The following is a 93,736-nucleotide window of genomic DNA, read 5'->3' on the forward strand; positions in this document are numbered from 1 at the left end:
TCGGTCTGTCAAACCCTGTGCCGGTGACTCCTGTTCACCGGCCATAATGGAACGAAACAAACCGTCGAGCTTGGTAGCTCTCCGGTCGTAGGGACAGCCCGCTAAGGCTGTCCATCGGTTTGTGTTTATGTCATTGTGTAGCGGGCCATGAGTCCGCTACAACTTTTTCACAAACTAATTCACTAGACCGATGGCGCTAGCCTGAAAGCTAGCGCACAAGAGTAAGTAGGTGGGGGAATAGACAAAGGGGGGTACAGGTACAGGTACACCCCCGTTGACCTGGGGAAACGCAAACCAGGTGTCCCCTACAGGGTACACCCTGAAATGACGCTGACCTGGGCCTTTACACTCCGGCTAGATCGAGCTTAGGGCCGGGCGAGTACATGCCACCGGCGCTGTTAGGGCGGCGGGGGTGGCGGGATGCTCAGCGAACAGCCTCAGTGGTGGTGAACACCGCGCTCAGGGCAACCGTCGAACACACCGGAAATCGGCCGCCAGCCAGCCCTTAACCAGACCAGTTTGTCCACACGAGAACACATCAACATGTACGCATGTGTGTTGCATGTAAATTGGTTCACCGGCGGGTATGTGGGCCTGTGAGATTACCCACATACATACCTGTCTGCCCACATGACTACCCACAAACACACCTACAGACAGACATGTCTGCATGTCCGTATGTATGTATACATGCGTGCATGTCTCCTTGTGGTGACGGGGGTACACACACAGACAGACCTCCCAGCACCCCACACGCTGGTGGCATGGCAGACACACCAGACACCAAGACCAGCGACAACACCAGCACGACGGACACCACCACGACGGACGCGCCGATTAACCCGCGTACCGGGAAACCGTTGTCCATGACTAAGGAAGCCATTGCCCAGCGTGAATACCGGGCCAGGAAAAAGCAGAGCGGGAGGCCCAGGGCAACACCGAAACCACGGCCAAAACCCCCGCTAAAACGCCCGCTAAGCGCCAAACAACCACCAGCACCACGGCAGATCGAACTTGCTTAGGCGTTGTGTCCACAACTCGCGCCACGGTGACTTTTCCAGCTCATCGCCGTCGAGCACTCCGCTGGCGTGATCCACCACCACCAGATCGTGCCCGGCGCGCCGGGCGTATTCGTGAACGCTGTTCCACCACTGCTGGGGTTCTGTTCCTGCGCCGGTGAGGAACGTAACTCCGGCGGTCTGTACGTCTACGCCTATCGTGCCCAGCCTGTCCCGGTACTCGTGCTCGGCTCCTCGGTCTGAACACACCACCAGCACGTTTAGGCCGGTGACTGTCGCCCGTCACAGTGACGGAAAAATCGACCGAGGCACGCACGGTTACCGAGAAGGCTAATCCGGTGACGGCGACGGTCACAAAGACTGTTGATGCCCCTGAATCTGCGGCTACCGTAACGTTGACCGAGAAGGCCGAAGCAGAGGTCGTTACGACAACCGTCGTGAAGCCTGCCACCCCTCAACTGAAACAGTCACAGTGACTGAATCTCCCGAGGCTGCGACCGTAACCAAGACCGTGAAGGAAGAGCAGGCTGGAAGCTCTACCGGCTCGATCATCGCGCTGGTCATTGGTCTACTCGGCCTGATTGGCGGTCTGGGCGCTGCGCTGGTTGGTAATCCACAATTGCGCGCGGCACTGCCGTTCTAACGATTGCCGATAAAACCGCCCGCTGTAGGGCGGTTTTCGCCGTCCCCGGCATGTCCACGAATCGTCCGAATCAAGGATGCTGTCCGTGATGTACGCGCCGGTCTTGCGGATCGCCGGGAGAACCTCGTTAGTCACCCAGCGACGAAACCTCTTCGCTTCCGGCTCGACCACGCATCCGAGATGCTGGCGCGCGTGGGCCGGTACCGGCCCGCCGTGCGAGACTGGAAGATTACGTCGTACAGACCAGACTCATTAACCGTTGTGACCTGCTGTTTTCCTCCAAGGGTGTAACTACTGGTTACACCCCTGTCCCGCTCGTCTAGGGAACTGGCAACCTTGCGTGAGTTACTTAACTCCAGAACCTCGCAAACGTCCGTAAGCACGAACCAGGAGTGTCCGCTGCCTTCGGCAACGGACGCGAAGGCTCTTTGTTTTCGTCCGGTCAGTACCTTACTATTAGTAAGTTACTGCTGGTCACGACGGGTTTTTGACGGCAACATTCGGAATGTCCAGAACAGCGAGCGCGTCTAAAAACACGAACCGGAAGAGCCCGCTGCCTGCAACAACAGGTGAGAAGGCTCTCGAGAACCGTCCCGGCACCAGCGTTACCTACCGGCTAGAGCATCGAGCGAACGTTACGCCCGTCGAGGCGAGCAGCTCGAGCTACGCTGCGCTCCAGACCAGCGTGTCGCCCCAGACGCTGCGAAGATCCCCCGAGGAGCTCTCGGTTAAGCCTGGAGCGGAAGGCGTATCGAACAAGCCGGGGGCGGGTTGTGGCTCTTGCTCGGCCGGAGCGGGTTCTTCTGGTGCTCTGGTGGCGAGCACCCGGGAGTAGAGCTCGCGCTCAGCGTCGAAGCGTGCCTGCTGCTGCTCGCGAGAATCGTCCACCCCGGCGAGAAAGCACGCGACCTCGAGATCCGGCTCGGTAGCCGGAGCATAAAACGTGCGTTTGCCTTTGCGGATGGTGTCTACCAGCCCTACTTCTGCCATCCGGGGCAGATGCACTCGGGCGGTCTTGGGATCAACCTCGGCAGTGCGTGCTACCTTAGCGGCACTCGATACACGGTTAAGACTGAGGAGGGCCTTCCACAACCTTCCGGCAGTCGGCCCTAGACCGTGGCCGGAGAAAAGGGAATTTTGCAACACATAACTAGTACCTAGTGTTTCTTTATGTGTTTCATTTTTCCCTTTTTGGGTTACCTCTCCGAAGGTCACCTCGAGAGTAACCTTCCCGGCTAGTCCATCCTCAGCCGGTGTCCGGTAGAGACAACCGGCGTGTTCTGCTGTGTTGAGGTGGCGTGAGACCGTGGCCGGGGATCGGCCCACCACCAGCCCGAGATCTCTCACGCTAAGATCCATCGTCCAGGCTCCCCGCCTGATACCTTCGTCCACCACCGCGAGCACCGTAGGGATTACTCGCCGGGGGAGCTGAGACTCCTCGATTCTTCGGCGAAGGTTGACCAGATCATCCCGGATAGCCTCGAGCGCCTCTGCCGGAGTCTCCGGCTCGAAGTGCTGCTCGCTAAACTCCCACGCCTGGTGAGCGTCGTACCGGCGTTTGCGTTCGCCGTACTTGTAGCTTGCCGCGAGATCGCTGCCGTCGAGCAGCTGGTCGTAATCCTGCTCGCTGCCACCGGCGCGAAGCACCGCCAGGGCGATACAACAACACGCCTGGTAGTGCTCGGTCTTATCCTCCCCGTCGCGCTCGAGCAGCTCTGCGAGCTCGGGGGTTGCTGCTAGCTTCGCCACGGTAATCATCCGCCTCTCTTATTGCTTCGCGATACCAGTCGGCCGGGGCAACGCCCGCTAGTCGAGCGACGTCAAGGACAAAACCCCTGCTGGCGTGCATCACACGGGAGCAAACCAGGGCAGTCAGCTGCTCGAAAAACTCCTCGTACGCTGCCTCTGCTCCGGGGATCGAGATGCCGGTGCCACGCTGCAACACTGGCTCGCGCGGGAACATGAAGCGGGCCTGCTCTCCGAGCTCTGCTGCGACACTCTGCGGGGTTGTGGATACACGCGCGTTGCGTCGAACAGTCACCGGGCATCCTCCCATCTAGCGCGTGCCGCGTTGCGGGCGTGCTGGCTGCGCTGCTCGGCCTTCGAGAGCTTTTCTTCTTCGGTCTCCGGGAGCCCGAGCGACTTAATCAGCGCGTTAAGCGTGCTGGTCTGCTGGCGGATCTCCTGGATGAACGGGTGGATAACAAGCTGGCCCATGCTGCCTTTCGCGGTCATGGGCTCGGTGGCGGTGGCCTCCTCGAGCCGGTGGATCTGGTCGGATACTCGGCAAGCTCGCTCGAGGATGGCGATCTTGCCTGGCTCGCCGGTGAAGTCGAACTCTTCTGTCATGGCGCACCAGAGTGCTGCTCCGGCGCTGCCGAGGTTGGTTGGTTGTGTGATCGTCATGCTGTCTCCCAGATTTTCTTGAGTCCTTTAAGCGGGTGCTGCCCGCGCTTGAGGTGCGTGTTTTCTTCGATGGTGCAGGGGAACAAGTTCTCTAGCGTGTGCCCCATAGTTCCCGGCCGATTAAGCGGGTCGAGGTGATCGAGCGAGCGGTTAGCGTTATTCAGGGGTTTTCCGGAGTAGTGCGAGAAGTTCGGGTCGATACCCCGGATCTTCCAGCTCTCGAGGAGCTCGGCCTCGCGGATCTTTACCCACGGCGCTCCGGCCTCACGGGCTCGCTCCTCGCCGTTTTGGAGTTTGATAGCCCACGGGTGGCTATCGCGGTAGCGTTGGCTCGCTGCCCGGCCTTGTTTCTTGACTTTCTCGGGATCGCTCTTGCGGTATGCCTTGTGCCGGAGAGCCTCGCACTGTTTGCACTGGTAGTTGCGTTTGCCGTTCTTGCGCAGTACGAAACTCTCGACCGGGTAGACGGTTCGACAGCCGCTACACCGCTTAAGCCGGTACTCGCGCAACACGTCGTAGTGCGCCTGAGGCAGTCGGTCTTGATCGTTAGCCTCGAGCCATTGGTTAGCGAGTATCGTGTGCTGCTCTGGTGTCTCAGCGTCGGCGTAGTAGGCCCGTGCGTCCGACAGCCTGCGGAGCTGGCGCTCTTGCGCCGGAGAGATGCTCGGCCTGGTTGTGGTTTTCATTGGTTATCGCTTCTTTCGTGTAGTTGTTTTTAGAAAAACAGAGAGTTTTTGGGCATCGGGACGGGCAGGCTCTATCACTGCCGGTCTTGCGTGCGGGGGCGGGGGTATACCCCGTGCCCCTAGCGAGCAGGGGCGAAAAGTAGAACGTCCATAAAGTGGTCTAGAAGGCCCGTAGAGCGCCTTACAGCCAACGTTGGCACATCACCCCGGGAGGTATATTCAATCGCTTAGAGAGGCGTACAGCGAGTAAGTCCAGGCAGGCAGCCCTGCGCCGGAGGAAAAGCCAGTGTCTCTAGCCGAGGGCGACTGCTCTCCCGGCCGGTGCCCTAGCGTGCTCGGCAAAAAGCCTGCTCAGCGCCCGGCAGGAGCGCCGATGCGCCACCCGCTCGCGGTAGCCGGTGCCAGCCCGCTCTAGCTCGCTGCCAGCCCCGGCAGCGCAAGCACTCAACCAGGTGCTACCCCCTAGCCGCCTTGTAAATAGACAGCGAACTCTAAGTTTGTGGTAAGGTTTTCGCGGTCGTGTCAACCACTTCTCTACCAGGAGGAAGATCATGAACATCCCCAAGTTCAACCCCGCTGACCTCAAGGTCGATGTAAACACCATTGGTGCCGTGCTCGGCATCCTGGCCTTGATCGCTGCCATCGTCGGTGGTGTTGTCGGCTCCGGCGCGTTGAACGATCAGTCCGGCAGCTCGCGCGGTGCGAGCCACCAGATGGTCGAGATCCCTGCGGACAAGCCCGCTCCGAGCCAGCCGGAGGAAGAAGCTAAGCCGAACAAACCGGAGGCAGAGACCGAACCGAGCACCGAAGCGGAATCCGAGCCTGAGGTGCACTACCTCAGCCCTGCGGAGCGCGAGGCGAGCGAGCGCCTCCAGGAATCCATCCACCGGATCAGGGAGTCAATCCGCCGCCAGGAAGAGATTTCTCGCCAGATGAATGGGGAACCGCTCGAGGCTGAGGAGGTTCGCAGCTAGCAAGACGCAACGGGCCTGTAGACAGCCCCGTCGCAGCCAGGAAGAATGGCGTGCCCGGATGACCCGGGTGCGCCCTTTTTCGTCTAGTACGCCTTCGCCCGGTTGCGAAGCTCGATCGACTCCTGCTGACTCAGCGCCTGGCGCTGCGACTCGAACTGCTTGATCGACTCTTTCACCTCGGAGGGCAGCGAGACCGACAGCGGGATACCGTCCTTGACAGCCTTGAGGCGTACCGGGTTGACCGCTCTAAGCGCCGGGTCGGTGGTGGAGCCGTTCGCGGTCTGGATCGACACATAACCTTCGAGAGCTTCGGGGGAGAGAACCAGAAACTCCGAGGAGTGGCGCGGGTCGAACTTCTCGGTACGCACAACACGGCCGAGGTTGAGCAGCCACTGCTTGGTTGCCTCGATAGTGCCGTTCGCCTGCTTTGCGCGGGCGTACGCATCAAACACTCCCGGCTCCCAGCGAGTGACGTCCTCAGAGTTGAACTCGCGGGGCAGCTCTTGCGCTGCCTTGGTGTACTCCTCGGCAGCGTTGCGGAAGCGTTCTTCGAGCTGGTCGAGGTATTCGTCCAGGTTCTCTGTGACGGCTTCGGTGACCGCGTACGCGATCTTTTGCCGCGCCTGGTTGCTCGCGTCGGTGAGTGCCTGGCCGGTGGTTACCGTGTGCTCAGCGTTCGCGCGAACTACGGACGCGACCTTTTTCGGGTCGAGCACGCCATCCCAACCTGGGGCCTCGGTGTTTGCCTGGTCGAGCGCGGCAGCGGCCTCGAGCAGGGTCGAGACCTTCTTCGGGTGGCGAAGGCCGAAGCCGTTTGTGACGTTGATCGTGTCGTTCGGGGTAACCATGTAGTGCATTCTTGTTTCCTTTTCGTGTTGGTCTGTTTTGGTGTTAGCGGGCGTGGTATTCGCCCGGGTAAGCGTGGACAGCGCCGTTCGTGCCGTCTGGAACCTCGGCGGTCTCGAGTAGATCGCGAAGCACTTGCGCTGCCGAAGGTCGGGCGTTCTGGTTGCCGAGATGCTCGGCGATTGATTCTGGGATAGGCATCTATTCCTCCTCTCCGAGCTGTTCGGCGTAATCGACCAGCAGATCAGCCAGCCGGAAGGCTGACTCTTGCGTCAGGTCGTATCTGTTCGGCCCGCGCACCACCAGCCGATCCGGATCTTTGCGAATCTTGAGGTGGGATCGGCCGGGGCCGAGGTCAAACTTTGTTGGCATACGTTCCTTTCTGGTTGTTGGTCTTGGCAGGGCGAAGCTCCCGGAGCTTCCGGGCAACTTCGGTAGTACATGCGTGCGATACAAGCGCTTCTAAGCGCCTGAGAGCCTGTTCCTGAACGTTTGCCCCTGCCGATTGTTTTGGGCTGTCTACGGGCCTTCTAGGCCGCTTAGACGCGGTGCTGTAGATCCAGGAGAGCTTCTCGCACTCGCCTAGCGTTATCGCTGGTTGTCAGCTGCTCGCGCGTGATGCCGAGCGGGGTTGTGATGGAATCAATCCAGTCTCGATACGCCGCCTGGCGCTGCCGGTATCGGCGGTTGTACTCGCGCTGCTGTTCTGGCGTGCAGCCGTTCGGGAGTCTGGTCATTGGTCACCGTCCTATCGATAGTGTTTGCGACAAAATAAGAGCGCCCCCGCCCGGTGTAAGACCGAGCAGGGGCAGACCAACAACCAGCCTTCCAGGGGAGCGATATTTAACCCTGGAGGGAAACTGAGCGTGCAACGACGCTCAGGGAAACGCACGACAACACCGCTGCCGGGAGTGCAGCAGCGGTCGTACGCTCCCCTCAACGCCGGTACCGTGCTTCGGTATTGGTCTAGGGGTGGAGCCGTCCTTCGGGGATGGCTCCTGGTGTTGGGGATATAACAAAAGCAACCCGCCGTTCAGCGGGTTGTGGCGCGAGCCCAAGCTCAAAGGCTTTTAGGCTGAGAGATTTTCGCCGAAGGCCGAGACGATCTTCCCGGCCGGGTCTCACGTGCGCTCGGGCGGTACTGCGGAGCGCCCGGGGAGGTCGTGGGCAGCTCGACGCAATACCTAACCACCAGGCTACCGGGGGAGTAACTGTCCGGTGGCTACCAGCATTATCGCCCGCGATGGCGGGATTGTCCTGCCGAACGCGAAGCGTCCAACCTCGGCACCGGCTAGTGTCTCCTTCGGCTGGTGTGAATTACCAGGTCGTATAGTGAGTAAGCGAACTTGAGAGCTTACGAACGTTACCACCGTAAGATAACCTACAACCGTAACCACAGACTCTCATTTCATTTCGTCTGTGATTACTAAGAGTAAGACCGTAAGCAACCGTAAGCACCTCCTCGGTACTTACTTACTTGCTTACTCAGAGTATTACTTAGTTAGTAAGTGGATCGCTTCGGCGATCCAAACTAAGTAACTGCGGCCCGGAAGGCCGCTAACAGTAACTGACTGACAACCCCTCCCCCTGTGGTCCCCCTCCCCGGAGCTCTCATAGTGTATATAGATGAGACAAAGTGCCAATTACCCCATTCTGGGGGTTTTGGGGTCTCATAGTGTATATACCTGTCACAACTTCATTTTGTGCCCATTTATATTCACTCGGAGTCGGAACCTCTCACAATGTACGTAGGTGAGACAATCTCACTTTGCGCCTAATTACATTCATCCGTGATCGGACTCTTCATAATGTATATAGGTGTCACAAATCTTGACTACCCGATTCCGGGTGGAATGACCGCTCATAGGGTATATAGATGTTCAAATGTCAGGGTGCCCCATTCTGGGTGGGTCGGCCTCTCATAATGTATGTAGGTGTCCTCTTTCGGAAAACCGCCTCTTTAAATTCACCAGCTGCGTGACCAGCGTGTTTAGCAGCTAGAGATGCGCCGGAGATCGGGGTGGGGGCTTGCGATCAAACCGTCGCTGGTCTCGAGGAACAGACCGTCCTCGACCATGCGCGCCACCAGCTCCTCGGTGGACATGCCGAGCTCGACAGCCGCCTCGGCGATACTCGCAAACTCATCCGAGCTCTCCTGGAATTCGACGTACATCCGGCCCCACGCCTCGAAGAGGAGATCGCCGTAGCTAAACAACAGCAGCGCGCTCCAGCCCTCGGTAAGGATGCGCTGGTCGAGATCCTCGGGCCTCGGCGTACCGGCCGAACGAACAACCAGCACGCCTTTGTTAGTGTTCAACTCCTCGAGAAAGATCATGCGTTCTCGGCCTCCTCGGAGCCGGGGGTCTCGAGCCCGGAGTCCAGCCACGCCTGGCGCTCCTCCTCGGTGAGAGACTCCCACCACTGCTGACGCTGCCGACGCTCGATCTCCGGCAGGTTAAAACCTTTCGTGCGAGCTGCAAGCTGGAGCTCCTCGGGAACGATCAGCTCAGTCTCGAGGATCGGGAGCGTCCACCGGGTACCCTTAACGATTGTTCGGGCTCGGTACCGGATCCCTGCCGATGTGAGAAGAAGTCTCCGGCCTTCGGCATCGAGCTCCTCCCACCTTTGGCCGAAGGTCACCCCGGTATCGACCCACTCGGTGCCATCCGTGGAATGCACGGCCTTTTCCAACTCCTGGATCCTTCGGTTAACGTTTTCCAGCTGCTCGAAAATTGTCTTGCGGGAAGCTTCGTCGGGAACCGTCGAAAGAAAGCTCGCGATCTCCCGGTAGGTGGCGCGTGCTTCCTCCAGCTCCTCCTCCGAAGAACGGATGGTAGAGATACGTTTTTCGAGAATCGGTAGCTCTCCGATCAAATCTCTTACCAGCTCATCGAGGCGATCCTCGGCAACCTTAGCGTTGATCGATTTTCCTTTCCTGTTCTCGTGATAGCGACACCAGTAGTTGTGAGCGGTCTCGGTTTTCATCCGGTGGTAGTGAAGGTTGTGTCCGCATTCCCAGCACTCGATTACCCCGTGAAGCGGTGACATCTTGGGCGATGCTCGACCCCGGAAGCCACGGCGCGAGCACAGTTCCTGGATCCGGTTAAAGTCCTCGACCGAGATCGAGGGCTCACAGCGTTTCACCGGCTCGCCGTTGTTATCGAGAACCGGCTTCCCCTCGTACGTTGTCCAGCCGAGATACGCTTTGTTCTTCAGGATGGCCGCGATGGTGGTTGCGTGCCAGCCCTGGGTTGTTTTTCCGTTGTATTCGTTACGAGCGAAGTTTCTGTTGCTGTTGAGATCCTCGGCGATCTGCACGAAAGTTCGGTTCTTGAGAGCTTGCTCGAAGATCCACTGCAACACCTCTTGTTGCTCTGGATCCTTAACCAGCGTTCTACCCCCGCCTTCCTTCGGAGCGCTCTTGTAACCGAACGGGGCAGCGCCTCCCTGGAAACGCCCGGTCTGGCGAAGTTCCCGCATACCCGCTGAGACACGATCAGTAAGGTTTTCTAGCTCGCCCTCGGCGACCCCGGCGATAACACCAGCAACCAACCTACCTACCCAGGTTGAGAGATCTATGTTGTCAGAGATGCATACCAGCTGCTTATCGTTCTCCTGGATCCAGCCGAACAGCTTGTGCATGTTGACGGCGTTTCTTGCGAGACGATCCAGCTTCCAAGCGACCATAATGTCCCACCCTCGAGATCCCTCCTCGGTGAGGAACCTCCCGAGCGCCGGAGCGTCGAAGGGAGAGACGCTGCCGGAAACGTCGGCATCCTCAGCCCACGCCACGATCTCGTGCCCGTTCTTGCTTGCCCAATCCTCGATTAGATCTCGTTGTCTCTGGATGCTGGTGGATTCCTCGGTCAGTCTGGAGATGCGGACTCGCCCTAAAACTCTTGCCATGATTTAAAAGTTACATTAGGACAGTGCGCCTTCCCGGACTGCAAGCACTCGGCGGAGACCACCCAGACGCACCACATCAACGCCTGGCGCTTCGGCGGGATGACCAACATGGACAACCTCGCCGAGTTGTGCCCCTTCCACAACGGGGTCAACGCCGACAACAAAAACGGCCCGTTCGGCTACATCGACAACCCCAACGCCCGCATCCGCTGGGTCGCACCAAACGGCACGAACATCCCCATGACCACCCCAGGCGCGATGGAACTGCTCTTCGACTAACCACCACACACCGAAAACCCGCCCCACAAGGGCGGGCGATTCGGCATGCCCAAAAACGGCTAGAGGGCCTCGACCTCGAATTGGAGCTGCGGGTTGGCGTAGAAGTCCTGCGCCTCTACCAGCTTGAGCTCGGGCGAGTCGGCCTCGAGGGTCACGCGTAGCAGGTCGTAGACCGAAGACGCCGTCTTGGCCAGCGCGTCCTTCGCGTCGCGGCCGCGGAGGTAGTGGCCGGTAAACAGCGCGGCGGTGACGTCGCCGGAGCCGTTGCGCTTGAACGGCAGGCGCGGGGTGCGCACGATCCACTTGCCGTTATCGTCGACGGCGATCATCTCCACCGCGTCCTCGGGCGTCTCCGGGCGCTTAACCGACGTGACCAACACGGTGGACGGGCCCATCTCGCGGGCGGCGTCCACGGCGGCCAGGGTGGAGTCAAGGTCGGTGACGTCGCGCTCGGTCAAATACCCCAGCTCGAACTGGTTCGGGGTGATGATGTCCGCCGCCGGCACGATCGTCGAGCGAAACAACGGCGGGATCGTGTCGGCGACGAAGCAACCGGACGTCGCCGAGCCCATCACCGGGTCGCAGGTGTAGAGGGCGTCGGGGTTTTCCGCCTTGATGTCGCGCACGGTACTGACGATCACGTCGGCGATTTCGGGGGATGCCTGGTAGCCGGTGAGGATGCCGTCGATAAGCGGGAATGCGTCGCGGTCCCGGATACCGCTAAGTACCGCGGCGACGTCGTCGGCAGGGATGATTGGTCCGCCCCACGCGCCGTAGCCGGTGTGGTTGGAGTAATTCACCGTGTACACCGGCCACACCTCGTGGCCGATGCGCTGCAAAGGAAAGACCGCTGCCGAGTTGCCGACATGGCCATACGCGACAGCGGACTGGATGGAGAGAATGTTGCTCATACGAGCATTTTAGAGCTCCGGGGACACCAGGATCTTCACGGCGGTCTCGTTGCGGTTGATCAGGGTGTCGAAGCCCTCGTCGACGACGCCGTCGAAGCCGATCTTGCCGGTGATGAACGGCTTGAGGTCGACCTTGCCCTCCTCGACGAGCTTGATGGTCTGCTCGTGGTCGTGGGCGTAGCCGATGATGCCGCGGATGGTCAGCTCCTTCATCACCACGGCGTGGATGTCCAGCTCGGCCTTCTTGGACCAGATGGACTCGACGACCAGGGTGCCCTTGAGCTTCAGGCAATCGACGAGCTGGTCAAGCACGACGTTGACGGAGGTGCACTCGAAGGCAGCGTCGACGCCCTTGCCGTCGGTGATCTTCTGCACCTCTTCCTTGAGGTCCTGCTTGGACGGGTCGATGGCGTGGTCGGCGACACCGGCGTCGAGGGCCTTCTGGCGGCGCAGCTCGGACAGCTCGGAGACGATCACGGTGCAGCCGTATGCCTTAGCGACGGCAGCCGTGAGCACGCCGATCGGGCCAGCACCGCCGATGAGGACCACGTCGCCCTCGCCGGCCTCGGAGGCGACGAATGCGTGGTGGCCGACGGACAGCGGCTCGATGAGCGCGGCCTCGTCCAGCGCTACGTCGTTGCTGATCGGGTGGACCCAACGACGCTGCACCGCGACCTTCTCGGACAGGCCGCCGCCGCCACCGGCAAGGCCGATGAAGTTCACGTCCGGGTGGAGGTTGTACGGGCCCGGCTCCTTCGGGTCGACGTCGTCCGGAAGCACGTACGGCTCGACGACGACGTGCTGGCCGACCTCAAGATCGTCCACGCCCTCGCCGAGTGCGGCGACGACGCCGGAGAACTCGTGGCCGAGCGTGACCGGCGGCTCCTCGCCGGTGATCGGGTGCGGGTGGCCCGGCTTCGGGCAGAAGATCGGGCCTTCCAGGTACTCGTGGAGGTCGGTGCCGCAGATGCCGCACCAGGCGACGTCGATGAGCACCTCGCCCTTGCCTGCCTCCGGTGCGTCGATCTCCTCGACGCGGATGTCCTTCTGGCCGTAGTAACGCACAGCGCGCATGTGAAGCTCCTCTCGGTGAAAAACCTGCTTACGTGCACAATTATACCGAAAAGTAGGACTAATCGCTGGGGAGAGGCTCTGTGGGCTCGGCGACGGAGACCAGCACGGTGCGGGTCTTCACCCGGCCGCGGCGGTCGCGGCCGCCCTCGGCGGTGTAGCGCACCCCGTCGCGGAGAATGGAAGCGCCCGGCAGCGGCACGCGCCCCAGCTCATACGACAACAGCCCCGCCACCGTGTCGACGTTGTCGGTGACGTCCTCGGGGTACTCCAGCTCGTAGTCGAGGTTGTCGGCGAGGTAGTCCACCAGATCGTCCAGCGGCAGGCGGGCCTGGACGCGGAACAGGCGCGGCTCGACCTCGGTCACCGGGGCTTCCTCGTCCTCGTCGTATTCGTCGGTGATTTCGCCGACGATTTCTTCCAGCAGGTCCTCCATGGTGAGAAGGCCGGCGACGGTGCCGTATTCGTCGATAAGTATCGCGATGTGTGTGTTCGACTGCTGCATTTCTTTGAGCAGCACGTCCAGCGGCTTCGAGTCCGGGAGGAACAGAGGCTCGCGCATGAACTCGGTGATTTTGGTGGCGGGGTCGAGCGGGGTGCCGCGGTCGTCGAACATGTCCTTCAGGTACGCCACGCCGACGATCTCGTCGACGCTCTCCCCGATCACCGGCACGCGCGAATGCCCCGAGCGCACCATGAGCGCGGTGGCCTGGCGGGCGGTTTTCTCGCCCTCGATCCACACCATCTCCGGGCGCGGCACCATGACCTGTCGCGCGTAGCTGGACGCGAGGTCGAAGATGTTCTGGATCATGCGGCCCTCGGTGGTTTCCACCACGCCCTTTTCTTGGGCGACCTCGACCATCTCGCGCAGCTCGACCTCCGTGGCGTACGGCCCGTCGCGGAAGTCCTCGCCGGGGTGGAACAGGTTGCCAACCCAAATCAACAGCTTTGCGACGGGCCCGAGCACCGCCTGGAACACCCCCAGGCCCTGGGCCGCTTTGAGCGAAATGGTGTAGGGGTTGCGCTTGCCCGCGGTGCGCGCGAACACCCCGACGATGGAAAATTGCAGCAGCGTGACGACGACCACCGCCACCGCGATCGCCCACCCATCGGAGTCGAGCAGGTCCATGGCGAGCATCGCACCGGTGACGGACGCGAGGACATCCAGGATCGTTTTGACCAGGACGAGCGTGTTGACGTGGTTCGCGCGGTGGTCCACCACCCGCAGAAGCGCCTCCGCGCCCGGGGTGTCGTCTTTGACCATGCCCTCGACGCGGGCGCGCGAGATCGGCGCCAGCGCGGACTCGATCGAGCCGAGCAGGCCGGACAAAAGCAGCGCGGCGACGGTGACCGCCGCGTAGACGAAGGTTAGCGTCACTCGGCGCCGCCAATATTGCGCTGCATCAACTTGTCCAGCTCGTCGCGGTCCGCGGCCGACGGGAAGGCGTGCGCGCCGGTCGGCTTCGGCTGGTACTCCACGCCGCGGCGTTTCAGGTCGTCGTACCAGTCCGCCAGGATCTCGTTTTGCAGGGCGAACATCTCGCGCTCGTCTTTCGGCTCGATGTGGTCGTAGCCCAAAAGGTGCAGCACGCCGTGGACGGTGAGCAGCGCCATCTCGTGCGCCAGGTCGTGGCCAGCCATCTCCGCCTGCTTGCGGTCGTAGGCGGGGCACAGGATGATGTCGCCGAGCATCGCCGGACCCGGCATGTCCGCGTCGGGGCGGCCGCCGCCGGGGGTCAGCTCGTCCATGGGAAAGCTCATCACGTCCGTGGGGCCCTCCAGGTCCATCCAGCGTACGTGCAGATCCGCCATCGTGGCTTCGTCCACGAGCGTGATGGTGGCTTCGGTTTCGGGGTGGACGTCCATGGAGCGCATGGCGAACGACGCGACGTCGATAAGCATCTGCTCATTGACCTCCGCCTCGCCGGACTCGTTCAAGACTTCAATGCTCACTGGTTCGCCTCCGCTTCCCGCTCGGCCTCGATCGCTTGCTGGCGCTTCTCGTAGCGCAGGGCGTTCTGCGCGTCGTGGCGGTCGTACGCTGCGACGATGCGCGAAATCAGGTGGTGGCGCACCACGTCGCCGGCGCCGAGCTCCTGGAACGAAATGTCGTCGATGTCCGCGAGGATGCGGCGCGCCACGCGCAGGCCCGAGACAGTGCCGCGCGGCAAATCCACCTGGGACGTGTCGCCCGTGACCACCATCTTCGAACGGAAGCCGAGGCGGGTGAGGAACATCTTCATCTGCGCGCCGGTGGTGTTTTGCGCCTCATCCAGGATGACAAACGCGTCCGACAGGGTGCGCCCGCGCATGTAGGCCAGGGGCGCGACCTCGATGATGCCGGCCTCGATGAGCTTCGGGATGGCCTCCGGGTCCATCATGTCGCGCAACGAGTCGTACAACGGGCGCAGATACGGGTCGATCTTGTCCGAGAGCGTGCCGGGCAAAAAGCCGAGCTTCTCGCCCGCCTCCACCGCCGGGCGGGTGAGGATGATGCGCTTGACCTCTTTGTTCTGCAGCGCCTGGACCGCCTTCGCCACCGCGAGGTAGGTCTTGCCGGAGCCGGCGGGTCCGATGCCGAAGGTGATGGTGTTGTCGTCGATCGCGTCGACGTAGGCGCGCTGGCCGGCCGTCTTCGGGCGGATGACCTTGCCGCGGCGCGCGATGATCTCCTCGCCCAGCATGTCCGCGACGGCACCGGGCGCCTCGGCCTCCATGATGCGCACCGCCTGGATCACCGTGTCCACCCCCAGCGGGACGCCGCGGCGCGCCATGGACTCAAGCTCCTCGACGACACGCAGCGCGTGCGCCGCCTGCCCCGCGTGCCCCTTGACGGTCAGCTCGGTGCCGCGGGCGTGGAAACCCACCCCGAGCTGGTTCTCCAAAACCCGCAGGTTGTCGTCGTTGATCCCCAGGACGGACTGTGCGTACGCCGAGTCGAGTTCGACCTTGCGCGTCACCATTTCTTCCATGGGGGCCAACCCTACCAGCGGGAGGTCAACGCCCCGATGGCGCAAAGCCCCGCAAACGCCGCCGATGCGGTGCGCAGCACCTCGGGCCCGAGCTTGACCGGGCGCGCGCCGAGGACCTCCAGTTCGTCCTCGCCGATGCCGCCCTCCGGCCCGACGATCAGCCACACGTCCTCGCCGAAGTCGACGTCGCGGATGGAGTCGGTGGCGTCCTCGTGCAGCACCAGCGCGCTTCCTGCCGGAAGCGCGCCGAGCAGAGCGGACAGCTGGTTCGTCGTCACCGGGTCGCGCACCTCCGGCACCCACGCCCGGCGCGCCTGCTTCGCGCTGGCCAGCGCCTGCGCGCGCCACTTCTCCACCTGCTTGGCCTGCTTGTTCGCCGGCCACCGCGCGATGGTGCGGTGCGAAATCCACGGCACAATCCGGTCGGCCCCGGCCTGCACCGCCAGGTCCACGGCCAGCTCCGCGCGCTCGCCCTTCGGCACCGCCTGCACCACCGTCACGCGCGGCGTGGGTTGCGGCACGAACTGCTGCTTCTCGACGACTCCGTCAACCCGACCAGCCCCCACCGACGTGACGCGGGTGAGCGCGGTGGACCCTTGGCCGTCGATAAGCATGATGTGCTCGCCGGGTGCAATGCGTTTGACGTGGGCGTGCTTGGCTTCCGCGCCGGTGAGCACCCCGGCGGCCGGATCGTCGGTGAGGAAATACGGCAGGCTCATCGGCGGAAGCGGTCGCGCATGCGGGAGAAGAAGCCGTCACCGTGGTCGTCGGACTCGACGTGGACCTCCGGGTTGTCCGGGTGGCCGTCGCGCAGGTCGGTCAAGGCGGCGCGCTCGTCGTTGGTCAGGGCGGTGGGCACGGTGACCTGGACGTGGGCGATCATGTCGCCGGCGCCCTCGGCGCGCAGCCGCGGCATGCCCTCGCCGGGCAGGTGGATGGTGTCGCCGGGCTGGGTGCCGCCGGGCACGTCGATGGTGGTCTGCTCACCGGCAAGGTTGTCCACGGTCAGCTCGGTGCCGAGCGCTGCGTCGTACATCGGCACGGTCAGGCGCACGTGCAGGTCGTTGTTCTCGCGCACGAACACCGGGTGCGGTTTGACCTGCACCTCCACGTAGAGGTCGCCGGCGGGGCCGCCGCCGTGGCCGACCTCGCCCTGGTCCGCCATGCGGATGCGCATGCCGGAATTGATGCCGGCGGGGATGTTCACGGTCAGGTCGCGGGTGGCGCGCACGCGGCCGTCGCCGGCGCACTGGGTGCACGGGTCCTTGATCACCTCGCCGTAGCCGTGGCAGGTGGGGCACTCGCGGGTGGTCATGACGTTGCCCAAGAACGACTGCTGCATCTCCTGGACCTGGCCGGCGCCGCCGCAGGTGCCGCAGGGCACCGGCTTCGCCTCGGTCTTCGACCCGGTGCCGTGGCACTTCTCGCACAGCACGGCGGTGTCCACGGTGACGTCCTTTTTCACACCCGCGAAGGCTTCTTCGAGCGTGATGGCGGTGCGAAGCAGCGCGTCGTTGCCCGGCTGCACGCGCGAGCGGGGCTGGCGGGCACCGCCGCCGCCGAAGAACGCCTCGAAGATGTCGCCGAGTCCCCCGCCGCCGAAGCCAGCCGCGCCACCCATGCCGCCGCCGGCCTCCATCGGGTCGCCGCCGCGGTCCACGATCGCGCGCTTCTGCGGATCCAGCAGCACCTCCTGGGCGGCCGCGATCTCCGCGAACTTCTCGGCCGCCTCCTCGGACGGGTTGACGTCCGGGTGGTACTTGCGCGCCAGCTTGCGGTACGCCTTCTTAATCTCCTGCTCGGTGGCTTCCTGGTCCACGCCGAGGATGCCGTAGTAATCGCGAGCCATATCTTCCCTTCTATTCGCCCCGCAAGATGCGGCTGATGTAGCGGGCCACGGTGGCAACCTTTTGCATGGTACCGGGGTAGTCCATGTGGGTCGGCCCCACTACCCCGAGGCCGCCGAGTGCCTCGTCGCCCGAGCCGTACGCTGTTGTAACAATCGAGGCGTGTGAAAATTCCTCGTCCTCGTTTTCGCGCCCGATGCGCACGCTCACCCGCTCGAGTTCCTGCGCGCCGGCCAGCAGCTTCAGCACCACCACCTGCTGCTCAAGCGCGTCAATCACGCCCTGCAAGCCTCCCGACGGCACGACCAAGTTCGACGAGCCCGCAATGATCAGCCGGTCCGGAGCCGCGTCCACCAGCGTGGTGATCAACACTTCTGCGGCGCGTGAGGTGGGGTCGGCGAGGTGGGGCGGAGCTTTCGTCGATAAGCGAGAAAGCGCATCGGAGGCGTCGCGCATGGTTTGGCCCACCAGGGCCTCGTTGAGCAGGTCGCGCAACAGCCGCACCCCCTCCGGCCCGATCGGCGCGGAAAGCTCCACGTTGCGCTGGTCCACGCGCCCCGCGTCCGTGATCAGCACGAGCAGCAGCCTTGTTGGGGTGAGCTCCACCACCTCGCAGTGCTTCACGCGCGAGATCGTCAGCGTGGGCAGCTGCACCACCGCCGCCTGGTTGGTCAGCTGGGCGAGCAGCTGCACCGAGCGGCGCAGCACGTCCTCCAAATCCACGCCGTTTTCCAAAAAGTCCAAAATGGCGTGGCGCTCGGCGGCGCTCAACGGCTTGACATCGTGCAGCGCGTCCACGAACGCGCGGTAGCCCGCCTCAGTCGGGATGCGGCCGGACGAGGCGTGGGTTTGCGAGATGTAGCCCTGCTGCTCCAGCACCGCCATGTCGTTGCGCACCGTCGCCGACGACACCCCCATCTTGTGCCGCTCCACCAGGGATTTCGACCCCACCGGCTCCTGGCTGGCAATGTAGTCCGCCACGATCGCGCGCAGCACCGCTTGGCGCCGCTGGTCCGCAGTACCCATTACGCCTCCTTACTCGGCTGCCAGGATATCGGTGATGATGCCGTCTGCAAGCAGCCGGCCGCTGTCTGTCAGCCGCAGTCTGTCGCTTTGCTCAAGCAGCCCCGCGCGCACATGCCTATCGACGACATCCTGCGCCCCCGCCCCGATCCACCCCGACGGGATCCCTTCCTTCAGCCGCAGGCCGAGCATGACGGCCTCGGTGTGGGCTTCTTCGTCGGTGATGGTTTCGCGGTCCTGGATGGGCAGCGTGGCGTCGGCAAGCAACTGCGCATATCGCTCGGGGCGCTTGACGTTGAAGAAACGCTCAGCGCCGATGAAGCTGTGCGCGCCCGGGCCCGCACCCCACCACTGCTGGTTGCGCCAGTAGATGAGGTTGTGGCGGCACTCTCCTCCGGGTTTGGCCCAGTTGGAGACCTCGTACCAGCCGTAGCCGTGGGCGGCGAGCGTGTCGGCGATGATCTCGTAGCGGTCCGCGTAGACGTCCTCCTTGGGCGCGGGCAGCTCGCCGCGGCGGATCTTGCGGGCCATGGCGGTGCCGTCTTCGACGATGAGCGAATACGCGCTGACGTGGTCGACGTCCGTGGCCAGGATGGCGTCGAGGGTGCGGCGGACGTCGTCGTCGGTTTCGGTGGGCGTGCCGTAGATCATGTCCAGGTTCACGTGCGCGAACCCGGCGGCGCGCGCCTCGCGGGCGGCGGCGACGGCGCGGCCCGGGGTGTGCTGGCGGTCCAGCACCTTGAGCACCGGCGTGGAGGCGGACTGCATACCCAGGGAGACGCGGGTGAAGCCGGCGTCGAGCAGGCCCGCGAAGTAGCCGGGGCTGGTGGATTCCGGGTTGGACTCGGTGGTCACCTCCGCGTTTGCTGTGAGTCCGAAGGTGTTGCGGATGGCGGTGAGGATGCGCCCGAGCCCGTCGGCGCCGAGCAGCGACGGGGTGCCGCCGCCGATGAACACGGTGTCGGCTTGGGGCAGGCCGCGCGCGGCGGCGAGCTCGAGTTCTTTCTCGAGCGCGTCCAAGTACTGGGCGTGGGAGGAGTCCACCTCAGTTGGGGTGTAGGTGTTGAAGTCGCAGTACCCGCAGCGCGTGGCGCAAAACGGGACGTGGACGTAAACGCCGAATGAATCCATGGCCTTAAGGCTAGGCGCCGCGGCGGGAACGCTTCGCGGCGACCTTGGCCACGATCCTGTCGATGCGGGCGCGCTCCTCCAAAAACTCCGGCGGGTTGGACCCGCGCATGGTGCGCACGAACGCCGGGTGGTCCACGCAGACGGTCTCCACCCAGCCCACCACGGCCTCCTCGACGATCTCGCCGACACGGGCGTACATCTGCGGCAGCGACACCACGCCGAGCTCGCGGGCGACCATGTCGGTCTGTTCCAGGCAGTAGGACACGATCTCGCCCAAGTGCTGCACCACCAAGTCGGTGCGGCCGGTCAGCGCGTCCTGCATGGTATGCACCGAAAACGGGGCTTTCAGGGGGAAGAGGTCGTGCAAGCCGGAGGCGTCGAGAAGCTCGGGCTCCGGGATACGCTCCTCCGGCTTCGCGCCCGCGGACAGGTGGCCGGCGGCGCGGCCCGAGGTCAGCGCCTGGCGCAGACCGATCAGCTCCGCCACCACGCGGCGGGCGTCCTGGCGGGCATCGTCGACGATCTCCACGAACTCGGCGAGGCAGTCTTCGGTGAGCTCGCCGTCGTAATCCGCGATGGCCTCAGCGAGGTGCTCGGTGTACTCCGCCACCTCGTCGCCGATGTTGTAAATCTCCTGCGTGAGCTCGCGGTGCCGCAGCACGGCGGCAGTCTTGTGCATCGCAAGCCCTCCTTGGAAACGCCTGTGGGAAGTGACAAATTGGCATGCTATGCCACAGCCCCCAAGGAGGAAGGAAGGCGCGCCGAACTAGCGCTGATACAGCTTGTCAATGTCGTCCTGGAAACGCTGGAACACCACGTTGCGCTTGACCTTCATCGTCGGGGTCATCTCGTCGTGCTGCTCGGACAGGTCGCGGTCCAGGATGCGGAACTTCTTAATCGCCTCGGTGCGAGAGACGGTGGCGTTGGCCAGGTTCACCGCGTCCTGGACCTCCGCGCGCAGCGCCGGGTCCTGGGCGAGCTCGGAGACCTTCTTGTTCGCCGGGATGTTGTGGTTGGCCTTCCAGCGCTTGAGCTCTTCCTCGTCCAGGGTGACCAGCACGCCGACGAACGGCTTGCCGTCGCCGACCACCAGCGCGTTCGAGATCAGCGGGTCCTGGCGGATGATCTCCTCCATCGGGCCGGGCGAGATGTTCTTGCCGCCGGCGGTGACGATCAGGTCCTTCTTGCGGCCGGTGATGGACACGTAGCCGTCGTCGTCCACCTCGCCGAGGTCGCCGGTGTTGAACCAGCCGTCCGTGAGCGCCTCCTCGGTGGCGGCCGGGTTCTTCCAGTACTTGTCAAACACGCCGGGGCCCTTGAACTCGATCTCGCCGTCGTCGTTGATGCGCACCGAGTAGCCGTTGACCGGCCGGCCCACCGTGCCGATCTTGTTGCCGTGGGCGTTGTTCACACACGCCGCCGCGCAGGTCTCGGTCAGGCCGTAGCCCTCGTAGACCGGCACGCCCATGCCGCGGAAGAAGTGCGACAGATCCGCGCTCATCGCGGACCCGCCGGTGATGCCGTACCAGACGGAGCCGCCCATGGCCTCCTTGATCTTGCCGTAGACGACCTTGTCGTAGACCGCCCGCTTCGCCTTCTGCACCCGCGACGGGCCTTCGTCGGTCTCCAGCGCCTTCGAGTACTCAATGGCGGCCTTCTCGGCCTCCAAGAACATGCGCTTGCCAATCGCGGAGCCGTCGGCGGCCTTGTTGTAGGCGCCCTCGCGCACCTTCTCAAACACGCGCGGCACGCCCACGACCAGGTTCGGACGCACGCGCTGCAGCTCCACCGTCAGCGTCGAGGTGTCGGACCAGTGCGACTGCGTCGCGCCCGAGATCGTCCACGCCAGCGACACCGCGCGCGCCAGCACGTGCGCCAACGGCAAAAACGTCACCATGCGCTGGCCGGGGAAAGACACCGAGCCGATCTCGTTTTCCAGCAGCGCCCAGCACTGGTACGCCCAGTTGCCGTGGGAAATCTCCACGCCCTTCGGCCGGCCGGTGGTGCCGGAGGTGTAGACGATGGAGCCGAGGGTTTCGTGGCGGGTGGCGGCCACGCGTTCGTCGATAAGCGATTGCTCGACGTCGCGCCCCTCAAACTTCAGCGTCTCCACGCCCGCGGCGTTGAACTCGTAGATGCGCTCGAGCTTTGATGGGGAGTCCGCGAACTTCGGCTTGCCCGTCTCGTCCAGCAAAAACGGGCTCATCAGCTGGGTGTGGTCGCGCGTTTCGGTGAACGCGATTTTCGCGCCGGAATCCTCCAGAATCCACTGGATCTGGTGCATCGAACTCGACGGGTAAATCGGCACCGAGGCGGCACCGGCGGCCCAGATGGCGAAGTCCACCAGCGACCACTCGTAGCGCGTCGACGACAAAATGGCCACGCGGTCCCCCGGCTCAACGCCCGCAGCGATCAGGCCTTTTGCGACCTCGTAGACCTCCTCCAAAAACTCCGCCGCCGTGACGGAGACCCACTCGTAGTTGCGCGGCCGGTAGTACAGCACCAGGTGAGGGCTCTGCTCGCAGGTGCGAATCAGCCGACTGAGGCACGTGTCCGTGTCTTTGAGCGTGAATCCGAGTTCCGTGGTGTGCGCGTTTGAAGGCATGGTGCCCAAGACTACCCCAGCGTGCGGGCCCTAGCTTTGGCACAATGCGTGGCGTGACCAACGCTCAACTGCTGCACGCCCTCGCCGAGTCCTATGGCTTCGGCACGTCCTACCGCGCCTCGAACGGGCTGCTCACCGAGCCTCCCGCCGAGTCGTTTATCAAGCTGCTGCGAGCCTTGGGGCTTTCGCTTAACGACGAACCTTCGGACGAGGAACTCCAATTCCACCTCGACGCCCGCCGGGAGTTCTGGGCGACCAGGCCCATGCCGCCGTGCGTGGTGGCCACCGAGGGCGCGGAGAAACACTTCAACGTGCACGTCCACGACGGGCACTACGCGCACTGCTGGATCCGGCTGGAAGACGGCTCCTCGCGCGACGCCTACCAGGACGAGAACTGGGCCGCGCCGTTTACCGCCACCGACGGTGTGGTGTGGGGCGAGGCCACGTTCCACGTGCCCGGCGACCTGCCCGCCGGCTACCACGAGCTGCACTTGGAGTCCGACAACTTGGACGAGGTCTGCCCGCTGATCGTGGTGCCGGCAACCTTGTCCACCACCGCCGAGGTTGTGCAGGACCCGGTGTGGGGTGTGATGGCGCAGCTGTACTCGGTGCGCTCGCTGGAGTCCTGGGGCATCGGCGACTTCAACGACTTGGGCGCGATTGCCGAGGCGGTGGCGGCCGAGGGCGCGGACTACCTGTTGATCAACCCGGTGCACGCTGCCGAACCCGTCCCCCCGATCGAGGATTCGCCGTATCTGCCCACCTCCCGCCGCTTTATCAACCCGATCTACATCGCGGTGGAGCAGGTGCCGGAGTATGCGCTGTTGGACGAGGGGGACCGGAGGGACGTCGAGAAGCTTGCTGCGGAACTCAAGGCGATGAACCACACCGCGCAGCCGTTGGAGCGCGACCGGATTTTCGCCGCGAAGCTCGCGGCGCTGCGCACCCTGTTTTACCTCTCGGCGGCGGACGAGGCGCGCACGCGGGACTTCGATCTGTTCTGCGAGGTCGAGGGCGAGGGGCTGCGCCAGTTCGCCGAGTGGTGCGCAGCAAAGGCGAGCGAGTCGGAGCACCACGGCGCGCCGAAGCACGCGGGGCGCGACCCGCAGGAGCTGGTGCAGTTCTACATGTGGCTGCAGTTCATCGCCGACGAACAACGCCGCGTCGCGCAGGAGCGCGCGGTGGCGGCCGGAATGCGGCTGGGCATCATGACGGACCTGGCGGTGGGCATCCACCCCGGCGGCGCCGACGCGGCGACGTTGCACGAGGTGCTGGTGCCGGACGCCTCTGTGGGCGCGCCGCCGGACCAGTACTCGCAGCAGGGCCAGGACTGGTCGCAGCCGCCGTGGAACCCGCAGCAGCTGGCGGAAGCCGGCTACGGGCCGTGGCGCGATCTGCTGCGCACCGTGCTGCGCCACTCCGGCGGCATCCGCGTCGACCACGTCTTGGGGCTGTTCCGCCTGTTCTGGCTGCCGCGAATGGACACCCCGGCGCACGGCGCGTACATGAACTACGACTTCGAAGCCATGGTCGGCGTGTTAGTGCTGGAGGCGCAGCGCGCGGGTGCTGTGGTGGTGGGCGAAGACCTGGGCACGTTCGAGCCGTGGGTGCAAGACGTGCTTCGCGACAAGGGCATCCTCGGCACCTCCGTGCTGTGGTTCGAGTCCGTGCCGCCGGAGGCGCCGCGCCCGTCGCAGCAGTACCGCAACCTGGCGCTGACCGCCGTGGGCACCCACGACCTGCCGCCCACCGCCGGCTATCTGGAGGGCGCGCACAACGCGCTGCGCCACAAACTCGGGCTGGTCAAAGAGTCGCTGGAAGAGCTCAACGCCACCGACGCGGTGTGGATCTCGCAGGTGCTCGCCGCCGCCCAGGCCGAGGGGGCGTTCGACAATTCCCCGCTCGCTGACGTGGACTTTCTCGACCGGGACCTCGGCGAGTACGACGACGTGGACGCCCTCGTCGAGGGGCTGACGCGGTTTATCGCCTCCACCCCGTCCGCGATGACGTGCACGAACCTGGTGGACATGGTGGGCGACACCCGCATTCAAAACCAGCCGGGCACCAACCGCGAGATGTATTCCAACTGGTGCATTCCGCTTTGCGACGCCTCCGGTACCCCCGTCCTCATCGAAGACCTCCCCGACGTCGCGCTGTTTCAGCGCATCGCGGCCGCGAGCGCGCGCTAGCACTCGCTCCGCTCGCGCTAGAGGGCGCTGACGATCGCCGCGACGACGACGAGCACGATAAGCACCCACATCACCTGGGTCACCCGCGACTGCGGGTACTTGCGCTGCGGCTTGGGCAGCTTCTGATCCTGCTTGCGCAGCTCTTCCGGGTTGGCCATGGTGTGTAAGCCTAGCGCCGCGAGCTAGCGGCGGGAAACCAGGCGGGCCGCGGCTCGCGCGACGCCGTCGACACCGTCGATAACGCGCAGCAGCGCGTAGCCGGCCGCGGCGCACAAAGGCGCGGCGGCGGTGAGGATCACGGGCACCTGCAGCCAGGGGCTTAAGCCCATCACCCAGCCGAGCAGCACGTTGCTCATCAGATCAGCCCCATCATGTAGCCGATCGCCGGCACGAGCGCCGCCACGGCAGCCACGACGCCGAGGGTGATCAGCAGCGCGTTGGCGGCGCTGCGGTCGCGGGGCTCCTCCGCGGTGTCCTCGCTGCTTGGCTCCTGCTCCCCCGCCGGGGCCTCAGGCGTGACGACGGGCGCCTCACTCGGCACACTCGACGGCGTGGCCGCGCCGACCGGGATCGGCGCCTGCAACGTCGCGGCCGGGATCACCACTGACCGTTTCGTCGGCCCAGCAATGTGGATGGTGTTGCCCGACACGGAGGTCACGGCGGGCGACGGCTTCCGCGTGACCTCCGCAACGGGGGTGACCACCGTGCTGCGCACCGGGGACGGCGCCGCCGGCGATTTTTTGCTTGGCGAGGGCGGCGTTGTCGTCGCAGCGAGGTGGGAGCGGAGGAAGGCGTCGATGCGGGGGTCGTCGTAAAGCGCGCCGCTTTGCAGAGAGCTGGCGCGCTCAAAGCCGACGACCTCCTCGCCTCTTTCGTTCACGAGCGCGTTCGCCCCGGACATCACGCCGACGAGCCCGCTGCCCGGCGCGTAGACAGGCCCGCCGGAGTCGCCGTAGTCGGGCATCCCGGGGGCGTCGAAGTAGATGGTTTTCTCGATCATGCCCACAAACGGTCCGCAGGCGGCTTCGGTGGTGCCGCCGTGGGAGGCGTAGCCGTGGTAGCACAGGGTCTCGCCGGGTTCGAGGTCCTGGATGGGCACGTACTCGCCGCCGTAGGGGTTCGCGCCGACTTCCACGCCGTTGAACCAGTAGATCACCGCCCAATCGTTGGCGTTGGAGGCGCCGTAGTAGGCGGCGGCCGGGTAGATCATGCCGGCAGGGGTGGACATTTCGCGGCCCTTACTGTCGGCGAGGTAGACCAGCGAGCCGGTTTGCCACCCGTAGTCACCGTTGTCTGCGCAGTGCCCGGCGGTGTAGCTGCGGCGCTGCTCAGGGTCGTTGTAGCCGATGGTGCAGGCGGTGAGGGTGTCGTTTCCGAGGTTGCCCACGAACATGCGGGCACCTTGCTTGACCACGAGACGCTCCGCCGCCGGCGCCTCCGTCCCAACCACAAGACCGGAGGCTGCCAGCGCGGACGCCGCGGCGAGCGCGCCAACGCGTGCGCCCGCGCGGGGGCGTCGCACTGTTGCGTCCGCCATACAGCTTTCCTTGTCTTGTCTTTTAAAGGTGGTTCGACTCCGAGAACTGTACCCCACCAAACTGCGGAAACGGTAGACGAGCGCAGCTACGCGCCGCTACGCATCGGTGCCGGCGAGCCCGCGGCGCTCGAGCAGCGGGCGGGTGTCCTTGTCGCGGCCGCGGAATGCTCGGTAGGCCTCCGCGTAGTCGCGCGAGGAGCCCTTGGACAGGATCGTCTCGCGGAACTTCGCGCCGGTTTCCCGGTTGATGCCCTCCTCGGCGACGAGCTGGTAGCCGTCCGCGTCCAGCGCCTCGGCCCACAGGTAGGAGTAGTAGCCCGCAGAGTAGCCGCCGGCGAAGATGTGGTTGAACCAGGTGGAGCGGTAGCGCGGCTCCAACCCCTCGACGTCCAGGCCGAGCTCGCGCAGGACGTCTGCTTCGAAGGCGTCGATGTCCGAAGGGACGTCGCCAGACAGCGAGTGCCACGCAAGGTCGATCGCGGAGGCCGCGAGGTACTCGGCGGTGGTAAAGCCCTGGCCGAACTGGCGTGACGCCTCCATCGCCTCCAGCAGCGGCGCCGGGATGACCTCGCCGGTGTCCACGTGGCGGGCGTAGTTGCGGACGATCTCCGGGGCGAAGGCGTAGTTCTCGTTGATCTGGGAGGGAAACTCCACCCAGTCGCGCGGGACGTTGGTGCCGGAGTGCGAGGGGTAGCGCACGTCGGAGAGCAGGCCGTGCAGGGCGTGACCGAACTCGTGGAACAGGGTGGTCACCTCGTCGATGGTGAGCAGGTTAGAGCTGATCGACATGACGTTGACCACCACCGGCTTCGTGCCAGCGAGGTGGGACTGGTCCACAAACGAGCTCATCCAGGCGCCGCCGCGTTTCGACGGGCGGGCGTTGTAGTCGGTCAGCAGCAGCCCGATGCCGGTGCCGTCTTCCTCCTTGACCTCCCACACGTCCACGTCCTCGCGGTAACCGGCCAAATCCTCGCGCTTTTCCACGGTGATGCCGTAGAGCAGGTTCGCGGCATAAAAGACGCCGTCGGTGAGCACCTGCTCGAGCGGGAAGTACTTGCGCAGCTCCGCCTCGTCGATGCCGAGCTCCTCCTCGCGGCGCTTGGCCTGCCAATACGGCCAGTCCGCGCCGCCGAGCTCCTCGCCGGCAAGCTCGCCGGCGAGCTTGCGCTCGGCCTCGGCGTTCGCGGCCGCCGCCGGCGCCAGGTCGGCGATGAGCTGGCGCGCTGCCGCGGCGGTGCCGGCGGTCTCCTCCGCGATGACGTAGTCGGCGTGCGTATCAAAGCCGAGCAGCTTCGCGCGCTCCTGGCGCAGGCGCACCGACTCCAGCACGATCTCCGGGTTGGTGTCCTTGCCGCGGGCACGGGAGGCGTCGAAAAGCTTGTGGCGCGCGGCAGACTCGTCGAGCTCCGACTGCAGCGCCTGGGTGGTGGGCAGCTCGATCGGCACCACGTAGCGCCCGCCGTCCTCGTAAGCGGCGAGCTGGTCGTCGGAAAGCCCCGCGAGCTCGTCGCGGGTGAACTCCACCGCGAGCTTCTTCGTGTCTGCCAGCAGGTTGCGGCCGAAGCGCTCGGACAGCTCGCTCAAGCGCCGGTTGATCTCCTGCAGGCGCGACTTGCCGGCGGCGTCCAGGTCGGCGCCGCGGCGGGTGAAGCGGCGCAGCAGCTCGTCGTGAAGCCTGCGCGACTCGGCGTCTTCCGGCACGTCGACGCCCTTGATGCGCTGGTAGAGCGCGTCGTTCTGGTAGATCGAGTCCACGTGCGCCGACAACTTCGGCACGATGCGGTCCGCCACCGCGTCGAATTCGTCGGTGGAGTCGGTGCCCTGCAGGTTGAAGAACCAGGACATCACCCGGTCCAGGTCTTGGCCGGCCAGCTCGAAGGCTTCGACGGTGTTTTCCCACGTCGGCGCGTCTGCGGTGGTGATCTCGGCGATTTCGGCGGCGTGGCGCTTGAGTGCCTCTTCAAACGCGGGCTCCACGTGCTCCAGCCGGATCGCGGCGAAGTCCGGCAGGTTGTACGGCAGGGTCGAGGGGGTAAGAAGCGGGTTTGTCATGGCGGTCAGTGTATGCGGATACGATCTGCCGCATGGGCGAAACGGAAATCACATGCGCGGCCGGCACCATCGTGGGCACCACCCGCGGCGGCAAACGCGTCTTCGACGCCATCCCCTACCTCGCCGAGACGCGCCCCTTCGACGACCCGGCGTCCATCGAGCAGGGATTGCTTATCGACGCCACCGCGCCGAACCCCAACGCCCTGGCCATCAGCGCCCCGCTTGAGGCGCGGCCCGGCGCGGACTGCCCCGTGGTGGTGTGGCTGTCACAACCGGTCGAGCTGGGCGAGGGATTCGTCGAGGTGCACGTGCCCCACCGCGGCGGTTTCGAGGGGTTCCTGCCCTTCGCCGCGGACGCCATCGGGCACTTCCGCGGTGTGGCGGACGTCAAGCTCGCCCTGCGCTGGGTCCAGCAAAACATCGAGGCGTTCGGGGGCGACCCCACCAACGTCACCGTCGTCGGCGCCGGCGAGGAGGCCGCGGTGGCGCTGTGGCTGTGCCGGCGCGACCACTACGCCGGCGAGTTCCGCCGCGTGTGGGCTGCGGATCCGGTGTTCCCGCGCGTGCCGTACGAGAAACGCAAGTGGATCGTGCGCTCCCTGCTGTCCGCGCCGCTGACGCGCGCGAAGCTCAACGAGTTGGCGGACAACCGGCCGGCGAGGATTGGGCGGAGCTATCGTCGATACGCAAAGTTCTTCGGACCCATGGGCCCCCAGCCTTACGACGCTTCCGAGCTCGCCGACCTCGCAACCGTGCGCGTCGAAGAAGTGCTGGACCCGCACGCGATCGCCGAGTTCGCCCGCTAGTTGTTCAGGTTGCCCTTGAAGGTGACGTTGCCGATGGTGAACTCCGCGTCCCACAGGTTGCCGGTGGACACGTCGAAGGGGTACTTCGCGTTCACGGTCGCGCCCGGGCCCAGCGGGCGGTCCAGGCCCACGATGTCCACGCCGGCCTCCTCCGCGATGGGCATGAACTTCGCGTCCTTCATGTCCGGGTTCGAGGTGGAGTTGACGTTGTAGCGCAGCTTCGGCTCGAGCGCGTCCTCCGGCAGCGGCGCGTCCGACTCGTTGGTGATTGCCACAACCACGACCGAGCCGCCGTTCGGCGCGTACGAGGAGCCCTGCCACTTGTACGACAGCTCCATCGCCGGGTCCTTCACCCGTTCGCCGTTGATTTCGTCGCTGACCAGTGGGTCCGCCTCGTTGACCTCGAAGGGCTTGCGCTGCACACCGATGCGGTCGTCGGCCTGGCCCTGCGGGGCGTCCTCGGCGGCGGTGACCTGGGTGGAGCTGATGGTATCCTCCCCCATCTCGGCGTCCGCGCAGGCAGAAAGCGCCAAGGCGGCTGCCAGGGCTGTGGCGGCCAGGGCGGCCTTGGGGCGGCGGGTGCGGTGGGACATGTGCGCCTCTTCTTTTGTCGCGGTGGGAAGCTTTGCTGCACCACTTTACAGCCCTAGTAGGGTGTCGAAATTATGCAGTCTTTGATGCGCGTTGTCCGCAGCGCTTCCGCCCTCTGGCCGTTCTATATCGCGGTTGTCGCGGTGTCGACGCTGGTGGCTGGTCTGGGGTTGGTCACCCCGTTTCTGCTGCGGGAAGCGACGGACACAATCGTGGCCAAGCTTGGCGACGCCTCCCTGCCCGACCCCACCCAAACCGTCATTTGGCTCGCCGTGGCGCTGTTCGTCGCCGAGGCCATGGCTTCGGTGCTGCGCAACGTCTCCGGCTACTTGGGCGACGTGATGGTCGCGCGGATCCGCCAGAACCTGTCCACGCGGTATTTTGCCAAGCTGCTCGCGCTGCCGCAGCGCTACTACGACAACCAGGTCACCGGCACGATCATCGCCCGGCTGGACCGTTCAATCGCCAACGTCACGCAGTTCATCCAGTCGTTCACCAACAACTTTCTGCCCATGCTGATGCAGGTGGCGGCGATTTTGGTCATCACCGCCTACTACTACTGGCCGCTGACGGTGCTGCTGGCGCTGCTGTTTCCGCTCTACACCTGGCTCACCGCCCTGACGTCGAAACGCTGGCAGGTGTTTGAGAAGAACAAAAACGCCAACATCGACGAAGGCAACGGCCGCTTCGCCGAGGTTGTCGGCCAGGTGAAGGTGACCAAGTCCTACGGCGCGGAAGTGCGCGAGCTGGAAAAGTTCAGCCGCCACTACACCAACACCGTGGACATCACCCGCCCCCAATCGCGCTGGTGGCACTCCATGGACACCCTGCGCGGCGTGGCCATGAACCTGATCTTTTTGGGCATCTACCTGATCCTGTTCACCCGCACCCTGCACGGGCACTTCACCGTCGGCGAGATGGTCATGCTCATCCAGATGGTCACCATGGCGCGCCAGCCGGTGACGATGATGAGCTGGATCGTGGATTCCGCGCAGCGCGCCATCGCCGGGTCGCGCGACTACTTCAAGGTGATGGACGAGCCGGTCGAGCCGACCGCGAACCGGCAGCTCGTCGCGGCGACGAAGGCGTCGGGTATGCCGGAGGTCGTCGCTAAGCAGCAGGCTCCCCTGCAGGTGCGCGAGCCGGTCATCGCCTTCGAGGACGTCACCTTCGAGTACACGGAGGGCGAGCCGGTGCTTCACAACGTCAACTTCACCGCCCACGAAGGCGAGACCATCGCGCTCGTCGGCGAATCCGGCGGCGGCAAGTCCACGATTGTGAACCTGCTGCTGGGCCTGTACCCCATCACCCGCGGCCGGCTGCGCGTCTGTGGCGAAGAACTGTCCGAGTTGGATGTGGAGAAGCTGCGCGCAACCACCGGCGTGGTGTTCCAGGAGGCGGCGCTGTTTTCCGGGTCGGTGTTTGAAAACATCGCCTACGGCAAGCCGGACGCCACGCTCGAGGAAGTTGTGGAGGTGACGAAGCGGGCGAACGCGCACGAGTTCATCATGAAGTTCGCCGACGGCTACGACACTGTCATCGGCGAGCGCGGCCTGCGCCTGTCCGGCGGGCAGCGCCAGCGCGTGGCCGTGGCGCGCGCGATGCTCAAGGACGCGCCGATCCTCATCCTGGACGAGGCCACCTCCGCCCTGGACACCAAGGCCGAGCGCGCCGTGCAGGCCGGCCTAGACCAGCTGATGCAGGGCCGCACCACCATCATGATCGCGCACCGTTTGTCCACCATCGCGGGCGTGGACACGATCATCACACTTCGCGACGGCCACGTCGACGAGATCGGCTCCCCGGAAGAGCTGGCAGTCTCCGGCGGCATCTACTCCGAGCTTTTGCGCCTGACCGCGTCGTCGTCCGCCGCGGACCGGGAGCGCCTCAAGGCGTTCGGGTTCCACGTCGACGGCGGGGACGAAGAAGAGGCGGAAGCCGAGGAGTAGGCACTTGCCCGCGGACGGGGCGCTTAACCCCTAATATGCCCATCTGTGCGAAAACTCATCCTTTCAGTGCCGATGATGGCGGTGGCGCTCATCCTGTGCCTGGCCAGCTTGCTGGTGGGCTGGTACCAGCACAGCTACGTGCCCTTCTACAGCACGGACCGGCGCGAGGTAGAGGACTTTTTGGTCTACTACCGCGGAGCGAAAGCGTTCTGGGACAGCCCGAACGTCTACGAGTCCCTGATCAACACCGGCGCGGCGGGAGAGCTGCCGTACTCCTACCCGCCGTCGTCGCTGCTGTTCTTTTCCCCGCTGACGCTGTTCGGAGAGACGGCGGGCCTGGTGCTGTTTTCGCTGGTGTCGCTGGCGGCGCTCTGGTGGGTAATCACGCTCACGCTGCGCAGGTGCCGCATCGACGATGCCGGCAAGTGGGCGCTGGTGGCGCTGCCGCTCGCGTTTTGGGTCGACCCGATCCACAACACCTTCCACCACGGCCAGGTCAACATCGTGCTCATGGCGCTGGTGCTCACGGACCTGTGGTGGGACTCGCCGAAGCGTAAGTACCTGCCAACGGGCGTGCTCACCGGCGTCGCGGCCGCGGTGAAGATGACGCCGGCGCTTTTCGGGCTGTACTTCATCTTTACCCGCAACTGGAAAGCGCTGGCCGCGGCGTTTCTCACCGGCGTGATGTCGCTGGGGGTTGCTGGTGCGGTGAAACCTGCGGCGCTGGGGTACTACTTCACCACCCAGATCGGGCAGATGTCCGGTGTGCTGGGCCTGAACCGCTCGCACAATCAGTCCGCCCGCGGCCTGGTTGCCCGCTTCGTGCCGGCAGACGCGCAGACGTACTTCACCGCGATCATGTTCGCCGGCATCCTCGCCCTTGCGATTTTGGCGCTGCGGCGCCTGCTCGCCGCGCGCGCCAACGAGGCGGCGGTGCTGTGTGTCGCGCTGCTGTCGTTGCTCGTCGCCCCGATTACCTGGCAGCACCACTACGTGTGGGTGGTTCCGCTGTGCATCATCATGGCCGTCGGCGGCATCCGCAACGCCAACCCGTGGCCGCCGTTTCTGGTGGCGGTGTATTTGACCATCTCCACGATCTTCATCCCGCACAAGCAGATCGTGAACCCGATGGCCACCACGCCGGATTCGTACACCGTGCGCGACTTGGCGCAGTCCAGCCTGGTCGTGTGGGCGATTCTGGTGGTGTTTGTGATGTGGGTGCAGGCGCGGGGCTTCGTGCTCGTCGATAGGCAAAAGCCCTTGCGTTTCACCCAGTTCGTGGCCTTCCCGCCGCTGGTGGCCTACGCGGTGCTGAGCACCTTTGCCACGGCGTGGTGGCGCAAGATGGAATCGCCGATGCTGTCGGCCTACGAGGGCGTGTTCCACCCGCTGGAGCATCTGCAGATGCTGCGCGGGGCGGGCGCCGGTTTCTTCGCCGAGCCGGACATCTATTCGGTGGCGTTCAGCTACCCCGACGGGCGGCAAGACTACTTCCTGCACCCGCCGGCGACCATGCTGTTTGGCAAGCTGCTCGGCGCGGGTGAGATGGGCACGTGGGAGGCGTTGCACACCATCGCGGGCACGCTGGCGGTGTGGTGGATCATCTACCTGCTGTTCAAACGGTTCCAGTGGCCGTCGCCGGTCGCGTGCGCGACGGTGCTGCTGCCGGCGGTGCTGTGGCTGGACCCGGTGCGGTTCAACTTCTACTACGGCGAGCTGACCATCTTCGCGGTGGCGTTCGTGGCGACGGACCTGTGGTGGACCCGCCCCGGGCAGTGGCGGCGCTGGGTGCCTGAAGGGCTACTCACCGGCATCGCCGCGGCGTTTACCCTGCGGCCTGTGGTCTTCGCGCTGTATTTCCTCTTCCGCAAGGATTACCGGGCGCTCGGCTGGATGGCGGGTGCGTTCGCGTCCCTCACCGCGCTTGGTGCGGTGGCGCGCCCGGGCATGACGGCCGCGTATTTCACCGACTACGTGCTGCACATCGGTGAGCGCTACGACCTTTCCCAGGCGCAGAACCTCACGCTATTCGGCGCGGCCCAGCGGTTCACGGGCGCAGACGGCGCGAGCGCGCTTTGGGTGCTCGCGGTCCTTGCCGTCGGCGGCGCGCTGATCTACGCCGCCCGCGTTTTTATTCAGCGCGGCGAGGCCCCGATGGCGGCGCTCAGCCTGGCACTGGCGGGACTCACCGCATCCTCCTGGGCGCCGCCGTACGCGTGGGCATGGATGCTGCCGGGCGTCATCATCATCGGCGAGTTCGCGTGGCGCCGCCGCAACATCCTCGCACTGCTGACCACCCTGATCTACCTCGGGCTTTCCACCGTGTTCGTGCCGCATTCGCAGTTCAAGAACATGGACACGATCGACGGGCGCGACCCGGTCATCGGCGACTGGGTCATGTCATCCGTGGTGTGGTGGACGCTGCTCGCCGCCGCGGTGTTCGCCGTGTGGGCCTTCAAACATGCCAAGAGCGATGATGGCTACCGTGGGCCCCATGCAATTTCCCGACCTTCACACCCTGCAAGCCCGCGGCACCAGGAAGTGGACGCAGTTCAACCCTGACGTGCTGCCGCTGTTTATCGCGGAGAGCGATTTTCCCACCGCGCCCGCTGTGAAGCAGGCGATCGTGGATGCGGCCGAGCGCGAGATGTTCGGCTACACGCCCGCCCCGCACGCGCACCGGCTGGGCGAGACGGTCGCCGGCTTCTACGCGGACCGTTACGGCTGGCGCCCGGACGCGGAGAAGATCTTCCCGGTTGCGGACGTGGTGCGCGGCGTGATGCTGGCCATCCAGTACTTCACCGAGGGCGATGTCGTGGTCCCGGTTCCCGCCTACTTCCCGTTTTTGGACGTTGCCGAGGTCGCGGGGCGGGGGCGTATCGACGTCAGCTCCGCCGGCGGCCTCAACCTGGCCGAGGCCGAAGCCGCGTTTGCCAACGGCGCGGGCAGCATCATCGTGACCAACCCGTTCAACCCGGGCGGCTACGTGTTCACCGAGGAGCAGCTCGACGAGGTCTGCGCGTTGGCGCGCAAGTACGGCGCCAGGGTGATCGTGGACGAGATTCATGCCCCGCTGGTCTACGACGGCGCCCACGTCTGCGCCGCGGCGAACAACCCGGACGTGTGCATCACGGTCACCGCGACGTCCAAGGCGTGGAACGTCGCAGGCCTGAAGTGCGCGCAGATAATTTTTTCCAACGACGAGGACGCCCAAACCTGGAACGCGATGTCGGGCGTGGCGAAGGACGGTGTGGGCACCCTGGGCATCGTCGCGGCGGAGGCCTGTTACGACCACGGCCGCGAGTTTTTGGACGAGGAGATCGCCCAGCTCAAGGCCAACCGCGACTGGCTGGTGGAGCACCTGCCCAAGGCAGTGCCGGGCATTGAGATTGAGGTGCCGGCGGCGACGTATCTGATGTTTTTGAATTTCAAGAACACCAAGCTTGTCGACGAAAAACCCGCCGCGTGGCTGCGCCGCCACGCCAAGGTGGCCATGAACGAGGGAATGGACTTCGGCCCCGGCGGCGAGCACCGCGCGCGGATGAACTTCGCCACCTCCCCGGAGATCTTGGAGGAGGCGGTGCGGCGGATTGGCGGAGCCGTCGCAAAGCTTTAGCGTTTCACTTTATGGAACCCTGTTCCCATCTAGCGGTCGGATGGTTTAGACTCTAGGGAACTTCAACCCAATTAGAGAGGACCAACCATGGGTTCCACAGTGGTGTCACAGCCTGAAGGTGGCTCGAAGCGCTCCGCCAGCGCGATCGTTGTCACCAGCCTCGCGCTGTTTTCGATGTTCTTCGGCGCGGGCAACCTCATCTTCCCGCCCATGCTGGCCGTGGAAGCCGGCGACAACTTCTGGCCGGCGCTCATCGGCTTCCTCGCCACCGCTTCCCTGCTTCCGGTGCTGGCCGTGATCGCCATTGCGCTGTCCGGCTCGAACCTCCGCGACCTGGCGCAGCGCGCCGGTTCCATCTTCGGCGTGGTCTTCCCGGTGCTGGCGTACCTGTCCATCGGCGCGTTTTACGCGCTGCCGCGCACCGGCGCCGTCTCCTTTGAAACGGCGATCACCCCGCTGTTCGGCCTCGAATCCTTTGCCTCCTCCGCCGTGTTCAACGTGGTGTTTTTCGGCATTGCCCTGGCGCTGAGCTGGAACCCCACCACCATCATGGAAAAGCTGGGCAAGTTCCTCACCCCGGCGCTTCTGGTGCTGTTGGCCGTGATGATCTCGGTGTCCGCGTTCCGCTGGAGCGCCGAACCGGCCGCGCCGAACGAGCCCTACGACAACGGCCCGCTGTCCGCCGGCTTGCTCGAGGGCTACCTCACCATGGATTCCATCGCCGCACTGGCGTTTTCCATCGTGGTCATCTCCACCCTGCGCCATCGCGGCTTCAGCGAGGGCAGGCCGCTTGTCAACGGCACCATCGCCGCCGGTGTGGGCGCCGGCCTGATGCTGGGCCTGGTCTACATCGGCTTGGGGCTGATCGGCCGCGTCATGCCGAACGCCGGCGAGTTCGACAACGGTGCCGGGCTGCTCGCTGAGGCCGCCAACCTGACCATGGGCGGCGCCGGCCAGGCCGTGTTCTCCGCCATCGTGCTGCTGGCCTGCCTGACCACCGCGGTAGGCCTGATCACCGCAACCGGCGAGTACTTCTCCGAGCAGTTCGCAGGCTCCTACCGCCTCTGGGCTGTGATCTTCGCGGTCGCCTCCATGGTGATTGCCACCCAGGGCCTGGAGTTCGTCATGGCCATCGCCGCGCCGGTGATCGGCTTCCTCTACCCGCCGGCGATCACCTTGATCGCGCTGACGCTCATCGAGCCGGCCTTCCGCGGCCGCACCCGCTTCAGCTGGGCGTTCTTCCTGCCGCTGTGGACGGCCGTGGTGTGGTCCGCCATCGAGACGTTGATCTCTCTGGAGTGGGGCGCAGATGCCCTGACCCCGATAGTGCAGTGGGCGCCGATGTTCGACGCCGGGCTCGGCTGGGTTGTGCCGGTGGTTATCGCCTTCGCCATCGGCCTCGTTGTGGACTTCGCCCGCCCCAAGCCCGCCATGATCCCGGGCACCATGGAGTCCGTCGAGGGCGAGGACCTGTCCGCGGAGGGCGACGCTGTCCCCGTCCTGCAAGCTAAGGACTAGCCAAGGACTAGTACGGTGGGGCGCATGAACGCTCCACTTTCTCTCATTGATTTCTGCACCCGCTACCCCGGCGAATCCGTCGGCGAAGCGACGCAGCGCTCCGTGGCCTTCGCCCAGCAGGCGGAGGCCTTGGGGTATTCACGCATCTGGTACGCGGAGCACCACAACATGTCCAGCATCGTCTCCTCGTCGCCGGCGGTGCTGATCAGCCACATCGGCGCGAAAACCAGCCGCATCCGCCTCGGCGCCGGCGGCGTGATGTTGCCGAACCACTCCCCGTACGTGATCGCCGAGCAGTTCGGCATGCTGGAGGAGCTCTACCCCGGCCGCATCGATCTGGGTCTCGGCCGCGCGCCCGGCACCGACCAGCAGACCCTGGGCCGGGCGCTGCGCCGGGACCCCCGCGCAGCCGAGAACTTCCCGCAGGACGTCCAGGAGCTGCAGGCGTGGCTGTCCAACACCTCGCCGCTTCCCGGTGTGACCGCGATGCCGGGCTTTAACACCAACGTGCCGCTGATCATCTTGGGCTCGTCCATGTTCGGCGCTTCTTTGGCAGCGCAGCTGGGTCTGCCGTACGCGTTCGCCTCCCACTTCGCCCCGCAGCACCTGGAGCAGGCCACCGCCTACTACCGCGACAACTACCAGCCCTCCGAGCGCTACCCGGAGCCGTACTGCATTGCCGCGGTCAACGTCACCGCCGCCGAGACCGAAGAGGATGCGAAGCGCCAGACGAAGGTGGTGCACCGCAACCGCGTGCGCGCGTTTATGGGCCGGCAGGGCAAGCAGCTTTCCGACGACCAGCTGGACACCGTGGTCAACTCTTACCAGGGCCGCCAGATCATCGACATGCTGCGCTACACCGCAGAGGGCACCGGCGAGCAGGTCGCCGAGTACCTGGAAGCGTTCCGGAGAACCGCCCAGGCCGACGAGCTGATGATCTCCCTGCACTCCGGCAGCCACGACGAGGTGAGCCGGTCCATGGAGATCCTCGCCGAAGCCTGGGGCTAAGCAGGAGAACACCCCGGGTTTGTGGGACATGGCTCCAACTAATAGGAGTTACGCGGTGGCTGGTTTAGTATCAGGTGTCGTTACATTCCCGGTTGTCTAAAAAGGACGTGATTCCGCCCATGGCGCAACTGCCCACCGGCCCGCTTCGCCGCCCGCAGCAGCACGAGGAGATCGCGGACTACCTGCGCGACGAGATCTTCGCAGGCCACATCCCGGCCGGCGAGTCGCTGCCCAGCGAGGTGGAACTGTGCGAGCAGTTCAACACCTCCCGCGGGCCGGTGCGCCAGGCGGTGGCCACGTTGCGCGCCGAGGGGCTGTTGTCCTCCGGCCGCGGCCGCCGCTCGTTGGTGCTGTCCAACACGCGCACCGAGACCTTCGAGGAGATTTTGTCCAACACCTCCTGGCTGTTCCGCATGGGCAAAGACCCCAGTGAGGACATGGAGCAGTTCGGCATGGACACCGCCAGTGAGGAATTGGCGGAGCACATGGGCATCAACCCGGGAGACGAGGTCTTCGTGGTCCGCCGCGTGCGCAGCGCCGACGGTGAGCCGGTGGTGATTGAGCGGATGGCGTTTCTGCCGTCGCTGGCAGAGGTCATTGAAACGGTGGACACGTCCGAGCAGTCCATCCACCGCGAGCTCATCCGCGCGGGCGCCGACTTCAACAACATCTCGCGCGCCTTCACCATCGAGCAAGCGAACGCGGATACCGCCTCCAAGCTGGGCATTGCCGAGAATGCGCCGGTGCTGCGTGTGAAGATCAAGGCGCTGACCCACAACGGCGACGCGCTCGAAGCCGCCGAACACATCTTCCGCGTGGATAACCTCTCCTTCGGCCTGAACAACGTGCGCGGGCACTCCTCCCCGATCTGGTTCCAGACTGAATCCGAGATCCACTAACCTTTCCCTCATGCATCCAAGGACTCTGGCGGCCGCGGCCGCCTTGGCCCTCCCGTTGGCAGCGTGCGGTGATTCCGCACCGCGCGACAACGTGGTGGTGGCGGCGTCGGGGGCCCCTGCGGGATTGGACTTCACCACCACCGGCGGCGCGGCCGCGCCCCAGGCGCTGGTGGGAAACGTGTACGAGACGCTGGTGCGTATCGACGCCTCCGGCACCCCCGTGCCCCACCTCGCCGAACGCGTCGAGCGAGACGGTGGCGTATTTACATTCCACCTGCGCGACGGCGTCACCTTCGCCGACGGCACACCGTTCACCGCCGACGACGCAGCCTTTTCCATCCACTACGTGCAAAACGAGTGGACCAACGGGCTGAAGGCCCAGATGGACCCGGTCACACACGTCGAGGTGGTAGACGAGCGCACACTGCGCGTGACCGTCGAAGGCGGCGACGCTGCCGAAGATGCCTGGCTGTGGTCCATGGGCACGCTGACGGGGGCGATGATGACACCGGCAGGCGTCGATAAGCTTGCAACCGCTCCCCTGGGCACCGGGCCGTACACCGTGAAACGCTTCGACGTCGGCGAAGCAATCGAGTTCGACGCGCGTGAGGATTACTGGGGCGGCGACGTCGCGCACGACGGGCTGATCCGCTATTTCGACGACCCGGTCTCCGCCGTCAACGCACTGCGCGTGGGCGATGCGGACGTGGTGTGGGGCATGCAGGCGCCACAACTGATCGACACCCTGCCGGAGGACATCCGCGTCGAGGTCGGCACCACCAACGGCGAGGTGCTGCTTTCCATGAACAACACCCGCGCCCCCTTCGACGACCCGGATGTGCGCCGCGCTGTGGCTTATGCGGTGGACCGGGCGGCGGTCAACGAGGTGGTCTACAACGGCCTGGGCACCGACACCGGAGGCGCGCCCGTGCCGCCAACGGACCCCTGGTACCCGGGCCGCGACTTCTACCCCTTCGACCCGGACAAGGCCCGCGAGCTGCTCGCCGGGCGCGCCCCGGACATCACCATCACCGTGCCCAACCGCCCCTACGCGCAAGAGGCGAGCGAGCTCATCTACTCGCAGCTTCGCGACGTCGGCTTCCGCGTGCGCCTCGAGACCGTCGAGTTCCCCGCCGTCTGGTTGAACCAGGTGCTCAAGGGCCACGACTACCAGGCATCGTTAGTCTCCCACGTGGAGCCGCGCGACGTGCCCATGCTGTTTGGCAACCCGGAGTACTACTTGGGCTACGACAACGCGGTGGTGCGCGAGCGCATCGCCGCCGGCGACATGGCCGGAGCGGTGGAGCAGATCATGGACGACGCCGCGGCACTGACCCTGACCAACGCGCCGAACATCGTGCTCTACGCCCCAGGAGTCTCCGGCCTGGACCCGAACGTGGTCACCGACTCGCTGCCGTTGAACGAGGTGGAGAAATGATCCGCACCATCGGCAAACACATCCTGCGCTTCGTCCTGCTGCTCGCCGCGGCGAGCGTGGTCATTTTCACCCTGCTGCGCGCGGTACCCGGCGACCCGGCGCGCGTGGCGCTGGGTGTCTCGGCCACCGAGGAGGCCGTCGCAGAGCTGTCCACCCGCCTCGGTCTGGATAAGCCGCTGCCGGTGCAGTACTTCGACTGGATCTCCGGTCTGCTCACCGGCGACTTCGGCGTCTCTATGGCTTCGGGCAAGGACATCACCGACACGGTGCTCGAGCGCGCCGGGGTCTCGCTGACACTCACCCTTGCGGCCATGGCGGTCTCCCTTGCCGTGGCGGTGCCGGTGGGTGTCTACCTGGCCCGGCGCGCCCACGCCCCCGGCGGCGCGGTCGTCGGGGCGCTGTCGCAGGTGGGCATCATCGTGCCGTCGTTTTTAGTCGGCATCGCGCTGGTCGCCCTGTTTTCGGTGCGGCTGGGTTGGCTGCCCGCCAACGGCTGGGGCACGCCTGCGCATGCGGTGCTGCCGGTGGCCTCGCTCGCACTCGTGCAGGCCTCGATCCTGACGCGGTACGTCGCCGCGTCCGTGCGCGAGGAGATGGGCGCGGATTATGTGCGGACGGGCAGGTCCCTTGGTGCGTCGATAGGCAATGTGCTTTTCACCTCGGCGCTGCGAAACGCCGCGCTGCCGGTGATCACGGTCGTCGGCGTGCAGCTGGCGTCGCTGGTGGTGGGCGCGGTGGTGATCGAGCGGGTGTTCACGATCCCCGGTTTGGGCACCATGCTCCTCGACGCAGTGGGCAACCGCGACCTGGCCACCGTCCAAACCGTGATGATGGTCATCGTCGCGTTCACCCTGGTGGTGAACCTGATCGTGGACCTGACGTACGCGGTGGTGGACCCGCGGATTCGGAGGCGGGCATGAGTTGGCAGCGCAAAGCAGGCGCGGTGATCGTCGCGTTAGTCGCCCTGGCGGCTGTGGTCTCGCTTGTGTGGACGCCTTACGACCCGCTGCAGACAGAAGTTGTCGCGCGTTTGCAAGGTTCTTCCCCGGCTCACTGGATGGGCACCGACCAGTTCGGGCGCGACATCGCCTCACGCGTGATGGACGGCGCGCGGCTGACGCTGACCGTGGCTGTGGGCGCCGTCGGGCTGTCCGGACTGATCGGCGTGCCGCTGGGGATCTGGGCCGGCATGCGCCGCGGCGCGTCGCGGGTGGTCATGGCCGGCGCCGACCTGCTGCTGGCCTTCCCTGCGCTGCTCTTAGCGATCGTGTTCACCGCCGTGTTCGGCGCCTCCATCTGGATTGTGGTGCTGGCCATCGGCATCGCCGGCATCCCCGCCTTCGTACGCGTGGCGCGCGCCGGGACCATGCAGGTGATGCAGCGCGACTACATCCTGGCCGCGCGCATTGCCAAGGTCTCCGGCCCTGCGATCGCGTGGCGGCACGTGCTGCCGAACATCTGGCCGCTCGTGCTCACCCAGGTCTCCGTCGCCGTCGCCCTGGCCATCCTGGCGGAGGCCGGCCTGTCGTTCCTCGGCCTCGGCGCGCCGGCACCGTACGCCTCCTGGGGCCGCATGCTGCAGGCCTCCCAGCCGTACCTGGCCACCTCCCCGCACCTGGCGCTGTGGCCCGGCGCTGCAATCGCCCTGACCGTGCTGGGCTTCAACCTTTTGGGAAACGCTGATGATCGACGTTAACCACCTTTCCATCCCCGGCATCCTCGACGACATCACGTTCTCGGTCGCGCCGGGCGAGCGCGTCGGCATCATTGGCGAGTCCGGCTCCGGCAAGTCCGTCACCGCGCTGACCATCATGGGCTTAAGCGACCTGCCGGCGGAAGGCTCCGTCACCGTCGACGGCACCGAGATGGTGGGCACGCCGGACCGCGTGCGCAGGCGCGTGCGCGGCACAAAGGTCGCGATGGTGTTCCAGGAGCCGATGACGGCGCTGGACCCGCTGAAAAAGATCGGCGCACTCGTCTCCCCCGAGTCGTTGCGTGAGGTCGGCGTGGACCGCCCGAACGCCTACCCGCACGAGCTGTCCGGCGGGCAGCGCCAGCGCGTGCTTATCGCGTTGGCGCTGAGCAAAAACCCGGACGTGCTGATCTGCGACGAACCCACCACCGCCTTAGACGCCATCGTGCAGGCGGAAATCCTGGAGCTTTTAGACCGCCTCGTGCGCGAGCGCGGCATGGCGCTGTTGTTCATCTCCCACGACCTCGCCGTGGTACGCCGCATGACCGACCGGGTGCTCGTGTTCAAAGGCGGTTGCATGACGGCGCCGGATTCCGACTACGCCCAGGCACTTACCGCGGCGGCGGTGCCCGGCCCGCCCGCCGAACCCGTCGCACTCGGGGAGCCGGTGGTCACGCTCGACGGGGTCTCGTTGCGGCGCGGGCAGACCCTGGCCGTCGACGACGTGGACCTCACCGTGCACGCCGGCGAGCGCCTCGCCATCGTCGGCGGGTCCGGCTCCGGCAAGACGTCGCTGTTGCACCTCATCGCGGGCCTGCGCGAGCCGTCCACCGGCACCGTGCGCGTGCAGGGTGACGTGCAGATGGTCTTCCAGGACCCGTACTCCTCGCTGGATCCGCGGATGGCCGTGAGGACGTCGATACGCGAGGCAGGCGTCGACGCCGCCCGCGCCGACGAAGTGCTTGCTCGCGCGGGGCTCGAAGGCACCGGCGACCGCACACCACGGCAGTTCTCGGGCGGGCAGCGCCAGCGCATCTCGATCGCGCGCGCCGCGGCACCACGCCCGAGCATTTTGCTTGCCGACGAACCCGTCTCCGCCCTCGACGCCACCATCCAAGACCAGGTGCTGGATCTGCTGCGCGATACCGTCGGCAAGCACACGCTCATCTTTGTCACCCACGACCTGAAGGTCGCGCGCGAGCTGTGCCCCACTGTGGCGGTGATGCGGCACGGGCGCATCGTGGAACGCGGCGCGACCAAAAAGATCTGGGCGGCACCGCAGCACCCGTACACGCGCGAGCTACTCGACGCTGTGCTGTAACTGGGTGCTGTAAGTTAGCGCCCATGAGTATGTGCGTCGTCGGATCCATCAACGCCGACCTGACCGTCAACGTCGAACGCCACCCCACCCCGGGCGAGACCCTGCTGGGCGCAGGCGGCGGGATTACCGCCGGCGGCAAGGGCGCGAACCAGGCCGTCGCCGCGGCGAAGCTGGGCACCCCGGTCGTGCTCGTCGGCGCGACCGGCACCGACGCCAACGCCGACCCCGCCACCGCGATCCTGCGCGAGGCCGGGGTGGATCTGCGCCACGTCGAAGAAGTCGAGGAAGTCACCGGCCTGGCCGTGATCACCGTCGCGGCCAACGGCGAAAACACCGTGCTCGTGGTTCCGGGGGCGAACGCGCTGGTGGACGCGGCATTCGTCGATAGGCACGCAGACGCCGTGGAGGCCGCCGAGCTGGTGCTGCTGCAGGGCGAGATCCCCGCCGACGGGTTTGCGCGCGCCGTGGAGCTGGCGCGGGGGCGCGTGGTGGTCAACCTCGCGCCCGTCGTCGACGTGCCGCGCGAGGCGCTGCTTGCCGCCGATCCCCTCATGGCCAACGAGCACGAAGCTGGCTTGATCCTGGAGCAGCTCGGCCTCGACGGCGCGGGCACGCCGGAGGAGCTGGCGCGGCGCCTGCTGGACGCCGGGTTCGCCTCCGTGGTGCTCACCTTGGGCTCCGCGGGCGCGCTGGTGGCCACCGCCGAGGAGCTCACCCACATCGACTCGCCCAAGGTGGAGGCGGTGGACACCGTCGGCGCGGGCGACTCGTTCGCGGGCGCGTTCTGCCACCGCATCCTCGAGGGCGACAGCATGGCAGATGCCGCGGCGTTCGCCTGCCGCGTCGGCGCGTTCTCTGTCACCCGGCCCGGCGCGCAGCCGTCCTACCCGTCCGTGGGAGACGCGCTGCCAGAGCTCTAGCCCCCCTGCTCTAGGCCCCAGCCATGTCCAGCAGGCGGCCCAGCACCGCCGCACCGTGGCGGCGCAGCCCGTCGTGCTGGTAGACGTCCGTCTCAAAGACCTGCGCGCCGATCGTCGAGGCGGTCTGAAGCGACAGCTCGCGCGGGACGAAGATGTCGTCGGTGTACACCGCCGCGTAGGCGTCGTAGTCGCCGCTAAGCCCCGCGTACAGGTTGGGCCAGTCGTCCTTTTCCGCCAGCTCGTGCGCCACCTGCTTGAACGGGCGCAGCGCCGGGTCTTCGTCGAATTGGAACGGAAAGATGTGCTCGCCGGTGAGGTAGAACTCCTCATCGTCGGGGCTGGCGTCCGGGTGAAAACCCGCGAGCTCACGGGACACCCGCTCGGCCGCCCAGTTGGTCGCGCCCGGCACCGTCCCGCCGTAGATGGTTTCGTGCACCGCGGCGTACAGCGGCCCCTTGGCAAAGCTCACACGCTCGCCCACCTCCGCCAGAAAATCGGTGCGCAGCCGGCCGTTTTGGTGGAACGGCGCCTCGAACAGCCGCGCCAGCGACTCGAAGCCGCCTTCGCGCCCCAGCTCGATGCCCACGGTGCGCAGCCGGCGCGCACTCAGCCGCTCGCCCGTCGGCAAGACCTCCTCCTGCGCCTCGAGGTGGCGGCACACCTCGCGCACCATCCGCTCGGCGTCCGGGTAGGCCTCGTTGAACTGCCGGTGGCGGTGCTTCAGCTTCGCAAACGTCGCCCGGTAGACCTCGTCTGCGCCTTTGCCTATCGACGGCACACCTCCGGTAAATAACGCTTTACCCACCCCCTCCGGGCGCGCGGCCAGGTAATGCATGAGGCAGAACCCGCCGAAGGACTGGCCCAGCACGTCCCAGCGGTCAAGCCCCATCTCTTCGCGCAGCGCTTCGGCGTCGGCGACGATCTCGTCGGCACGCAGGCTGGCCAGTACATCCGTGTGGATCAGCTCCGGGGTGGCCGAGTCGATGCGGGTGGACCGGCCGGTGCCGCGCTGGTCCAGCAGCACCACCTGGTAGCCGCGTTCAAGGGCGTGACTGACCCACTCGAAGCGCTGGCGCGGCGCCGGAAAACCCGGCCCGCCCTGCAGGTACAAAAGCGCCGGGGCCTGGGTCTCGCCCAGCACACGGGCGAAGACGGTGAACCCGCCGCGGGTGATTTCGATCTCGCGCATCAGTCCAGCCTCTCAAACAGGCCGCGGGCGACATCCGCGCCGTGCGCCCAGATGCCGTCGTGGAACCACTCGGAGTGCGTCCACACCTGCAAGTTCGGGGTCTTGCGGGCGGATTGGATGGTCAGCTCGTACGGGATGAACACGTCCTTTTCGTACAGGATCGCCGCGGCCGGAACCGTGTTTGCGGACATGTCCTGCGCCTGCGCCTTTAAGTCCGTGCGGTGATGCACCTGGTCCACCGCCTCGTAGAAGGGCATCAGCGCCGGGTCTTCTTCGAAGTGGGTGCGGAAGAAGTGGTTGCCAAGCAGGGGCAGATCATAGAACTCCTCGCGCCAGATGCGGTCCGCGGACCAGTTCACCGCGTGGCCCGGCCGCGCCATCACGGTCTCGTGGATCACGGCCCACAGCGGCATGGTCTCCAGCGAAATGATGCTGCCGAGCTGCGCCAGGAAATCTCCGCGCAGGCGCTTCTCCCCGCCACGGGTGGTAAACGGTGCCTCGAACAGGTTGGCCAGCTGGGCGAAGTCGTCCTCCTCCCCCAGCAGCACACCGGCCATCTTCATCCTTGTTGCGGACAGACGCTCCCCGGTTGGCATGCGTTCGTCGTGGTTATCCAGGTGGTCGGCAACCTCTTCGACTCTGTCTTTCATCCACGGAATCGCGCGGAAAAGCTCCCGCTGCCTCTGCGCGAGCAATTGGAACGTCAGGCGGTTGAACGCGTCGACGTCCATCTCCGGCTCCGGCACCGCGCCCGCCAGGTGCACGCGGCGCAAGCCCGACGGGAAATAGGACAGGTACGAGCTCGCGCACGCCGCACCGAAGGAATTGCCCAACAGGTCCCACTGCTCAAGGCCCAAATGTTGGCGCATCGCCTCGGCGTCGGCGGCCACATCCGGCGGGCGCAGGTGCGCGAGCATGTCCGCGGTGATGCGCTCGGGCGTGGTGCGGTCGATCTTGTGGGAGCGCCCCGTGCCGCGCTCGTCCATCAAAAACACGCGGTAGCGCTTCAGCGCCTCCGGAATCCAGTCCATCAGCATCCGGGGGCCGGGCTTGCCGGGGCCACCCTGGAAATACGCGATGGCCGGCAGTGAGTCGTCGGCAGAAAGCTCGCGGCAAAAGACGCTGATATTGCCTGAGGACGCATCCTCTCGGCTCACCGGCACCTCAATCTCATGCTCCCGCACGGTGACATCCGGCAAGAATACGGTGGAGCCCATGGGATACCCTCCAACTATGAAAGTGCGTTCTTACCAGGACATCGGATACGATTTCCTCGTCCCGGAATCGTTCAGTGCAACGATGTTACCGGAGTGGCGGCTGGCGTCTTTTTCTCTGGTGCTTCCCATCCCAGAAGCCGCAAGCCTGACTGCGGACGGGAAACCGTTCGACCTCGGCGCACGCGGCTGGGCCTACGGCCGCGACAAAGGTCTGCGCACCGTTGAAAACCCCATGTGGGACCATTCGCGCGGCGTCTTCCGCAAACCCGACGAGCGCGAGGGCTACTACGGCGACATCATCGTTGAAGGTGGCCGGCCCTACTACAACGACGCGCGCAACCGGTTCCTGGAGCCGGTGCACGACGCCGTGGGCGCAGGCTCCGTCGACGCGGACGTGAAGCGCACTGCGGATAGCCGCCCGCACGCGAACCGGGAGGTATTCGACCACTCGGAGTTGGATGAGGTGGTTGCGGCTAACCGGAGGCGTCGCCAAGCACATGCCCCCGTCACCGAAGAGAGGGACCTGGCTGATGCGGGCTGGGACCCCGCGATCGCCGCGCACCACTTCGCCTTCGACGAAGTCCCCAACGAGACCGCCTTCGAGCTGGTTAACTACGACAACCAGGTGGCGTGGGAAGACCAGGTGCGCGGCGCGCGCGGAAGCCACGGCACCGCGACGCTGCGTCTCATGTCGGCGGAGGTGCTGCAGTTCCACGACCTGCACCTGACCAACCTGGCCGCCAAGGTGCCGGAGCCGGCGCACGTGGTCAGCGACTTTTTGGTGCTCAACGTTGTGGCGGAGAACCTCTCTTCGGCCACGCTGGGATTCTTGAGCGCCGCGCTAACCAAGCCGCGCAACTCGGTGCAGTTCTACGACCGCGCCGGCGACTACGACTACAGCCCGCCGCAGCTGTTCGCCCTGACTAAGTTCGTCAACATCGCCGTGCGCGAAATCGATTCCGCGCTCGGGCGCGAGACCTCGATGAAGCTGTCTACCAGCGGCGGGCTCGTGGCCACCTGCGAAGGCGACTGCTCGAGCACGTTCACGCTGCCCGCCCCGCAGCGCGTGGCCATGGCCATCCCCAACCCCGCGAAGCCGCAGTCGGTGCTGGACACCTTGAGCGAGGGCAACAACGGCTCGGTGCCTTCGCGTATCGACGCTCCGTTCGTGCTCGACGACCCCGACAGCACCTGGAAGTGGCACGAGCAATGGGCCTGGCAGATCCTCACCGGGGCGGACTCCTACCCCGAGCAGGTGCCACTGCAAACGCCCGAGGCGCTAAGCGGGTTCGTGGCGGCGAAGCTGTCGTCCTGGACCGTGATGACTTCCGAGTCCGGCGTGGGCATGGTGCGCAGTAAATCCGCCAGCCGCGAAGGCATGCGCTACTGGTCGTTGGCCAACACCCGGTTCGTAGACCTGGTGATGCTGCAGATGCGCGCCCAGGCGGGCGAAACGCACCTGCGCAAGTCGCTGAAGATCATCGGCGACTCCGCAGCGCACACCAGCCGGGCAGATGGCGCCGCCGGTACCGAGCAGGTGCAACGCCAAGCGTTGCAGGCGGACCTGGAGCGCCTGGAGAAGCTGCAGCTGGACCACATTGAGATCCGCGACAAGCTGTGGTTTAGGCGCGTGCCGGGCCGCGACATCGACACCCGCGTGCTCAAGGGGCTGCAGCGCGCCACCGGCTTTGACCAGCTGCGCGACGACTTCGACACCAAGGTCAAGTCCCGCCAAGGCGTGATCCGTACCCAGTTCGAGCAGGTCTCCGGCGAAATCGCCGAGGCGGAGGCGAAGCGCTCCGAGGCAATGAACCTGATTTTAGGTTTCGTCGCCGCGGCCATCGGTGCCCCGGACTGGGCCGAGGCCGCCGGCTGGGAGGGCCTGTGGGGCAACCTGGGCATGGGGCTGATCATCTTCGTGCTGATGTTCGCGCTGGTGTGGGCCCTGCAGGCGATGTTCAGGAAGGCCACGAAACAGGGACGCCACCTCCGCTTCGTGGAGGAGTAGCTACTCCTCGCCGTCGGTGGACAGCGCCGCCACGAACGCCTCCTGAGGCACGGTGACCGAGCCGATGTTCTTCATGCGCTTCTTACCGGCCTTCTGCTTCTCCAGCAGCTTGCGCTTGCGGGAGATGTCGCCGCCGTAGCACTTGGACAGCACGTCCTTGCGCAGCGCGCGGATGTTTTCGCGGGCGATGATCTTCGAGCCGATGGCGGCCTGAACCGGCACCTCGAACTGTTGGCGCGGGATGAGCTCCTTGAGCTTTTTGGTCATCTTGTTGCCGTACCACTGCGCCGAGTCCTTGTGCACGATGGCGGAGAAAGCGTCCACCGGCTCGCCTTGGAGCAGGATGTCCACCTTGACCAGGTCCGCGAGCTGCTCGCCAGCCTCCTCGTAGTTGAGCGAGGCGTAGCCCTTGGTGCGGGATTTCAGCATGTCGAAGAAGTCGAAGATGATCTCGCCGAGCGGCATGATGTAGCGCAGCTCCACGCGGTCCTCGGACAGGTACTCCATGTTCTTCATCTGCCCGCGCTTGGACTGGCACAGCTCCATGGTGGAGCCGACGAACTCCTGGGGCACGATGATGGTCATGTTCACGATCGGCTCGTAGACCTCGGGGATCTTGCCGCTGGGCCAGTCCGAGGGGCTGTGCACGAGCTGCTCGGTGCCGTCCTCGGAGACCACGCGGTAGGTCACGGACGGTGCGGTGGAGATCAGGTCCAGGTCGAACTCGCGCTCTAAGCGGGTGCGGGTGATCTCCATGTGCAACAGGCCCAAGAATCCGCAGCGGAAGCCGAAGCCCAACGCGACGGAAGTTTCCGGCTCCCAGGTCAGGGAGGCGTCGTTAAGCTGCAGTTTCTCCAGGCTCTCGCGCAGCGTGGGAAAGTCTTCCTGGCTGACCGGGAACAGGCCCGAGTACACCATGGGCTTGACCTCTTCGAAGCCCTCGAGCGGTTCCTCAGCACCCTTGGAGGCCCAGGTGACGGTGTCGCCGACGCGGGTGTCGCGCACGTCTTTGACGCCGGTGATGAGGTAGCCCACCTCGCCGGGGCCTAGCCCCTTGGTCTTTTTCATCGTCGGCGAGACGACGCCGATCTCGAGGATCTCGAGCGTCTTGCCGGTGTTCATCATCAGCACCTTCTGGTTCGGCTCGAGCTTGCCGTCCATCATGCGGATGTAGGTGACCACGCCGCGGTAGGTGTCGTACACCGAGTCGAAGATGAGCGCACGCGCCGGCGCGTCGGCGTCAGGCGCTGCCGCACCCGCCGGGGAGGTCGGAGCCGGAATGAGGTCCACCACGCGGTCTAAAAGCTCCGGCACGCCCTCGCCGGTTTTGCCGGAGACGCGCAGCACATCCTCCGGTTCGCAGCCGATGATGTTGGCGATCTCCAGGGCGTACTTCTCCGGGTCCGCCGCCGGCAGGTCGATCTTGTTCAAAACCGGGATGATCTCAAGGTCGTTGTCGATGGCCATGTACAGGTTGGCCAGGGTTTGCGCCTCGATGCCCTGGGCTGCGTCGACAAGCAAAATTGCCCCCTCGCAGGCGTCCAAGCTGCGGGCGACCTCGTAGGAGAAGTCGACGTGGCCCGGGGTGTCGATCATCTGCAGCACCATCTGCTCGCCGACGTGATCGCCGGTCTTGGGCACCCACGGCAGGCGCACGTTCTGCGCCTTGATGGTGATGCCGCGTTCGCGCTCGATGTCCATGTTGTCGAGGTATTGGTCGCGCATCTCGCGCTCGTCGACGACGTTGGACAGCTGCAAGATGCGGTCTGCCAGCGTGGACTTGCCGTGGTCGATGTGCGCGATGATGCAGAAGTTGCGGATCCGGGCGGGGTCCGTGAACGTTTCCTCTGCAAAATTTTTCGATTTGGCGGCCATAGTTGCCACATCCTACTTTGCGTAGCCCCGCGCTACGGTATGCACCATGCCTTATCACCGTCTCGGACTCGCTGATCGCACCCGGCCCGCCGCGTGGTGGCGGGCGCTGATTGAACTTCTCGTGCTGGTGGGGTTGGTCATCGCCTTCGTGGCTATCTCCGCGATGCTCCTCGGGCTGGCGGCGGGCCTGAGCGGGCGGAACTATCTAGACCTGCTGTCGGGCACGACGGATCCGCTTACCCCGCTGGTCCAGGTGCTGCTCATCGCGGCGATCCTGCCGGCGCCGTTTCTCGCAGCACTTATCGCTGGCCGCCGCCCGCGCGCGCTGCACAGCACCGCGTTGCGTCTGCGGTGGGGTGTGCTGGGGCGCTCGCTCGCGGTGGTGGGTGCGGTGTACGCAGTATCTTTGCTTATCGACGTCCTCCGGGGCGCCGCCGCCGACGCCACCTTCAACCCGTTCCGGTTGACCCTAATCGCGGCCCTGTTGATCGCCGTGCCGCTGCAGTCCGCGGCCGAGGAATACGTCTTCCGCGGCGCGCTGCCGCAGATCCTCGGGCAGTGGCGCGCGCCGGCGTGGCTTGCTTACGCGCTGCCGGGCGTGCTGTTTGTGGCCAGCCACACCTACAACTGGATCGGGCTGATCGATATCGCCATCTTTGCCGTGTGCACCGCGGTGCTGACGTGGCGCACCGGTGGGCTTGAGGCCGGGATCGCGCTGCACGCCGTCGGCAACACGGTGTTCTTCTGCTCCGGCGCGGTGGACATGCTGGACCCGAACGCCACGGAGATCGGGGTGCAGCAGATGCTCGGGGCCTCCCTGATGACCATCGCGTGCACCATCCTGCTGCTGTGGGCGCTCAAAGGAGTTTCAGCCGATCAGCAGAAACCCCTTGTCCCAGCAGGCGAGACAGCTTAAGGTTGCAGATAACTGCAATGTGGAGGTGCCAACGTGGCGTTCGAGCGATTTAAGCGCAAGAGTGCGCGACCCCGCACGGCATCGCTCGACCAGGGCCTGGCTCTGCTGCACGACCGGGTGGCCAACCAGATTGAGATGCGTCGCAAGCGCGCCTCGCGCATGGACGTGCGCCCCACCGGCTCGGTGCCCCGCAACGTCTACTACGCCCCCGACATGGACGGTGGCGCCGAACCCGGCGAGGTGGTGTGGGTGACCGTGCCGTCGCACCCGCCGAAAGAGCGCTCGATGCTGGTGGTGGGCCGGGAGCACAGCGACATCTTGGGCCTGCTCATCTCCCCGGAAGCAGGCCACGCGGAAGACGACCGCTGGTTTGAAATCGGCCCCGGCGACTGGGACGCATCCGGCCAACCCTGCTGGGTGCGCCTGGACAAGACCCTCGTCGTGCCGGAGGCCGACGTGCACCGGCGCGGCACCACCGTGCCGCAGCGCCGCTTCGAGCGTGTGGCGAACACGCTGCGCGAGCGCTTCCAGTGGCTCTAAGGCCAGTTTGTCCCGGTAAAGACGGGCTGTTATCCTGCTCGAGTTGACCGTCTCCGGCCACTTTCGGGTGCGTGCTGCTACGCGGGCAGGACCTTGGGTTCGCGTTCATAGCCAAAGCAGTGCGCGTTTTCGCCCGGCTGGGACGACGACATCCGTGTTCGATTGAGAAACCAAGAGGTATTTCATAATGGCTAACATCAAGCAGCAGAAGAAGCGCGTTCTCACCAACGAGAAGCGTCGTCAGCGCAACAAGTCCGTCCGCTCCGCCACCCGCACGGAGATCCGCAAGTTCCGCGAGGCTGTGGAGTCCGGCGACAAGGCTGCCGCTGAGGCGCAGCTGCGCGTGGCTTCCCGCAAGCTGGACAAGGCTGTGACCAAGGGCGTGTTCCACCGCAACTCCGCGGCGAACAAGAAGTCCAACATGGCTCGCGCCCTGAACAAGATGGACTAATTCCATCGTGTTTCGCCCCGTGCATCGTTCAACCGGTGCACGGGGCGTTTCGTGTGTAAACCCCTTTGAAGAGAAACGAATACTGCCGTGAAACACTCCCGCCGCGCGCTCGCAGCTGCGCTTGCCACTTCCCTGTCTCTGTCGTTGCCGGTCGCGCCGGCCGAGGCGCAGCAGTTAAGCTCCTCGCCCGAGTTTGAGGCGCTATTGGCCCGCTACGCCCCGGGCGTAGACCCGGAGCAGGTGCGCGCGCTCGGGGTGCTGGCGGCGCTGGTAGCCAGCATCGCCATCGCAATTCCGATGGTGAAAAACGGCAGCGTAACCTCGCCTTCGCGCGAGCACACCCACTCGCTGCAGGTTGACGGGCGCACCCGCACCTACGACGTGGTGCTGCCGCGCGGCTTCGACGCGGAGAAGTCCTACCCGGTGGTGCTCGGCTTCGGCGGCTGGCACCACACGTCTGCCAACATGCACGACTACTCCAACCTGGAAAGCCAGTTCTCGGACGCGATCGTGGTCTACGGCCAGGGCGTGGACAATGCGTGGGGCGGCGCGCCGTACGCGGACACCAGCATCGACGAGGATGTCGCGTACACAAAAGCCGTGCTTAACGACGTTGCTTCGCGCTATAACGCCGACACCTCCCGCACCGTCGCCGTGGGTCTGTCCAACGGCGGCGGCATGGTCGCCGCCCTGGCGTGCCGCGCCCCGGAGACGGTGCGCGGCGTGGCGTCGGTGGCCGGCGCGTTCTACTCCCCCACCGTCGCCGGCTGCACAAGCGGCGAGGTACCGATGATGATCATGCACGGCACCAACGACGGCGTGGTGCGCTACGACGGCGGTACCCGCCACGGCGCTTCCTACGAGTCGGTGGAGGATGTGGCGCGCACCTTCGCCCGCAAGAACGACTGCTACCTTTTGACCACGCAGTCCCGTTCCGCCGGGGTGACCACCTTCGACTTCGTCGGTTGTGCTGAGCCCGTGCGCATCGAGCGCGTCGAAGGCGGCGGCCACACCTGGTTCGACTCGCCTGACGCGACGCGCCAGACGGCGCAGTTCTTGCGCCAGTATCTCTAGACCACGCTGACAATCCCGCGGGCGATGAGTACAACGCCGACCACCATGAAAAACGCGCCCGCGACGATGTCGATGTACGGCCCGGCGCGAAGGAACTTCCGGCGCACACGTTCTGCCGAGGTGATCTGCGCGACCGCTCCAAACAGGGCGAACGAGCTGAGCCAGAGCGCGGCGATGACAATCACCGCGGTTGCCAGTGAGGGGTTCGCGGGCAAAAGCGGCGCGATCATGGCGGTCAGCGCGACCACGATTTTGGGGTTGGCCAGGTTGGTGGCCACGCCTCGTCGATAGGCAGCTTGCACCGAGCCCAACCGCTGCACCGCTTCCTCCAGATCCGCGGGTGGATCGTGCCTGTCGCGCAGCCCGCCGCGCAGGTTGTGTTGGCCCATCCAGATCAGCGCCGCGCCACCGAGTATCTGAATGGCGGCGACGGCCTGCGGCACCGCGTGCAAAAGCGCCGCCGCACCCACGACGGTGAGCGTGAACCACAGCGCTGCACCGGTGTGGATACCCAGGTTGGTCGCCCAGGCGTGCTTTCGCGAGCGGGTCGCCGTGCGCATGAGCAGGACCATGTCCGGGCCGGGGGCGGCGGCGCCGACCAGGTTCAGCCCGACGATGACCGCAAGATCGCCCGGCGCGATCATGCCAGCTCCGCGATGCGCCGCACCGCGTTTTCGAGGGCGAACTCCGGGTCGCCGCCTTGGCCTTTCACCTCGGCATCGAGGTCGGAGACGATGATCACGGCGTGGGACACCGCGTCCCCGCTCCACTGGCGCGCCACCTGCATGGTCTTTTTCGCCACGTACGGGTGCATGCCGACGGTGCGCGCCAACTGGTCCGGGTTGCCGCGCACGCCGTGCAGTTTGGCGATGTCGCCGACCTTGCGCGCGAGCGCCGCCGCGATGGACACCGGGCTGGTGCCCAGCTGCAGCGCGCGGCGCGTGGAGGCGAGCGCCCGGTCCGCGCGTCCCGCCACTGCCTGGTCCGCGATGTCGAAGCCGGCGACCTCAGCCACGCCCACGTAGTAGGCACGCACCGATTCGACGGTGAGCTCGCCCTCGGTGTCGCTGACCAGCTGGCTAACGGCGGAGGCAAGCTCGCGCAGATCCGAGCCGACAGATTCCAGCACCGCGGCGGCCACGTCCGGGGTGGGACGCACGCCGTGGCTGCGGAACTCCTCCATCAGCCAGGAGCGGCGTTCGTTGTCTTTCAGCGCATCAGCCTTGTGTACCTCGGCGACCTTGGCAAACTTCTTCACCATCGCCTTTTGGCGCCCGCCGCCGGTGTGCTCGACGATCAGCGTGATGCCCGGCGCGGGGTTCACACACGCCTGCAGGAGGATCTCGGTGGGCTCCTTGCCGGCGAGTTCCGCGTGCTTGACCACCACCACGCGGTCCTCCGCGAACAGCGACGGGCTTGTGGCCATCGCGATCTCGCCCTCGGAGACATCGCCGGCGCGCAGGGTGGTCACCTCCACACCCTCGCCGGCTTGGGCGACGATGGCTTTTGTCGCGCGCTCGGCGAGGAAATCGTCCTCGCCGAGCACCAGGTGCACGGGATTGAGCATGCGCGCCATCTTACGTCCTGCACCCGCTTCCCACAGAGCGGCTCCGCACCGGGGTATTCCCCACAACCCACAGGGTTTTAGTCCCCGTAAAACCCTGGCAAGTTCCGCAGTGAGTCTTCATACTTGTATTGGAGACTGCGCAAAGCGTCACCGCCCGCGAGCATCCGCGCGCCAGTACCGGACCGGCACAACACAACAGAAGGACCCCCTTATGAGCACGCATCTGACCTCCCGTCGACGCGGCACCTCCATCGCTGCCGCCGCACTTGCCCTTGCCACCGTTGCCCCGCTTACGCATGCGGTGGCCTCCCCCGACACCGCCCCAGAAGCTGAGGCTGTGACCAACAGCAGCCCGGCCGACTCGAAGTGGTCTGCCCCGGCTGGAACCATCGACGCAGACGCCATCAAAAACGGCTACGTCAACAGCGCCACCGACCTCACAAACGCCGGGAGCCTGCTGTCCGGGCGCGTCGGCGTCATGGAATCAACCGCGCCGTCGAGCATCAGCGACTCCATGGGTCTCAACGGTGTCACCGTGTTGATGCAGTTCCGCGACTCCGACGGCACGCTGTCCCCCGTCTACGCGGCCCAGTCCCAGGCCCTCAAGGGGCAGGCCGCCGGCGCCTACGCCTTCGACCTGCGCATGCGCGACGCCAACGGCAACCTGGTCAAGGACAAAAAGGGCAACTACGTCTCCTTCTACGACGCCAACGGCAAACCGCACCTGTTCAACGCCTCCGGCGTCGGCAACGGCCAGCAGGCGTACCGCCTGTGGGTGGCGGAAAAAGACCTGGTCAACCCGGAAACGGGCAACCAGTACGTCTACACCCGCCAATCCGGCGGCATCGTGCCCAACTCCTGGGTCGGCGTGGCGCCGGGCTCCGGCCAGTACCCCGCGGACGCGTCCGGCATGTTCCAGCTGGCGGGCACAAACATGCAGCGCACCGGCATCTTCCTCACCGAAGCAGTGGATCCTGCCAAAAACTACATGTCCGCACCCAGCGTGAAGGTCGATCCGCTTGGCCCGCTGTCCAATCCGGCGACCACCCTGTCGGTGACGGACACCATCTCCGGTTTCGTGTGGATGGACACGCTCAAGGGCGACCGCCAGGTCGGCCCGCCAACCCGCAACACGGGCAACGGCGACACCAACCTCGAGGGCTACAACGTCTTCGCCTCGGTGCTGACCCCCGAAGCCCAAAAGCGCGTCGAGGCCATTGAAAAAGATTCCAAGATCACGCTGGCGCAGCGAGCGGGCGCTATCAAGGCCATGCTCGAGGAAATGCGGGCTGCCGGCAACGAACCGATCGCGGTAACCGTCAGCGGAAAGACCGACGAAAACGGCCAGTACACCCTGCGCACCGACTACAAGGAACTCTCCGGCAACTCGCGCATGTACATGTGGGTCACGGACCAGAACGGCCAGCAGGTCAACGCGTACTCACCATTTCCCACCCCGGTGTTCCAGAAGTACAACGACAACGCCGGCGAGGCTCCCCACCCCGCCGCGGCCATCGTGCCGGGCATGAACCCCGCGCCGGACAACTTCTACAACTTCGGCTTCGCGGTCGTGCCCTACGGGCCGGTGAAGTTGGACATTCCCAACTACGACCAGCTGCTGAACCCGTCGCCGCTGGACGGCACGGCGCAGCTTAACGTCACTGGCACGCTGCCGCCGGTGCCGGGCAACCGCATCGTCTGGCGCAACGAAACCACTGGCAAGGTGGTCAAGGAGTGCCCGGTGTCCTCGCTTTCGGACGCGAACGCGTGCACGTTCCCGGTGTCCGCGGACCCCACCGCCGCTGCCGGAACCGTGTACTCGGCGACCCTCTACAGCGGCATCGACGACCTGCTCGCGTCTGACTCCTTTATCGTGGCCAAGGGCCAAAACGCAGTGAGCCAGCCGGCCTACCCCGCCAAGGAAACCTTCCCCGGCAAGGCCGTCACACTGAACCAGACGGACACGTCCGTTCCGGCGGACACGAAGTTCACCTTCGGCACGCCTGTCGACGCCTCCGGTTCCCCCGTTTCCGGCTGGACCACGCAAGCAGCTTCGGATGCGGGCACCGGCGGGTTCACCGCCACCCCGCCCGCTGGCACCGCGCCCGGCGAGTACACGATCCCCGTCCAGGTGGTCTACCCGGACGGCTCGCAGGAGACGGTCTTCGCCAAAGTTACCGTCACACCGCCCCCGCAGGCGGAGGAGTTCACCCCGCAGGGCCAAACCACCGAGGCCGTCGTGGGCACCGCTGTGCCGGAGGCTCGCTCCGCCATCGCCAACGTGGTGGATCTGCCGGCGGACGCAACTTACAGCTGGGAAACGCCGCCGTCCACCGACAAGGAGGGCGACTTCCCCGCAGTGGTCCTGGTCACCTACCCCGACGGCTCGGTAGACCGCGTGGAGGTGACGGTGCGCATCACCCCGGCACCGGCGAAGCCGCTGAACCAGACCAACGATCCGGCCGGTCAGGACCAGACGGTCAACCTGGGCGATACGCCGACCGCGCGCGCCTCCATCGCCAACGCCGACGACATTCCTGCTGGCACCCATTTCACCTACGAAACTCCGGTGGACACCTCCACGTCCGGCGCGAAGCAAGCCGTTGTTCTGGTCACCTACCCCGACGACACCGTGGACCGGGTAGAGGTGACGGTGCACGTGCGCACGCAGGCGGAGCAGTTCGACCCGTCCGGGCAGCCGCAGACGGTGGACAATGGTGCTGAGGTGGACCCGAAGGCGTCGATAAGCAACGCAAGCGAACTGCCGGAAGGCACCACCTTCGAGTTCGAGGACGCCCCGGATACCTCCACGCCGGGCACGAAGGACGCCGTTGTCGTTGTCACCTACCCGGACGGCACTCAGGACCGCGTCCAGGTGCAGGTCACGGTGACCCCGCAAAACGAGCAGTACGCGCCGCAGCCGGCGGTGCAGGTAGTGGATCAGGGCACGACGCTCGACCCGGAGCTGTCCCTGCTGCCGAACCAGCAGCTTCCCGACGGCACCCGCTTCGAGTGGGCCACCACCCCGGACACCTCCGCACCGGGGACGAAGGACGGCGTGGTGCGCGTGACGTACCCGGACGGCACCACCGACGACATCAAGGTGCAGGTGGAAGTGCGCACCCAGGCCGAGCAGTACGCGCCGGTGGCGAAAACGCAGACCGTCGACAACGGTGCCACGCCGAAGGCGCAAGACTCCCTTGCCGACACCGCATCGCTGCCGAAGGGCACCACGTTCGAATGGGAGGAAGCGCCCGACACCTCCTCGCCGGGGTCAAAGGACGCCGTTGTGGTGGTCACCTACCCGGACGGCTCCACAGAGAAGGTGCCGGTGAGCGTTGTTGTGCGCTCGCAGGCCGACACGTTCTCCCCTGAAGGCCAGGACCAGACCGTGGACTTCGGCACCGACGCCGACCCGAAGGATTCGATCACAAACGCCGGCGACCTGCCGGAGGGAACCAAGTTCGCTTACGAGGTGCCGCCGGCGGGCGCGCAGCCTGGCCCCCACTCCACCAACGTCATCATCACCTACCCCGACGGCACCGTGGACACGGTTGCCGTGAAGGTGACCGTGCGGCCCATGTCGGACTCGGCCGACCCGCAGGGCGCCGACGTCACCGTCGACAACGGAGACCACGTCACGGCAGAAGACCTGCTGGCCAACGAGGACACGCTGCCGGAAGGCACCACGCTCGCGCTGGAGAACCCGGTGGACACCTCGAAGCCGGGCAAGCAGGAAGTCACCGTGGTTGTCACCTACCCGGACGGCTCCACCGAAAAGGTCACCACAACCGTCACGGTGCGCCCACAGGCGGACACCAACTCCCCCGAGGGCCAGGACATCGACGTGGTCGAAGGCGCCGAGGCGTACCCCGAGTCGGCGATCACCAACATCGGCGACCTACCCGCCGGCACCACCTTTACCTGGGCCACCGAGCCGGACACCAGCGCAACCGGCACTCAGGACGCGGTCGTGCGCGTGACCTACCCGGACGGCTCCACCGAGGAAGTGCCGGTCAAGGTCAACGTCACATCGAAGCCCGCCGACCCGATGAACACGACCAACGATCCGGCCGGCCAGGACGTCACCGTCAAGGCCACCAGCGCGCTGGATGCCCGCAACGCCGTGGCGGACGCGGACTCGCTGCCGGCTGGCACGCACTTCGAGTTCGTCAACCCGCCGTCGACGGACAAACCCGGCACGTTCGACAACGTCGAGGTGCGCGTGGTGTACCCGGACGACACGGTCGACACCATCACCGTGAAGGTCACCGTCACCCCGCTTGCGGACGACTACGCCCCAGCCGCCGCGGAACAGACCGTGGACAACGGCGCCACCCCGGACGCCGCCGCATCCATCGGCAACCTTTCGGACCTGCCGACCGGCACAAAGGTGGAATGGGACAGCACGCCTGACACCTCCTCCCCCGGCGACAAGACCGGCACCGTGAAGGTGACCTACCCCGACGGTTCTACCGAAACCGTCGAGGTCACCGTCACCGTGCGGCCGCAGGCCGACACCTCCACGCCCGCGCCTAAGGTGCGCACCGTGGAAAACGGCGCCAAGGATCTGCGCCCGGAGGACTCCATCGCCAACACCGACGACCTGCCCGGCGCCACCTACACCTGGCAGACGCAGCCGGACACCACCAAGCCCGGTGTTCAGGACGTCTCTATCACCGTCACCTACCCGGACGGCTCCTCCGAGGTGGTCACAACCCAGATCGTTGTGAGCCCGCTCGCGGACGCGAACGAGCCGGCTGGCCAGCCGCAGACGGTGAATAGGGATGCTGCGGTGGACCCGAAGGCGTCGATAAGCAACGCAAACGACCTGCCCGAAGGCACCACCTTTACCTTCGAATCCCCCGTGGACACCACGACCTCCGGCACCAAGGACGCAGTGGTGCTGGTGACTTACCCGGACGGCTCCGTCGACCGCGTCAGCGTGCAGATCAACGTACGCACCGACGAGCAGTACTACGCGCCCGCCGGCAGGACGCAGACCGTCAACATCGGCGACGACCCTGCGCCCGCCGCCTCCATTGTGCACCCCGATTCGCTGCCGGTGGGCACCAAGCTGACGTGGGAGAGCGCACCAGATACCTCGAGCGGCGGCGCGAAGGACGCCGTGGTGCGCGTGGAGTACCCCGACGGGACCAGCGAAACCGTGAGCGTGACCGTTAGCGTCCGCTCCAACGAGCAGCAGTACACCCCGCACGCGGGGCTGCAGGTAGTGGACAAGGGCGCAGAACCGGCCGCCGCCGACTCCGTCGACAACGCCGGCGAGCTTCCAGAGGGCACCGACATCACCTGGGTGACCGCGCCCGACACCTCCTCGCCCGGCCAGAAGACCGGCGAGGTGCTGGTGACCTATCCCGACGGCACTTCGGAGACCCTCACCGTTGTGGTGCAGGTGCGCGACGACGCCGAGATGCACGATCCCGCCGCCGCTGACCAGGTGGTGAACCAGGGCGAGGCTGCCGACCCGCGCAACTCCCTCACCGGCGACCTGCCGGAGGGCACGAACCTCAGCTGGGAGCAGCCGGTGGACACCTCCACTTCGGGCGTGAAGGACGCCGTTGTTGTGGTGACCTACCCGGACGGCTCCGTTGACCGCGTGCCGGTGAAGGTCATCGTGCGCACCCACACCGACCAGCACGACGCTGCCGGCCAGGACATCACCGCTGTCGAAGGCGTCGACGCGCCGCCGGCGCGCACCGCCATCGCCAACGTGGCGGAGCTGCCCGCCGATGCCGTCTACACGTGGTCGGTCGCGCCGGATACCTCCGCAACCGGCGATGTCCCCGCCGTGGTGCTGGTGACCTACCCGGACGGCACGGTGGACCGCGTCCCGGTCACCGTCCACGTCGTAGCGGCACCGAAGACCCCGATGAACGAGCAGCACACCCCGAACGCTGGCGAGCAGACCGTCAACGTCGGCGACAGCGTCGTGCCGCGCGCTTCCGTGGGCAACGTCGACGACCTGCCGGCCGGCACCTACTTCGAGTTCACCCAGCCGGTGGACACCTCCACCCCTGGCAATAAGGACGCCGAAGTCCTGGTGACCTACCCGGACGGCACGACCGACACTGTGAAGGTCACCGTTGCCGTGCGCTCCCAGGCCGATCAGTTCTCCCCGGAGGGCCAGCCGCAGAGCACCAACAACGGACAAGTGCCGGCGGCCACCGGCTCGATTGCCAACCTCTCCGAGCTGCCTGCCGGCACCACGGTGACCTGGAAGACCGAGCCGGACGTCTCCGCCCCGGGCGACAAGGACGCCGAAGTGCTTGTGACCTACCCCGACGGTTCCACTGAGACCGTGAAGGTGAAAGTGAGCGTTCGCGAGCAGTCCGAGCAGTTCAACCCGGCCGGTAAGGACCAGTCCGTGAAGGAGGGCGATGCCCCTGAGGCGTCCGCGTCTATTGCCAACCCGGAGCTGCTCCCCGAGGGCACCACGATCACTTGGGAGGACGCGCCGGACACCTCTACCCCGGGCACGAAGGACGCCACGGTGGTGGTGGCCTACCCGGACGGCACCACCGACAAGGTCAACGTCCACGTTGCAGTCGGCTCCATGGCCGACCAGCACGACCCGGCTGGAAAGGACCAGAGCGTCACCAGCGGCGATGTGCCGCAGGCCGGAAACTCCGTGGCGAATGCGGCCGACCTTCCCGCGGGGACCACATTCGGCTGGAAGACCGCCCCGGACACCTCTACCCCGGGCGCAAAGCAGGCCACAGTGGTGGTGACCTACCCGGACGGCTCCACGGACACCGTGGACGTCACCGTTGACGTGGCGAGCCAGGCTGACACGCACGACCCGCAGGGCCAGGGCATCCAGGCCGTGGTGGACACTCCTGCGCCGAACGCCGCGACCGCTATCTCCAACGCGTCCGACCTGCCGGCCGGCACCACCATCACCTGGGACAGCGAGCCCGACACCTCCAAGCCTGGCACCACTGCCGCGACTGTGGTGGTGACCTACCCGGACAAGACCGAGGACCGGGTGCCGGTGGAGGTCACCGTCATCGAGGCCCCCGAGACCCCGATGAACGAGTCCCACCAGCCAGGCACCCGCCCGGTGTTTACGAAGCAGTTTGTGGACGCCCCTGCGGCCGCCACCGCCGTCGTCAACGCCGACACCTTCCCGCCGGGCACCCACATCGAGTGGACCACCGAGCCGGACACCTCCGTGCCCGGCGAGCAGACAGCGTCGATCACCGTGACCTACCCGGACGGCACCAAGGACGTCGTGGAGACCACCCTGACCGTGGGTGAATCGCTGTCCACCACGCACACCCCGTTCTGGGACCAGACCCACGCCCAGCCAGGCGCCAAGGTGACCCTGCCGCAGGTCGGCGACCGCTCCATGCCGGAGGGCACCACCTTCACCGTGGATAACCCGGAGTTCGTCATCGCCGACGATGGCACCGCCTACATCACCCTGCCTGCGGATGCGGCACCGGGCGATGTCTTTACCACCACCGTGACCATCCGCTACCCGGATGGCTCCTACGAGACGGAGGAGATCCGGGTCACCGCCGAGCTGCCCTACAACCCGGGCTACGGCGACCCCGTCGCCGCCGCGCTCGGCGGTTCCGGCACGGCGCTTTTGACCTTCGAGGTCGCTCCGGATGTCTCCGAGGCGCACATCACCGCAACGCACGACCACAACGGGCTGTGGCAGATCTCCGACCCGGACGCCCGCGGCAACATCACCGCAGTGGGGCCGACGCTGGAGGCGCTGGCGAAGTTGTACACCGGCAAGGAGTCGGTAGCGGAGCTCGCTTCGCTTTTCGACGCCTCCGCCGACGTGACCGTCACCTACCGCCCAGGCGTGCCCGCCGACGAGGACGTCACCGCCCGGTTCACTCTCGTGGCGGTCGACGGCACGCCGATGGCGCAGGTCTCCGACTGGGACGGCGACGGTGTGTCCAACGAGGACGAGGTGAACAAGGGCACCAACCCGTTCGATCCGGCGTCTGTGCCGGCCGAGCCCGCTCCCGTGCCTGAAGATCCCACCGACGTCTACCCACCGGAGGTGACCGTCACCCCGGGTGGCACCACCGAGATCCCGGCGCCGGCACTGCCAGATGATGCCACCGTCACCCCGGCACCCAGCGTGCCCGACTGGGTCGAGGTCAAACCCGACGGCAACGTCATCATCACCCCGCCGGAAGACGTCAAGCCGGGCACCTACCCCGTCGAGGTCGAAATCACCCGCCCCGACAAGGACCCGAGCAAGGCGGTCATCGAGGTGATCGTGGAAAAGCCCACCGACACGGCCCCTGCGCCGTCTGGTTCCTCGGAACTGACGGATGAGGAGCGCGGTCGTTGCATCGCCACCGGCGTCGGATTCGGTCTGCCGCTGCTCGCGCTGATCCCGATCGCGATCGGCTCGCAGGTCAACCTGCCGTGGGTAGACGAGTTCTCGCAGCAAGCGCACTCGGCACTGCAGGACTTCAACACCCAGCTGCAGCAGAAGACGGGCTTGTACAACCCGGATGTTGCGCAACAGGTGGACAGCATCAACCGCCAGTTGCAGGCGTTCGGCCGCGAGCACGGCACGTTGATCGGCGGCGCTGGCGCGGTTGCCGTGGCAGCGCTCGTTGTCACGCTGCTGTGGAAGAACTGCACCCCGGGCGAGCAGCTGAGCTCCGAGTCCAGCAGCCAGAAGTAGCGGCGTTTGCTTAGTCGTTGGGGAAGATGACGGGGATGCCCTCCCGCGTGGCCACCGGCCGGCCGCGCGGCGGGCCGCCCTCCAACACGACGACGAGCTGCGCCCACCCCGGCACGGGTTCCGCCGCATCGATGGTGTCCACCACGTGGGCGCGCAGCCCGGACGGGTCCACGGGTGCGGGCTTCTCGGGTGTCGCGAACACCACCAGGCAGACGGCCGCTGCGCACGCAGTGGCGCGGGGGCGGCCCGCCAAAAACCCGGCGAGCACCCACCCGTAGGCCACCAAGGCCGCAAGCGGGGTCGCCGACACCGTCGCACCGGGCAGTCCCGCGCCGATGCGTGCGACCGTGTGCACCCACCACGCCAGCGGCTCCACGCACCACAGCACCGGCACCTCCAAGCCGCCGGGAAACAGTGAGCAGACCGCGGCGACGAGGCCGAGCACCGTCACCGGCCCCACCACGGGTGCCACCAGTATGTTGGCGCCGACAGAGACCAGCGAGACTCTGCCCGCCATCAGCGCCACAATCGGCATGGTGGCCAGGTCCGCCGCCACCGCCACGGCCAGTGCCCGCACAAGAACGTCCGGCCAGGCAGTCACCGCCAGCGCGCGGTACAGCAGCGGGTAGAGCGCCACGATGCCCGCCGTCGCCGCCACCGATAGGGCGAACCCGTAGTGCACCGCAAGGTCTGAATCCACCAGCACCAACCCGACGACGGACAGGCACAGCGCGTGGATGGGTTCGGCCTGCCGGGAGGCAAGCACCGCCACCAGCCCCACCAGGCCGGACACCGAGGCGCGCAGCACGCTCGGCTCCGGCCCCACCAGCGCGGCGTAGACCAAAAGCGCCACCGCCGAGGCGGCGATCCTGCCGCGCAGCCCCGCGCCTATCGCGGCCGCCGCCACCGTGGCAAAGGTGGCCACAATCGCGATATTCGCCCCAGACACCGCCGACAAATGAGACAGACCCGTGTCGATGTACGTCTGTTGTTCGGCGGCGGGTTGCAGGGAGACGTCGCCGAGCACCATGCCCGGAATGAGGCCGCGCGCACCTTCGCCCACCTGCGCCTCCACCGCCGCTGCGAAGGTGGAGCGCACGTGGTGCGCGAACGCCGCCAAACCTTCAGGCGGGCCGAGGACCTCGACGTGGCCGTCGAGCACGAAAGGGTTCACACCCGGCACGCCGGACTCCTTGGACACACCGCGGCCCACCACGTGCGCCCCGGCGACCGCCCCGTCTGGCAGTTCGTCTGCGAACACCGGCGTCGTCGACGGATTGCCCGGCACTCGCACACGCACCAGGTAGGCGCCCGTGTCGGTCTGTTTCGGGGTGCCGCTGATCGTGCCCACGACCTCGGAGGCGGGGGCGCTTGCGCGGGTGCGCACCGCAGCTGTGAGGGTTGCCGCCGCGCCGAGGCCCGCGGTGAGCACAGCCTGGCCCGGCTCGCGCGCGGCCAGGCAAAATACGGCGAGGACCCCGGCGACGAGAAGCGCCGCCCAGACCCCGAAGAGGATGCAGCACGCCGCCGCGGCCCACACCGCCAGCGCCGCCGGCACCAACCGCAGCTCCGACATCGCTTACAACCCCACCATGTCGCGCATGGCCTCGAACTTCGCAGGCCCGATGCCGCGGACATCCGTGAGCTGCTCCACTGCGGTAAACGGCCCGTTGGCCTCCCGGTGGGCCACGATCGCCGCCGCGGTCGCCTCCCCCACCCCGGGAAGCGCAGTCAGCTCGGAGGCGGAGGCGGAGTTCAGCGACACGGTGCCGGACTCTGCAGGTGCCGCTCCCGCTGCACCGCCGGCCGGGGGTGCGGCGCCGATGGCTTGGACGTGGATCTGCTGGCCGTCCACAAGCAGTTGCGCCTGGTTGTGCGCCAGCAAATCGGCGTGGGGCAGCGGCTGCGCGATCTGGAGGGCGTCGGCGATGCGGGAGCCCTCGTTCAGCGTCATCAGGCCCGGGTTGGCCACCTCCCCCACCACCGCCACGACGACCACCTCGCTGACCTCGGTCGGCGACGCCACCTGCTCCCACGAAACCTCATCACCCTCCCCACCCCCGCCGCGCAGGGCCGCCCACGCCCCCACCACAACGAGCAGCGCGACCACCGCCGCGGCGGCCGGCTTCACCGGCACGGACACACGCGGCGCGGGATAGCGCACGGCTAGCAGGTCCTCTTCCCCGGTGGGCCGGGTGAGCTCCTGGAGACGGTCAATGGCGTTCATGCCCGGCACGCTAAGCCCGGCAGCCGCGCACCGGAAGCCCCCATCGAAAAACCTGTGGATAACGTTGTTGCAACGTCACCGATTAGGGCGGGTTATCCACACCTACTGGGCAGATTCCCGAGAAGAAAAGACAACCGACAGGCCGATGGCGCCGGGGCCGGTGTGGACCGCGAGGACGTCGACAAGCGGCTCGCACATCACCCGCGAGCCCTCCGGCAGCTGGGCCTCAAGCGATGACGCCAGCTGGTCAGCCGCCTCCTCAGCGTCCGCATGCTGGATCGCCGCGAACACCGGCTGGCCGCCGGCGCGCTCCACCACCAGCTCCGTGAGCTTGGCAAACGCCTTCGACTGGGTCCGGGTCTTGCCGGCGAGTTCCAGCTTGCCGTCGTGGATGCGCAAAATCGGCTTGTTGGCCAGAAGCGCCGCGGATAGCACGGCGGTGCCGGTGGGCAGGCGGCCGGACTTGCGCAGGTCGTCGAGCTGGTGCAGGTACACCCACGTCTCGGAGCGGGCGAGTGTGGACTTTGCCATCTCCTCGCACGCGGCCAAATCCCCGCCCTCCTGCGCCACGGTGGCGGCGGCCATGGCGGCTGCGCCGATAGTCATCCCGGCGGCGTCCGTCTCCACCACTTTCACCGTGCCGGGAAACACCGCAGACGCGGCCACCGCCGCCGACCACGTGGACGACAGCGCCTTAGACAAGTGCAGGGCGATCACGCCGTCGTCGCCGCCGCGCTCCAGCTGGCGCGCGTAGCAGGCCGCAAGCTCCAGCGAGGACAGCCCGGAGGTGCCCCTGTCTTCGCCGTTGCCGGTGAGGTGCATGCCGGCGACGGTGATATCCAGCTCACGGACGACCTCAGCGGGCAGCCCCGCCGAAGAATCCACCACGACGCGCACCGCCATCTAGTTCAGCCCCCGGTTCCAGGCTTCGAGGTACCAGCGGGTCTGCGTCGGTTCGTCCAGGCGCGGCATTGCCACGAGCCGCGCCGTGTTCGCGTTGCCCAGGCCCTTGATCGCCGGGTACTGCGCCACCACGAAGCCCAGCAGCGACGCGGTCAGCGCGGCGATGGTGCCGCCGTGGGAAACCAGCAGCACAGCGGAGTTGTCCCACTCGTCGTAGTCGCGCATCAGCTCGTCCACCACGGCCTGTGCGCGAGCAGCGACCTCGAGACGGCTTTCCCCGCGCGGGGGCGCCCAGGTCGCGTCCGTGCGCCACACCGCGCGCGCACCCTCGTGCTCGGTGTCCACTTCGGTGTGGGTTTTGCCTTGCCAGTCGCCCAGGTGCGTCTCGCGCAGACGCTTATCGACGTCTACAGCCAACCCCAAATCCGCCGCCACCACGTCAGCAGTGTTTTTCGCGCGCACGAGGTCGGAAGAGATGATCTTCGAGATGCCCAGGTCGCGCAGCTCCTGGGCCGCGGCGTGCGCCTGGCTGATGCCGCGCTCGGACAGGGTCGTGTCCAGCTGGCCCTGCATGCGGGAGGTGGCGTTGTAGTCCGTTTCGCCGTGGCGCAGCAGGATTAAACGACGTTGCATGGCCTAAAACTCGTCGTCGGCGGCTGCCGGGCCCTCGCCCGCCAGCGGCAGGTCCTCGATGTTTTGCGCCTCGCGCATCTCGGCTTCGTTGCCGAAGGTGGCGGGGCGCTCGTAGGGCTCCAGGCCCTCGACTTCGATGGCTGGGCAGTCCGCGTACAGGCGGTCCAAGCCGTAGAACTCGCGCTCGGCGTCGCGCTGGATGTGCACGACGAAGTTGCCGTAGTCCAAAAGCACCCAGCGGTTTTCGCGGTTGCCCTCGCGGCGCTTCGGCTCCACGCCTGCGTCCGTCAGGTCGCCTTCGACCTCTTGGACGATGGCGGCGACCTGGCGCTCGTTGTCGGCGGAGACGATCACGAACACGTCCGTGATGGCCATAACGTTGGACACGTCGATGACAGCGATGTTCTTGCCAAGCTTCTCGTCGGCCGCCTTAGCGGCGATCTTGGCCCGGTCGATGGAGATCTGCGGAGCGGTCAAGTGGGAACCCTTCGTTGGTTGGACAGACTCCGCCATTGTCCCACGACACGGCCTAAGAGTGCTACTTAGGCGTACAGGGCGTTTTTGGTGATGTACTGCACCACCCCGTCCGGCACCAGGTACCAGACGGGCCGGTCTTCGGCGGCACGCGCGCGGCAGTCGGTCGACGAGATGGCCATCGCGGGGATCTCCACCAGGTGCACGCGCTTTTGAATGTCCGCAGGCAACATGTCTTCGCGCAGGTCGTAGCCCGGGCGGGTCACGCCGACGAACTCGGCGAGCTGGAACATTTCCTCCCAGTCGTGCCAGGACATGATGGAGGCCAGCGCGTCGGCGCCGGTGATGAAGTACAACGCCTCGTCCGGGAACTGCTGCCGCAGATCCCGCAGGGTGTCGATGGTGTAGGTCGGACCGTCTCGGTCAATGTCCACCCGGGAGACGGAAAAGCGCGGGTTGGAGGCGGTGGCGATCACCGTCATCAGGTAGCGGTCCTCCGCCGGGCTGATGGTCTTGCCCGCCTTCTGCCAGGGCTGGCCGGTGGGCACGAAGATGACCTCGTCCAGGTTGAACCGGTCCGCCACCTCGCTCGCGGCAACTAGGTGGCCGTGGTGGATGGGGTCAAACGTGCCGCCCATCACCCCAATGCGCCGCGCCTCATCCAAGGAGGCGGCGTAGTGCTCAGTCATACGCGTCTACCTCGCCGGCGGCAGCATGGTGATGTCCACGGACTCGATGAACAGCAGCCCTCCGCCGAGCACCAGCGCGAGCAGCGCGCCGATAACGCCGACGATGGCGCCGATACGCAGCTCATCCGTGGTATCGTCCGCCCACTTGCTGGCGCTGCTGCTGGAGCCGCCCGCGACCTTCTTCTCCTGGCACACCTGCTTTCCGTTCTTGTCGGTGACGGGAATCGGGTTGCCGTCTGCGTCGATGATCGGGGTGCCCTTCTCATCCACCTTCATCTTGCAGGTTTTTTCCACCGTCACGCGCTCCTGAGTGTCGCGCGTGATGGTTTCCGCGCCCGCCGGCACGGCGGTAAGCGCGACGGCGCAGGCGGTCGCGGCGACAGCGGAACGGATACGACGTCTCATTAGCCGTACCGTACCTGATCCACGAACCGGCCGAACGAGTCGGAGACCTGATTGTCCCAGCGGGAGTGCCAGCGGAAGTAGCGGGCGTGGTTGCCGCCGGTGGGGCGCGAGGCTTCCAGGGTCTGGCGCGACAGGTCGCACACGGCGTCCAGCGGCAGGCAGTAGTTCACGCGGTTGCGGGTCGCGGCCGCGGTCTTGGTGTTAAACGGCAGCACGCCGAGGATGCCGCCTGCGCCGCCACCCCGCACGCCCACGGTGGACCAGTCGCCTCGGGCGGTGTTCGGGTTGCCGAAGTAGACCACGCCGGCGAGCTGGCCGCGGCGGGCCAGTTCGCGCTCGTGCTCGAGCAGGATCATCGCGCCCTGGGAGTAGCCGGACAGGATGTACTTCGGGCGGCAGCCGGTGGTGCGCTCGTAGTCGTTGACCATCTGCATCACACCACCGCGGCCGATCTTCACCGAGTCCAGGAACTGGTTCGCGGCGGTGCGCGCCATCATGAACATCGGGCTGGCCCACTGAATGGCAAGACCGACCGCCTGCAGCAGCGTCGACGGCACGGCGACCTCAGGCACGTCGTACTCCGGGAAGGTTGCCGGGTAGTAGCGCGGCTCCAGGCCGATGACTTCGACATCCTTCATCAGGGAATTACCGCCGTGGGTGGCCACGTAGCGGCGCTCCGCGTGCTGCAGGAAGGCGCGGATGGTCTCCGCCTCCCAGCCGTTGGAGGTCCAGGCCGCCCCACCCGAGTAGCGCGTGGGGTAGATCTGGCTGTTTTGGCCGGAGCCGCGGGCGGCGATAACGGCGACGGCCGGGCAGCGTGTCTGTGCGTCGGCCTCCGGAACGGGCGCGACGGGGGAAACGGTGGCTGTCACGGCGGTGGCGACAGCGGTGGCGAACAGGCCGATACGGGCGCGCCAGGAGGAACGGGATTTTTGCACGCAGATAGACTAGCGCACCTGGCCTGCACCTTCCAGGATCCATTTGGTGGTGGTCAGCTCGGGTAGCGCCATCGGGCCGCGGGCGTGCAATTTCTGGGTGGAGATGCCGATTTCGGCCCCCATGCCGTACTGCTCCCCATCCGTGAAGGCGGTCGATGCGTTGAGGACGACTGCTGCGGCGTCGACGGCGTCAGCGAATCGTCGTAAAGCATTGGCGTCTTGGGCCGCAATTGCCTCAGTGTGGCCGCTGGAGTAGCGCGTGATGTGGTCGATCGCCCCGTCCACGCCGTCAACGATGGCGCTCGCGATGTCCATGCTGAGGTACTCCTCTGCGAAATCAGCCTCCGTCGCGGGCACCACATTCGCACCAAACGCAGCATGCTTTTCGACGTCTCCGTGCACCTCAACCCCCGCCGCCTGCAACGCAGCAACGACCGCGCGTTTGTCCTCGTCCGCGAGGCGGGCGTCTATCAGCACCGTTTCCGTGGCGTTGCACACGCTGACCCGGCGCGTCTTGCCGTTGAGGAGCATCGCGATGGCCTTGTCCAGGTCCGCAGACCCGTCGATGTAGAAGTGGCAGTTGCCGGTGCCCGTCTCGATGGTGGGCACGGTCGCGCCGGTGACCACAGCCTCGATGAGGCGGGCGCTTCCGCGGGGGATCACCACGTCGACAAGTCCACGCGCGGTGATGAGGTCCTGCACCGAATCGTGGGTTTCGCACGGGAGCAGCTGCACCGCCTCGCGCGGCAGGTCGTGGGCGGCGAGGACGTCCTGCAACACCTCGACTAGGGCGGCGTTGGATTCCCGCGCCGTCTTCGAACCGCGCAACAGCGCCACGTTGCCGGATTTCAGCGCCAGCCCGAACGCGTCGACGGTGACATTCGGACGAGCTTCATAGACCATGCCCATCACGCCGAGCGGCACGCGCACCTTCTTCATCTGGATGCCGTTGGGCAGCGTGCGCCCGGTGAGCACCTCCCCCACCGGGTCCTGCAACCCGGCGACCTGGCGCAGGCCGCCGGCGATGCCGTTGATGCGGTCTTCGTCGAGCGCGAGCCGGTCCAGCACGGATTCCGCGAGCCCGTTGCCGCGGCCTTGCTCCAGGTCGCGGGCGTTGGCCTCGAGGATCTCCCCGGCGCGCTCGGTCAGCGCAGCTGCGGCCGCAAGCAGCACCGCGTCCTTCGCCGGGGTCGGCAGCGCCGCGACCTCGGACGCGACCTCTTTCGCGCGGCGCGCCTTCGCGAGCACCTCCTCGCGCTCGGCCTGTCTTTGCTGGTCAGTCTGCATGCTAGTACCCAGCCTCGACGTCGACTTCGGTGGCCATCTTCTCGCCCGCGGTAAACAGCTCCCAGTTCTTCGCGGCCAGCCCGCCGATGCGACGCTCCATAAACCGCGGGATGTTGGCCACGTGCGGGGTGATCACGCAGTTGTCCAGTCCCCACAGCTCGTGGTCGGCGGGCAGTGGCTCGGGTTCTGTCACATCGAGGCCGGCGCCGCGCAGGTGGCCGTCGGCAAGCGCTTGCGTGAGCGCCTGCGTATCGACGAGCGGCCCGCGCCCCACATTGACCACCACCGCGCTATCTGGCATTTTCTCGATGGTCTCCGCGTTGACCATGTGGCGGGTTTCCTCGGTGAGCGGGGCAAGCAGGACGAAGTAGTCGTGGTTGGCCCAGACATCGTCGGAAAGTGTCACGGTGTGGTCCGCGCTCTCGACGGGGTTGCCTGAGCGGTTCACCGCAGTGATCTCCATGCCGAAGGGTTCAAGGAAACGGATCAGCGTCTTGCCGATGCCACCGGCGCCGATGATCGCGAGCTTTTTGTTGTCGAAGAGGTACTCCTTCTCCTTGAACAGCTGCGTGTTGTTCCACTCGCGATCCACCGCTTTCATACGGTGCTCCACGGCGAGCAGCAGCGCGAGGGTGGACTCGGCGACGGTGTCGTCGTACAGCCCGCCGGCGTTGGCGAAACGCACACCGTTTGCAGCGTGCTTGGCAAAGACATCCTGCAGGTTCTCCACGCCGGCGTACTGGATCTGCACGACCTTGACGGAATCGGGCAGCTGGTCCGGGAAGTCGTCCGGGCCGCCGCCGAAGAGGATCATGTCCGGGCTGTCCTTCAGGGCCACATGCTGGTGGCCTTCCGCCTCCAACGCGGCGATCGGCTCGTCTTTGGGCTTGGGCAAAAACGTGAACTTCATGCCCGCCCAGACTAGCTACTACAGGCGCGAGGCGTAGTTGGACAGGTAGTCCGCGTGCACCACGGCCCTGCGCTGGTGGGCGGGCAGCTCGTCGGAGTGGCGACCACACATCGCGGCAAGCTCCGCGGCGTCGTAGGCCACCTCGCCGCGCCCCACAGCCTGCGAATCTGGGCCCAGGATCTCCACGATGTCGCCAGCGTGGAACTCCCCCTCGATGCCGGTAATCCCCACCGCGAGCAGGCTGGTCCCGCCGCGGGTGACCGCCTCGACGGCGCCCTCGTCCAGGCGCAGCACGCCCTCGGCGTCCGCGGCGTAGAGGGCCCAGAACTTCCAGGCGTTGAGCTTGCTCTCCGGGCGCGTGTGGAACACGGTGCCCACCTGCGCGTTCTCGAGGGCGTCTTCGATCTTCTCCGTGGCGGTGAGCAGCACCGGCACGCCGCCGCGGGTGGCCAGGCGCGCGGCCGAGACCTTCGCCGCCATGCCGCCGGTGCCGAAAACGCCCCCGTCGCCGGCTTCGACGTCGGTGAGGTCGTTGCCGGAACGGACTTCGTCGACAAGCTTGGCGCTCGGGTCTGATGGATTTTTGTCGTACAGGCCGTCCACGTCCGACAGCAGCACCAGCGCCTCCGCGGACACGAGGGTGGCCACGATGGCGGAGAGGCGGTCGTTGTCGCCGAAGCGCATCTCGGAGGTGGCCACGGTGTCGTTCTCATTGACGATCGGCACCGCGCCCATCTGACGCAGCCTGTCGATGGTGCGCTGCGCGTTGCGGGCGCGCTCGCGGGACCCGGCGTCGCTTTGCGTGAGCAGCACCTGGCCGATGGTGCGGCAGTAGCGCGCAAAGGAGGCACCCCACACCTGCGCGAGGTGGATCTGCCCCACCGACGCGGCCGCCTGCTTGGTGGCCAGATCGCGCGGGCGGGCCTTCAGCCCCAGCGGCCCCATGCCCGCCGCGATGGCACCCGAGGAAACCACGACCACTTCGGAACCGCGCGCGATGCGGTGTTCGATAGCGTCCACGATGCCGTCAATCTTCGCCGAATCCAGCTCGCCTGAGGCGTTGACCAGAGAACTTGTTCCCAGCTTGACCACAATGCGGCGGGCGGCGGCGATCTCTTCGCGGAGGGAAGTCATGCGTTTGGAGTCTACGCGGTTCTAGCCCTGCCAGCGCTCGCGGTCGGCTTCCTCGCCGGTGCCGTAGTCGTACTCGTCGATCAGGCCGCGGCGGGCCTGGGACGCACGCTTGCGCTCCGCCGCGGACGTGCGGTCCGTGCCGCCCAGGCGTGCGTCCTGGCCGCGGCCGGCCAGCGTCGGGTCGCCGCCGATGGTCGGCTCCCAGTCGAAGGAAATCTCGCCGATGGTGACCGTGTCGCCCTCGTGGGCGCCGGCCTTGCGAAGCATGTCTTCCACGCCTGCCTTGTTCAAACGGTCCGACAGGTAGCCGACGGCTTCGTCGTTTTCGAAGTCCGTCTGGCGCACCCAGCGCTCCACCTTTTCGCCGGTGACCAGCCAGCCTTCCGGGTACATGGGGTCGCGCACGACCTCCACGCCGCCGTCCTCGCCGCGTCGGCTGAGGGCTTTGGGGCGGATGACCTGTGGTTCGTCGATAGGCATGGTGCGACGCTTTTTGCGGGTGCGCTTGACGATGTCCCACAGCGCCCACTTCAGCTCGTCCAGGCCCTCGCGGGTGGCGGTGGAGATCATGTACACCGGCCAGCCGAACTTCTCCTCGATGTCCGCGCGGAGAAACTCGGCGAGCTCCTTGGCCTCCGGGATATCCATCTTGTTCAGCACCACGAGACGCGGGCGCTCGCGCAGGTCGCCCAGGCCGGAGTCCATGTCGAGGGCGTCGGCGTAGGTGTCCAGCTCGTGTTCGAGGGCCTCGATGTCGGAGATCGGGTCGCGGCCCGGTTCCATCGTGGCCACGTCCACGATGTGCGCGAGCACCGCGGTGCGCTCAATGTGGCGCAAAAAGTCCAGGCCGAGTCCCTTGCCCTCGCTCGCGCCCGGGATCAGGCCGGGCACGTCCGCGATGGTGAAGGTGTCGTGGCCGACGTTGACCACACCCAGGTTCGGCGCGAGCGTGGTAAACGGGTAGTCCGCGATCTTCGGCTTCGCGGCGGACACCACAGAAATAAGCGAGGATTTGCCTGCCGACGGGAACCCGACCAGGCCAACATCCGCCATCGACTTCAGTTCCAGGATCAGGTCGTGTGCCTCGCCAGGTTCGCCTTTCAGCGAGAAACCGGGGGCTTTGCGCTTCGCCGTCGCCAAGGCTGCGTTGCCCAAGCCTCCGAAGCCGCCCTCCGCGGCGATGAAGCGGGTGCCCGGCACGGTCAGGTCGGCGAGCACATCGCCGTCCTCGCTGCGCACCACCGTGCCCACCGGCACCTCCAGCACGAGGTCCTCGCCGCGCGCGCCGTTGCGCCAGTCACCTGCGCCGTTCGCGCCGCGTTGCGCCTTGATGTGCGGGCGGTACTGGAAGTCCAGCAGCGTGTGCACTTGGGTGGACACCTCGAGGATGATGTCGCCGCCGTGGCCGCCGTTGCCGCCGTCCGGCCCGCCGAGCGGCTTGAACTTTTCGCGGTGGACGGACGTGCAGCCGTGGCCGCCGTCGCCTGCTTGCAGGTGCAGGGTTGCGCGATCAACGAATTGGGCCATGGTGGTTTGCCGCCTTTCTTTAGGACACGGACGATGATAAGCAAAAAGCGCCGTCGGCCCGATTGGACCGGCGGCGCCTACGCTTCGCGGTTACGCGGTGGCGGTTGCCTCGTCGGCGGTGCCTTCCTCGACAACGCCTGCTGCCTCAGCCTGCTCGAGGACCTCGGAAGCAACGCCCTGGCCGTCGGCCGGGACGATGTTGACAATGCGGCGCTTGCGCTTGATGCCGAACTGGACGGAGCCTGCGGTCAGTGCGAACAGCGTGTCGTCGCCGCCGCGGCCGACGTTGTCGCCCGGGTGGAACTTGGTGCCGCGCTGACGGACGAGGATCTCGCCGGCCTTGACCTGCTGGCCACCGAAGCGCTTCACACCGAGGCGCTTGGACTCAGAGTCACGACCGTTCGAGGAGCTGGATGCACCCTTCTTGGTTGCCATTGTTCAAATTCTCCTAGTGGTTACTTAATGCCGGTGATCTTGACGGTGGTCTGCGGCTGGCGGTGGCCCTGGCGGACCTTGTAGCCGGTCTTGTTCTTGTACTTCAGAATGTTGACCTTCTTGCCCTTGCCGTGCTCGACGATCTCTGCGGTCACGTTGACCTTGGACAGTGCGTCGGCACCGGAGGTGACGTCTGCGCCATCTACGAGAAGGATCGGGGTGAGTTCGACCTTGTCGCCTGCTTCACCCTCAAGCTTCTCGACCTTGACGAGGTCGCCCTCGGCAACCTTGTACTGCTTGCCGCCGGTCTTGACGATCGCGTACATAGAGGGTTACCCCTTATCTCTACTCGCCCGCCCCCTGCATGCTCGGGGGCGGAAATGGAACAGTTTTAGCGCTTCGGGGCCTATTGCGGCCTGCCGTGCCCGCATGCGTAGGCAACGAGGCGGCACGCCCCGAAACAGCGACTCGGCAAGACTACACCGGCACCATGCGCTTTACCAAACCGCGTTAGCTGCTGCGGCGGGTGGCGCGCCTGCGTCCGCGCCGCGGGGAAGCCTTTGCTTCTCGACGGCGCTCCGCCTCCCGACACTTCTCCTTCTCCCCAGATCCAGCGTCGCGCTGCGTGGCTGCTGCGTTGGTTGTGGCGCTGGCTGTGGCGTTGGACTTGCGCACGGCGCGGCGGCGGCCCCGGCGGCCCGCCGCCGGCTTCGCCTTCGCTGCCGGTTCATCTTTCTCGGTGTCCGGGGCAGTCTCGGCGGCGGTGTCCTGGTAGTCCTCGCGGCGCGGGCGGACGTCGGAGCGGGAATTGCCGCGGGTGCGCCGCTTGCGGCGTGGCGAGTTGTCGAACTCCTCCACCGCTTCCTCGAAGCTCTGCTGCGGGGCGTCCTTGCCGTTTGCCCGGCTCTCTTCCTGCTTGCCTTGGGCGTCTGACTGGGGCCCGCGGCCGCGGTTGCCCCCGCGGCGGCCCCTGCGGCGCGAGGAACGGCGGCGCCCCTCGGAAGCGTCGTTGTCGCTGCCGTCGCCGGCTGCGTCCTCGCTGTCGCCGCTGTCGTTACTGTCGTCGCTGAAGATCGAGTTGAGCAAGTTGTCCATCTCGTCTTCGTTGAGGTGCTTGCGCTTGGAACGGCGCGTCCCGCGCGAGGGCTGCTCGCCCCCGCGCGTGGTCTCGGCGTCTGAGTCGGCGGGCTTGTTCCGGCCGCGGGAGGAGCGGTGCTCGTCGTCACGCGAACGGCGCTTGGAGCGCTCGTCGCGGCCGCGCTCGGAGTACGGGTCGTGCTCGACGGGGTCGTCGGCGACGATGATGCCGCGGCCGCCGCAGCACTCGCACTCGGTGGAAAACGTCTCCAGCAGGCCGTTGCCCAGGCGCTTTCGGGTCATCTGCACCAGGCCCAGGGAGGTGACCTCGGAGACCTGGTGGCGGGTGCGGTCGCGGCCGAGCGCCTCGTTAAGGCGGCGCAGCACGAGCTCCTGGTTTTCGGGGAGGATCATGTCAATGAAGTCGATGATGATCATGCCGCCGATGTCGCGCAGGCGGATCTGGCGCACGATCTCCTCGGCCGCCTCCAAGTTGTTGGAGGTGACCGTCTCTTCCAGCGAGCCGCCGGAGCCGGTGAACTTGCCGGTGTTGACGTCGATGACGGTCATGGCCTCGGTGCGGTCGATGACCAGGGTGCCACCCGAAGGCAGCCACACGGTGCGCGACAGCGCCTTTTGCAGCTGCTCGTCGATGCGGTGGACCTCGAAGGCGTCCTTGCCGTCGTGGCTGGAGCGGTCGAACTTTTCCAGCCGATCCAACAGGTCCGGGGCGACGGACTGCACGTAGGCGTGGACGGTGTTCCACGGCTTGCGACCGTCCACGATGAGCGAGGTGAAGTCCTCGTTGAACAGGTCGCGCACAACCTTGACCAGGATGTTCGGCTCCTCGTAGAGGGTCACCGGTTTCGCGCCCTTGGAGTTTTTCTCCTTTTCCGCCTGCTCCTGGATCGCGGTCCACTGGTTGTGCAGCCGGTTCACGTCGGCCGCGATGGCCTCTTCCGGCACATTTTCGGCGGCGGTACGGATGATCGCCCCGCCCTTGCCGGGCACGACGTTATTCAGGATTTCTTTCAGGCGCTTACGCTCCGGCGCCGGCAGCTTGCGGGAAATGCCCGCGCTGCGCCCGCCCGGCACGTACACCAGGTAGCGCCCGGCCAGCGAGATCTGGGTGGTCAGGCGCGCACCTTTGTGGCCGACGGGGTCCTTGGTCACCTGCACCAGCACCTGGTCGCCGGACTTGAGGGCCTGCTCGATGCGGCGAGAGCGCCCACCCAAACCGGCGGCCTTCCAGTCCACCTCGGAGGCGTAGAGCACGCCGTTGCGGCCCTGCCCGATGTCGATGAACGCGGCCTCCATGCTGGACAGCACGTTCTGCACGCGCCCCAAGTAGATGTTGCCGATCATGGAGGACTGGCTCTCGGCGGTGACGAAGTGCTCCACCAGCAGCCCATCCTCGAGCACGCCCACCTGGGTAATCTTGCCGTGGCCGTCGTGGCGGTCACGCTCGCGCACCACCATGTGGCGCTCGACGGACTCGCGGCGCGCCAAGAACTCGGCCTGGCTGACAATGCGGGAGCGTTTGCGCTGCTCTTCGCGCTTCTCTGTGCGGCGGCGGCGCTGCGCTTCCAAACGGGATGAGCCCTTGATCGCCTTCGGCTCTTCAATCACTTCGGGCTCTTGCTTATCCGCGTCCTCCGGCGAAGCCTCGTCGATAGGCTCGGGCTCCTTCTCCTCGCTCGGCGCCGCGGCGCGGGTGGCGCGGCGGCGCTTTCGCTCCGGGGCCTTGAAGACGGGGGCGCGGTTGGGGGTCTCCTCCGGCACGGGGGTGATCTCCGGCTCGACGTCGGTCAGCGGGTTGTCGCGCAGGTCCGCCTCGACCTTTTCCTCGATCTGGTGGATCTCGTTTTCCACGTCCTTGCGCACGCGCTGGCGGATCTTCTCGTCCGCGGCGTCGTCTGCGGTCTCATCGTCACCTGTGGTGGCGGCGGCGGTGTTCGCGAGTGCGTCGAGAAGCTGCTCGCTTTCAGCGCGCGTCAGCGTCGACTGCGCAACTTTGACCACGCCGAGCTCCGACAGCGCGACCACGAGCTCCTTCGACGGCACGCCCAGCGCTTTAGCCAACGTGAAAACGCGGGTTTTCTCCGCCAGCTGGGAACGGTCGAACGCGGCGTAAATATTCTCTTCGGATGCCTTGTGACCAGCCAATGTGCGTCACTCTCCAATTTTGCTCAGCCGCAACCCGGCAGGGGTGGGCCGGGCGCTGGCAAAACGTTGCCGAAGCGGCCGCACGGCGAACCCCACGGTGCGGTACATGTGAAAGTTTCCTAGCGCCGCCAGGCGACGCTTGCGCTTACCATTGTGGCACAGCGATACCTGGGGTGCGGGGCAAGGATTACTTCTCGGCCAGTCGCAGAAGGTCGGCCACCGCCGCAACGGGGGCGTTCTCGTGGCGTTCAGTCAGCGCGGTGCCGACCACGATCTGCAGCACCCGCGCGGCGTTGAAATCCACACCGGCGCGTTGCAAAAGCGCCGCGATGAGATCTTTGAGCTCGTCCGTGGATTGGCGGACGTAGTCGCCGACTTTGCCTGTTTCGCGCTGGGCCTCGATGAACGCGGCGACCACCGCACTCGCGCGCGGCGTCTGCCCGCACGCCACAACGTCGACGACCGCCTCGGCCAGCTGCACCGGGTCTGAAAGTTCGACCTCTGCGCCCTTCGCGCGCTCCATCGCCTCGAGACGGCCCTGCACCAGTTGCTCGAAGCAGGTGGCCACCAGCTTGTCGCGTGTGGAGTAGTAGTACCCGATGGATCCCACCGGCACCGATGCCGCCGCCGCGACCTGCCGGTGCGTCAGCCCCTTGAGCCCCTCCGCAAGCAACAGGTCAATCGCCGCATCCAGGATCGCAGAGCGTTTCTCCACCGCCCGTGCCTGCTCGCTGCGAGATGCCACCACGGTTCACCTTTCTCACTATGCGGATTACATGCGACTCTATTTATACAACAAGTGGCCCGTCGCGACTGAAATTCCCCCGCCCTAGACGTGAAAAACACCGCAGCCGTGGCGGCTGCGGTGTGCGTGACGACGTGCGCTTAGAGGTTCGGGAACCAGATGCCGATCTCGCGCTCAGCGGACTCCGGCGAGTCGGAGCCGTGGACAACGTTTTCCGCCACGGACAGTGCGAAGTCGCCGCGGATGGTGCCCGGGGTGGCCTTGGCAACCGGGTCGGTGCCGCCGGCCAGCTGGCGCCACGCCTCGATGGCGCGCTCACCCTCGACGATGCCGGCGACCAGCGGAGCGGAGGTGATGAAGTCCACCAGCTCACCGAAGAACGGCTTGTCCTTGTGCTCGGCGTAGTGCTTCTCAGCGGTTTCGCGGTCTGCGGTGCGCAGGTCCAGCTCCACAAGCTTCAGGCCCTTGCGCTCGATGCGGGAGATGATGTCGCCGACGTGGCCGTTTGCAACACCGTCGGGCTTGATCAGGATCAGAGTACGTTCAGTCATAGCCCAAAATCTTACCCCAAAGTCGTATTTACGCCTCCCGTACGAGGCGCGCTGCGTCCTCCGCGGTGGCGCCCCGGAACCACAGCTGCACCTGCTGCACCGCAAGCTGGAAGTTGCCCTCGGCTTTCATGCGCTGGACGGTAGCGCGTTGTTCGTCGTCAAGCTCGGGCGCGACATCTTCCCGAAGCTTGTACTGCTCGTAGAACCCGAGCACCAAAAACAGCCCGGCGGCGACGATCGCCGCGGTGCCCACCCACCCGGGCAGGGTTGTGTACACGGTCACCACAGCGACGATGGAAAACACGGCGGCTAGGGCGAAACTCACGATGCGCATGGGCCATACCGTAGCCTTGTTGCCCATGGTGCACAGCTCTTTCCTGCCAGATGTCGCGCTGCCGAACACCGCGCTCGACCGCCTGGTTCCGCGCGGGGAGCTGCCCGCCATCACGGAGTACGACACAGGCCGCACCGTCACCTACGACGAGCTGTGGGCGGTAGCGGACGCGGCCGCCACCCGCCTGCGCAACCGCGGCGTGGGCCCGGGCAGTGTGGTTGAGCTGCGGCTGCCCAACTCCATCGACTTCGTGGCCGCGCTGCTCGCCGTCTCGCGCACGGGTGCGACGGCGTGCCTGATCGGGCATTCGCTTATCGACGCCGAAGCGTCGCGCCTTTCCGCCCTCGCCGGCGTCACCGACCGAATCGAGCCGGGCGATCTCGCCCCCGGCCCCGCCGACGCTTTTGCTCCGGCGGACCCGGGCTCGGTGGCGGTCATCCCGTTTTCCTCCGGCACCACCGGGCTGCCCAAAGGCGTGGAGTTGACCCACCGCTCGATTACCGCCAACGCGGTGCAGTTCAACGCGGCGCTATCCGCCAGCGGCATCGGCGAGGGCACCCGCGTGGCCGCTCCCCTGCCGTTTTCCCACATCTACGGATTGAACACGCTGCTGCTGTCCTCGCTTGCCGCGGGCCGGCACGTGTTCACCGCCGCGCGCTTCGACCTCGCCGAGTTCGCGCGCGCCCACCGCGTGCACTCCATCGAGCTCAGCTTCATCGCCCCGCCGATCGCGCTGGCGCTGGCGAACTCCCCCGCTATCGGCCCGGCTGATTTCGCCGCCTGCGCCCACATGGTTTGCGGCGCCGCGCCCTTAGACGAGGCGCTGGCTCGCCGGGTCGAGGACCGCCTCGGCATTGTCATGCTGCAGGGCTACGGCACCACCGAATCCTCGCCTGTGACGCACGTCGGCATCGCCGGAAAATCCAATCCGGGCACCATCGGGTACGCCATCCCCAACACTGAGTTCCGCGTGGTGGACTCGGATACCGGCGCGGAGCTGCCCGACGGCGCCAACGGCGAGCTGCAGGTCCGCGGCCCCCAGATCATGCGCGGCTACCTGGGCAACCCGGAGGCCACCCGCAACGCCATCGTGGACGGCTGGCTGCGCACCGGCGACATCGCGCGGGTGAACCCGGACGAGACCGTCACGGTCGTGGACCGCGCCAAGGACGTGTTCAAGTACCACGGGTTCCAGATCGCCCCGGCCGAACTCGAGGCACTGCTGCTGACGCACCCGCAGATCAGCGACGTGGCTGTTGCCGAGCGCGGCGGGGTACCGAAGGCTTTCGTCGTCAAGCATGGGCCCCTAGACGAGGCCCAAGTGATGGACTGGGTGGCGGCGCGCGTGACCGCCTACAAAAAGGTGCGCGCCGTGGCGTTCGTGGACGCGATCCCTCGCAACGCCGCCGGCAAGATCCTGCGCAAGGACCTCTAAGTGCCCCTCTAAGTGCCCAAGTGCTGGGTGGTGAGGTAGCCGCCGCGCATACGCTGGACGATCTCCGAACGCATGCGGATGACGAAGTACCACACGATGCCGAAGATGATGCCCACCGCCGTGACCGACCAGTGGATGAAGAAGCCGAAGATCAGCGGGATCTGCAGCGCAATGTCGATCCAGAGCGCAGCCGGCTTCTTCTGGAAAAACGCCATGACCACGTGCGCCAGGCCGATCACGGTGATGTAGACCCAGTTGAAAGTGGTCCAGTGCTCGCCGCCGTCGACTTTGAGGATGACGGTGAGGATAAGCAGAACCGTGATGGCCTCCATGATCAGCGTGCCGGAGAGCACGCCGGTCAGCCCCGACATCGGGTCTTTGACCGGCTGCTTGCCGGGGCCGAGCGGGCCCATCTGCTGGTTGCTGCGTGTCATTGCGGGTCCTTTCCAAACATCGCGCGGGCCTCGCCGGCGGTGACCACCGAGCCGGTGATGAGCACGCCGGAGCCGGACTGCACGCCCACCTCGGCGAGCGCCTCCTCCGCCAGCTCCACGGCGAGCTCGTAGGCGGACGGCAAGTGCTCCTCGACGTGCACGCGCTCGTCGCCGAACACCTCGCGGGCGGTTTCCGCCAGCTCGTAGGCGTCCGTGGCGCGCGGAGAGGTGTTCTGCGTGATCACGACCTCGGTGAGCACCGGCTCGAGCGCCTCCATGATGCCCCGGTCGTCTTTGTCGCCCAAAATGCCGAGCACGCCGATCAGGCGCGTGAAGTCGAAGTCGCGCTCGAGTGCTGCCGCGAGCGCCTGCGCGCCGTGCGGGTTGTGGGTGGCGTCGATGAACGTCGTGGGGGTGGCGCGCACGCGCTCCAACCGGCCCGGCGAGGTGGTGGCGGCGAACCCCTCGCGCACGGTATCGGCATCGAGCGTGCGCTCGGCGGACGCGCCGAGGAACGCCTCCACCGCCGCCAGCGCCACCGATGCGTTGTGCGCCTGGTGCGGGCCGGACAACGGGATGAACACGTCCGCATACTCGCCCGACAGCCCCTTGAGCGTGAGCGTCTGCCCGCCCACGGCCACCTCGCTGGCTGCCACGCCGAACTCCTGGCTGAACCGCGCCACCGGCGCGCCGACCTCCACGGTGCGCTCCAAGATCACGCGCATCGCGTCCGGGTCCTGCTGGCCGATCACGGCCACGGCGTCCGCGCTGCGGATAATCCCGGCCTTTTCGCCCGCGATCTCGGTGAGGGTCTCGCCCAGGTAGTCGGTGTGGTCCAGGCCGACGGGCGTGATCACGTCCACGTCGGCGTCGACCACGTTGGTGGCGTCCCAGCGCCCGCCCATACCGACTTCGACCACGGCGACGTCCACAGGCGCATCCGCGAACGCCGCGAACGCGAGGCCGACCATCACCTCGAAGTAGCTCATGGGCACGCCGGTGCGCTCGTCCACCATCTGGATGTACGGCTCGATCTCGCGGTAGATGCGCACGAAATCCGCCGGGTGGATCGGCTCGCCGTCGATGCCGATGCGCTCGGTGACGGACTGCAGGTGCGGACTCGTCGTGCGGCCCACCCGGTTGCCAAAGGAGCGCAGCAGCGACTCCACCATCCGCACCGTGGACGTCTTGCCGTTGGTGCCGGCGACGTGGATGACTTTGAAGGACTTCTGCGGCTCACCGAGGAAATCCATGAGCAGTTCGATGCGCTCCAGCGACGGGTCGATGTCCGTCTCTGGCCAGCGGGCGGTGAGTTCGGCTTCCACCTGCGCGAGCGCGGCTAGGTCTTCTTCGCTCACGCCGCGCGGGGCGAGCGTTTCGGTCTCGTTGCTCTCCCCCGGCGCACCGAGGTTGAGCGTCAGGCCGGCGTCGGTCTGCTGGATGTCGTACTGCTCCGGAAGCTCGGGCAGTTCAAACTCTTCGTTAGCCACTTAGGCCTCCGGCAGCTGTTCCAGGCGTGCGGTGACGCGCTCGAACTCTTCCTGCGCGACCTGCTGGCGGACCTTGATCTTTTCCACCACGGCCTCTGGCGCGTTGGCCAGGAACTGCTCATTGGCCAGCTTCGCGCCGGTGGTGTCCAGCTCCTTTTGCGCCGCGGCAAGCTCCTTTTCCAGGCGCTTGCGCTCGGCGGCGACGTCGACGGTGCCGGAGGTGTCCAGCGCGACGTCGAGGTTCGCCTTGCTCAGGCGCATTTCAATGCTTGCCGACGCGCTAAAGTCCTCCCCCGGCTTTTCCACCCTGGCAATCTGGCGGACCACGTCCTCCAGCTCCGCCAGGTCCGCGGACGCGAAGTCGACGCGGGCCGGCACCTTCTGTGACGGCTTCACCCCTTGGTCGGAGCGGAAGCGGCGCAGCTCGGTGATGAGCTTGATGGCGTCCTCGACGCGGGTGCGCGCCTGAGTGTCAGTCTCGGCGCCGCCGTTGGTGTCGTCCGCGGTCGGCCACGGCGCGGTGGTGACGGTTTCCTCGCCGGTGAGCGCCTTCCACAGCACCTCGGTGACAAACGGCATGGTCGGGTGCAGCAGGCGCAGCATGACGTCGAGCACGCGGCCGAGGACGATCTTGGTGTTTTCGCCCTGCTCGGTCTCGCCCTCCCTGGGGATCTGCGTCTTGGCGATCTCCAGGTACCAGTCGCACAGCTCGTCCCACGCGAAGTGGTAGAGCGCCTCGTTGGCCTTGGCAAACTGGTAGTCGTCCAGGTAGGCGTCCACCTTGGCGCGCACTTCCTCGGCGCGGTCCAGGATCCAGCGGTCCGCGTCCGTGAGCGCCTCGCGGGCCGGCAACTTATCCACGTGCGCGCCGTTCATCAGCGCGAACTTGGTGGCGTTGAACAGCTTGGTGGCGAAGTTGCGGGCCGCGGTTGCGTGGTCCTCGCCGATGGGCAGGTCCACGCCCGGGTTCGCGCCGCGGGCCAGGGCGAAGCGCAGCGCGTCCGCGCCGTAGCGCTCCACCCAGTCCATCGGGTCGATGCCGTTGCCCAGGGACTTGGACATCTTGCGGCCCTTTTCGTCGCGCACCAGGCCGTGCAGGTAGAGGTGCTCGAACGGAACTTGGGGCCTCCGCTCCGCTCCGGCCCCAAGGATCTCAGGAGTTTCCTGGCCGGCGAAGGTGCCGAACATCATCATGCGCGCCACCCAGAAGAACAGGATGTCGTAGGCGGTGACCAGCACGGTCGTGGGGAAGAACTTCTCCAGCTCCGGGGTCTTCTCCGGCCAGCCCATCGTGGAAAACGGCCACAGGGCAGACGAGAACCAGGTGTCCAGCACGTCCGGGTCCTGCTCGTAGCCTGCCGGCGGCTGCTCGTCGGGGCCGACGCAGACCACGTCGCGCTCGCCGTTTTCGTCCTCCTGGCCGTACCAGATCGGGATGCGGTGGCCCCACCACAGCTGGCGCGAGATCGTCCAGTCGTGCATGTTGTCCACCCAGTCGAAGTAACGCTTCTCCATGGACTCCGGGTGGATGACAGTGTCGCCGGAGCGCACGGCGTCGCCGGACATCTTCGCCAGCTCGTCGACCTTGACAAACCACTGCAGCGACAGCCGCGGCTCGATCGGCTCGCCGGAGCGCTCCGAGTGACCCACGGAGTGCACGTACGGGCGCACCTCCTTGACAATGCGGCCCTGCTCCGCCAACGCCTCGCGCACGGCTACGCGGGCCTCTTCGCGGGTCATGCCGTCGAAGCGGGTGCCGGTGTCGGCGATGCGGCCCTTCTCGTCCATGACAATCGGCATGTCCAAGTTGTGGCGCAGGCCCATCTCGTAGTCGTTCGGGTCGTGCGCCGGGGTGATCTTCACCGCACCCGTGCCCAGCTCCATGTCCACGTAATCGTCCGCGATGACCTCAAGCTTCAAATCCTCGCGCAGCGGGTGCTCGAAGACCTCGCCGATGAGGTGCGCGTAGCGCTCGTCTTCCGGGTGCACGGCGATAGCGACGTCGCCAAGCATCGTCTCCACACGAGTGGTGGCGACGATCAGGTGCGGCTCGTCGTCGTTGAGCGAGCCGTAGCGGATGGAGACGAACTCGCCCTCGACATCCTTGTACACCACCTCGATGTCGGAAACGGCAGTCTCCAGCACCGGCGACCAGTTGACCAGGCGGTAGTCGCGGTAGACCAGGCCGCGGTCGTAGAGCTGCTTGAAGATGGTCTGCACGGCGCGCGACAGGCCGTCGTCAAGCGTGAAGCGCTCGCGCGACCAGTCCACCGAGTCGCCGATGGCACGCATCTGCGTGGTGATGGTGCCGCCGTACTGTTCCTTCCACTCCCAGACGCGCTCGATGAACTCCTCGCGCCCGTAGTCGTAGCGGTCCTTGCCCTCTTCCGCCTTGAGCTTGGCCTCCACCTTGGTCTGGGTGGCAATGCCGGCGTGGTCCATGCCCGGCAGCCACAGCACCTCGAAGCCCTGCATGCGCTTGCGGCGCACCAAAGAATCCATCAGCGTGTGGTCGAGCGCGTGGCCCATGTGCAGCTGGCCGGTCACGTTCGGCGGCGGCAGCACGATCGAGTACGCGGGCTTGTCCGACTGCGGATCCGCCGTGAAATACCCGGCGTCGACCCAGCCCTCGTACAGGTCGCGTTCGTGGGCGCTGGGCTCCCACGACTTGGGCAGTTGGTTCGCGCGGTTCAGATCGTTCGTCTCAGTCACGCGCCCTATCTTAACCAGCGCCCTAAAACAGCTTGTCGGCGATGGCGGCTTCCTTCCGCAGGGCCTCGATGTTGGTGTTGAGACGGGTCCTTTGGTCGTCGTTAAGCTCGAGCCCCTCGACGACCCGCCAGCTGCCGTCGCTTACGGCCGGGAAGCCGAACATGAGGCCCTCGTCCACGCCGTACTCGCCTGTCGACGGCAACGCGACCGTCGCCCACCGCCCATCGGTGCCCTGCACCCAGTCGCGCATGTGGTCCACCGACGCCGAGGCCGCGGATGCCGCGGAGGACTTGCCGCGCACCTCGATGATCTCCGCGCCGCGCTTGGCCACGCGCGGGATGAACTCCTCGGTGTACCAGTCGCGCTCCACCTCCACCGGGGCGCCGTCGGCGGTGGCGTAGGTCACGTCCGGGAACTGCGTGTCCGAGTGGTTGCCCCACACCACGAGGCGCTCAATGCTTCTCGACGGCACCTGCAGCCGGTCCGCCAACATCGACTGCGCCCGGTTGTGGTCCAGGCGCATCAACGCGTTGAAGCGGTCTTTCGGCACGTCCGGCGCCGCCTTCGAGGCGATATAGGCGTTGGTGTTGGCCGGGTTGCCCACCACGAGGACGCGGATGCCGTCGGCGGCGCCGTTGTTGATGGCCTCGCCCTGGCGCTTGAAGATCTGACCGTTGGCGACGAGCATGTCCGAGCGGGACTCGCCCTTGCCGCGCGGCTTCGCGCCGACTAAGAAGGCGGCCTCTGCCCCGTCGAAGGCCTTGGCGGCATCGTCGGTGACCTCGATGTTGCCCACCAGCGGCAGCGCGGAATCCGCAAGCTCCATCGCGGTGCCCTCCGCGGCGCGCACCGCGGCCGGGATCTCCAGCAGGGTCAGATCCACCGGCTCGTCGCCGAAGACGTCGCCGGCGGCGATGCGCCACAACAGGGAGTAGGCGATGTTGCCGGCGGCACCGGTGACCACGATCTTTGCCATATGTCTTTCTCCTCTTCTCGTACGTCGTGTGCGTTGACTCACAGATAATCTACCCCCGGCCGGGGCGGAATTTCACGGCTATACGCCCGAGAGTGGGCATCTGGTGCACGATTGAGGGGTATTTCAAACGAAAGGGGATGGACGTGACCGACGGTGCCGACGTGACCTCCCCTGACGCCGTGGTCCGCGCCGCCCTGGCCGCATTCGCCCGCAAAGGCTACACCGGCGCGAAAGTGGAAACGCTGGCCAAGAAAACCGGCATGACCAAGCGGATGATCCACTACCACTTCGGCGACAAGCGCGGCCTCTACGCCGCGGCGCTGCGCCTCGCACTGGAACAGCTCGCGCCGCCGGAAAACATCCTCAACCGCTCGCACGCCGTCCCGGTAGAAGGGATGCGCCGCTTCGTCGACGCGCTCTACCACGCCTTTTTGCACAACCCCGACGCCGTGAAACTGATCCTGCGGGAAAACCTGGACCCGGCTGTAGCGGCCGAAGACGCCTCGGCACTCGCCGGCGTGCGCGACGTCACCCTCCACGCCGAGCGGCTCCTGCTCGCCGGCCAGGACGCCGGCGCGTTCCGCCCCGGCATCACCGCGGTGGACCTGCTCACCCTAATCTCGTCGCTGTGCCTCTACCGCGTCGGCAACGCCGCCACCGCCAAACACGTCTTCGGCGTCGACGTCGAAAGCCGCCGCAACGTCGACGGCATGCGCCGCATGGTCATCGACACCGTACTGGCGTTTTTGACCTCAAACATCTCGTACTCCGGCTACGAGTCCTACCTCGAAGCCACCCCGACACCTACCGAGGACGCGGAGCCGGACGAACTGTTCGACATCTACGGCGACGAAGGCCGGATCGTCTAACGGGCCGAAGGTGCGCTCCTAAGCTGACTGCTTCTCCTCGGCCTCGATGTACTTCGGCTCCCCCTCGCCGAGGGCCGCAGCCTCATCGACCACAACCTCCGCGACGTTCTCGCGGTCCGGCAGCTCGTACATGATGGGAACGAGCAGCTCCTCCATAATCGCGCGCAGGCCGCGCGCGCCCGTCTTGCGCTCCGCCGCCTTATCGGCGATCACACCGAGCGCCCCGTCAGTGACGGTCAGCTCCGCGCCGTCCATGGCAAACAGGCGTTGGTACTGCTTTACCAGCGAGTTCTTCGGCTCCGTGAGCACACGCTTCATCGAATCGCGGTCCAAGTCGTTCACGTGCGCGAGGATCGGCAGACGGCCGATGAACTCCGGGATCAGACCGAACTTCACCAGATCGCCCGGCTGCACCTGGGCGAGCAGGTCCGCCTCGTCGCGCTGCTCCTTCGAGTCGATCTCCGCGCCGAAGCCGATGCCCTTCTTACCCACACGCTCCGCGACCACCTTGTCCAGCCCCGCAAAGGCGCCCGCGACGATGAACAGGATGTTCGTGGTGTCCACCTGGATGAACTCCTGGTTCGGGTGCTTGCGCCCGCCCTGCGGCGGCACCGATGCGGTGGTGCCCTCCAGGATCTTCAGCAACGCCTGCTGCACACCCTCACCGGAGACGTCGCGGGTAATGGACGGGTTCTCGGACTTGCGCGAGATCTTATCCACCTCGTCAACGTAGATGATGCCCTGCTGCGCGCGGTTGACGTCGAAATCCGCAGCCTGCAAAAGCTTCAGCAGGATATTCTCCACGTCCTCGCCCACGTAGCCCGCCTCGGTGAGGCTGGTGGCGTCCGCGATGGCGAACGGCACATTCAGCATTCGCGCAAGCGTTTGCGCCAGGTAGGTCTTGCCCGAGCCAGTGGGGCCGAGCAGGAGGATGTTGGACTTGGCGATCTCCACGTCCTCGTCCCGCTTGCGGCTGGACACATTGGAACCTTCCGCCTTGATCCGCTTGTAGTGGTTGTACACCGCCACCGCGAGCGTCCGCTTCGCGGTGTCTTGGCCAATGACGTACTCGTCCAAAAACGCCGTGATCTCGCTCGGGCGCGGCAGACGGTCCGGGTCGTCCGCGCCCTTATTGTTCTGCGCGCCGGCGAGCTCCTCCTCGATGATCTCGTTGCACAGCTCGATGCACTCGTCGCAGATGTAGACGCCGCCGCCGGCGATGAGCTTGCGCACCTGCTGCTGGCTCTTCCCGCAAAAAGAGCACTTGAGCAGGTTCGCGCTGTCGTGCGTAGTTGCCATATGCGCCTATCTACTCCCGTCTTCGGTCAATCCCAACCGAGTGTAATCGTTGCGTCAAACCATAGCTTTCACGCCACAAAGGGGCCATGACGCGGTTTCCCGTATTCTCATCCGCTAGCCTGTACACGTTAAACAATCGTGCCCACCGGTGCGCTACCTAACGCGTACCCCGAAAGGAACCGATCCGTGAATCGCAGCCGCACTTTCTCTGCCTTTGCCGCAGCCGCCCTCGCCGCGTCGCTGCTGGCCGGTTGCTCGGACTCAAACGCGGACGTAGAACCCCTGGCGGAACCCGTGCTGGACTTCCCACAGACCAGCATCACCCCCACCCCAACGCCGACGACCACCAAGTCCGACGACGATGAGGACGATGAGGAGACGACCACCTCTTCCTCCTCCACCACCAAGAAGTCCTCGACAAGCTCGTCCACCAAGTCGTCCACGCGCACGTCCACAAAATCCAGCTCGAAGCGCTCCGAGTCCCGCAGCTCGAACAACTCCAATAACGAGGCGCGCGAGCCAGCACCGGTGCGCGAAACCATCATCGACGACCGCCCGGGCGCCACCTGCGCCTGGCCCACCCAGGGTGAGGCCAACGGAAGCCAGGAATACAGCACGTTCTGCGACCGCGAATGGGCCCGCACCGTCACCTCCGACGGCCAGGACTACTACTGGGCAGCCAAAGGCCAGGGGTGGGTCTCCGTCGACCCGACCACCACCGACGACGGCGATATCTGCTGGGCACGCGAGGACTTCGAAGCCGCGCCGGAGGCCATCCGCAACGCCGTGGCATTCTGCGACCCGGCATCCGGGGATAAAGCGGAGTAGCCGAAGGTTTCGTCGCAAAGCAAAACGCGCCCGGAGCGAACCGGGCGCGTTTTTCATGTGCTTTTAGCCGTTGAGCTTGCGGTAATCAAAGACCTGGTCGATGATGCCGTAATCCACAGCCTCAGAAGCGGTCAGGATCTTATCGCGGTCGGTATCAATGCGGACCTGCTCGGAGGTGCGGCCGGTGTGGTGCGCGAGCGTGTCCTCCATGAGGCGGCGCATGCGCTCAATCTCCGCGGCCTGAATCTCCAGATCAGACACCTGGCCCTGGGTGCCCTGGGTAGCCGGCTGGTGGATCAGCACACGCGAATTCGGCAGCGCGGCGCGCTTACCCGGCGCACCGGCAGCGAGGATCACCGCGGCGGCCGACGCGGCCTGGCCGAGGCAGACAGTCTGCACGTCCGGGCGGACGTACTGCATCGTGTCGTAGATAGCCATCAGCGCGGTGAAGGAACCGCCCGGGGAGTTGATGTACATCGTGATGTCGCGATCCGGATCCTGGGACTCCAGCACCAGAAGCTGCGCCATAATGTCGTTCGCCGACGTGTCGTCCACCTGAGTACCCAGGAAGACGATGCGCTCCTCGAACAACTTGCCGTACGGGTCGATCTGCTTCGTGCCAAAGCTCGTTTCCTCCAGGAACTGCGGCAGCACGTAGCGGGAGTTGGGCATCTGGAAAGTCATAATAGGTGTCTCCTTAATTCCTCGTGTGCCTTAGTTCTCGCCGATGGAGTGCTCGCCGGCCTGGGCTGCGTTCTCGATGACGTGGTCCACGATGCCGTACTCCTTCGCCTGCTGGGCGTTGAACCAGCGGTCGCGGTCCGAATCCTTCGTAATCTGCTCGAAGGTCTGACCCGTGTGCTCCGCGATGAGCTGCGCCATCTCGCGCTTCGTCTCCGCGAACTGCTCCGCCTGAATAGCGATGTCGGCCGCGGTGCCGCCGACACCTGCGGACGGCTGGTGCATCATAATGCGCGCGTGCGGCAGGGCGTAACGCTTGCCCTTCGTGCCGCCCGAGAGCAGGAACTGGCCCATCGACGCCGCCAGGCCCATGCCGTAGGTGGCGATGTCGCACGGGGAGTACTTCATCGTGTCGTAAATCGCCATACCAGCGGTGACAGAGCCGCCTGGCGAGTTGATGTACAGGTTGATATCGCGCGTCGGATCCTCCGCCGACAGCAGCAGAATCTGGGCGCACAGCTTATTGGCGATCTCATCGTCCACCTGCTGGCCCAGGAAAATAATGCGCTCCCGGAGGAGACGCTCATAAACGGAGTCTCCCAGGTTCATGCCTTGGGTCGGGGAAGTCATGTAAGACGCTCCTTTGCTAGTTCATCCGGTAACGCCACTACCCTACTCGGGTGATTCTGTAACTCCGAGCCTGTTCGCTACCGGCGTACGGGCCGGGTTTTGGGGTGGGGGTTGGAGTGGAAGTTGCCGATTCCTGACAGATTCCGGCAGCCATTTGTGCCGAACTGGGCGTTTGAGGCCCGCCTGACAAATTCCGCCGCGAAGTGTCGGGGTGGGGTTCCGCGGGGAGATTTGTTCACTGCGCCGTGAATCAACCGGGTTCCGGGCTTTTGCCACCTGGGGAAAGTGAACAAACCATCCGACTAAAACGGAATTCATTCACCGGCACGGTCCGTGGGAGTGAACAAATCTGGCGAAGGGCCTCAGAAAACGAAAAAGCGGCCGGGGCAGACGCGCCCCGGCCGCTCGCTAGCGGGAGAAGTTTCTACTTCTCGTCAGCCTCGGTGGTCTCAGCCTCGCCGGCCTCGTCCTCGTCGATCTCGCCGAAGTACTCGTTCGGGTCGACCTTGTTGCCGGCCTCGTCCTCGACCTGGGTGCGGGAGATGGCGATGGCCAGGGCCTTGCCACGGCGCACGTCGGAGAACAGGTTGGCAATCTGGCCGGACTGCTGCAGCTGGGCCACGAACTGGTTCGGGTCCATGCCGTAGGACTGTGCGGTGAACAGGATGTGGTCGGTCAGCTCCTGCTGGGAGACCTCCGGCTGCTCCTGCTCGGCCACGGCGTCGAGGAACAGCTGGGTGCGCACGGACTCTTCGGCCTGCTCGCGGGACTGCTTGTCAAACTCCTCGCGGGTCGTGCCCTGCGCCTCGAGCAGCTGGGCGAACGCGTTCTCGTCGTGTGCCATCTGGCCCAGCAGCTGGTGCAGCTGGTTGTGCACCTGCTCGTCCACCACGGACTCCGGCAGGGCAAACTCGGACTCCGCCAGGGCAGCCTTGAGCACCTCGTCGCGGATGTCCGCGGCCTGCTTCGCCTTGGCGTTCTCCTCGACCTGCTCACGGGTGGAGTTGCGCAGCTCCTCGACGGTGTCGAACTCGGACGCCATCTGAGCGAAGTCGTCGTCAAGTTCCGGAAGCTTGCGCTCCTTGGTCTGCTGGACGTGGACCTTCACGGTCGCCTTCTCGCCCTTGTGCTCGCCGTACTTGATCTCGGACTCGAACTCGTTGTCCTCGTCGGTCTTCATGCCGCGCAGCGCGGTGTCCAGGCCCTTCATCAGGTCGTCGGCGCCGACGCGGTAGGTCAGGCCCTCGGCGGAAGCATCGTCGAGCTTCTCGCCGTCGACGGTCGCTTCGAGGTCGATGATCGCGTAGTCGTCGGTCTTCAGCTTGCGCTTGGTGTCCTTGAGCTCACCAAAGCGCTCACGGAGGGTGTCCAGCTCGGCGTCGACCGCTTCGTCGTCAAGCTTGAGCTCCGGGACCTTCACGGAAATCTTGGAGAAGTCCGGCACCTCGATCTCAGGGCGGACATCGACCTCAGCGGTGAATTCGACAACGTCGTTGTCCTCGATCTTGGTGACCTCGATCTCCGGCTGGCCCAGCGGGTTAATCTCGTTTTCCGCAAGTGCCTGCTCGTAGCGGGTCGGCAGCATGTCGTTGACAACCTGCTCCAGGATCGGGCCGCGGCCGAAGCGAGCGTCGATGAGCTGGCGCGGAGCCTTGCCACGACGGAAGCCCGGGATGTTGACCTGCTGGGCGATGGCCTTGTAAGCCTGGTCAATTTCCTTGCCCAGCTCGTCGAACGGCACGCTGACGTTGAGCTTCACGCGGGTGTCGCTGAGCTTGTCGACGGAAGTCTTCACGGATTTCTCCTGTACTAGATCGAAACAACGTTTGTCAGATGTCTATATGTGGCGGGCCCGTGAATCCACGGGCCCGCCTTGGTCGGGGCGACAGGATTTGAACCTGCGACCCCCTGCTCCCAAAGCAGGTGCGCTACCAAGCTGCGCCACGCCCCGTTGCGGCAAAACCGCACGGTATGAACCACATCCGTAGAACGTGTGCGGTTCAGGACAGTCATTGTAGCGGTGCTTGAATAACTGTCCGCATTGAGGGCACAAAAACACCGGCCCCGCAACCGGAACCGGTGTCTTGTGTGGAGGGAATGACGGTGTCAGAGGTCACGACATATTTGACGGGGTGTGCCTGCGGAAGGCGTTGTGATCCTTGACAGGTCAGTCGCGTCATTGTTGACACTTAGGGTTACCTCAGTCGTGTCGGTGATGTTTGACTGGTGAGTCGGGACATGTTTGACACTATGAACAGCCCCAACCGCAACCTCGCTATCGTCAGAGCCGTCAGAGATCAAGGCGGCACACCCACCAGCGTCGCCAAACGCTTCGGCATCTCACGGCAACGCGTCCACCAGATCCTCAACGCCTACGACGCAGGCGGCGCCGAGGCAATCGCACCGAAATCACGCGCCCCTCACACCCACCCGCACGCCGTCCCGGAAGCACTACGCAACGAAATCATCAGCATCCGCAAACAACTCACCCGGCACAGACTCGACGCCGGGCCCGAAACCATCGCCTACCACCTCGAACAGGCCGGCAAACGCGCCCCCTCAACCTCAACGATC

85 protein-coding genes and 1 tRNA gene are annotated in these 93,736 nt (G+C 66.0%); 27 read left to right on the top strand and 59 right to left on the bottom strand.

Annotation, left to right across the window (positions count from 1 at the left end):
• Positions 1-974 precede the first annotated feature (974 nt).
• Positions 975-1,268 carry a hypothetical protein gene (locus NUW87_RS04825; RefSeq protein WP_269027488.1) on the bottom strand — a complete coding sequence of 98 codons (294 nt, stop codon included), beginning with the start codon at positions 1,266-1,268 and terminating at the stop codon, positions 975-977.
• Between the two features lie 223 nt (positions 1,269-1,491).
• Here NUW87_RS04825 and NUW87_RS04830 point away from each other — a divergent pair, with 223 nt between their 5' ends.
• Positions 1,492-1,662, top strand: a complete 171-nt coding sequence (locus NUW87_RS04830; protein WP_269027489.1) for a hypothetical protein — start codon at positions 1,492-1,494, stop codon at positions 1,660-1,662.
• A gap of 131 nt (positions 1,663-1,793) precedes the next feature.
• Here NUW87_RS04830 and NUW87_RS04835 read toward each other — a convergent pair whose 3' ends face one another.
• Positions 1,794-2,108, bottom strand: a complete 315-nt coding sequence (locus NUW87_RS04835) for a BRO-N domain-containing protein (RefSeq protein ID WP_377734971.1) — start codon at positions 2,106-2,108, stop codon at positions 1,794-1,796.
• Between the two features lie 217 nt (positions 2,109-2,325).
• Positions 2,326-2,652 carry a hypothetical protein gene (locus NUW87_RS04840; protein WP_269027491.1) on the bottom strand — a complete coding sequence of 109 codons (327 nt, stop codon included), beginning with the start codon at positions 2,650-2,652 and terminating at the stop codon, positions 2,326-2,328.
• A gap of 549 nt (positions 2,653-3,201) precedes the next feature.
• Here NUW87_RS04840 and NUW87_RS04845 point away from each other — a divergent pair.
• Positions 3,202-3,402 carry a hypothetical protein gene (locus NUW87_RS04845; protein ID WP_269027492.1) on the top strand — a complete coding sequence of 67 codons (201 nt, stop codon included), beginning with the start codon at positions 3,202-3,204 and terminating at the stop codon, positions 3,400-3,402.
• A 297-nt stretch (positions 3,403-3,699) separates the two neighbouring features.
• Here the strand turns inward: NUW87_RS04845 and NUW87_RS04850 are convergent, their stop codons facing one another.
• Both NUW87_RS04850 and NUW87_RS04855 read right to left on the bottom strand, forming a co-directional pair.
• Positions 3,700-4,068: a P27 family phage terminase small subunit gene (locus tag NUW87_RS04850; protein WP_269027493.1), complete on the bottom strand. Its 369-nt coding sequence runs from the start codon at positions 4,066-4,068 to the stop codon at positions 3,700-3,702.
• On the bottom strand, positions 4,065-4,754 hold the full coding sequence (locus tag NUW87_RS04855; protein WP_269027494.1) for a hypothetical protein: 690 nt from the start codon (positions 4,752-4,754) through the stop codon (positions 4,065-4,067). Before NUW87_RS04855 ends, NUW87_RS04850 begins: the two co-directional genes overlap by 4 nt.
• 551 nt (positions 4,755-5,305) lie before the next feature.
• On the opposite strand from NUW87_RS04855, the gene NUW87_RS04860 reads away from it, so the two are divergent.
• Positions 5,306-5,728, top strand: coding sequence for a hypothetical protein (locus NUW87_RS04860; RefSeq protein ID WP_269027495.1), 423 nt, complete (start codon positions 5,306-5,308; stop codon positions 5,726-5,728).
• An 83-nt stretch (positions 5,729-5,811) separates the two neighbouring features.
• Here NUW87_RS04860 and NUW87_RS04865 read toward each other — a convergent pair whose 3' ends face one another.
• The 6 genes from NUW87_RS04865 to NUW87_RS04890 all read right to left on the bottom strand — a co-directional run bounded on the left by NUW87_RS04865 (position 5,812) and on the right by NUW87_RS04890 (position 10,480).
• Positions 5,812-6,585 (bottom strand): hypothetical protein, encoded by a 774-nt coding sequence (locus NUW87_RS04865; RefSeq protein ID WP_269027496.1) that lies wholly within the window; start codon positions 6,583-6,585, stop codon positions 5,812-5,814.
• Positions 6,586-6,619: 34 nt separating this feature from the next.
• Positions 6,620-6,775 carry a hypothetical protein gene (locus NUW87_RS04870; protein WP_269027498.1) on the bottom strand — a complete coding sequence of 52 codons (156 nt, stop codon included), beginning with the start codon at positions 6,773-6,775 and terminating at the stop codon, positions 6,620-6,622.
• Positions 6,776-6,946, bottom strand: coding sequence for a hypothetical protein (locus NUW87_RS04875; RefSeq protein WP_269027499.1), 171 nt, complete (start codon positions 6,944-6,946; stop codon positions 6,776-6,778). It lies immediately after the preceding gene.
• Positions 6,947-7,113: 167 nt separating this feature from the next.
• Positions 7,114-7,311 carry a hypothetical protein gene (locus NUW87_RS04880; protein ID WP_269027500.1) on the bottom strand — a complete coding sequence of 66 codons (198 nt, stop codon included), beginning with the start codon at positions 7,309-7,311 and terminating at the stop codon, positions 7,114-7,116.
• Between the two features lie 1,253 nt (positions 7,312-8,564).
• Positions 8,565-8,909 (bottom strand): hypothetical protein, encoded by a 345-nt coding sequence (locus NUW87_RS04885; protein WP_269027501.1) that lies wholly within the window; start codon positions 8,907-8,909, stop codon positions 8,565-8,567.
• Positions 8,906-10,480, bottom strand: a complete 1,575-nt coding sequence (locus NUW87_RS04890; protein WP_269027502.1) for a recombinase family protein — start codon at positions 10,478-10,480, stop codon at positions 8,906-8,908. The genes NUW87_RS04885 and NUW87_RS04890 overlap by 4 nt, the downstream gene beginning before the upstream one ends.
• Positions 10,481-10,579: 99 nt before the next feature.
• On the opposite strand from NUW87_RS04890, the gene NUW87_RS04895 reads away from it, so the two are divergent.
• Positions 10,580-10,759: a hypothetical protein gene (locus tag NUW87_RS04895; protein WP_269027504.1), complete on the top strand. Its 180-nt coding sequence runs from the start codon at positions 10,580-10,582 to the stop codon at positions 10,757-10,759.
• Between the two features lie 59 nt (positions 10,760-10,818).
• Here NUW87_RS04895 and pdxY read toward each other — a convergent pair whose 3' ends face one another.
• From pdxY to NUW87_RS04950, 11 genes are all read right to left on the bottom strand, one after another.
• Complete coding sequence (pdxY, locus tag NUW87_RS04900; protein ID WP_269027505.1) at positions 10,819-11,670, bottom strand: pyridoxal kinase PdxY; 852 nt, start codon at positions 11,668-11,670, stop codon at positions 10,819-10,821.
• A 9-nt stretch (positions 11,671-11,679) separates the two neighbouring features.
• The gene (locus NUW87_RS04905) at positions 11,680-12,744 is read right to left on the bottom strand and encodes a 2,3-butanediol dehydrogenase (RefSeq protein WP_269027506.1); all 1,065 of its coding nucleotides are present in this window, start codon (positions 12,742-12,744) and stop codon (positions 11,680-11,682) included.
• 58 nt (positions 12,745-12,802) lie between these two features.
• Positions 12,803-14,119 carry a hemolysin family protein gene (locus NUW87_RS04910; RefSeq protein WP_269027507.1) on the bottom strand — a complete coding sequence of 439 codons (1,317 nt, stop codon included), beginning with the start codon at positions 14,117-14,119 and terminating at the stop codon, positions 12,803-12,805.
• Positions 14,116-14,694 (bottom strand): rRNA maturation RNase YbeY, encoded by a 579-nt coding sequence (ybeY, locus tag NUW87_RS04915; RefSeq protein WP_194559682.1) that lies wholly within the window; start codon positions 14,692-14,694, stop codon positions 14,116-14,118. Before ybeY ends, NUW87_RS04910 begins: the two co-directional genes overlap by 4 nt.
• Positions 14,691-15,713, bottom strand: coding sequence for a PhoH family protein (locus tag NUW87_RS04920; RefSeq protein WP_239218625.1), 1,023 nt, complete (start codon positions 15,711-15,713; stop codon positions 14,691-14,693). The genes ybeY and NUW87_RS04920 overlap by 4 nt, the downstream gene beginning before the upstream one ends.
• 11 nt (positions 15,714-15,724) lie before the next feature.
• On the bottom strand, positions 15,725-16,432 hold the full coding sequence (locus NUW87_RS04925; RefSeq protein ID WP_269027508.1) for a 16S rRNA (uracil(1498)-N(3))-methyltransferase: 708 nt from the start codon (positions 16,430-16,432) through the stop codon (positions 15,725-15,727).
• Entirely contained in the window at positions 16,429-17,562 is a 1,134-nt protein-coding gene (gene dnaJ, locus NUW87_RS04930) for a molecular chaperone DnaJ (protein ID WP_269027509.1), read from the bottom strand. The genes NUW87_RS04925 and dnaJ overlap by 4 nt, the downstream gene beginning before the upstream one ends.
• A 10-nt stretch (positions 17,563-17,572) precedes the next feature.
• The gene (hrcA, locus tag NUW87_RS04935) at positions 17,573-18,586 is read right to left on the bottom strand and encodes a heat-inducible transcriptional repressor HrcA (RefSeq protein WP_070473635.1); all 1,014 of its coding nucleotides are present in this window, start codon (positions 18,584-18,586) and stop codon (positions 17,573-17,575) included.
• A gap of 9 nt (positions 18,587-18,595) precedes the next feature.
• On the bottom strand, positions 18,596-19,714 hold the full coding sequence (gene hemW, locus NUW87_RS04940; RefSeq protein WP_269027510.1) for a radical SAM family heme chaperone HemW: 1,119 nt from the start codon (positions 19,712-19,714) through the stop codon (positions 18,596-18,598).
• Between the two features lie 10 nt (positions 19,715-19,724).
• Complete coding sequence (locus tag NUW87_RS04945; protein ID WP_269027512.1) at positions 19,725-20,393, bottom strand: hypothetical protein; 669 nt, start codon at positions 20,391-20,393, stop codon at positions 19,725-19,727.
• 87 nt (positions 20,394-20,480) lie between these two features.
• Entirely contained in the window at positions 20,481-22,319 is a 1,839-nt protein-coding gene (locus tag NUW87_RS04950) for an AMP-dependent synthetase/ligase (protein ID WP_269027513.1), read from the bottom strand.
• A gap of 53 nt (positions 22,320-22,372) precedes the next feature.
• On the opposite strand from NUW87_RS04950, the gene malQ reads away from it, so the two are divergent.
• Positions 22,373-24,508: a 4-alpha-glucanotransferase gene (malQ, locus tag NUW87_RS04955; RefSeq protein WP_269027514.1), complete on the top strand. Its 2,136-nt coding sequence runs from the start codon at positions 22,373-22,375 to the stop codon at positions 24,506-24,508.
• Between the two features lie 17 nt (positions 24,509-24,525).
• On the opposite strand, the gene NUW87_RS04960 is transcribed toward malQ, so the two are convergent.
• The 4 genes from NUW87_RS04960 to NUW87_RS04975 form a co-directional block, all read right to left on the bottom strand.
• Complete coding sequence (locus NUW87_RS04960) at positions 24,526-24,666, bottom strand: hypothetical protein (RefSeq protein WP_239218612.1); 141 nt, start codon at positions 24,664-24,666, stop codon at positions 24,526-24,528.
• 24 nt (positions 24,667-24,690) lie between these two features.
• Positions 24,691-24,864, bottom strand: a complete 174-nt coding sequence (locus NUW87_RS04965; protein ID WP_269027515.1) for a hypothetical protein — start codon at positions 24,862-24,864, stop codon at positions 24,691-24,693.
• The gene (locus tag NUW87_RS04970) at positions 24,864-26,045 is read right to left on the bottom strand and encodes a chymotrypsin family serine protease (protein WP_269027516.1); all 1,182 of its coding nucleotides are present in this window, start codon (positions 26,043-26,045) and stop codon (positions 24,864-24,866) included. The genes NUW87_RS04965 and NUW87_RS04970 overlap by 1 nt, the downstream gene beginning before the upstream one ends.
• 96 nt (positions 26,046-26,141) lie before the next feature.
• Positions 26,142-28,097, bottom strand: coding sequence for a M3 family metallopeptidase (locus tag NUW87_RS04975; RefSeq protein WP_269027517.1), 1,956 nt, complete (start codon positions 28,095-28,097; stop codon positions 26,142-26,144).
• 32 nt (positions 28,098-28,129) lie between these two features.
• Between NUW87_RS04975 and NUW87_RS04980 the strand changes: the two genes are divergently transcribed.
• Positions 28,130-28,903: a carboxylesterase family protein gene (locus NUW87_RS04980; RefSeq protein ID WP_269027518.1), complete on the top strand. Its 774-nt coding sequence runs from the start codon at positions 28,130-28,132 to the stop codon at positions 28,901-28,903.
• On the opposite strand, the gene NUW87_RS04985 is transcribed toward NUW87_RS04980, so the two are convergent.
• Positions 28,900-29,496: a hypothetical protein gene (locus tag NUW87_RS04985; protein WP_269027519.1), complete on the bottom strand. Its 597-nt coding sequence runs from the start codon at positions 29,494-29,496 to the stop codon at positions 28,900-28,902. The genes NUW87_RS04980 and NUW87_RS04985 overlap by 4 nt on opposite strands.
• A gap of 72 nt (positions 29,497-29,568) precedes the next feature.
• Here NUW87_RS04985 and NUW87_RS04990 point away from each other — a divergent pair, with 72 nt between their 5' ends.
• From NUW87_RS04990 to NUW87_RS05040, 11 genes are all read left to right on the top strand, one after another.
• Positions 29,569-31,443: an ABC transporter ATP-binding protein gene (locus tag NUW87_RS04990; protein ID WP_269027520.1), complete on the top strand. Its 1,875-nt coding sequence runs from the start codon at positions 29,569-29,571 to the stop codon at positions 31,441-31,443.
• A gap of 45 nt (positions 31,444-31,488) precedes the next feature.
• The gene (locus NUW87_RS04995; RefSeq protein ID WP_269027521.1) at positions 31,489-34,005 is read left to right on the top strand and encodes a glycosyltransferase 87 family protein; all 2,517 of its coding nucleotides are present in this window, start codon (positions 31,489-31,491) and stop codon (positions 34,003-34,005) included.
• Complete coding sequence (locus NUW87_RS05000) at positions 33,938-35,059, top strand: MalY/PatB family protein (protein WP_269027522.1); 1,122 nt, start codon at positions 33,938-33,940, stop codon at positions 35,057-35,059. The genes NUW87_RS04995 and NUW87_RS05000 overlap by 68 nt, the downstream gene beginning before the upstream one ends.
• A gap of 87 nt (positions 35,060-35,146) precedes the next feature.
• Positions 35,147-36,577 (top strand): branched-chain amino acid transport system II carrier protein, encoded by a 1,431-nt coding sequence (gene brnQ, locus NUW87_RS05005; protein ID WP_269027524.1) that lies wholly within the window; start codon positions 35,147-35,149, stop codon positions 36,575-36,577.
• Positions 36,578-36,601: 24 nt separating this feature from the next.
• Positions 36,602-37,585: an LLM class flavin-dependent oxidoreductase gene (locus NUW87_RS05010; protein WP_269027525.1), complete on the top strand. Its 984-nt coding sequence runs from the start codon at positions 36,602-36,604 to the stop codon at positions 37,583-37,585.
• A 119-nt stretch (positions 37,586-37,704) separates the two neighbouring features.
• The gene (locus tag NUW87_RS05015) at positions 37,705-38,484 is read left to right on the top strand and encodes a GntR family transcriptional regulator (protein ID WP_269027526.1); all 780 of its coding nucleotides are present in this window, start codon (positions 37,705-37,707) and stop codon (positions 38,482-38,484) included.
• 10 nt (positions 38,485-38,494) lie between these two features.
• The gene (locus tag NUW87_RS05020) at positions 38,495-39,922 is read left to right on the top strand and encodes an ABC transporter substrate-binding protein (protein WP_269027527.1); all 1,428 of its coding nucleotides are present in this window, start codon (positions 38,495-38,497) and stop codon (positions 39,920-39,922) included.
• Positions 39,919-40,842, top strand: a complete 924-nt coding sequence (locus tag NUW87_RS05025; RefSeq protein ID WP_070473660.1) for an ABC transporter permease — start codon at positions 39,919-39,921, stop codon at positions 40,840-40,842. Before NUW87_RS05020 ends, NUW87_RS05025 begins: the two co-directional genes overlap by 4 nt.
• Positions 40,839-41,618, top strand: coding sequence for an ABC transporter permease (locus NUW87_RS05030; protein ID WP_070473661.1), 780 nt, complete (start codon positions 40,839-40,841; stop codon positions 41,616-41,618). Before NUW87_RS05025 ends, NUW87_RS05030 begins: the two co-directional genes overlap by 4 nt.
• Positions 41,605-42,936 (top strand): ATP-binding cassette domain-containing protein, encoded by a 1,332-nt coding sequence (locus NUW87_RS05035; protein ID WP_269027528.1) that lies wholly within the window; start codon positions 41,605-41,607, stop codon positions 42,934-42,936. Before NUW87_RS05030 ends, NUW87_RS05035 begins: the two co-directional genes overlap by 14 nt.
• A gap of 23 nt (positions 42,937-42,959) precedes the next feature.
• A complete protein-coding gene (locus tag NUW87_RS05040) occupies positions 42,960-43,856 on the top strand; it encodes a ribokinase (protein WP_269027529.1) in 897 nt (298 codons plus the stop codon).
• A gap of 10 nt (positions 43,857-43,866) precedes the next feature.
• Here the strand turns inward: NUW87_RS05040 and NUW87_RS05045 are convergent, their stop codons facing one another.
• Together NUW87_RS05045 and NUW87_RS05050 are read right to left on the bottom strand one after the other, a co-directional pair.
• Positions 43,867-45,045, bottom strand: coding sequence for an alpha/beta fold hydrolase (locus NUW87_RS05045; protein ID WP_269027530.1), 1,179 nt, complete (start codon positions 45,043-45,045; stop codon positions 43,867-43,869).
• Positions 45,045-46,262: an alpha/beta fold hydrolase gene (locus tag NUW87_RS05050; protein WP_269027532.1), complete on the bottom strand. Its 1,218-nt coding sequence runs from the start codon at positions 46,260-46,262 to the stop codon at positions 45,045-45,047. Before NUW87_RS05050 ends, NUW87_RS05045 begins: the two co-directional genes overlap by 1 nt.
• A 16-nt stretch (positions 46,263-46,278) precedes the next feature.
• Here NUW87_RS05050 and NUW87_RS05055 point away from each other — a divergent pair, with 16 nt between their 5' ends.
• A complete protein-coding gene (locus NUW87_RS05055) occupies positions 46,279-48,270 on the top strand; it encodes a hypothetical protein (protein WP_269027533.1) in 1,992 nt (663 codons plus the stop codon).
• Here NUW87_RS05055 and lepA read toward each other — a convergent pair whose 3' ends face one another.
• Positions 48,271-50,145: a translation elongation factor 4 gene (gene lepA, locus NUW87_RS05060; RefSeq protein ID WP_269027534.1), complete on the bottom strand. Its 1,875-nt coding sequence runs from the start codon at positions 50,143-50,145 to the stop codon at positions 48,271-48,273.
• A 46-nt stretch (positions 50,146-50,191) separates the two neighbouring features.
• Here lepA and NUW87_RS05065 point away from each other — a divergent pair, with 46 nt between their 5' ends.
• From NUW87_RS05065 to NUW87_RS05080, 4 genes are all read left to right on the top strand, one after another.
• The gene (locus NUW87_RS05065) at positions 50,192-51,061 is read left to right on the top strand and encodes a CPBP family intramembrane glutamic endopeptidase (protein WP_269027535.1); all 870 of its coding nucleotides are present in this window, start codon (positions 50,192-50,194) and stop codon (positions 51,059-51,061) included.
• A 33-nt stretch (positions 51,062-51,094) separates the two neighbouring features.
• The gene (locus NUW87_RS05070; protein ID WP_034998261.1) at positions 51,095-51,601 is read left to right on the top strand and encodes a type II toxin-antitoxin system PemK/MazF family toxin; all 507 of its coding nucleotides are present in this window, start codon (positions 51,095-51,097) and stop codon (positions 51,599-51,601) included.
• A 187-nt stretch (positions 51,602-51,788) separates the two neighbouring features.
• Positions 51,789-52,052, top strand: a complete 264-nt coding sequence (rpsT, locus tag NUW87_RS05075; RefSeq protein ID WP_034998260.1) for a 30S ribosomal protein S20 — start codon at positions 51,789-51,791, stop codon at positions 52,050-52,052.
• 87 nt (positions 52,053-52,139) lie between these two features.
• Complete coding sequence (locus NUW87_RS05080) at positions 52,140-53,126, top strand: CE1 family esterase (RefSeq protein ID WP_269027536.1); 987 nt, start codon at positions 52,140-52,142, stop codon at positions 53,124-53,126.
• On the opposite strand, the gene NUW87_RS05085 is transcribed toward NUW87_RS05080, so the two are convergent.
• Together NUW87_RS05085 and holA are read right to left on the bottom strand one after the other, a co-directional pair.
• Complete coding sequence (locus NUW87_RS05085) at positions 53,123-53,770, bottom strand: LysE family translocator (RefSeq protein ID WP_269027538.1); 648 nt, start codon at positions 53,768-53,770, stop codon at positions 53,123-53,125. The genes NUW87_RS05080 and NUW87_RS05085 overlap by 4 nt on opposite strands.
• Positions 53,767-54,702 (bottom strand): DNA polymerase III subunit delta, encoded by a 936-nt coding sequence (holA, locus tag NUW87_RS05090; RefSeq protein WP_269027540.1) that lies wholly within the window; start codon positions 54,700-54,702, stop codon positions 53,767-53,769. The genes NUW87_RS05085 and holA overlap by 4 nt, the downstream gene beginning before the upstream one ends.
• A 202-nt stretch (positions 54,703-54,904) precedes the next feature.
• Between holA and NUW87_RS05095 the strand changes: the two genes are divergently transcribed.
• Positions 54,905-63,373, top strand: a complete 8,469-nt coding sequence (locus NUW87_RS05095; RefSeq protein WP_269027541.1) for a Rib/alpha-like domain-containing protein — start codon at positions 54,905-54,907, stop codon at positions 63,371-63,373.
• Positions 63,374-63,383: 10 nt separating this feature from the next.
• On the opposite strand, the gene NUW87_RS05100 is transcribed toward NUW87_RS05095, so the two are convergent.
• The 18 genes from NUW87_RS05100 to NUW87_RS05185 form a co-directional block, all read right to left on the bottom strand.
• Positions 63,384-64,949 carry a ComEC/Rec2 family competence protein gene (locus tag NUW87_RS05100; protein ID WP_269027542.1) on the bottom strand — a complete coding sequence of 522 codons (1,566 nt, stop codon included), beginning with the start codon at positions 64,947-64,949 and terminating at the stop codon, positions 63,384-63,386.
• 3 nt (positions 64,950-64,952) lie between these two features.
• On the bottom strand, positions 64,953-65,600 hold the full coding sequence (locus tag NUW87_RS05105) for a ComEA family DNA-binding protein (protein WP_269027543.1): 648 nt from the start codon (positions 65,598-65,600) through the stop codon (positions 64,953-64,955).
• Between the two features lie 102 nt (positions 65,601-65,702).
• Complete coding sequence (locus tag NUW87_RS05110; protein WP_269027544.1) at positions 65,703-66,503, bottom strand: DegV family protein; 801 nt, start codon at positions 66,501-66,503, stop codon at positions 65,703-65,705.
• Positions 66,504-67,136, bottom strand: a complete 633-nt coding sequence (locus NUW87_RS05115) for a histidine phosphatase family protein (RefSeq protein WP_239219398.1) — start codon at positions 67,134-67,136, stop codon at positions 66,504-66,506. It abuts the gene before it with no gap.
• 3 nt (positions 67,137-67,139) lie between these two features.
• On the bottom strand, positions 67,140-67,613 hold the full coding sequence (gene rsfS / locus NUW87_RS05120; protein ID WP_034998223.1) for a ribosome silencing factor: 474 nt from the start codon (positions 67,611-67,613) through the stop codon (positions 67,140-67,142).
• Between the two features lie 65 nt (positions 67,614-67,678).
• Positions 67,679-68,299, bottom strand: coding sequence for a nicotinate-nucleotide adenylyltransferase (gene nadD, locus NUW87_RS05125; RefSeq protein ID WP_239219396.1), 621 nt, complete (start codon positions 68,297-68,299; stop codon positions 67,679-67,681).
• Between the two features lie 6 nt (positions 68,300-68,305).
• On the bottom strand, positions 68,306-68,704 hold the full coding sequence (locus NUW87_RS05130; protein ID WP_269027546.1) for a hypothetical protein: 399 nt from the start codon (positions 68,702-68,704) through the stop codon (positions 68,306-68,308).
• Positions 68,704-69,642 carry a cutinase family protein gene (locus NUW87_RS05135; RefSeq protein WP_269027547.1) on the bottom strand — a complete coding sequence of 313 codons (939 nt, stop codon included), beginning with the start codon at positions 69,640-69,642 and terminating at the stop codon, positions 68,704-68,706. The genes NUW87_RS05130 and NUW87_RS05135 overlap by 1 nt, the downstream gene beginning before the upstream one ends.
• Before the next feature lie 9 nt (positions 69,643-69,651).
• Positions 69,652-70,929, bottom strand: a complete 1,278-nt coding sequence (locus NUW87_RS05140; RefSeq protein WP_269027548.1) for a glutamate-5-semialdehyde dehydrogenase — start codon at positions 70,927-70,929, stop codon at positions 69,652-69,654.
• A gap of 1 nt (position 70,930) precedes the next feature.
• Positions 70,931-71,839, bottom strand: a complete 909-nt coding sequence (locus NUW87_RS05145; RefSeq protein WP_269027549.1) for a D-isomer specific 2-hydroxyacid dehydrogenase family protein — start codon at positions 71,837-71,839, stop codon at positions 70,931-70,933.
• Between the two features lie 18 nt (positions 71,840-71,857).
• Positions 71,858-72,973: a glutamate 5-kinase gene (gene proB / locus NUW87_RS05150; protein ID WP_269027550.1), complete on the bottom strand. Its 1,116-nt coding sequence runs from the start codon at positions 72,971-72,973 to the stop codon at positions 71,858-71,860.
• A 21-nt stretch (positions 72,974-72,994) separates the two neighbouring features.
• The gene (gene obgE, locus NUW87_RS05155; protein WP_269027551.1) at positions 72,995-74,500 is read right to left on the bottom strand and encodes a GTPase ObgE; all 1,506 of its coding nucleotides are present in this window, start codon (positions 74,498-74,500) and stop codon (positions 72,995-72,997) included.
• 90 nt (positions 74,501-74,590) lie between these two features.
• Positions 74,591-74,935 carry a 50S ribosomal protein L27 gene (gene rpmA, locus NUW87_RS05160; protein WP_239219371.1) on the bottom strand — a complete coding sequence of 115 codons (345 nt, stop codon included), beginning with the start codon at positions 74,933-74,935 and terminating at the stop codon, positions 74,591-74,593.
• Positions 74,936-74,955: 20 nt separating this feature from the next.
• Positions 74,956-75,261 carry a 50S ribosomal protein L21 gene (gene rplU / locus NUW87_RS05165; protein WP_034998209.1) on the bottom strand — a complete coding sequence of 102 codons (306 nt, stop codon included), beginning with the start codon at positions 75,259-75,261 and terminating at the stop codon, positions 74,956-74,958.
• Positions 75,262-75,445: 184 nt separating this feature from the next.
• Positions 75,446-78,178, bottom strand: coding sequence for a translation initiation factor IF-2 N-terminal domain-containing protein (locus NUW87_RS05170; protein ID WP_269027552.1), 2,733 nt, complete (start codon positions 78,176-78,178; stop codon positions 75,446-75,448).
• Between the two features lie 187 nt (positions 78,179-78,365).
• Positions 78,366-78,923, bottom strand: coding sequence for a TetR/AcrR family transcriptional regulator (locus NUW87_RS05175; protein WP_239219367.1), 558 nt, complete (start codon positions 78,921-78,923; stop codon positions 78,366-78,368).
• Between the two features lie 140 nt (positions 78,924-79,063).
• Positions 79,064-79,474: a nucleoside-diphosphate kinase gene (gene ndk / locus NUW87_RS05180; protein WP_034998207.1), complete on the bottom strand. Its 411-nt coding sequence runs from the start codon at positions 79,472-79,474 to the stop codon at positions 79,064-79,066.
• Between the two features lie 28 nt (positions 79,475-79,502).
• Positions 79,503-79,808 (bottom strand): hypothetical protein, encoded by a 306-nt coding sequence (locus NUW87_RS05185; protein WP_269027553.1) that lies wholly within the window; start codon positions 79,806-79,808, stop codon positions 79,503-79,505.
• A 25-nt stretch (positions 79,809-79,833) separates the two neighbouring features.
• On the opposite strand from NUW87_RS05185, the gene NUW87_RS05190 reads away from it, so the two are divergent.
• Entirely contained in the window at positions 79,834-81,243 is a 1,410-nt protein-coding gene (locus tag NUW87_RS05190) for an AMP-binding protein (protein WP_269027554.1), read from the top strand.
• Positions 81,244-81,251: 8 nt separating this feature from the next.
• On the opposite strand, the gene NUW87_RS05195 is transcribed toward NUW87_RS05190, so the two are convergent.
• From NUW87_RS05195 to NUW87_RS05210, 4 genes are read right to left on the bottom strand one after another with little or no spacing between them, the layout of a single operon-like run.
• Positions 81,252-81,677: a DUF4233 domain-containing protein gene (locus NUW87_RS05195; protein ID WP_269027555.1), complete on the bottom strand. Its 426-nt coding sequence runs from the start codon at positions 81,675-81,677 to the stop codon at positions 81,252-81,254.
• Positions 81,674-83,167, bottom strand: a complete 1,494-nt coding sequence (folC, locus tag NUW87_RS05200) for a bifunctional tetrahydrofolate synthase/dihydrofolate synthase (RefSeq protein ID WP_336296912.1) — start codon at positions 83,165-83,167, stop codon at positions 81,674-81,676. The genes NUW87_RS05195 and folC overlap by 4 nt, the downstream gene beginning before the upstream one ends.
• Positions 83,168-85,879, bottom strand: coding sequence for a valine--tRNA ligase (locus tag NUW87_RS05205; RefSeq protein ID WP_269027556.1), 2,712 nt, complete (start codon positions 85,877-85,879; stop codon positions 83,168-83,170).
• A 22-nt stretch (positions 85,880-85,901) separates the two neighbouring features.
• Positions 85,902-86,855 carry a malate dehydrogenase gene (locus tag NUW87_RS05210; RefSeq protein WP_269027557.1) on the bottom strand — a complete coding sequence of 318 codons (954 nt, stop codon included), beginning with the start codon at positions 86,853-86,855 and terminating at the stop codon, positions 85,902-85,904.
• 143 nt (positions 86,856-86,998) lie between these two features.
• On the opposite strand from NUW87_RS05210, the gene NUW87_RS05215 reads away from it, so the two are divergent.
• Positions 86,999-87,724 carry a TetR/AcrR family transcriptional regulator gene (locus NUW87_RS05215; RefSeq protein ID WP_269027558.1) on the top strand — a complete coding sequence of 242 codons (726 nt, stop codon included), beginning with the start codon at positions 86,999-87,001 and terminating at the stop codon, positions 87,722-87,724.
• An 18-nt stretch (positions 87,725-87,742) separates the two neighbouring features.
• On the opposite strand, the gene clpX is transcribed toward NUW87_RS05215, so the two are convergent.
• Positions 87,743-89,023, bottom strand: a complete 1,281-nt coding sequence (gene clpX / locus NUW87_RS05220; RefSeq protein WP_070473722.1) for an ATP-dependent Clp protease ATP-binding subunit ClpX — start codon at positions 89,021-89,023, stop codon at positions 87,743-87,745.
• A gap of 186 nt (positions 89,024-89,209) precedes the next feature.
• On the opposite strand from clpX, the gene NUW87_RS05225 reads away from it, so the two are divergent.
• On the top strand, positions 89,210-89,851 hold the full coding sequence (locus NUW87_RS05225; RefSeq protein WP_269027560.1) for a hypothetical protein: 642 nt from the start codon (positions 89,210-89,212) through the stop codon (positions 89,849-89,851).
• A 63-nt stretch (positions 89,852-89,914) separates the two neighbouring features.
• Here the strand turns inward: NUW87_RS05225 and NUW87_RS05230 are convergent, their stop codons facing one another.
• The 4 genes from NUW87_RS05230 to NUW87_RS05245 all read right to left on the bottom strand — a co-directional run bounded on the left by NUW87_RS05230 (position 89,915) and on the right by NUW87_RS05245 (position 93,113).
• Positions 89,915-90,535 carry an ATP-dependent Clp protease proteolytic subunit gene (locus tag NUW87_RS05230; protein ID WP_034998194.1) on the bottom strand — a complete coding sequence of 207 codons (621 nt, stop codon included), beginning with the start codon at positions 90,533-90,535 and terminating at the stop codon, positions 89,915-89,917.
• A 30-nt stretch (positions 90,536-90,565) separates the two neighbouring features.
• The gene (locus tag NUW87_RS05235) at positions 90,566-91,162 is read right to left on the bottom strand and encodes an ATP-dependent Clp protease proteolytic subunit (RefSeq protein WP_070473726.1); all 597 of its coding nucleotides are present in this window, start codon (positions 91,160-91,162) and stop codon (positions 90,566-90,568) included.
• A gap of 424 nt (positions 91,163-91,586) precedes the next feature.
• Positions 91,587-92,957: a trigger factor gene (gene tig / locus NUW87_RS05240; protein ID WP_269027562.1), complete on the bottom strand. Its 1,371-nt coding sequence runs from the start codon at positions 92,955-92,957 to the stop codon at positions 91,587-91,589.
• Positions 92,958-93,036: 79 nt separating this feature from the next.
• A tRNA-Pro gene (locus NUW87_RS05245) sits at positions 93,037-93,113 on the bottom strand.
• A gap of 299 nt (positions 93,114-93,412) precedes the next feature.
• Here NUW87_RS05245 and NUW87_RS05250 point away from each other — a divergent pair.
• Positions 93,413-93,736 (top strand): helix-turn-helix domain-containing protein (locus tag NUW87_RS05250; protein WP_269027563.1); only part of this gene is annotated, 324 nt, incomplete at its 3' end.

Source organism: Corynebacterium pilbarense, from assembly GCF_026930265.1.
Classification (GTDB): domain Bacteria; phylum Actinomycetota; class Actinomycetes; order Mycobacteriales; family Mycobacteriaceae; genus Corynebacterium; species Corynebacterium pilbarense.

Coding starts and splice junctions, on each gene's coding strand:
- NUW87_RS04840 (WP_269027491.1), bottom strand. CDS start 2,652: ATGGCAGAAGTAGGGCTGGTAGACACCATCCGCAAAGGCAAACGCACG.
- NUW87_RS04850 (WP_269027493.1), bottom strand. CDS start 4,068: ATGACGATCACACAACCAACCAACCTCGGCAGCGCCGGAGCAGCACTC.
- NUW87_RS04855 (WP_269027494.1), bottom strand. CDS start 4,754: ATGAAAACCACAACCAGGCCGAGCATCTCTCCGGCGCAAGAGCGCCAG.
- NUW87_RS04860 (WP_269027495.1), top strand. CDS start 5,306: ATGAACATCCCCAAGTTCAACCCCGCTGACCTCAAGGTCGATGTAAAC.
- NUW87_RS04865 (WP_269027496.1), bottom strand. CDS start 6,585: ATGCACTACATGGTTACCCCGAACGACACGATCAACGTCACAAACGGC.
- NUW87_RS04870 (WP_269027498.1), bottom strand. CDS start 6,775: ATGCCTATCCCAGAATCAATCGCCGAGCATCTCGGCAACCAGAACGCC.
- NUW87_RS04875 (WP_269027499.1), bottom strand. CDS start 6,946: ATGCCAACAAAGTTTGACCTCGGCCCCGGCCGATCCCACCTCAAGATT.
- NUW87_RS04880 (WP_269027500.1), bottom strand. CDS start 7,311: ATGACCAGACTCCCGAACGGCTGCACGCCAGAACAGCAGCGCGAGTAC.
- NUW87_RS04885 (WP_269027501.1), bottom strand. CDS start 8,909: ATGATCTTTCTCGAGGAGTTGAACACTAACAAAGGCGTGCTGGTTGTT.
- NUW87_RS04890 (WP_269027502.1), bottom strand. CDS start 10,480: ATGGCAAGAGTTTTAGGGCGAGTCCGCATCTCCAGACTGACCGAGGAA.
- NUW87_RS04895 (WP_269027504.1), top strand. CDS start 10,580: ATGACCAACATGGACAACCTCGCCGAGTTGTGCCCCTTCCACAACGGG.
- pdxY (WP_269027505.1), bottom strand. CDS start 11,670: ATGAGCAACATTCTCTCCATCCAGTCCGCTGTCGCGTATGGCCATGTC.
- NUW87_RS04905 (WP_269027506.1), bottom strand. CDS start 12,744: ATGCGCGCTGTGCGTTACTACGGCCAGAAGGACATCCGCGTCGAGGAG.
- NUW87_RS04920 (WP_239218625.1), bottom strand. CDS start 15,713: ATGGAAGAAATGGTGACGCGCAAGGTCGAACTCGACTCGGCGTACGCA.
- NUW87_RS04925 (WP_269027508.1), bottom strand. CDS start 16,432: ATGAGCCTGCCGTATTTCCTCACCGACGATCCGGCCGCCGGGGTGCTC.
- dnaJ (WP_269027509.1), bottom strand. CDS start 17,562: ATGGCTCGCGATTACTACGGCATCCTCGGCGTGGACCAGGAAGCCACC.
- hrcA (WP_070473635.1), bottom strand. CDS start 18,586: ATGGGTACTGCGGACCAGCGGCGCCAAGCGGTGCTGCGCGCGATCGTG.
- hemW (WP_269027510.1), bottom strand. CDS start 19,714: ATGGATTCATTCGGCGTTTACGTCCACGTCCCGTTTTGCGCCACGCGC.
- NUW87_RS04945 (WP_269027512.1), bottom strand. CDS start 20,393: ATGCACAAGACTGCCGCCGTGCTGCGGCACCGCGAGCTCACGCAGGAG.
- NUW87_RS04950 (WP_269027513.1), bottom strand. CDS start 22,319: ATGCCTTCAAACGCGCACACCACGGAACTCGGATTCACGCTCAAAGAC.
- NUW87_RS04960 (WP_239218612.1), bottom strand. CDS start 24,666: ATGGCCAACCCGGAAGAGCTGCGCAAGCAGGATCAGAAGCTGCCCAAG.
- NUW87_RS04965 (WP_269027515.1), bottom strand. CDS start 24,864: ATGAGCAACGTGCTGCTCGGCTGGGTGATGGGCTTAAGCCCCTGGCTG.
- NUW87_RS04970 (WP_269027516.1), bottom strand. CDS start 26,045: ATGGCGGACGCAACAGTGCGACGCCCCCGCGCGGGCGCACGCGTTGGC.
- NUW87_RS04975 (WP_269027517.1), bottom strand. CDS start 28,097: ATGACAAACCCGCTTCTTACCCCCTCGACCCTGCCGTACAACCTGCCG.
- NUW87_RS04980 (WP_269027518.1), top strand. CDS start 28,130: ATGGGCGAAACGGAAATCACATGCGCGGCCGGCACCATCGTGGGCACC.
- NUW87_RS04985 (WP_269027519.1), bottom strand. CDS start 29,496: ATGTCCCACCGCACCCGCCGCCCCAAGGCCGCCCTGGCCGCCACAGCC.
- NUW87_RS04990 (WP_269027520.1), top strand. CDS start 29,569: ATGCAGTCTTTGATGCGCGTTGTCCGCAGCGCTTCCGCCCTCTGGCCG.
- NUW87_RS05000 (WP_269027522.1), top strand. CDS start 33,938: ATGCAATTTCCCGACCTTCACACCCTGCAAGCCCGCGGCACCAGGAAG.
- brnQ (WP_269027524.1), top strand. CDS start 35,147: ATGGGTTCCACAGTGGTGTCACAGCCTGAAGGTGGCTCGAAGCGCTCC.
- NUW87_RS05010 (WP_269027525.1), top strand. CDS start 36,602: ATGAACGCTCCACTTTCTCTCATTGATTTCTGCACCCGCTACCCCGGC.
- NUW87_RS05015 (WP_269027526.1), top strand. CDS start 37,705: ATGGCGCAACTGCCCACCGGCCCGCTTCGCCGCCCGCAGCAGCACGAG.
- NUW87_RS05020 (WP_269027527.1), top strand. CDS start 38,495: ATGCATCCAAGGACTCTGGCGGCCGCGGCCGCCTTGGCCCTCCCGTTG.
- NUW87_RS05025 (WP_070473660.1), top strand. CDS start 39,919: ATGATCCGCACCATCGGCAAACACATCCTGCGCTTCGTCCTGCTGCTC.
- NUW87_RS05030 (WP_070473661.1), top strand. CDS start 40,839: ATGAGTTGGCAGCGCAAAGCAGGCGCGGTGATCGTCGCGTTAGTCGCC.
- NUW87_RS05035 (WP_269027528.1), top strand. CDS start 41,605: ATGATCGACGTTAACCACCTTTCCATCCCCGGCATCCTCGACGACATC.
- NUW87_RS05040 (WP_269027529.1), top strand. CDS start 42,960: ATGAGTATGTGCGTCGTCGGATCCATCAACGCCGACCTGACCGTCAAC.
- NUW87_RS05045 (WP_269027530.1), bottom strand. CDS start 45,045: ATGCGCGAGATCGAAATCACCCGCGGCGGGTTCACCGTCTTCGCCCGT.
- NUW87_RS05050 (WP_269027532.1), bottom strand. CDS start 46,262: ATGGGCTCCACCGTATTCTTGCCGGATGTCACCGTGCGGGAGCATGAG.
- NUW87_RS05055 (WP_269027533.1), top strand. CDS start 46,279: ATGAAAGTGCGTTCTTACCAGGACATCGGATACGATTTCCTCGTCCCG.
- lepA (WP_269027534.1), bottom strand. CDS start 50,145: ATGGCCGCCAAATCGAAAAATTTTGCAGAGGAAACGTTCACGGACCCC.
- NUW87_RS05065 (WP_269027535.1), top strand. CDS start 50,192: ATGCCTTATCACCGTCTCGGACTCGCTGATCGCACCCGGCCCGCCGCG.
- rpsT (WP_034998260.1), top strand. CDS start 51,789: ATGGCTAACATCAAGCAGCAGAAGAAGCGCGTTCTCACCAACGAGAAG.
- NUW87_RS05085 (WP_269027538.1), bottom strand. CDS start 53,770: ATGATCGCGCCGGGCGATCTTGCGGTCATCGTCGGGCTGAACCTGGTC.
- holA (WP_269027540.1), bottom strand. CDS start 54,702: ATGGCGCGCATGCTCAATCCCGTGCACCTGGTGCTCGGCGAGGACGAT.
- NUW87_RS05095 (WP_269027541.1), top strand. CDS start 54,905: ATGAGCACGCATCTGACCTCCCGTCGACGCGGCACCTCCATCGCTGCC.
- NUW87_RS05100 (WP_269027542.1), bottom strand. CDS start 64,949: ATGTCGGAGCTGCGGTTGGTGCCGGCGGCGCTGGCGGTGTGGGCCGCG.
- NUW87_RS05105 (WP_269027543.1), bottom strand. CDS start 65,600: ATGAACGCCATTGACCGTCTCCAGGAGCTCACCCGGCCCACCGGGGAA.
- NUW87_RS05110 (WP_269027544.1), bottom strand. CDS start 66,503: ATGGCGGTGCGCGTCGTGGTGGATTCTTCGGCGGGGCTGCCCGCTGAG.
- NUW87_RS05115 (WP_239219398.1), bottom strand. CDS start 67,136: ATGCAACGTCGTTTAATCCTGCTGCGCCACGGCGAAACGGACTACAAC.
- nadD (WP_239219396.1), bottom strand. CDS start 68,299: ATGACTGAGCACTACGCCGCCTCCTTGGATGAGGCGCGGCGCATTGGG.
- NUW87_RS05130 (WP_269027546.1), bottom strand. CDS start 68,704: ATGAGACGTCGTATCCGTTCCGCTGTCGCCGCGACCGCCTGCGCCGTC.
- NUW87_RS05140 (WP_269027548.1), bottom strand. CDS start 70,929: ATGCAGACTGACCAGCAAAGACAGGCCGAGCGCGAGGAGGTGCTCGCG.
- NUW87_RS05145 (WP_269027549.1), bottom strand. CDS start 71,839: ATGAAGTTCACGTTTTTGCCCAAGCCCAAAGACGAGCCGATCGCCGCG.
- proB (WP_269027550.1), bottom strand. CDS start 72,973: ATGACTTCCCTCCGCGAAGAGATCGCCGCCGCCCGCCGCATTGTGGTC.
- obgE (WP_269027551.1), bottom strand. CDS start 74,500: ATGGCCCAATTCGTTGATCGCGCAACCCTGCACCTGCAAGCAGGCGAC.
- rpmA (WP_239219371.1), bottom strand. CDS start 74,935: ATGGCAACCAAGAAGGGTGCATCCAGCTCCTCGAACGGTCGTGACTCT.
- rplU (WP_034998209.1), bottom strand. CDS start 75,261: ATGTACGCGATCGTCAAGACCGGCGGCAAGCAGTACAAGGTTGCCGAG.
- ndk (WP_034998207.1), bottom strand. CDS start 79,474: ATGACTGAACGTACTCTGATCCTGATCAAGCCCGACGGTGTTGCAAAC.
- NUW87_RS05185 (WP_269027553.1), bottom strand. CDS start 79,808: ATGCGCATCGTGAGTTTCGCCCTAGCCGCCGTGTTTTCCATCGTCGCT.
- NUW87_RS05190 (WP_269027554.1), top strand. CDS start 79,834: ATGGTGCACAGCTCTTTCCTGCCAGATGTCGCGCTGCCGAACACCGCG.
- NUW87_RS05195 (WP_269027555.1), bottom strand. CDS start 81,677: ATGACACGCAGCAACCAGCAGATGGGCCCGCTCGGCCCCGGCAAGCAG.
- NUW87_RS05210 (WP_269027557.1), bottom strand. CDS start 86,855: ATGGCAAAGATCGTGGTCACCGGTGCCGCCGGCAACATCGCCTACTCC.
- clpX (WP_070473722.1), bottom strand. CDS start 89,023: ATGGCAACTACGCACGACAGCGCGAACCTGCTCAAGTGCTCTTTTTGC.
- NUW87_RS05230 (WP_034998194.1), bottom strand. CDS start 90,535: ATGACTTTCCAGATGCCCAACTCCCGCTACGTGCTGCCGCAGTTCCTG.
- NUW87_RS05235 (WP_070473726.1), bottom strand. CDS start 91,162: ATGACTTCCCCGACCCAAGGCATGAACCTGGGAGACTCCGTTTATGAG.